91 protein-coding genes and 3 tRNA genes (2 of these 94 only partly in view) are annotated in these 115,343 nt (G+C 56.7%); 63 read left to right on the forward strand and 31 right to left on the reverse strand.

Annotation, left to right across the window (positions count from 1 at the left end):
• The 3 genes in view from HWX74_RS07295 to HWX74_RS07305 are tightly spaced (at most 58 nt apart) and all read right to left on the reverse strand, a layout consistent with a single transcriptional unit that may run on beyond the window.
• Window positions 1-850 carry the 5' end (the start) of a hypothetical protein gene (locus tag HWX74_RS07295; RefSeq protein WP_176012913.1) on the reverse strand. 2,231 nt of this gene lie to the left of the window's left edge, so 850 of the gene's 3,081 nt are visible here — the first part of the coding sequence; the start codon lies at window positions 848-850; the stop codon falls past the left edge of the window.
• A 56-nt stretch (window positions 851-906) separates the two neighbouring features.
• The gene (locus tag HWX74_RS20465) at window positions 907-1,575 is read right to left on the reverse strand and encodes a prepilin-type N-terminal cleavage/methylation domain-containing protein (RefSeq protein WP_176012914.1); all 669 of its coding nucleotides are present in this window, start codon (window positions 1,573-1,575) and stop codon (window positions 907-909) included.
• 58 nt (window positions 1,576-1,633) lie between these two features.
• Entirely contained in the window at window positions 1,634-2,671 is a 1,038-nt protein-coding gene (locus tag HWX74_RS07305; protein ID WP_176012915.1) for a LacI family DNA-binding transcriptional regulator, read from the reverse strand.
• 397 nt (window positions 2,672-3,068) lie between these two features.
• Between HWX74_RS07305 and HWX74_RS07310 the strand changes: the two genes are divergently transcribed.
• Genes HWX74_RS07310 through HWX74_RS07320 form a run of 3 tightly spaced genes read left to right on the forward strand, consistent with a single transcriptional unit; the run spans window position 3,069 to window position 6,973 of the window.
• Entirely contained in the window at window positions 3,069-4,175 is a 1,107-nt protein-coding gene (locus HWX74_RS07310; protein WP_176012916.1) for a substrate-binding domain-containing protein, read from the forward strand.
• A gap of 41 nt (window positions 4,176-4,216) precedes the next feature.
• Window positions 4,217-4,933, forward strand: a complete 717-nt coding sequence (locus HWX74_RS07315) for a prepilin-type N-terminal cleavage/methylation domain-containing protein (protein WP_176012917.1) — start codon at window positions 4,217-4,219, stop codon at window positions 4,931-4,933.
• Between the two features lie 30 nt (window positions 4,934-4,963).
• Complete coding sequence (locus HWX74_RS07320) at window positions 4,964-6,973, forward strand: carbohydrate binding domain-containing protein (RefSeq protein WP_176012918.1); 2,010 nt, start codon at window positions 4,964-4,966, stop codon at window positions 6,971-6,973.
• A gap of 265 nt (window positions 6,974-7,238) precedes the next feature.
• On the opposite strand, the gene HWX74_RS07325 is transcribed toward HWX74_RS07320, so the two are convergent.
• From HWX74_RS07325 to HWX74_RS07345, 5 genes are all read right to left on the reverse strand, one after another.
• A complete protein-coding gene (locus HWX74_RS07325; RefSeq protein ID WP_176012919.1) occupies window positions 7,239-8,630 on the reverse strand; it encodes an MATE family efflux transporter in 1,392 nt (463 codons plus the stop codon).
• Between the two features lie 109 nt (window positions 8,631-8,739).
• Window positions 8,740-8,907 carry a hypothetical protein gene (locus HWX74_RS07330; protein ID WP_176012920.1) on the reverse strand — a complete coding sequence of 56 codons (168 nt, stop codon included), beginning with the start codon at window positions 8,905-8,907 and terminating at the stop codon, window positions 8,740-8,742.
• Between the two features lie 172 nt (window positions 8,908-9,079).
• On the reverse strand, window positions 9,080-10,105 hold the full coding sequence (locus HWX74_RS07335; RefSeq protein WP_176012921.1) for a TonB family protein: 1,026 nt from the start codon (window positions 10,103-10,105) through the stop codon (window positions 9,080-9,082).
• 249 nt (window positions 10,106-10,354) lie between these two features.
• The gene (locus HWX74_RS07340) at window positions 10,355-10,774 is read right to left on the reverse strand and encodes a biopolymer transporter ExbD (protein WP_176012922.1); all 420 of its coding nucleotides are present in this window, start codon (window positions 10,772-10,774) and stop codon (window positions 10,355-10,357) included.
• A gap of 24 nt (window positions 10,775-10,798) precedes the next feature.
• Window positions 10,799-12,496: a MotA/TolQ/ExbB proton channel family protein gene (locus HWX74_RS07345; protein WP_176012923.1), complete on the reverse strand. Its 1,698-nt coding sequence runs from the start codon at window positions 12,494-12,496 to the stop codon at window positions 10,799-10,801.
• A gap of 270 nt (window positions 12,497-12,766) precedes the next feature.
• Here HWX74_RS07345 and HWX74_RS07350 point away from each other — a divergent pair, with 270 nt between their 5' ends.
• A complete protein-coding gene (locus HWX74_RS07350) occupies window positions 12,767-13,762 on the forward strand; it encodes an ROK family protein (protein WP_176012924.1) in 996 nt (331 codons plus the stop codon).
• Window positions 13,763-14,171: 409 nt separating this feature from the next.
• Here HWX74_RS07350 and HWX74_RS07355 read toward each other — a convergent pair.
• Window positions 14,172-14,257, reverse strand: a tRNA-Leu gene (locus HWX74_RS07355).
• 472 nt (window positions 14,258-14,729) lie between these two features.
• Here HWX74_RS07355 and HWX74_RS07360 point away from each other — a divergent pair.
• From HWX74_RS07360 to HWX74_RS07380, 5 genes are all read left to right on the forward strand, one after another.
• Complete coding sequence (locus HWX74_RS07360) at window positions 14,730-15,395, forward strand: type II secretion system protein (protein WP_176012925.1); 666 nt, start codon at window positions 14,730-14,732, stop codon at window positions 15,393-15,395.
• 109 nt (window positions 15,396-15,504) lie between these two features.
• Entirely contained in the window at window positions 15,505-16,626 is a 1,122-nt protein-coding gene (locus tag HWX74_RS07365; protein ID WP_176012926.1) for a GntR family transcriptional regulator, read from the forward strand.
• On the forward strand, window positions 16,626-19,013 hold the full coding sequence (locus HWX74_RS07370) for a hypothetical protein (protein WP_176012927.1): 2,388 nt from the start codon (window positions 16,626-16,628) through the stop codon (window positions 19,011-19,013). Before HWX74_RS07365 ends, HWX74_RS07370 begins: the two co-directional genes overlap by 1 nt.
• 45 nt (window positions 19,014-19,058) lie before the next feature.
• Window positions 19,059-21,107, forward strand: a complete 2,049-nt coding sequence (locus HWX74_RS07375) for a beta-galactosidase (protein ID WP_176012928.1) — start codon at window positions 19,059-19,061, stop codon at window positions 21,105-21,107.
• Window positions 21,104-22,438: a hypothetical protein gene (locus tag HWX74_RS07380; protein ID WP_176012929.1), complete on the forward strand. Its 1,335-nt coding sequence runs from the start codon at window positions 21,104-21,106 to the stop codon at window positions 22,436-22,438. The genes HWX74_RS07375 and HWX74_RS07380 overlap by 4 nt, the downstream gene beginning before the upstream one ends.
• A gap of 109 nt (window positions 22,439-22,547) precedes the next feature.
• Here HWX74_RS07380 and HWX74_RS07385 read toward each other — a convergent pair whose 3' ends face one another.
• On the reverse strand, window positions 22,548-24,437 hold the full coding sequence (locus HWX74_RS07385) for a beta-N-acetylhexosaminidase (protein ID WP_176012930.1): 1,890 nt from the start codon (window positions 24,435-24,437) through the stop codon (window positions 22,548-22,550).
• 94 nt (window positions 24,438-24,531) lie between these two features.
• Window positions 24,532-26,406, reverse strand: coding sequence for a GDSL-type esterase/lipase family protein (locus HWX74_RS07390; RefSeq protein WP_176012931.1), 1,875 nt, complete (start codon window positions 26,404-26,406; stop codon window positions 24,532-24,534).
• 458 nt (window positions 26,407-26,864) lie between these two features.
• Here HWX74_RS07390 and HWX74_RS20470 point away from each other — a divergent pair, with 458 nt between their 5' ends.
• The 6 genes from HWX74_RS20470 to HWX74_RS07420 all read left to right on the forward strand — a co-directional run bounded on the left by HWX74_RS20470 (window position 26,865) and on the right by HWX74_RS07420 (window position 34,711).
• Window positions 26,865-27,554 carry a type II secretion system protein gene (locus tag HWX74_RS20470; protein ID WP_176012932.1) on the forward strand — a complete coding sequence of 230 codons (690 nt, stop codon included), beginning with the start codon at window positions 26,865-26,867 and terminating at the stop codon, window positions 27,552-27,554.
• A 113-nt stretch (window positions 27,555-27,667) separates the two neighbouring features.
• The gene (locus HWX74_RS07400) at window positions 27,668-29,737 is read left to right on the forward strand and encodes a hypothetical protein (protein ID WP_176012933.1); all 2,070 of its coding nucleotides are present in this window, start codon (window positions 27,668-27,670) and stop codon (window positions 29,735-29,737) included.
• 28 nt (window positions 29,738-29,765) lie between these two features.
• Complete coding sequence (locus HWX74_RS07405; RefSeq protein WP_176012934.1) at window positions 29,766-31,778, forward strand: alpha-amylase family protein; 2,013 nt, start codon at window positions 29,766-29,768, stop codon at window positions 31,776-31,778.
• A gap of 115 nt (window positions 31,779-31,893) precedes the next feature.
• Window positions 31,894-32,925 (forward strand): LacI family DNA-binding transcriptional regulator, encoded by a 1,032-nt coding sequence (locus HWX74_RS07410; RefSeq protein ID WP_176012935.1) that lies wholly within the window; start codon window positions 31,894-31,896, stop codon window positions 32,923-32,925.
• 167 nt (window positions 32,926-33,092) lie between these two features.
• Window positions 33,093-33,305: a hypothetical protein gene (locus tag HWX74_RS07415; RefSeq protein ID WP_176012936.1), complete on the forward strand. Its 213-nt coding sequence runs from the start codon at window positions 33,093-33,095 to the stop codon at window positions 33,303-33,305.
• Entirely contained in the window at window positions 33,302-34,711 is a 1,410-nt protein-coding gene (locus HWX74_RS07420; RefSeq protein WP_176012937.1) for a hypothetical protein, read from the forward strand. Before HWX74_RS07415 ends, HWX74_RS07420 begins: the two co-directional genes overlap by 4 nt.
• Before the next feature lie 195 nt (window positions 34,712-34,906).
• On the opposite strand, the gene HWX74_RS07425 is transcribed toward HWX74_RS07420, so the two are convergent.
• Window positions 34,907-35,824: an AEC family transporter gene (locus HWX74_RS07425; protein WP_176012938.1), complete on the reverse strand. Its 918-nt coding sequence runs from the start codon at window positions 35,822-35,824 to the stop codon at window positions 34,907-34,909.
• A gap of 79 nt (window positions 35,825-35,903) precedes the next feature.
• Complete coding sequence (uvrA, locus tag HWX74_RS07430) at window positions 35,904-38,756, reverse strand: excinuclease ABC subunit UvrA (protein ID WP_176012939.1); 2,853 nt, start codon at window positions 38,754-38,756, stop codon at window positions 35,904-35,906.
• Window positions 38,757-39,019: 263 nt separating this feature from the next.
• Here uvrA and HWX74_RS07435 point away from each other — a divergent pair, with 263 nt between their 5' ends.
• Window positions 39,020-40,435 carry a TolC family protein gene (locus HWX74_RS07435; RefSeq protein ID WP_176012940.1) on the forward strand — a complete coding sequence of 472 codons (1,416 nt, stop codon included), beginning with the start codon at window positions 39,020-39,022 and terminating at the stop codon, window positions 40,433-40,435.
• Between the two features lie 24 nt (window positions 40,436-40,459).
• Here HWX74_RS07435 and HWX74_RS07440 read toward each other — a convergent pair whose 3' ends face one another.
• Entirely contained in the window at window positions 40,460-41,893 is a 1,434-nt protein-coding gene (locus tag HWX74_RS07440; RefSeq protein ID WP_176012941.1) for an amidophosphoribosyltransferase, read from the reverse strand.
• 211 nt (window positions 41,894-42,104) lie between these two features.
• Here HWX74_RS07440 and HWX74_RS07445 point away from each other — a divergent pair, with 211 nt between their 5' ends.
• A complete protein-coding gene (locus HWX74_RS07445) occupies window positions 42,105-43,046 on the forward strand; it encodes an AraC family transcriptional regulator (RefSeq protein WP_176012942.1) in 942 nt (313 codons plus the stop codon).
• A gap of 47 nt (window positions 43,047-43,093) precedes the next feature.
• Window positions 43,094-43,795 carry a hypothetical protein gene (locus HWX74_RS07450; protein WP_176012943.1) on the forward strand — a complete coding sequence of 234 codons (702 nt, stop codon included), beginning with the start codon at window positions 43,094-43,096 and terminating at the stop codon, window positions 43,793-43,795.
• Between the two features lie 31 nt (window positions 43,796-43,826).
• Here the strand turns inward: HWX74_RS07450 and HWX74_RS07455 are convergent, their stop codons facing one another.
• The gene (locus HWX74_RS07455) at window positions 43,827-44,822 is read right to left on the reverse strand and encodes a YeiH family protein (protein WP_176012944.1); all 996 of its coding nucleotides are present in this window, start codon (window positions 44,820-44,822) and stop codon (window positions 43,827-43,829) included.
• A gap of 511 nt (window positions 44,823-45,333) precedes the next feature.
• Here HWX74_RS07455 and HWX74_RS07460 point away from each other — a divergent pair.
• The 3 genes from HWX74_RS07460 to HWX74_RS07470 all read left to right on the forward strand — a co-directional run bounded on the left by HWX74_RS07460 (window position 45,334) and on the right by HWX74_RS07470 (window position 49,300).
• Window positions 45,334-46,356, forward strand: coding sequence for a LacI family DNA-binding transcriptional regulator (locus tag HWX74_RS07460; protein ID WP_176012945.1), 1,023 nt, complete (start codon window positions 45,334-45,336; stop codon window positions 46,354-46,356).
• 114 nt (window positions 46,357-46,470) lie between these two features.
• Window positions 46,471-48,486, forward strand: coding sequence for a carbohydrate binding domain-containing protein (locus HWX74_RS07465; RefSeq protein WP_176012946.1), 2,016 nt, complete (start codon window positions 46,471-46,473; stop codon window positions 48,484-48,486).
• 88 nt (window positions 48,487-48,574) lie between these two features.
• Window positions 48,575-49,300 carry a prepilin-type N-terminal cleavage/methylation domain-containing protein gene (locus HWX74_RS07470; RefSeq protein ID WP_176012947.1) on the forward strand — a complete coding sequence of 242 codons (726 nt, stop codon included), beginning with the start codon at window positions 48,575-48,577 and terminating at the stop codon, window positions 49,298-49,300.
• Between the two features lie 74 nt (window positions 49,301-49,374).
• Here HWX74_RS07470 and HWX74_RS07475 read toward each other — a convergent pair whose 3' ends face one another.
• On the reverse strand, window positions 49,375-50,616 hold the full coding sequence (locus tag HWX74_RS07475; protein ID WP_176012948.1) for a hemolysin family protein: 1,242 nt from the start codon (window positions 50,614-50,616) through the stop codon (window positions 49,375-49,377).
• A 379-nt stretch (window positions 50,617-50,995) separates the two neighbouring features.
• Between HWX74_RS07475 and HWX74_RS07480 the strand changes: the two genes are divergently transcribed.
• Both HWX74_RS07480 and HWX74_RS07485 read left to right on the forward strand, forming a co-directional pair.
• On the forward strand, window positions 50,996-52,408 hold the full coding sequence (locus HWX74_RS07480; protein ID WP_176012949.1) for a hypothetical protein: 1,413 nt from the start codon (window positions 50,996-50,998) through the stop codon (window positions 52,406-52,408).
• Window positions 52,401-52,706, forward strand: a complete 306-nt coding sequence (locus HWX74_RS07485) for a hypothetical protein (protein ID WP_176012950.1) — start codon at window positions 52,401-52,403, stop codon at window positions 52,704-52,706. The genes HWX74_RS07480 and HWX74_RS07485 overlap by 8 nt, the downstream gene beginning before the upstream one ends.
• A gap of 77 nt (window positions 52,707-52,783) precedes the next feature.
• Here HWX74_RS07485 and HWX74_RS07490 read toward each other — a convergent pair.
• From HWX74_RS07490 to lepB, 6 genes are all read right to left on the reverse strand, one after another.
• Window positions 52,784-52,861, reverse strand: a tRNA-Pro gene (locus HWX74_RS07490).
• Between the two features lie 23 nt (window positions 52,862-52,884).
• A complete protein-coding gene (locus HWX74_RS07495) occupies window positions 52,885-53,868 on the reverse strand; it encodes a beta-ketoacyl-ACP synthase III (protein WP_176012951.1) in 984 nt (327 codons plus the stop codon).
• Window positions 53,865-54,947 carry a phosphate acyltransferase PlsX gene (gene plsX / locus HWX74_RS07500; RefSeq protein ID WP_176012952.1) on the reverse strand — a complete coding sequence of 361 codons (1,083 nt, stop codon included), beginning with the start codon at window positions 54,945-54,947 and terminating at the stop codon, window positions 53,865-53,867. The genes HWX74_RS07495 and plsX overlap by 4 nt, the downstream gene beginning before the upstream one ends.
• Window positions 54,948-54,970: 23 nt before the next feature.
• Window positions 54,971-55,147: a 50S ribosomal protein L32 gene (rpmF, locus tag HWX74_RS07505; protein WP_176012953.1), complete on the reverse strand. Its 177-nt coding sequence runs from the start codon at window positions 55,145-55,147 to the stop codon at window positions 54,971-54,973.
• 211 nt (window positions 55,148-55,358) lie between these two features.
• On the reverse strand, window positions 55,359-55,865 hold the full coding sequence (locus tag HWX74_RS07510) for a hypothetical protein (protein ID WP_176012954.1): 507 nt from the start codon (window positions 55,863-55,865) through the stop codon (window positions 55,359-55,361).
• Between the two features lie 8 nt (window positions 55,866-55,873).
• Window positions 55,874-56,368, reverse strand: coding sequence for a signal peptidase I (gene lepB / locus HWX74_RS07515; protein ID WP_176012955.1), 495 nt, complete (start codon window positions 56,366-56,368; stop codon window positions 55,874-55,876).
• Window positions 56,369-56,730: 362 nt separating this feature from the next.
• Here lepB and pgi point away from each other — a divergent pair, with 362 nt between their 5' ends.
• The 3 genes from pgi to HWX74_RS07530 all read left to right on the forward strand — a co-directional run bounded on the left by pgi (window position 56,731) and on the right by HWX74_RS07530 (window position 60,995).
• A complete protein-coding gene (gene pgi, locus HWX74_RS07520) occupies window positions 56,731-58,308 on the forward strand; it encodes a glucose-6-phosphate isomerase (protein WP_176012956.1) in 1,578 nt (525 codons plus the stop codon).
• A gap of 62 nt (window positions 58,309-58,370) precedes the next feature.
• Window positions 58,371-59,405, forward strand: a complete 1,035-nt coding sequence (locus tag HWX74_RS07525) for a KamA family radical SAM protein (protein WP_176012957.1) — start codon at window positions 58,371-58,373, stop codon at window positions 59,403-59,405.
• 186 nt (window positions 59,406-59,591) lie between these two features.
• Window positions 59,592-60,995, forward strand: a complete 1,404-nt coding sequence (locus HWX74_RS07530; RefSeq protein ID WP_176012958.1) for a PP2C family protein-serine/threonine phosphatase — start codon at window positions 59,592-59,594, stop codon at window positions 60,993-60,995.
• Window positions 60,996-61,309: 314 nt separating this feature from the next.
• On the opposite strand, the gene HWX74_RS07535 is transcribed toward HWX74_RS07530, so the two are convergent.
• A complete protein-coding gene (locus HWX74_RS07535; RefSeq protein WP_176012959.1) occupies window positions 61,310-63,958 on the reverse strand; it encodes a hypothetical protein in 2,649 nt (882 codons plus the stop codon).
• 300 nt (window positions 63,959-64,258) lie between these two features.
• Between HWX74_RS07535 and HWX74_RS07540 the strand changes: the two genes are divergently transcribed.
• The 10 genes from HWX74_RS07540 to ltrA all read left to right on the forward strand — a co-directional run bounded on the left by HWX74_RS07540 (window position 64,259) and on the right by ltrA (window position 76,821).
• Window positions 64,259-65,278 (forward strand): LacI family DNA-binding transcriptional regulator, encoded by a 1,020-nt coding sequence (locus HWX74_RS07540; RefSeq protein ID WP_176012960.1) that lies wholly within the window; start codon window positions 64,259-64,261, stop codon window positions 65,276-65,278.
• 50 nt (window positions 65,279-65,328) lie between these two features.
• Complete coding sequence (locus HWX74_RS07545) at window positions 65,329-66,033, forward strand: type II secretion system protein (protein WP_176012961.1); 705 nt, start codon at window positions 65,329-65,331, stop codon at window positions 66,031-66,033.
• A gap of 398 nt (window positions 66,034-66,431) precedes the next feature.
• Window positions 66,432-67,586: an SGNH/GDSL hydrolase family protein gene (locus tag HWX74_RS07550; RefSeq protein WP_176012962.1), complete on the forward strand. Its 1,155-nt coding sequence runs from the start codon at window positions 66,432-66,434 to the stop codon at window positions 67,584-67,586.
• Between the two features lie 125 nt (window positions 67,587-67,711).
• Complete coding sequence (locus tag HWX74_RS07555; RefSeq protein WP_176012963.1) at window positions 67,712-68,806, forward strand: glycoside hydrolase family 172 protein; 1,095 nt, start codon at window positions 67,712-67,714, stop codon at window positions 68,804-68,806.
• Between the two features lie 200 nt (window positions 68,807-69,006).
• A complete protein-coding gene (locus HWX74_RS07560; RefSeq protein ID WP_176012964.1) occupies window positions 69,007-71,025 on the forward strand; it encodes a DUF5107 domain-containing protein in 2,019 nt (672 codons plus the stop codon).
• 159 nt (window positions 71,026-71,184) lie between these two features.
• Window positions 71,185-72,987 (forward strand): DUF4838 domain-containing protein, encoded by a 1,803-nt coding sequence (locus HWX74_RS07565; RefSeq protein ID WP_176012965.1) that lies wholly within the window; start codon window positions 71,185-71,187, stop codon window positions 72,985-72,987.
• A gap of 25 nt (window positions 72,988-73,012) precedes the next feature.
• Window positions 73,013-74,017 (forward strand): BadF/BadG/BcrA/BcrD ATPase family protein, encoded by a 1,005-nt coding sequence (locus HWX74_RS07570; RefSeq protein WP_176012966.1) that lies wholly within the window; start codon window positions 73,013-73,015, stop codon window positions 74,015-74,017.
• 12 nt (window positions 74,018-74,029) lie between these two features.
• A complete protein-coding gene (locus HWX74_RS07575) occupies window positions 74,030-74,767 on the forward strand; it encodes a sugar isomerase domain-containing protein (RefSeq protein WP_176012967.1) in 738 nt (245 codons plus the stop codon).
• 83 nt (window positions 74,768-74,850) lie between these two features.
• A tRNA-Val gene (locus HWX74_RS07580) sits at window positions 74,851-74,927 on the forward strand.
• Window positions 74,928-75,474: 547 nt separating this feature from the next.
• A complete protein-coding gene (gene ltrA, locus HWX74_RS07585) occupies window positions 75,475-76,821 on the forward strand; it encodes a group II intron reverse transcriptase/maturase (RefSeq protein WP_217704886.1) in 1,347 nt (448 codons plus the stop codon).
• Between the two features lie 92 nt (window positions 76,822-76,913).
• Here ltrA and HWX74_RS07590 read toward each other — a convergent pair whose 3' ends face one another.
• Window positions 76,914-77,609, reverse strand: coding sequence for a zinc metallopeptidase (locus HWX74_RS07590; RefSeq protein ID WP_176012969.1), 696 nt, complete (start codon window positions 77,607-77,609; stop codon window positions 76,914-76,916).
• A 97-nt stretch (window positions 77,610-77,706) separates the two neighbouring features.
• Window positions 77,707-78,576, reverse strand: coding sequence for an AraC family transcriptional regulator (locus tag HWX74_RS07595; protein ID WP_176012970.1), 870 nt, complete (start codon window positions 78,574-78,576; stop codon window positions 77,707-77,709).
• Window positions 78,577-78,693: 117 nt separating this feature from the next.
• Between HWX74_RS07595 and HWX74_RS07600 the strand changes: the two genes are divergently transcribed.
• From HWX74_RS07600 to HWX74_RS07700, 21 genes are all read left to right on the forward strand, one after another.
• Window positions 78,694-79,620, forward strand: coding sequence for a glucosamine-6-phosphate isomerase (locus HWX74_RS07600; protein WP_176012971.1), 927 nt, complete (start codon window positions 78,694-78,696; stop codon window positions 79,618-79,620).
• 1 nt (window position 79,621) lies between these two features.
• Window positions 79,622-80,377: a PIG-L deacetylase family protein gene (locus HWX74_RS07605; RefSeq protein ID WP_176012972.1), complete on the forward strand. Its 756-nt coding sequence runs from the start codon at window positions 79,622-79,624 to the stop codon at window positions 80,375-80,377.
• Window positions 80,378-80,499: 122 nt separating this feature from the next.
• Window positions 80,500-81,372, forward strand: a complete 873-nt coding sequence (locus tag HWX74_RS07610; RefSeq protein WP_176012973.1) for a class II fructose-bisphosphate aldolase — start codon at window positions 80,500-80,502, stop codon at window positions 81,370-81,372.
• 20 nt (window positions 81,373-81,392) lie between these two features.
• Complete coding sequence (locus HWX74_RS07615; RefSeq protein WP_176012974.1) at window positions 81,393-82,409, forward strand: carbohydrate kinase family protein; 1,017 nt, start codon at window positions 81,393-81,395, stop codon at window positions 82,407-82,409.
• 342 nt (window positions 82,410-82,751) lie between these two features.
• Window positions 82,752-84,146: a hypothetical protein gene (locus tag HWX74_RS07620; protein ID WP_176012975.1), complete on the forward strand. Its 1,395-nt coding sequence runs from the start codon at window positions 82,752-82,754 to the stop codon at window positions 84,144-84,146.
• 212 nt (window positions 84,147-84,358) lie between these two features.
• Window positions 84,359-87,514 carry a glycoside hydrolase family 2 TIM barrel-domain containing protein gene (locus HWX74_RS07625; protein WP_176012976.1) on the forward strand — a complete coding sequence of 1,052 codons (3,156 nt, stop codon included), beginning with the start codon at window positions 84,359-84,361 and terminating at the stop codon, window positions 87,512-87,514.
• Between the two features lie 218 nt (window positions 87,515-87,732).
• Window positions 87,733-88,350, forward strand: a complete 618-nt coding sequence (locus HWX74_RS07630) for a hypothetical protein (protein WP_176012977.1) — start codon at window positions 87,733-87,735, stop codon at window positions 88,348-88,350.
• Window positions 88,351-88,368: 18 nt separating this feature from the next.
• Window positions 88,369-88,950: a DUF2764 family protein gene (locus HWX74_RS07635; protein WP_176012978.1), complete on the forward strand. Its 582-nt coding sequence runs from the start codon at window positions 88,369-88,371 to the stop codon at window positions 88,948-88,950.
• A complete protein-coding gene (locus HWX74_RS07640; RefSeq protein WP_176012979.1) occupies window positions 88,947-90,677 on the forward strand; it encodes a V-type ATP synthase subunit A in 1,731 nt (576 codons plus the stop codon). Before HWX74_RS07635 ends, HWX74_RS07640 begins: the two co-directional genes overlap by 4 nt.
• Window positions 90,670-91,968, forward strand: coding sequence for a V-type ATP synthase subunit B (locus HWX74_RS07645; RefSeq protein ID WP_176012980.1), 1,299 nt, complete (start codon window positions 90,670-90,672; stop codon window positions 91,966-91,968). Before HWX74_RS07640 ends, HWX74_RS07645 begins: the two co-directional genes overlap by 8 nt.
• A gap of 33 nt (window positions 91,969-92,001) precedes the next feature.
• Complete coding sequence (locus tag HWX74_RS07650; protein ID WP_176012981.1) at window positions 92,002-92,610, forward strand: V-type ATP synthase subunit D; 609 nt, start codon at window positions 92,002-92,004, stop codon at window positions 92,608-92,610.
• Window positions 92,607-94,406, forward strand: coding sequence for a V-type ATP synthase subunit I (locus tag HWX74_RS07655; RefSeq protein ID WP_176012982.1), 1,800 nt, complete (start codon window positions 92,607-92,609; stop codon window positions 94,404-94,406). Before HWX74_RS07650 ends, HWX74_RS07655 begins: the two co-directional genes overlap by 4 nt.
• Window positions 94,399-94,836: a V-type ATP synthase subunit K gene (locus HWX74_RS07660; RefSeq protein ID WP_176014558.1), complete on the forward strand. Its 438-nt coding sequence runs from the start codon at window positions 94,399-94,401 to the stop codon at window positions 94,834-94,836. Before HWX74_RS07655 ends, HWX74_RS07660 begins: the two co-directional genes overlap by 8 nt.
• Window positions 94,837-95,157: 321 nt before the next feature.
• Window positions 95,158-95,889, forward strand: coding sequence for a transposase (locus tag HWX74_RS07665; protein ID WP_176012983.1), 732 nt, complete (start codon window positions 95,158-95,160; stop codon window positions 95,887-95,889).
• Window positions 95,890-95,899: 10 nt separating this feature from the next.
• On the forward strand, window positions 95,900-96,091 hold the full coding sequence (locus HWX74_RS20650) for a hypothetical protein (RefSeq protein WP_368506819.1): 192 nt from the start codon (window positions 95,900-95,902) through the stop codon (window positions 96,089-96,091).
• 262 nt (window positions 96,092-96,353) lie between these two features.
• A complete protein-coding gene (locus HWX74_RS07675; protein WP_176012984.1) occupies window positions 96,354-97,298 on the forward strand; it encodes a hypothetical protein in 945 nt (314 codons plus the stop codon).
• Window positions 97,299-97,329: 31 nt separating this feature from the next.
• Window positions 97,330-98,292 carry a hypothetical protein gene (locus tag HWX74_RS07680; RefSeq protein ID WP_176012985.1) on the forward strand — a complete coding sequence of 321 codons (963 nt, stop codon included), beginning with the start codon at window positions 97,330-97,332 and terminating at the stop codon, window positions 98,290-98,292.
• Window positions 98,293-98,854: 562 nt separating this feature from the next.
• Window positions 98,855-100,204, forward strand: a complete 1,350-nt coding sequence (locus HWX74_RS07685) for a hypothetical protein (RefSeq protein WP_176012986.1) — start codon at window positions 98,855-98,857, stop codon at window positions 100,202-100,204.
• A 24-nt stretch (window positions 100,205-100,228) separates the two neighbouring features.
• Window positions 100,229-101,461 carry a hypothetical protein gene (locus HWX74_RS07690; RefSeq protein WP_176012987.1) on the forward strand — a complete coding sequence of 411 codons (1,233 nt, stop codon included), beginning with the start codon at window positions 100,229-100,231 and terminating at the stop codon, window positions 101,459-101,461.
• Window positions 101,462-101,557: 96 nt separating this feature from the next.
• Entirely contained in the window at window positions 101,558-102,637 is a 1,080-nt protein-coding gene (locus HWX74_RS07695) for a hypothetical protein (protein WP_176012988.1), read from the forward strand.
• 114 nt (window positions 102,638-102,751) lie between these two features.
• Window positions 102,752-103,792 (forward strand): IS630 family transposase, encoded by a 1,041-nt coding sequence (locus tag HWX74_RS07700; RefSeq protein ID WP_176012989.1) that lies wholly within the window; start codon window positions 102,752-102,754, stop codon window positions 103,790-103,792.
• Between the two features lie 471 nt (window positions 103,793-104,263).
• On the opposite strand, the gene tadA is transcribed toward HWX74_RS07700, so the two are convergent.
• Genes tadA through HWX74_RS07720 form a run of 4 tightly spaced genes read right to left on the reverse strand, consistent with a single transcriptional unit; the run spans window position 104,264 to window position 106,440 of the window.
• Window positions 104,264-104,725 carry a tRNA adenosine(34) deaminase TadA gene (gene tadA / locus HWX74_RS07705; RefSeq protein ID WP_303048093.1) on the reverse strand — a complete coding sequence of 154 codons (462 nt, stop codon included), beginning with the start codon at window positions 104,723-104,725 and terminating at the stop codon, window positions 104,264-104,266.
• A gap of 2 nt (window positions 104,726-104,727) precedes the next feature.
• Window positions 104,728-105,144: a hypothetical protein gene (locus tag HWX74_RS07710; RefSeq protein WP_176012991.1), complete on the reverse strand. Its 417-nt coding sequence runs from the start codon at window positions 105,142-105,144 to the stop codon at window positions 104,728-104,730.
• A 21-nt stretch (window positions 105,145-105,165) separates the two neighbouring features.
• Window positions 105,166-105,675: a crossover junction endodeoxyribonuclease RuvC gene (gene ruvC, locus HWX74_RS07715; RefSeq protein ID WP_176012992.1), complete on the reverse strand. Its 510-nt coding sequence runs from the start codon at window positions 105,673-105,675 to the stop codon at window positions 105,166-105,168.
• A gap of 9 nt (window positions 105,676-105,684) precedes the next feature.
• Window positions 105,685-106,440: a YebC/PmpR family DNA-binding transcriptional regulator gene (locus HWX74_RS07720; RefSeq protein WP_176012993.1), complete on the reverse strand. Its 756-nt coding sequence runs from the start codon at window positions 106,438-106,440 to the stop codon at window positions 105,685-105,687.
• 149 nt (window positions 106,441-106,589) lie between these two features.
• Here HWX74_RS07720 and HWX74_RS07725 point away from each other — a divergent pair, with 149 nt between their 5' ends.
• From HWX74_RS07725 to HWX74_RS07745, 5 genes are all read left to right on the forward strand, one after another.
• Entirely contained in the window at window positions 106,590-106,868 is a 279-nt protein-coding gene (locus HWX74_RS07725) for a DUF4404 family protein (RefSeq protein WP_176012994.1), read from the forward strand.
• Window positions 106,869-106,981: 113 nt separating this feature from the next.
• Complete coding sequence (gene frr / locus HWX74_RS07730) at window positions 106,982-107,551, forward strand: ribosome recycling factor (protein ID WP_176012995.1); 570 nt, start codon at window positions 106,982-106,984, stop codon at window positions 107,549-107,551.
• Window positions 107,552-107,684: 133 nt separating this feature from the next.
• Entirely contained in the window at window positions 107,685-108,011 is a 327-nt protein-coding gene (locus tag HWX74_RS07735) for a hypothetical protein (protein WP_176012996.1), read from the forward strand.
• A 91-nt stretch (window positions 108,012-108,102) separates the two neighbouring features.
• On the forward strand, window positions 108,103-110,094 hold the full coding sequence (locus tag HWX74_RS07740; RefSeq protein ID WP_176012997.1) for a cation:proton antiporter: 1,992 nt from the start codon (window positions 108,103-108,105) through the stop codon (window positions 110,092-110,094).
• Window positions 110,095-110,114: 20 nt separating this feature from the next.
• On the forward strand, window positions 110,115-111,458 hold the full coding sequence (locus tag HWX74_RS07745; protein WP_176012998.1) for a malic enzyme-like NAD(P)-binding protein: 1,344 nt from the start codon (window positions 110,115-110,117) through the stop codon (window positions 111,456-111,458).
• Window positions 111,459-111,547: 89 nt separating this feature from the next.
• Here HWX74_RS07745 and rpsU read toward each other — a convergent pair whose 3' ends face one another.
• A complete protein-coding gene (gene rpsU, locus HWX74_RS07750; protein ID WP_176012999.1) occupies window positions 111,548-111,712 on the reverse strand; it encodes a 30S ribosomal protein S21 in 165 nt (54 codons plus the stop codon).
• A gap of 40 nt (window positions 111,713-111,752) precedes the next feature.
• On the reverse strand, window positions 111,753-112,793 hold the full coding sequence (locus HWX74_RS07755) for an RNA polymerase sigma factor RpoD/SigA (protein ID WP_217704888.1): 1,041 nt from the start codon (window positions 112,791-112,793) through the stop codon (window positions 111,753-111,755).
• 234 nt (window positions 112,794-113,027) lie between these two features.
• Here HWX74_RS07755 and mfd point away from each other — a divergent pair, with 234 nt between their 5' ends.
• On the forward strand, window positions 113,028-115,343 hold the 5' portion of the coding sequence (mfd, locus tag HWX74_RS07760; protein WP_176013000.1) for a transcription-repair coupling factor. It continues 891 nt past the right edge of the window; the window shows 2,316 of its 3,207 coding nt (coding positions 1-2,316); its start codon is at window positions 113,028-113,030; its stop codon lies off the right edge, out of view.

Below are 115,343 nucleotides of genomic sequence, written 5' to 3' on the forward strand. Positions count from 1 at the left end.
CCAGAAAAGGCAGTTTCAGGCGCGGTTGATTGTCCACCCAGGCCATTTCCCCGTAAAGGTGGAACAGCACCGGACTGTTGAAACCGCGGCTTTTCAAATAGCGGATGTAGAGCTCCAGATTTTCCGCCGTCCACCATTCCGGCGCCATGTTTTTGAATTCGCCGCGATCCGGACCGTAAAAGTCGCCGGGAATATACATGCCCCAGGCTCCTTCCGGAGTCTGGTAATCCCAATCCAGCACCGCCAGCTCCACCGGGACCGGCGCCGTCCGCCCGTCCGCCGTGACGGTGAATTCCCCACGGTACAGGCCGGATTGCGCCGCTTCCGGAACGTACAAGTTGACCAGGATAAACAAAGTATCGCCAGTTTTCAGCCGCCACGGCTGGTCGGCGGTCAGAAAAATCATCCGGCTGTCTTCCCAACGGTCCCGGTCGCCGTAATGTCCCGCCCGCTGGAAGAAGAAATTCTCGGCCGTGATTTCCCGGCCGTTTCCGTTGCGAAGCGTGCCGGCTTGTACATTTACCTGGTCGAAATCCTCCAGCCCGCGCAGAACCAGAAAACAGCGGCGCAATTCCCCTTTGGCCTGAAAGGAACGGATCGAGGGCGCTTCCGGTGGTTCCGGCCAGTCGAAATCCGGCTGCGGCGTGGTGCTGATGCCGGTTACTCCGAGACGGAAGCCGCGTTCGGCCTCCGTCGCGTTCGGCGTCACCGGAACTGCTGCCGGCCGGCGTTCCGGCTGTCGGCCGGCCGGCCAGCTGCAATGGGTTGCCAGTGTTTGATATACTTCCGGCTCCTGGGCGCCGAGGAACAGGGTGCCGCCGCAGAGAAGCGTTGCCAATATCTTTTTCATCCGTCGAAACCTTTGTCGAATAATCAGATTCTTCAATCGTTGCTGTTGGGCGCTTGTCAATTGGTCACGCTGCCCCAGTCGCTGAGGATGTCCGTGTCGGTATTGCCGTCCACATAGAAGCCGATTTCCCGCGACCATTTATCGACATGGCCATCGACGAAGAGCACATTGGAAACCCGGCCGTTGCCGTGACGGCGGACATAACCGGCATCCGGCTGGGCGGTATTGTTGGTCATCACCGGAACCCCGTCTCCCTCGAACAGGTAACCGCGTTCGGACGGCTTGGTCACCCGGGTCAGCGGCACTCCGGCCGCAGTCAGGTTGCCGGACGGATCGACTTCCCCGCAGATATAATAGTTGATCGCATAACTGAGACCGTAATAATCGGTGCGGCCGGTTCCGCCGACAAAGGTCGGGCAGTAAAATGGCGTCTGTTGAATCTGCGGATCGGTAAAACTCAATTGCGGCACGCCGAGGGTCGGCGCCAATTCATAGTAATAATAGGCGCCGGAGTCTTTAAATTTGCCGAGCGGCCCGTAGTCGTCGTTTTCATCGGCGTACATCAGGGCCGCCAGACCGATCTGTTTCAGGTTGCTGGTACATTTGATCGCCATGGCGGCGGCTTTCGCTTTGCTCAGCGCCGGCAGCAGCATGCTGGCCAATATGGCAATAATCGCGATGACGACGAGCAGTTCGATCAGTGTGAATTTTTTCTTTTGGTTCATTTTCAACAGCTCCTTTTTCTTAAGTTCAGATTATTTTTTTTTAACCGGGTAAAAACCATTATCGTTTGAGACAAGAATTGCCCAGCACCAACCGGCCCGGAATATTTTCCTGGACCAGCCATTTTCCTTCCTGTTCGCCCCGCTTGGCGTTGTGGCAGACCACTTCGACGGCCCGGCGGGCAATTTCCTGGTGGCGGTTGTCAATCGAAGTGATTTCCGGCGTGATTCCCATGCTCAGCGAACCGAAATCCATGCTGAGGATGGAAAGGTCTTCCGGTATTCTCAAGCCGCGCTGCCGCAATCCTTTCATCGTCCAGATGACCGCTTCGTCGTTGCCGAGAATCAAGGCGTCCGGCCGCTGCGGCAGCAGTTCGTCGAGCAGGCGGTCGACGACCGGCAGCGCATTCAGGAACGGCAGCGGCTTGGAATAAATCAGCGTCTCGTCCGGGAGCAGGCCGAGCTCCAAATGGGCGTCCCGGTAAGCCTTCGCCCGCAGCCGGCAGTCGATTGTGTCGTAATTGGATTTGACGAAAATGATCCGGCGGTGGCCGAGTTGCAGCAGATACCGCATCGCTTCCAGAAAGTTATGGTAATAATCCGGCGAGACAAACGCATAACGGTTGTCGCTGGACGGCTGGCTGATGAACAGTGCGTCGTCGAACGGATCGAAGAGGGGCAGGACCTGGTCGCTGAATTCGTAGGAGTGGGCGAAGCAGAGCACATTCTCGATGCCGTAACCCAGAAAATCGTCGACATACTGTTTGATCGCTTCGAAGCGGTCGTGTACCATGCCGACCTGGAGACGAAGCCCCGCTTCGAAGGTCAGCCGTTCCACTTCGGCCATGATGTTCTTATAGATATGGCTGGCCTCGGTGTCGATCACCAGCCCGATGATGTCGGTGCGCCGGCTGACCAGTCGCTGGGCGAACAGATTGGGGCGATAACCCATCTCCTTGGCTGCCGCCAGAACTTTATTGCGGGTATGAGTCGAAACCCGGACCGAATTGGGACGGGGATTCAGCGCCTGCGAAACCGTCATCAAAGAGACTCCGGTCGCTTCGGCGATATCGATCAATCTGGTTCGTTTCGTTGGCATCTTCATTTTGATTTTCTTGATATAGCGTTCTTGATATAACGTTATAAGTATAGTGGATTCCGTGAAAAAAAGCAATAGGCAAACTGAAAAAAAACAAAATTTTTTTTAATAAAATCAAAATCGGTCATTTTTTTCCGGCCGGCCGGCAGCGGCGGGAGGAGATTCTGTTGTGCGAAAAAAACACTTGCGAAAACAGTCCTGCAGCCGGAATTTTAGGAAAATCGCCGGAGTGTTGATGTGATAATTACACAATAGAACTCTAAAATTCAGCAAAAAAACTGCACATATCATTTTTTTGTGTAAAAATAATTAAAATAATTTCAACACAGGTATTGACATTTTCTCTTTTTTTTGCTATACTAATAATCAAACCACGAAATATCGGGAAATTCGACAGATGGGTGTACAACTGAAAAGACGTCAGATGGCTGAACAATATGTTCTGGCCCTCTATCACTCCTTGAATCATGGCGAGGCGCTGCCGCCGATTCGAACCATGGTGGAAGAGAGCGGGCTCGGCCGCAGCCTGATTGAGAAGGCCATTCAGGATCTGGTTCAGCGCGGTTTGCTGGAAAGCCGGGAGCGTTCCGGCATCTACCGGACCATGATGGAACAGAAGGACGTGCCGATGGAACGGATCGTCGATGTGGTTGCCTGCAGCGAAATCGATTATATGAGCGATTCGCGGTCTTTTATCCCGGTGCTGGTCAGCAAGCTGGTCGCGTACGGCACCACGCTGCACTACGCGATGCGGGTGCACCGGGTCAACTATTTCGCCAGGTTGTCGGCTTACGAGCAGTTGATCGATAAGCAGAATTTGCAGAAGGCGTTCCTGCTGGTGCCGCATACGGAAGAAATCGTCCGTATTTTCCGGGACAGACAGGTCGGGAATGTCGTGCTGCTGCCGCGTTATTATCCCTCGCAGGGGCCGGCGGTGATCGATCCGCCGAATCTGGTCGAACGGCAATTGAAATATCTGATGGAACAGGGACACCGGAGAATCGCCTATATCCATGCCGTCGACCTGGGGTTTCCGTCGCTGTTCGCGCTGTTGTGGCGGGAGAGCTACTACCGGATGATGGCGGAAAACCAGTTGCCGGTATGTCCGGGCTGGGTGGTGCACCACTCTTTCGAAGAGAAAGTCATGTTCAAACGGCTGGACGGCTTGTTCTCCACCACTCCGCCGCCGACTGCGGTGGTGTGTCACGAGTCGAGTCTGGTCGCGCTGTATCACTATTGTGCGATGCGCCGGTTGCGGGTCGGTCAGGACATTTCGCTGGTCTCGACCGAAGGACTGGTGTCCGACGGTCTGTATCCCCAACCGACGGTGGTGGTGCAGAGCACGACCGCGACGGTGGAAATGGCCTGGAACTTCCTGCTCGAAGCCGGTGATCAGAAATTCAATCCGATCAATTATATCGATTTGACGGTCCGGGAAGGCAGTTCGGTGATAAAGAAACCTAAAAAGGAAGACGCCAGAGTTTTCGCTGAAGTTTTCAGTTGAAGTTGAACCGATAAAAAACCTTAAAAAAAAGGAGATGGTCCATGTGGAAAAAATTTACGTTGATTGAACTGTTGGTAGTGATTGCTATCATCGCGATTCTTGCCAGCATGCTGCTGCCGGCACTGGGCAAAGCCAAACAGGCCGCTTTGAATATCAAATGTGTGAACAATTTGAAAACGCTGGGCCTGATGTCAGTGCTTTACAGCAATGATAACGACGAATACCTGCTGGCCGCCTATTATCCACAGGGCGTCTGGCTCTGGATGCTGAACGAAGAATATAACCTCGGTTACGAGGCGACGATGTGTCCGGCTTCCGACGGCATGCTGTTCGACGATGCCAAGACCGGCCGGGAAAAAAGTCATTGCTGGTCCTATGGGATCAATTACATGTCGACCGGGGCCTCGTGCAATGCAACGGAGCAGCCGCGGAAATGGGCGATACTCGAACAGAACGGCGGTTCTACAGCCTCGACCATCTACTTTGGCGACTCTGAACCGGACCCGAACGGCTCAAAGTCGATTCAGGACAACAGTGCCTTGATCACGTTCAACTCCTATTGGGGAGCCGGTTATTCCGACTCGACCTGGTATCCGGTCGGTTTGCGGCACAACCGGAAAGCGAATTTTGCATTCTTTGACGGTCACGCCGGGCAGGCCGGCGTCGGCGAACTGACCGAAGATTCCAATCGGATTTGGAAACCCTATTATATGTGGGGCGGCTGGTTCCGGCCGGATGGTTCGGTCGTCGTCAATTGAGTTGCTGGAAAAGTAAGGAATTGAAAAATAATGAAACTGAAACCGGCATTTTATCTGGGGGCGTTTTTCCTGACTTCGGCTTTGTCGGCCGATCGCTGGGACTTGAGCGGCTGGAATGTGGTCGACAGGCAGAAAATAAAGGCCACGCCGGTCAACTTGCTGGTCAACGGCAGTTTTGAAGACGGCGTGACGGCCTGGAACGGTATCGACGGCCTTCGGGCCAAGGTGGATCGCAGCGGCATTAATCAGACCGGCGGGTTGTATTACGAACGAACCGATCCGGCCGACTATCTGCAGGTCGGCCAGGAGGTCGCGCTGAAACCGGGCTTCCATTATCGATTCGGCGCCATGATTCGCAGCGAAGGGGTCACCGGCGAAGGAGCGACATTGTATATCGAAGGATACGACCGGGAGGGAAACTATCTTGGCGGCAGTTATCCGGGCGGTTTGACCGGTGATCGGGACTGGACGCTGGTGGAAGGCTCTTTCGTGGTGCCGAATGTGGAAGGCGCCACCTTTTCACTGGGGCTCTATCTGCGGCAGAAAGCCGTGGGAAAAGCCTGGTTCGATGACGTCTATCTGCGGGAAGTGGAACCGGCCTGGCAGTTGAACCTGGTCTATCCGACCCATCATACCGCTTATCCGGGACAGACGCTGGAATTTTATACCCGGATTGACGGTGCCGGCCTGGAGGGGCGCCGGAACGAGGTGCTGTTTCTCCGGCTGAAGGGAGAGGAGGAGGGCAAAAATTTCGCGATGGATGAATCTTTGCTGAAATTCCGGCCGGCAAAGATACCGGAGGGGGAATTCACCGTCCAGGCTTACTGGCTGGATCCGGATCGTCGGGAAATCCTCAATTCGCAGGAAATTGTCATCCAGGGCATTCCGAAACCGGCCGCACTGCCGGACTATGCCGCTGTCATCGACGAACATCGCCGGCTGCAGGTCGGCGGCGAACCTTATCTACCGGTGGGCTTGTATTTGCTGGGCGCCACCAGGCAGGATATCGATATCATTGCCGACAGTCCATTCAACTGCATCATGCCGTACGGCAGTCCGCATTTGTCGTTTCACGGCGGTTATGAGGATTCCACTTTGGATTCGGTCCGGGAAGTGCTGGATTATTGCGACGAAAAAGGGTTGAAAGTCATCTATTCGCTCAAAGACATTTATGATGATTTCCGGCCATACTGGAATCCTGAGCTCGAACCGGATGACACGGCGGCACTGCTGGTCAATACCTTCAAAGACCACCCGGCGATTCTGGCCTGGTATATCTGCGATGAATCCGCCGTGGAGAAAATTCCGGCGATCGCCGCCCGGCGGCAGATGATCAATCGACTGGACCCGCTTCATCCCACCTGGTCGGTCTATTACCAGGTCCCGGACTTCAAACATTACATTCCGGCCCAGGATGTTTTCGGAAACGATCCTTATCCGATTAACTGGTGGAAGGACAACCATATCCTCGGCGTCGATAATTCGACCCGGGAAGCGGAAAAATTGCACATGCCGTTGTGGGCGGTGCCGCAAATTCACAATACCGGTTTTTACAATCCGAAATGGCAGGAAGATCCCTCTGAATATTTCACCGTCCAGCGGCCGCCTACCGAGACGGAAACGATGACGATGAGCTTATTCGAAGCAATGCGCGGCGCCCGCGGTTTTATCATGTATTCTTATTTTGACCTGAACCTGGGACCGGATAAACTGCAATTCGAACGGCGGTGGCCGGAGGTGTGCCGGGTGGCGGCCAAGCTGCAGGAGTTGGGCCCGTATCTGCTCAGCACGGCAACGGCGCCGGAAGTGAAGTTGACCGTCCGGAGCGGTACGGCGTATGCCCGGGCTTTTGCCGCCGAAAACGGCGACCTGCGGGTACTGATTGTCTCGCCGGGTCCCGGAATTGTCGACGCCGAACTGGAAGTGGGCGGCAAGATCGCCAATCTGGTGTCGGAACGCGGCCGGACTTACGAGAAGGCGCCGGGAGTTTACCGGTTTTATGGCGAAAATACCTGTTACGATATTTTGCGCCTGGAATAGGGATCATACCGCTCGATTGCTGAAAAATCCATCCTCTCCAGTGACGAATCGGCAAAGGCTCACTCGAGAGGACTCTTTTTTCTGCCTTTCAAACGTTGACCAGACCGGGCAGGCGAAAAAAGGTTTGGAAAAGGAAGAGCGCGAGAAGGAAAAAACCTTTCCTCAAAAGGTTTTTCCTTCTCGCACCGGACTTTTGCATAACTGGCTAAATAGGGGAAAAATGCAGGCCGAAAACCTGGCGGGCAAGTTACCGGGCCGGTGTCGCTCAATTCGATTCCGCCAGGCGATGCCGATGCGCCAGCGCGGTCGTTTCCAGCCCTTCGTATTCCTCATCCATTCCGGCCCGGCGTTCGAAATAATAAAGCAGCAGAGCCAGAGCGGTCATGATGATCTTGGTTGCCAGCAACGCCGCCCAGACGCCGTTCAGCCCGAGGTAGACCGGCAGCAGGAACAGGCTCAGCGGCATGATGATCAGGCAATCGCCGTAGATCAGCAGCGAGGCCGCCAGCGAAATTTGCCGGGCCTGGAAATAGGCGGCAAACGTCAGGGTAAAACCGTGCAGCAGCAACGCCGGCGCGGTCAGCAGCAGGCCGGTCGCGGTATAAACCGCCACCGAACCGGAAGCGTTGAAGATCGCCGGCAGCCAATCCCGGCCGATCACCGCCGCGGCCGCCGCCAAACCGCCGGCCGCCAATACGGTCAGGTTGCCGTAGCGGAAAATCAAATTCATCCGCTTCCGCAGTCCGGCGCCGTGGTAGTAACTGATCAGCGGTTGGATGCCGAGCGCAATTCCTTCATTGAGCAGCACCACCGGCGTCGTCACATACGAGATGATCGCATAGGCGGCCACCGCCGCCAGACCGCCGTAGCTCAGGGCCTGAACGTTGTACAGCACCAGCAATAACGCCGCGGTCAACTGCAATCCCAGCGACGGCAGCCCGGTCAACAGCGTCCGCCCCATGATGTCCCAGTAAGGCCGCAGATAACGCTTGTGAAACCGGAAGGTCATCCGGCCGTGCCGGAAGTAATTGATCGCCAATATACTGGTGATCACCTGCGCCGCCACCGTCGCCCAGGCGGAACCGGCGGCTCCCCACGGAATGACGATGACCAGCAGATAGTCCAAAACGATGTTCGCCGCCAAACCGACCAGCATCAGGCGCATCGCCGGAAATTGTGCCCGATCGTGACGCATGACCGCCACCAGCGCGTTGGTGATGATCGGAAATGCCGCTCCTACCCCGATGATCAACGCATATTCCCTGGCCACCGGCACGATTTCCGGTGAGGCGCCCATATAGGCGACCAGCCGGCTCAACAGCGGCGCCGCCAATGCCAGCAATATGCCCAGCGGCAGCAGCAATGTCAAAAGGTTGCCGAAAAATAATCCGGCCGCCCGCGGTTTGTTCCGGCCCCGGCAGTAACCGATGGTGATCGCCGTGCCGTTGCCGAGCATATCGCCCAATCCCATGAAGAGACAGAGAAACGGAAATGCCACATTGATCGCCGCCAGCGCGTCCGAACCGGCGCCCCAGCCGACGAAAAGCCCGTCGATCAGCGTGTAAACGCCGGCCAGCAGCATGCTGACGGTGGAAGGAATGATATAACTGAAAAATTTTCTGCCGTCCGGCAGTCTGAAAATCCTTTGCAATTTCATGTTAACACCTGCAGATACATTTCGTCCGCCCCTGGGGCGAACACGACAAACGGAACCGCAATCCCGGCGACCGCGGTGATTTTTCAAAATTTTCTCTGCAAATGTTACGCTAACAGGGCTGTTCGAGCTCGCTTGCCGCCCGGCAGCGGCTGGCATATCCGGCCGGCCGGACCGCAACCCGGCCGCGACGGCGGTAAAGCCATTCCCGCTCCTGCAATGAAAGGAACAGCAACCGAGCGGTCCGGCTCCAAGACGAAACAAATTCCATCCCGGTCATGACACACCTCCGTCTGCTTACCTTGAATCTGAAACTCTCTCAATACTATATACTATACGCACTGCATTAGACCGAGACCGGAGCCGTTTTGTTCCGTCGCTTCGGCAAATTCCGAGAAAAAAAACGGCGGCCAGCTAATGTTCAGCCGGTCGCCGTTTCGCGCGTCCTTTGATCAATCCTGGTTGATTTTCAGCGTGTATTCCACTCTGAACTCACCAGTTTTCGGCGCCGGCACTCCATTGGTCAGCAAATCCTTCAACAACACCCGTACCGATTCATCCATCGCCGGCACTCCGCTGCCTTTTAAAATTTTCGCGGCCCGGACTTTGCCATCGGCGTTGACCTCGAGATAAATTTTCACTTCCGGCTTGCGGCCGCCCAATTGATTCTCCTCCGGCGGATTCCAGCGGCCATAGATGAAATTTTTCAACCGGCCGTTATAATTCGGATCGACTGTTCCCTGACTGCCGAGGCCGTTGCTGTTGCTCGGATTTACCGGCCCGTTGCCGGAATTGTTGTTTTTACTGCTGTTCTGCAGGCTTGCCAGCGTATCTTTCCGAATCCGGTCCGCTTCCGCTTTTTGTCTGGCGGCTTCCGCTTCCGCTTCGGCTTTGCGTCTGGCCGCCTCGGCAGCGGCTTTCCGCTTGGCGGCTTCCTCCTCGGCTTTGCGCTTGGCCGCCTCGGCTTTCCGTTTCGCCGCTTCCTCCTCGGCTTTGCGCTTGGCCGCCTCGGCTTTCCGTTTCGCCGCTTCCTCCTCGGCTTTGCGCTTGGCCGCCTCAGCAGCCTGCTGCTTGATCTTTTCCTTCTGAATCCGGTCCGCTTCCAATTTTTTGAAATCGATCAGCGGTTCGGCTTCGGATGGCGGAACCGGGTCGTCATCCGGCTCCTCGACTGCCGGCTGCTCCACCGGCGTCTCTTCCACCGGTTCTTCCCGGACCGGATCTTCCGGCGCGGCAACGGCCGGCGTACCGTCTCCGACCGGTCCGCCGGCGTCCGGCTCATGATAATCCGGCGACACCAGGTTGACCGAGACGAATTGTTCGAGCGGTTTTTTGAACCAGCCGCTGACAATCAACGCGGCCATCGGCAAAAAGATGAACAACAAATGTCCGACTACCACACCGTTGAAAATCCGCCGCCGCACCCGGGGCGTCGTCAGATCATCCGCCGTAATTCGATTGGACAATTTTTTTTTCATGCCACATTTCCTCCCATAATAATCGTGAAACGCTTCCGTCAATGCCGTCCCACATCTACTCCAGCCGTTTGTCCGCTTTGAAATTCACCGGTTTTCGACGCCGTACGCCGTCTATACTCAAATGCCGGCGTCCCGTTGGCTTCCAAAACTCTCGCGACCCGGATCTTGCCGCCGACATTGAGCTTCCGGCGGACTTGATCGGCGGCCGGCTTTCATATCGTTACCTTTCCGGCAGGTGCCGCGCCGGCCCTATTGTCCGTTATCCGTTGCCGTCGTCACCAGGTTGACACTTTCAAATCCCGCCTTGCGAATTGCTCCCATCAATTCGATGACCTCCTTGTAACGCCGGCCTTCGTCCGCCCGGAGAAAAATCACCGTTTCCGGTTGCTGCGCATACAAAATACGCAGTTCCTCAAGCAATTGTTCCTGGCTCATCGGCACTTTGTCGAATGAAATCTGGCCGTTGTTGTCGATATTGATACTCCGGCTGTTCTTCTCATCGGTTTGAAACGGTGTGGCGTCCATCTTCGGCGGCCGCACATTGACGGCGTTTTCCATCAGAGGCGTCGTGATCATGAAAATGATCAACAAGGTAAATGTCAAATCGATCAACGGCGTCATATTGATTTCGTCAATCGAACTGAGCTGCGATTTTCTGCGCTTGGCCATCATTGTTCTCCCGGCTTGGACCGCCTATTCCCGCGGCGGCTGGTCATCCCCGACAAACTGTTGCCAGCCGTTATTGGCCACCGGCGTACCGTCGTCATTATAGTTCGGATTGCGCCAGGTTTTTTCGGCCTCTGCCGCTTCCGGCGCCACCCCGGCGCCATCGCCCCCGGCAGCCGGCTGTCCCGGCATCGGCGTCGGCCGGAATGGACTGGACGGTGCCGGCGTTGCCGTTCCGGCCGGCCGGTAATAGGGATTGGCCGGCCGGGCCGCCGGTGCGGGGACCGCCGATGACGTGTTCGGGCGATAATAAGGATTGCCGGCCGGACGATTGGCCGGAGCCGCCGCCGGAGCGGCTGACGCGTTGGGATAATTCGGCACATTTGACGGGATCTGCGCCGCCGGCTGCGGTGCGGGGGCCGCCGGCACGGCGGAAGAGACCGGAGTGCTCGGCATCGAGGCCGCCGCGGTATAATTCGGTACATTCGCCGGGATTTGCGCCGCCGGGATTGCCGGCCGATTCGTCGGAGTCGGCGAGACCGGCGCAACAGCAGCCGGCATAGCCGCATTATAATTCGGCACATTGGCCGGAATTGGCGCCGCCGTTGCCGGACGTTCAATCGTGGGCCGGGAAGCCGGAGCCGCCGTATTGTAATTCACAAATGCCGCCGCGGAAGAAACCATTGCCGGCGTTTGCGGCGGCGTCATTTCCGGCCGGACGGATTCTCCGGCAACCGGAGTCGGCGGCGCTGACGGGGCGGCCGTATAGGCGGCTGCCGGCGTCGCCGCTCCCGTCGTTGGCGTGGCGTAAACCGGCGCTGCTTGAACCGGGGAGGCGGCATACGTCAGCGGGGAAACCGCCGGCGCCGGAGCCGCCGGCGGGACATTGGCGGGAATCTGGGCGGCGGGCACCACGGCGGGGACCGGAGTGGCCGGACGCGGTTCCGGACGGGCGGGCGTTGCCGGCTCCGGCTCGTCTTCCGCCACTGTCAACTGCTCCAATTTGATTTGAGTCATGAATGCTTCGACGAAGTTATCCATATAAATGGTGACTTTGCGAATCGTATTGTTCAAGATATTATAGCCGATCAACGACGGAATCGCGACGATCAAGCCGACGACGGTGGTCAGCAGCGCGCCGCTGACGCCCGGCGCCAGCGCGGAAATCACCACATGACCTTCGATTGCGACGCCGCAGAACGCGAGCATTACCCCCCAGACCGTTCCAAACAGGCCGAAAAATGGACTGGCGCTGACCGCCGTGCCCAGCAAACCGATCCGTTCCTCCAGTTTCAGTATCTGGTTGGAAACTTCACGCTCCAGCACCGTCCGGATCGCCTCCTGCTGGGCGATGGTCAACCGGCGGATCTGCGGCGGCCGGCCGCCGGAAAACAGATCGCTTTCACCGGCGACGGACGTCCCCTGCATGTAGAACTCCAGCAACTGGCTGACGCCGGCGGAATAGATCTGGGCGATCGGTCCCGGGTCGTTCTGGGCCTCGCGGACCAGTGAAGTCACGCTCTTTTTCTGCCGGAACAACGCGGTGAAATTCTCGGAAAGCTTTCTGGCCCGATGCAGCGACAGTCCTTTGTCCAGCATGATCGTCCAGGTCAACACCGACCCCAGCAACAGAAAAATGACGATGAATTTGCCGACCGCGTCACTTTGCTCGTAAGCGTAATACGCACCGCTGCTGGCAAACAGTACAGGCAACGAAAAAATCATCTCGAACGCTCTCCTTAGGAAGCAATTGGGTTTCAAAACGCCCCGTCCCGACGGCAGGCTACAATCCACCCGGCGTCATCACGGAAATTGTAAAAAAAATTACATCAAGTTCTTATCTGAAGCAGCCGGCCTTCATTCCGCCGGGTTCCATCAATCCTGCAATTCTATCCACTTATTTCTCAAAATGCTGCTTTATTAATTGCGTTAGAAGATTATATTCCTTCAACTATTTTTTTCAATCAAAATTCCATAAAAAAAGGAGATATTTTCATGCAGGAAGTCCTGAACCTGATCGGATATGACATCGGGGGCACCAAAATCGGCATCGGCATCGGCAACAGCAATGGTGAAATTTATGCCAAGGCCCGGATCGAAAATAAGGACACCAAGCCTGAAACTGTTTTGCCGCAAATGGTTACTACGACGCTGGATCTTTTGAACAAAGCCAATCTGGCGATCAAGGATATCAAAGCGTTCGGCATTTCTTCGCCGTCACCGGCGGACATTCCCAACGGCATCATGATCGCGCCGCCCAACAACCCGTACTGGCGGGATGTCCATATCAAGGAATTTCTGCAAAACGCGCTGGGAATCGAAGGCTTTTTCGAGAACGACGCCAACTGCGGCATGCTGGCGGAGGGGTTTTTCGGAGCCGGCCGCGGCAGCCGTGACGCTGTTTATTTGACGATGTCCACCGGCATCGGCGGCGGTATCGTCGCCAACGGGCGGCTGGTGCACGGCAAGGGGTTTCTGGCCGGTGAAATCGGCCATGCCGTGTTGGATCCCGGCGGTCCGAAATGCAATTGCGGGCTGACCGGCTGTTATGAGGCGTTCTGCGGCGGCCGGGCGCTGGCCCAGCGCATGCAGCGGGAGCTGGCGGATTGGCCGGATCATCCGATCATCCGTTTCGCCGGCGGCAAATTGGAGGACATCGACCTGGTCGCCCTGGAAAAAGCGGTGCGGATCAATGACGAATATGCGGTAAAATTGTGGGATGAAATGTGTTTGCGCAACGCTCAGGCATTCGGTATCCTGCTCAACACGCTCAATCCGGAAAAAATTATTCTCGGTACGCTGGCCTGGGCGGCCGGAGACCTTTTCATGGAACCGGTCCGGCGCTATTTGCCGCGATTCGCCTGGAAGGAGTGCATCGAAGCCTGTGAACTGGTCCCCAGCGCATTGAAACGCGAAATCGGTTCCTATGCCGGTCTGGCCGGAGCCTTGAATGCGCTTTACGAGCGCGGCCGCTATCAGTTGCCGTGGTGATGTGAGTTTATTTTTTCCGTCGGCCGAATTCAAAATCGGCTTGGACTGCCGTTCCGTACCCCGGAGCGGCAGTATTTTGTATGTTCAAGAGGTTTTCCATGGGATGATTCCAGCCGATTCGTTGCTATGCTACTGCCGCAAACCATATGCTAAAGATTGCAATATGCAATCTTTATTGCTTGAAAAAAAATCGCTCCCGTGCCGATTTTGGATGGAGTTATCGTTGGGCAAAACTTCCCGTTTCATCCACAGCTTGTGAGCCGGAACCGCCGCCGAAGGCTCAACGCCGACCCGGCGAATCATCCGCAAGACATCGAGATTGACCAGGCGGTTGCCGAGGTTCCCGCCTGCGGCGTCGAAGTGATTGCCGTGTTGGCGATCACTGAAAGGGACTTTTCGGGCGTAAAAATGGTACCCGGAGCGGGGCTCGAACCCGCACGTCCTATCGGACAACGGATTTTAAGTCCGTTGCGTCTGCCATTCCGCCACCCGGGCACCGGAATTTCTCCTAACTATAGTTGCGAAACGGTAAAAATCTATCGGCCAAGAATGAAAACTTCTCATTTTTCAAAACGCTTTCCCTGCAAATTTTTTCTTTGTCATACCCTTTTGGCCACTTGAAAAAGTAAACGCACGTTTGTCAAATTAACTGGCCCCATCCTCAAAAATTTGTGCATTCAGTTAGAACTTATTCTATTTGTCAAACTGAATGCGCCCCCTTCTTTGCGACAAACTAAATGCAACCTGTCTATTTTCTGCGGTGCGTTTACTTTTTCAATTGACCCCGGTCGAAAAAACCATCTTTTTTCTCGATTGCCTATTGACATCATCGATTTTTTTTGCTATACTATCCTTGTAACTCCTGTGATAATCATATAAGTTGATCGCAATCCGGAATGAGATATCATCGAAAATGAGCAGTCGGAACCGAGTTTTGTCAAAAACAATCAATCGGAAAGGATAGACGATGAAACGGCTTCAACTTTTCACACTTATAGAATTGCTGGTAGTGATCGCAATTATAGCGATTCTTGCCTCCATGCTGCTGCCGGCGCTCAGCAAGGCCAAAGCCGCAGCGGTCCGGATTAAATGCACGTCCCAGCAGAAGCAGATCGGTCTGGGTCTGATCATCTACGGCAGTGACAACCGGGAGGATTTGCCATCCTGCAACAGTTATAATTACCGTTATGCCAAAGTCACGGCGGAAGAACGTTTCCTCGACCTGGTTTGCGGCAGAGTTTTCTATGACCGCGGCGAAACCGGCGATCACGACGACTGTAATCTGATTGAGCCGGCCCTGCTTTATTGCCCGGGCAATGGTGGCGCGATCCGGTCCGGCGGCGATTTGCCGTACAACCAGATCAGCTACATCACCTTCCACGGTTCGGCCTATGATCTTTATTCCCCGCTCAAACTGACCGACGATCCGGGGATGCTGCTGCTGGCCGACCTGGTGGTGAAGGATGAACAACTGCTGGGCGCCAACTGGGAAAGTTACCTCAATCATGGCGGCCTGGGCAGCAACGCACTTTATCTGGACGGTCATGTCGAATGGCACAACCGGGGTGAATTGAAGGTCGGATTCGATCCCTACGATCACTATTGGGCGATTCCGGAACGGCGGAAACGGTGATTTTTTTCGAGAGATTCGGTTCTCCGCACGTTGACGGTTCCGGCGGGGGACGATATCTTGTCGCCTTCGACAGTGCGGCAGAAACGACGAACCGGGAACGGAGATGACGATGAAAAAGAAATTAATGGCATTGACCAAAGCACAGCAGATAGAAGCGGCGATTCGGGATGGAATCGTATCGGGGCGCTGGCCGGTGGGCAGCAGGCTGCCCGGCGAGACTTCGCTGATGGAGGAGTTCGGGATCGGCCGTTCCACCTTCCGGGAAGCGATGAGCGCGCTGGCCAAGGAGGGGCTGCTGGTCAGCCGTCACGGCAAGGGAACTTTCATCACCGGGATGCCGGCGGCGCGGTCCATTGCCATCTGTACCCGGGTGAATCTCTTTTCCGCCTATCAGGCGCATTGGGGTGTCCGGCTGCTGGAACGGATGCGGAACGTGGTCGAAACGCACGGTTACCGGGCGTTGACCGTGGTGGCCCACGGCGATACCGTGGCGGAGCAGCAGGCTTCGATCAATTTCACCGATCCGAATGTGATCAAAGACATCGACGGCGTGATTGCCCTGAACGGCACCCGTTTCATCTATGATCGTATTCACGAGGCCGGAATCAAGCTGGTCAGCATCACCCGCCCGGTGCCGGAGGAGAGAGGATTTTCGGTCGTGCTGGATTACGCCGCTTTGACCGCCCGGGCGGCCGGAATTCTGGCTGCCCAGGGGCATGACGATTTCGCGGTGATCTACTATCGCCGGCCGAAGGAGCGCAGAACGGTCGACGAAGATTACTATGAGGAATTCGAAGGGCTGGTGCGAAACGCAGTCAATGGCGATGAAGCGCGGCTGATCGGTTTGGACCGGGAATTCTCCTATGAGACGGTAAAAGAGGCATTTTTGCGATGGTGGGAACGGCCGGGACGTGGGCGGGCGCTGCTGGTTTACGACGATTCGATCTGTGAAATTCTGTGCGCGCTTTTTCTGGTGCTGGGCATCCGGGTGCCGGAAGATCTGTCGGTGATTACGCAGGGCGGCAGGGAGCGGGATTTCTTTTTTCCGCTGGCCTTTACCCGGATCGGTTTCGACCCGCAGCGGACGGCGCTGGCCGCCTGGCAACTGCTGGAAGCGCAGTGGAATGCGCCGGACGAGCTGCCCGGCACCTATGTGAAAGTGGCCCCGGAACTGTTTCCGGGAAACAGCGTGGCGGGTCGGGACAGCCACGCCGGATATCGGGAGCGGTGATGATTTTCAGAATTCTTCTCTTCGGCTGGCTTTGTCTGGCGGCCTCCGGCGCGGTTGCCGCGACGTTGACCAATGAACGAATCAAGGTCACCGTTTCCGATCTGGATGGGTCGGTCATCGGCCTGGAAGCGTCGGACGGCGGCAAAATTTTCCGCCGGATCGGCGAACGCCGCCGCCTGGAAACCGCCGACAGGGAAAAAAACTGGGACGAGTCGCTGGATGAAGTGCTCTCGTCCGAGGCGCCGGAAGCTGGCGTGCTGCGCCTGGAATGCCGCAACCCGGCGGCGGCGGAGATCGACCGGATTGTCAAAATTTACACGTTGCGCCCCGGCGATGACTTTGTGAGCCGGGAAATTCGGATCATGCCGTGCGGGCAGGCCTTTATCGAGATCCGTACCGAAGCCGTGCTCGATTCCGCATTCCGCCGCAACGGTTTTTATACCGCTCCTTTTCCGGTTTGCGCCGCGCCGTTGCCGGCCGGAGAGGTTGCCGACCCCCGGCCGCTTTTCAGCACGGTTTATCTGTTGCTTTCGGCGGCGGCGGCGGAGATGTACAATCCGGCGCGCAACCAGACCGCGGCAACCTGGCTGATCGAGCGGAACGGCCGTTATTGTTATTGGGGGTTTTTCATTCCGGATGAAAAGGAGGTCGCGCGGCAGACAATTCTGGCGACGCCGGAAGGCTGGGAACATCTGACCAACCGCGATGCGCTCAGGCCGGGCAGGGAAAATCGCTGGACGGTGCGCTACTCGCTGCTGGAAGGCGATTCTTCGCTGCTGCCGCGCCGGATGCTGGAATCGGAGCCGCGCCGAATGATGACCGATGTTTCCGGCGTGCCGGACTGGCTGACCCGGGTCAAGCTGATGATGTTTCTGGTTCAGGCCGACCATCGGTTTTCGCCGGAAACGGTGGCGATCTGGAAACGGATTGCCGAATTGCCGGGGCCGCCGGGATTCCTGATGCCGATGTTCGATCTGTGGGGTCATCAGGGAGGCGATTGTCCGACCGGTACCGAAGAGGCGAAACGGGCCATCGAAATGGCGGCGCTGACCAAACGGGAAATTCCACAGGCCAGAGTCGGCACTTACACCATCCTGTTGGCCGATCAGGCCAGCGAATTGATGCGGCGGCTGCCGGAGATTGCCGTGAAAGACCGTCAGGGCGGCTATCCGATGGCGGATTTTCCCGGCCGCCGGATGATTCAACTGCACAACCCCCGGGCGGTCGATTATTTTGTGGACAACTGGAGTCGGCTGATGGAGGAGACCGGCTGCGACTTCTGGTATCTGGACGGCGGCGAGGGAAACGCTTTCGAGTGCATGGATTATGGCGCGATGGAGGTTTCCGGCTACGGCGAGCGCCATGATTTTCTGCGGCGGCTGAAAACGCGAATCCGCAATTCCGGCCGGGAACGGGCCGTTTTTTTCAATTCACCGGCGCCGTTGCTGGCGGATGCCTGTTTCCAGGAGCTTGGGGTAGGACAGTGGACCAACGAGGAGTGGTGGACGACGCACACCGGTTCAAACTGGTGTACTTTGAGCGATGCGCTGTATTATGCCAAGCTGGCGACGCGCTACCGGCCCGGTACTTGGTGCAGTCATCTGTATCCTTATGTGCCGCAACGTTATTTTTCGATGATGCTGGCCCTGGCCTTGAAACCGAACAATTGTCCGATTACGGAGGAGGATTTCGCCGTCTACCGGGATGTATGGCTGCCTTTCGTCAATGCCGCCTTTGAAATCCGGGCGTTCCAGATCGCCGACCGGGAGGTATCGCCGAACTGGCGGCGGGAAAAGACTGATTGGGATCTGTTTGCGCTGGAGTCCGGCAGTCAATTGATGGTGAGCGCCGTCAACCACGGCCAACACGAGGCGATCGTGGAGGCGAAACTAGAAACGCTGCCGCCGCAGTGGTTGAATCGGCCGCTGTATGTCCGGTTTCACCGGATGAATCCGCCCGGCGGCAGCGAACCGGGGAAAACGGCGGTGGTCGCCGGTGGCCCGGAGGTCCGGACGGGCGAAAATCCGCTCGTTCTGCCTTTTCGGCTGCCGCCGGAAACGGCCGGCGCCTGGATTTTGACCGATTTTCCGGTCTGGATCCGGCGTCTGGGCGAATATCCGCTGCAATACCGGCTGAACCGGGCGCTGGAGGTGTCGGTCGTGCCGCAAAAACTGGACGCCGGGAAAGAATTGTGTTTTTCGGTCGATTCCCCGGATAAGGTGGAATTGGAAGCGCTGATTCCGGACGCCGCCGAAACGGTCGTGCGCCTTGACGGCGTGCCGGCGGAGTATTCAGTCGAGACGGGAGCGGCCGGGCGGTTGGCGGTCTTTTCCTGTCCGGCGGGTGTTCACCGGATTGAAGTGCGGTCCGAGCCGGGGGACCGATGATCGGTAAAAAGAATGGGCAGGGAGCAGGAAGTGACAAAAAGAAAAATGTGGTTGGATTTTTTTCCGTACGGAACCCAGTATTACCGTTTCCCCACTCCCCGGCCGGAAGAGTGGGAAAAAGATTTGCGCAAGCTTGCCGCAATCGGTTATACCCATGTTCAGTTCCGGCCGCAGTGGCGTTCGCACGAACGGATTCGCGGGCATTACGAGTGGGACGACATCGACCGGCTTTTCGAACTGGCGGAGCGAAACCGCTTGCGGGTGGTGCTCAAACCGCTGCTGGAGTGTGCGCCCGATTGGATTTTCCGGGACTGCGGCGGCACCCGGATCGGCTTTGGCGGAATGCCGCTGCCGCCGATCGCCCACGGCGCTTTTTATGTCGGCGGCTGGCTGCCCTGTTTCGATCATCCGGAGGTGATGGCGGCCGGCGCCGCCTTCGCCCGGGCCGCCGCGGAACGCTACAAGGGCCATGCCGCCCTCTGGTTTTACGATGCCTGGAATGAGCCGCGCAGCCGGCCGGCCGGGCAGTGTCACTGCGTCCATTCGGTTGCCTCCTACCGTCATTGGCTGGCGGATCGTTTCGGCTCGATCGAAGCGTTGAATCAGGCGTTCGGCAAAGCGTGGACCGGCTTCGACTATGTGATGCCGCCGGAATCGGCCAACGATTACGCCGAAATGTTCCTCTGGCGTCAATGGGCGGCCTGGGCGGTTGCCGAACAGGTCCGGCAGGTCGGCGAAGCGATTCACCGCGCCGACCCGGACCGGGCGGTACTGAACCACATCGGCGGTTCTTCGGTCCAGGCCGACAGCGTGTTCGACTCCTCGGATGATCTGCTGAATGCGGCGGCGACCGATTTTTACGGTTGTTCCTTTCCGGTACCGCTGCATCCGGCCGATCCGGTGGAGGAGGATTGCTCCGACCTGATCGGCGACTGGTTGCGTCGAGTCGATCCGGAATTCTGGATTCATGAGTTCTATCCGTCCTGGGGCGGCTGGAGCCGGCCCTGCGAACCGGAGACTTTGAACCGGCTGCTGTGGCAGGCGTTGGCTTCCGGTACACAGGGATTCACGTTTTGGCAGTATCGTTCCGAACGGGTGGGCAACGAATGTAACGGCTTTGCGATGCGGGAGATCAATGGCGATGAGACGCCGCGCAGCCGGATTTGCGACAAAATGGCGGAAATGATCCGGCAGCGGGGCGGCCGGCTGATCGGAACCCGGCGGCCGCGCAGCCGGGTCGCCCAGTTGTATAACAAGGAGTCGGACCTGATTTCCCGGATTCAGGCTTGTGGAAAACATTTCATGAGCGAGGAACAGCCGGAGACCGCGAATGATTTTTATAAACGGATGATCGCGGCCGGTCATGCACTCTACGACCGCTTGCCGGACGGCGTCGACTTCGTGGTGCCGGCCGACGACTTTGCCGGCTATGAGTTTCTGGTACTGATCGGCGAGGAAATGGTGTCGGAAGCGACGGCGCGCAAACTGGAAGCCTTTGTCGCCGCCGGCGGCACGCTGGTAGTGGAGTATCCCTTCGCCTGCCGGGAGCCCAACACCTGGATCTTCGCCGACCGGCCGGGTTGGGGATTGGAACGTTTGACCGGTTTCCGGGAACAGCTGCGCTTGACTCCGACCGGCGAAACCGCGCGGCTTTTCGGCCGGGAATTCGGCAGTCAGCGCTGGGTCATCACCGGCGAGGTCGCCGGTGACGCCGAGGTGATCGGCTACTGGTCGACCGGAGAACCGGCGGCGCTGCGGCGGAAATACGGCAAGGGAGAGGTGTTTACGTTGGCGGCGTCGCCCTCGTATGCTTATGCCGGAACATTTTCCGCCGCAGCGGAAACGGTAGCGGCGGAATTGCTGGAGACGCGTTTCCCGGGCGAGCTGCTGCCGTCCGGGCTGTCGTTGAAATTCCGGCTTGGAAAGGACGGGCGGAAGATTGCTTTCCTTTTCAACCTGGGGCGTCAAAAACACACCTGGCCGTTACCGGCGATGGAGATCTGGGATTGCGGCCGTTGCCGGCTTGACGGAACGGCGGTTGAAATGGAGCCGGGCGGTTTTCTGGTGGGCGAAGTGGAAAGGGAGGCGCGATGAACTTGGTGAAAAAACGGCTGCAGGGGCGGTTGGAGGAACTCTATTTCAATACGCTGAAGAGCCTGTTTGAACGGATCGAACCGGATGGTTTTTTTGCCGAATCGCTGACCGGGACCTATTGCGGAGAATTTCCCCGGACGGTAGGAGCGTTGGTGCCGCTGTGCCTGGAACTGGGGCGGTTCGAAGCGGCGGAACGCCTGTTGGCGCTGGCGATCGAAGTGATGCGGCGCGGCGGCCAGGGATATGCGCCGCATGTGTTCCTGCCCCGGAGTCGCCGGGAGGATGGCTCCGAATTCTATCCCTGGCATTGCGATCTCCTGCAGTTGGATGCTCAGGCGCATCTGCTGGCGGCCTGGGCGCGGCTGGCGCTGGCCGGCCGGCGGGCCGGTTTTGAAGAACACACCTGGCCGGAGATGGCGCGATTGATGGCGCGCTGCAGCGGCCGCAATCTGTTGGCGTCCGGCCGGGTGCAGTTGTACGATCCCGAACGCGGCGGCTTCCGCATTTATGAGGGGGAAGGCTGGTCGATCGATCACGGCCTGGCCCGGAACCCGGCTTTCGAGCATTCGCGGGAAGGACGCATGTGGGACACCTGCGATCTGCTGACCCAGTGTTTTCTCGGCGCAGCGCTCGAAACGATGGCGCGAGTGGCGGAACGGCGCGGCGAACTGTCGCATTCGGCATTGTGGCGTGCCCGGCTTGAAGCGTTGCGCCGTGGCATTGCGGAACAGCTGACGCTGCCGACGGCAACCGGGCTCCGTTATCTGGAGATGCGCTTGCCGGATTCTTCAGGCGGCCGGATTTTCCCCGAAGTCAGTTGGGTTTGCCTGGCCCCGGTTGCCGCCCAATGGGAACCATTGGCGCCGGAGGTGCTGCGCCGGACCGTGGCCGAACTGCGCCGTCGGGCTTTGCGGCGGACCGGAGATGGCCTGGTTTGGCTGGCCGGGGACGTCGGGACGGACGGCCGCCGGAGCAATCTGGTGTTGGGCAAGGCGTTGGGCTGGGAGATCGAATTCGCCCGCCGGGAAGGCGAACGCGAGCGGCTGGTGCAATTGCTGGATTTTATCGAACGGGTCCATCGGGATGCTTCGATTTATATGGAATGGGCGCATCGGAGCTTTGCCGGTTCATGCCGGGGCCGGCGGTGGGAAAGCCGGGATTATTTGCCCCGTTTCTCCGACGCGGAAGAGACGGAACTGGAGTCGTGCGCCGCCGGCTGGCGGCTGCGGGATTGCGGCAACGGGGAACAGGGGGCCTGGTGGTGCTGGGCGATGGCCCGGCTGCGCCGTGAAGCCGGGCTTCCGGTACAGCCCGCCGTCCCCGGAGATTGATTTCCGGTTCCCGCGCCGGTCGGGTATGGGATGGCGGCGAAATTCTGGCGCTTGATTTTGCCGTAAATGGAACATCAATTGGATGGAAGAGAGCGACAATCGGGTCCCGTCAACGCAGGACGACTTCCCGAATGACCAGCTCCTCCGCCAGTTCCGCGGGGAAACGGAGCCGGATGGCCCGCCAGTCGTGCCCCGGCAGGGAACATTCGGCCCGACGGGCGTTGACCGTACCGACCCGGACAAAATTTTCGCCGTCCCGGGACGCTTCGATCGCGGCGCCGTACGGCACACCGTAGGTTTCCTCGGTCTTGCCGAAACGCAATACCAGAGTTGCGGCCGGCCGTGCCTCCGGCCAGAAAATCGCGAAATACGAAGCCGCCGCCGGCTTCTCCGCACTCCAGGAATAGCAGTAACGGCTCGGAGTCAGGGCTTTTTCCGGAGGGAAGCCCGGATAATGCTTCAAATTGGTGTCGATGACCGCCTGCGGGATAACCGACTGGAACGGCCGTTCCGACAGTGGTTTGGCATAATGGATACCCAGCGAGTTGAAGTAGGGTTCCAGCCGGTCGGTTTTGGCTTTGAAACGATCGTAATCGTGCGGCGTTTCCGGCGGTTGCCACTGGTTTTCGGCGACGGCAAGCAGCCGGGGAAACATATATTGGTCGATTTCATAGGATTCGACCCAACTGGTCCACAGCGGTGCTTCGGTGCCAAGCAGTTGCGGCAGTTCTTCCGGGGCAAGCGTCGGTTCCGGCCGGTATTCGTAAACTTTACGCAGATTCATTTCCGGCAGCCATTCGATGCCCTGCATATGCGCATACGGATAATAGTCCAGATAAAAATACGGATTGTCGCTGCAGATGACCGGCCGTCCGGCGGCGGCGGCCAGTTTGGTTTCCGGGCCGCGCCACCCCTGGACAATGGCGTAATCGGGAATGCCGCGCTCCGGATTTTCCGCCCACATGATCGGCGTTTTGCCGAGTTTGTGCACTTTCCGGCAGATCCGGTTCATGAAATAAAGCTGCAGCATGATTTCGTCCGGCAGTTCTTCTTCCGCCATCCGCTGCCGGCAATGCGGACACTTCGACCAGAGGTCGCGCACCCGCTCGTCGCCGCCGACATGCAGCCACGGGCCGGGGAACAGCGCCGCGGTTTCTTCCAGAATGTGATCGAGCATTTCAAAAACCAGCTCCTTGCCGGCACACAGATTGCGCACATCGTCGGTCTGCCCGGTGAAGTGATAATGCCCCTGCGCGATTTCCCGGTTGCCCAGCGGCGTCCCCTGGCAGGAAAGCTCCGGATAACAATAGATGATGGCGTTGCTGTGGGCCGGCATTTCAATTTCCGGAATGATGGTGATGCCGCGCTCCGCCGCATAAGCGACAATGGTCCGGATGTCATCCCGGGAGTAAAAACCCCCTTCCACTTCGGTCCCCTCGCCGCGGACGGAGCCGACTTCCGTCAGCCGGGGATAACGTTTGATTTCCAGCCGCCAGGCCTGCGTATCGACCAGATGCCAGTGAAAACGGTTGATTTTGATCGCCGCCAGCCAGTCGAGGCACAGTTTGATCCGTTCGACGGACTGGAAATTGCGGGCGGAATCGAGCATGAAGCCGCGCCATTGGAAATGGGGGCAGTCTTCGATGCGTCCGGTCGGCAGCCGGTTGCCGTCCTGCTGCGCCAGCAGTTGGCGCAGAGTCTGCACCGCATAAAGGTAACCGGCGCCGGAAGAAGCCCGGATCAGAAGCCGGCCGGTTTCCAGATCGATGACATAGGCTTCCGGGGCCAGGGAATCGTCCGGTTGGAACCGTACGGCTGCCGCCGGCTGGCCGGTTGCGACCGGACCGGCGACTGCGCGGCGCAGTTCGGTGGCCGCAAATTCGGCTTCCGGCGGAAATTGATAGGAGTCCCGGTCGGTCAGTTGCAGCGTGCCGGCATCGAATGTACAGGATTGCGGGGTCGGCAGCAGGCTGTAGGTTTCCGGTGAAATGCGGTTCATGATCATCCTTTCGGTTGAAGGTTCAGCCGGTGCGGCGGTCAGCAACAGACCAGTCAACTCACCGGCATCATGATGAAAGTGGTTGTAATATTCCTCAATTGGCGGTAAAGGCGATGATGCGTACCGCGTTACCCCGGCAGCCGGCATTGCCGGCAATACGCATGATCAGACGGTGATCGCCGTCCAACAACTGATCGGCCAGTGTGGCGGTATAAGGATAATGCAGTGATTCGCTGAACGGATGCCGGAGTTCCAGCCGCTGCCAGTGGCCGTTGTCGATGCGGTATTCCACCATTCCGGCATCCGGGCCGGCCAGCAGATAAAGGCCGATGGCCCGGCCGGTAAAATCCAGCGCCAACTCGGCGCCCGGCACGTCCGCCGCCAACAACCGCAACTGCCTGAACCGGTCGCGACAGGAACCGGGAAGCGCGGCCCAATCCGGAATTGCGAGCTGCCAATTGCCGTCGGTTTCAGCAAGCGTCGCCGGCAGCAGCCGGCCGTTGTCCAAAGCAAACGGGTCCAGCCGTTCCGGCATCGGCGCCGCTGCCGGCTGCTCTCCGGCGTCAAGGCCGGCGTATTGTGCCCTCAGCAATTCCGTGACGTCGTCGGCATAGAGGGCCGCACCGAACGGAGCGGGATGAACGCCGCCGAAGGTTTCCCAGTCGAATTCGCCGAACGCAATGCGTTCGGCGACATCGGCGGCGAAGTTGACCGACGGCAGACCGTAAGCGTCGGCAATTGCTTCATTGGCGCTGATCTCCTGCGGGGTCTTGCCTTGCCGATAACCGGCGAGGTGCGATTCATTGGCGCAGTAGAGCAGTACGATATCGATCAACGGATTATGGCGTCTGGCCCGGCGGATGATGCCTTCGACGGCGCGCCGTGTCTTTTCCGGCGGGAAGTGGCCGTCCTGGTTGTCATTGACGGCAAATTCAACGAACAGCAGGTCGACTTTGCCGTTTTGAAGAATATCGCTGTCCAGCCGGTAGGCTCCGGTGTCGGAACAGGTCGATCCGATACCGGCATTGATGAAATCGAACCGGCAGTCCGGAAACAATTTCTGCAGGGAAGCTTCAATCCCGGCGCTGTAACCGTTCATTTCAGTGATTGATCCCCCGAGAAACGCCACGCGCCCGGTCGGGTTCCGGAGGAACTGCAGTCCGGAATTGCGCAGTCCCCGCCGCGGCTTGAGAAAGTCGTTTTCACCGAGCGCCCGGCCCTTCAGGAAGTTGACGATGACGGAAGGATTCGGCAGACTGTGCGGATGATGGCCGACTCCGGGCTTGCGGATCACTCTGATACGGCCGCCCAGTTCCCGGTAGCGCCGCTCCAGCAGGTCGGAATTTTCCGTCATCGGCACCACGGTGTCCGCCGTCCCGCAGACATGGAGAAGCGGCACGTCCGCCGCCGCCAGTCCTTCCAGGCCGTCGATCGGATTGTTGTCGAAATGCGGCAGTTCCTCAGCTGTCAGGTTGTATTGCTTCAGCGCGTTGGCCAGGTCGGCCGGCGAACCTTCTCCCTCGCCGAGGCCGCCTGGCCAACTGGCCAGATTGCAAACCGGCGCATCGGCGTAAACGGCGGCAACTTTGTCCGGATTCTGCTTGGCCCAGTTGTAGACGATCAGGCCGCCGCGGCTCATGCCTTCAAGGACCGGCTTGCGGCCAAGGTCGAGTTTTTCGGTCAGGAATCGGTAATAATCATTCCAGTAGCCGACTGCCTCCGGCGATCCGAACAGGTCGGCGACGTCGATGTAAGCCAGGTGCCAGCCGGCCTTCAGCAGGGCAATATCGGTTTGCGGTTCATGGCCAAAAAAACGCGCCCGCCAGATCCACGGCCGGCTGGGAGCCGTTTCGGCGGGAACCGCCAGCAGCGCCGCCCGCCCGGACAGACGGAAGCGATACAGGGGAAAGCCGTGGAAATCGTCGTTTTCGACCGGCTGCGGCAATGTCGAAGCAAGCGTTTGGGGCATGGTGGTATCTCCTGCAGATATTGAGGCGGTGATGACGAGTATTCCGGTAAAACAGCAATGGAAGAAAGGAAGCGACATTTCAGAACAAATCCTTTGGTTGATCAAATCAATCGGGGAAACGGCTATCGGAACATTTTTCGCTTCAGAATTCGGTCGGATAACGAGTTGCTTTTTAAGTAACTTTACTTTTGTCATTATATTAAAGCATTTTTACTCAATTTTGTCAAGCTAGTTTGGCTTATTTTGTGAAAAATGTCAAAAATAAACAATTTATATCAAGTCATTCAGATTACTTTTTAAACTTAAATTAAAGTGATATTTTTACTTTATTAAATTATTTTTTTAAAGTTTTTTCATTCGGGGTATTGACTTCTTTGAAATAATTTGCTATAATTTCCATAAGCTTCAGTGAACGGTACCGGAAAACAAATTAATAAGCATCGGTAAGGAGAATCAGGATGAACACATTGAAAAGAAATTTTACCTTGATTGAACTGTTGGTTGTGATCGCGATTATTGCCATTCTCGCCAGTATGTTATTGCCGGCGCTGGGCAAAGCCAAACAGGCAGCAATGAATATTTCCTGCGTCAATAACGTCAAACAGTGGGGAACGGCGTTGACCATGTATTCCATGGACAATGACGACTGCACCCCCGGTTATCCGAGCGGCTGGATGTGGCCGTATGTGACCACCCCTTTCTTCAAGGATATGGGCATGTTCAATCCGACCAGCGAAACGACCAAAACGCAAAAAGGACCGATGCTCTGCCCGTCGTTTTCTTATCAGGGCGGCCTAGATTCGACCTGGGGACGTGAAGGCGGCTACGACACCTATTTTGTCGCCGACGGTTTTATCGGCTCTTATGCCGTCAACGGGACAAGCGTGAACAGCAAGTTGTCCAAATTGCGTCCGCAAGCGGTCATGACCGGAGAAACCAACCACGTTTACGGCGTCTGTGCCGCTTATTGGAACGGGATGGATTTCTTTGAGGACAATGCGCCGCTGAATCGCCACGGCAATAAGATCAATTATGGCTTCGTCGATACCCATGCGGAAACCTGGACTCTGGCCAAAGCGAAACAGGAAAATACGGAATGGGATGGTCTGTTCAATGCCGATACGACCGCCAATCAGAAATATGATTGAGCTTTTCCAGGCCGGTTCTCTATCGTCTGTTGAAATTTTGCCGCCCGGCAGGGCATTCCGTTCTGCCGGGCGGCGCGGTCAAAAATGAGTTCGTATGCAACGAAAGCAGTGAAATGAAGTTATCCCATAAAATTTTTATCGCCGCTGGCATGATTTTCTGCCAGTCGGCGGCAGTGAAGGCCGCAGAAGCGCATCGGGTCAACGGCGAAATCGTCGACCTTTATCTTGGCAATGACTGGAAAATGCTGGAAGCGGCGGAAGCACCGGAAAACTGGATGAAACCGGAATTCGACGACCGGAATTTTACTGCCGGCTCCCTGACGGACGGCGTTTACTATGCGGCCGGCAACCGGAATTGCGAGACTCCGACCTTTTACCGTCAGCAGGTGGAAATTCCGGCGGAATGGCAGAATCGCCAGTATACGCTGCAGTTACAGTTGCCGGAGGGGGCCCGGCTCTATATTGATGGTGTCGCGGTTGACTCGGCGGCCAATGCCGCCAGAGTGGAATTGAACGACTGGATCAGGCCGGGCGAGAACGGTCTGATTGCCGTGTGTTATCCAGCCGGCAATCGCCGGTTGTACAACTACCGGAATGTTATCCGCCTGACGGCTCCGGAAGTTACCGTCGGCCTGTCGACGCCGCTGCCTCGGAAAGGTCAACCGGTGACGGTTCGTCGCCTGAATGCTTCCCGGCCGGATTTGACGATTACCGCGCCGTCCGGACAGCGGCAGCAATTGACATTCAAGTCCGGCAATGCTATCGTATGGACGCCGCTGGAGTACGGGCTCTATACGCTGTCGGACGGCGAGAAGCAAACCGAAGTGTTCGTCACTGCCACGCCTTTGCAACTGCATCTCTGGGACGGAACGATTTATTCCCGTTACGCCACGACGGTAATGGGGGATCCGCAGGCGCCTGATAATCAAAGTTACCGGCAGCGGGGAGTCAAACTGGTGGCTTGGGCGGGCGGCGAATACCTGGGGCGGGAATCGCTGGGCGCCGAACGCCTGCTGGTTCCGGAGCAATGGGTGGAAAATTGGAAATCGACGCTGGATTATGACGGCATGGCATTGGACGAACTCTATCTGGGGGTCGAGGACAGCCATCATATCCTGCCGACTCTGGCGTTGCCTTTGTTCGAAGAACTGGTGCCGGAGGATTATGAGTTCGGCGTGTACTTTTGCGGTGTGGAGCCGGCGGCGGTGGCCGGCGGCTGGCTGATCCGTTCGATGCTCGACGACCGGGTGGTGTTGTTGGAAGAGTGTTATTCGTTCGGCTATCCGGTCTGGTGGAAGCGGTGGAGCGACATCAGTATGCAGCGGTTCGAGCAATCCACGCTGCTGTCGCTGGCAACCGGCATTCTGCTGGACAAGCCGGAGCCGGTCGACAATGCGACCTATACGGTTGACAAACTGCGGGAAACGGTGGCGATGGCCCGCCGCATTGCGCCGCACATGGCGGGAATTTCTTTCTTCAACGCGTATAACCGGGGCGACCTGGATGCTTGGATCGATCAAGTTTTTGAAGAGTATTTCCTGGGCGCGGTGGTTTATTTCGAACCGCATGGCGGGCAACTGCGGGTCTGGAATATCGGCCAGAGCGATGCCGGAGACGTGACAATTCTGTTTCAGGATGAAAGTGGAACGGTCTTGAACCGCCAGGTGCTGAACCGTTTGACGCCTGACGAGTTCGTGACGTTGACGGTGCCTCCGCAGGCCGGGCAGGTCGGCATCGAACAGCCGGAAAAAATGACGTCGCTGTATGCCGGAAATGTATTCCGGCTGCCGGCCGATCTGGATCCGCTGCAGGTGGAATATTCTTCCATCGCCAACGGCTCAACGCTGGAACGGCTCGATGGCAATGTCCGGCTGGCGTTCCGGTTCAGCAAACCGCTTGATCCGGCCACGGTCAAGAGTGAAAACGTGTCATTGAACGGCGCGGCCACCGGACCGGCGGCGGTGACGGTGGAATACGATCCGGCGACCTTGACGCTGGTGGTTGCCGGAAAATTACCGGAAGATTATTACTCGTTGTTCCTGCGGGGCGGCGAAACCGGATTGCGCGCTGAAGACGGCAGCCGGCTGGACGGCTCCGGAAACGGTTTTATCGAAATGGAACCGGAATGCTATTTGGGCGTAGACGACTATCCGCTGCACTTTATTTTTCGGCATCGGATTTAATTTGACGACTTAGGAAGAGGATCATCCCATGAATCGGTTACGGTTTCGCCAGGTACATCTGGATGCGCACACCTCGGAATTCATTCCCGGGGTCGGCAGCGGTTTCGACAAACGGCAATGGCAGGAAACGCTGCAGCGTGCGATGGTCGATTCCATCACCTGCTTTTCCTGCTGCCACCACGGTTGGAGCTATCATCCCACCGCAGTTGGCTGCCGGCATCCGCAACTGACGACCAATCTGCTGCGCCTGCAGATGGATGCCTGCCATGAAATTGGCGTCAATGTGCCGATTTACCTGACGGCCGGACTGAACAATTATGCGGCGGCGCAACATCCGGAATGGCGGGAAATTACCGCCGACGGGCAATATGCCGGTTGGGCTTCCGGGCCGCTGCAGCCCGGTTTCCACAAGATGTGTTTCAACACGCCGTATCTGGATTACCTGGTGCGCCTGATCGAAGAAGCCGTGACGATGTTTCCGGACGCCGACGGGGTTTTCCTTGATATCATTCATCAGGGGGAATGCTGCTGTCCGAAATGCATGGCCGACATGCTTGCCGGCGGCTATGATCCGTCCGATCCGTCCGACCGGCGGTTGTTTGCCGCCGGCATCCTTGAACGCTACTTTGCCCGATCCACTGCCGCGGCCCGCAGCCGGAACAGCCAGATGCCGATTTTCCACAACAGCGGCCACGTCAGTCCGGCCTGGCTGCCGAAATTGCGCTATTTCAGTCATCTGGAACTGGAAAGCCTGCCGACCGGCGGCTGGGGGTATGACCATTTCCCGCAGACGGCGGCCTTTGCTGCGTTGACCGGAATGGATTACCTGGGCATGACCGGGAAATTTCACTCCAGCTGGGGTGAATTCGGCGGCTTCAAGCATCCGAACGCCCTGCGCTACGAATGCGGCGCCATGCTGGCGGTCGGCGCCCGCTGCAGCATCGGCGACCAACTGCATCCGACCGCCCGGCTCAATGAAAGCACCTACGAACTTATCGGCGCCGCGTACCGCGAGGTTGCGGCTAAAGAACCGTGGTGCGCCGATTCGCAGAAATGTTCGGAAGTCGGCGTATTGACGCTGGAGGGATTTTCCGATTCGATCCGGGCTTTAAACGCGCCCGGCGACATCGGAGCCGGCCGACTGCTGCTGGAAGCCCAACTGCAATTCGATATCCTGGCGCCTTCGATGAATTTCGACGGCTACCGGCTGTTGATTCTGCCGGATGAAATCCCGGTGGACGAAACATTGCGGGCCCGGTTGAACACCTATCTGGCCCGGGGCGGCAAGCTGCTGTTGTCCGGGGACAGCGTCCTGCGGGAGGACGGTAACGGCTTCTGGCTGGATATCGGCGCGAAAGACGGCGGGCCCGGTGAATTCAATCCGACCTATCTGTGGCCGGAGCAAGCGCTGCAGCCGGATTTCTGCCACGAACCTTTCGTCGTCTACGGCGCCGCCCGCCAATTGCACTTGACCGACGGCGAAGAGCTGAGCCGGATCGTCGAACCGTATTTCAACCGTGATTACCGTCATTTCAGTTCGCATCAGCATACGCCGAACCGTCTGGAAGCTTCCGGCCTGAGCGGCGCGGTACGCAAGGGGAATGTGGTTTATCTGGCCCATAAGCTGTTCGGAATTTACCGGCAGGTCGGCGCGGTAACGATCCGGCAGCACCTGACCAAAGTGGTGCGCCAACTGCTCGGCGAAGCGCTGCTGGAAACCTCGCTGCCGTCCTTGGGGCGGGCGACGTTGCGGCGGCAGCCGGCGGAGAACCGCCTGATCGTCCATCTGCTTTACGCCGATCGGGCAATCCGGGGCGGCAGTGCTCCGGACAATCCCTGCTTCGCCGATCCGGTGGAGGTGATCGAAGAACTGCTGCCGGTGTTCGGCATCGATTGTTCGGTCGCGGTTGGCGGACCGGTCCGGGCGGTCCGGCTGGTGCCGGAAAAACGGGAGCTGCCGTTTGAATGCTCGGCGGGCCGTTGCCGGTTCACGGTCCCGAAAATACTGGGGCATCAGATGATAGCCATTGAACTAGGTTGAAACGCGGCCGAAAAAATGTGGCAAAAACAAGGGCGATGTCATTTTCAATTTGCAACTTTAGTGTTAAAGTAGAACAGGGTTTAAGAGAACTTTATTTTGAAGAAAGAAACATAAAATGCCGAAAAAGCGAGCCACATTGTCCGACATTGCCAAAATAGCGGGAGTGACGCCGACCGCTGTTTCGATGGTATTCCGTAATAAGCCGGGCGTTTCCAAACAGATGCGCCAGCGTATCCTGACGCTGGGCCGGGAATTGCAGTATGTGCCGCTCCAGCAGAACACTCCGGCATTTGAAGAAGAACGTTCGGAATTTTATCAGCTCGGTTTCGTATCCACCTCGCAGGATGAACCGAAATTGAGCGGCCGGGGCAGCAGTTATCTGAACACCATTCTGAACGGCTGTCTGTCCAAGGCCGAAGAACTGCACTGCAGTGTAACCCTGATTACCGCCAGCTCCGCGCAGATTCAGGCGGGAGTCCTGCCGGTGGCGCTGCGCAGCCGGCAGTTGGACGGTTTGATCGTCCGCAGCTTTTTGGAGCCGGAAGTCATGGAAATGCTGAAAGCGCAGCAGTTGCCGGTCGTCCTGCTTGACTGCTGCCGGCCGTATCCAATGTTCTCTCAGATCAACATCAACAATTTTCACGGTATGATGCTGCTGGTCAATCATCTGAAAGAACGCGGCGCGCAACGGCTGGCCGTAATCACCGGCGACATGGAACACCTGAATTCCCAGGAGCGGCTGGCCGGACTGCAGTTCCATGCCTGGTCGGCCGGGCTGGAGTTGCCGCCGGAAAATATTATCATCGAACACGGTTACGGCGAAACCTCCGGCCAGCGCGGCGTTCAGCAATTGCTCGACAACGGCTGCCGGTTCGATACCCTGCTCGGCCAGAACGACTTGATTGCCATCGGCGCGCTGGAAACATTGCGCCGCAACGGCCTGAAGATTCCGCAGGATATCCGGCTGGCCGGTTTCGACAATATGGAATTTTCGGAGCTGCTGCCGCGTTTGACCGGCGTCGACAGTCAAGCCGCCGAAATGGGGGCGACCGCCGTCTACCAGTTGTATAATATGCTGCGCAACCGCAATTCGATGCCGTTTCAGATCCGGGTCATGCCGAGCCTGGTGGTCGGGCAGACCACCTGATGGCGTTGGCTTAAATCTTTTTCCGGCCGAATTTTTCCGGCACTTTTCTGAATTTCCCCGACCGGTGGAAATTCGGCGCTCGATTGCCGTCTTGAAATCCGATTGTTTCATATTGAAATATATTATTCCCATTGATGAATGAACCCAAACAACAAGGATGCAGAATCATGGCGATTACAAAGAATCCGTCACACCGCTTCTCTCCCCGACTGGTGGTCAAACGGCGGACCGACCGGTTGATGGAACTGGCGGAGTGTATGGATACCCATCGACACGCTCAGCGCGTTTGGTCCAATCCAGGCAGGTGGCAACTGGCTGGAATTTCAGGCCTGGCGGCGGCGGCATGGTCGGCATTTTTTACAGAAAAGGAGACAGAATGATGAATTTATTGCAAGTTGCTCTGGGGGCCGTGCTGCTGGGCGGCCTGTCGGTCAAGGCCGATGAATTTTACCGCGACACCGTATTTCCGAAAGTGGATCAGCCGTTCAAACTGGTTTACCAGGCTGACGAGCCGACCGGGACGGTCGTGCTGAAGGTGGTGGATTTGAAGGGACAGCCGGTGGCGGAGCAGACGGTCGAACTGACCGATGGCCGCGGCGAATGGGAATTGCAGTTCGATCGTACCGCCCAGTATCGGGCAACGGCCGAACATGACGGCCGGAAGCATGAAATTATGTTGCCGGTGGTAACGCCGAAACGGGAGTTGAATTTCGTCTATTTCGGTTTTGGCGAAAGCGACAATCCGCTGGATTGGCAGGAGTTTGCCACCTTGTATACCGTTGTGCCCCGGGCGGTGCAGGAACCGCTCCGGGCGCGCGGAATCAAAGCGTTGAAATGGAGTTACGGCGGCAATTACATCAGCCTCGAAGCAGAAAAGAAATTGGGGGAAGCCGGCGTGTCGGTCTCGCCGGAAGTGGCGCGCGAATTGGGCAAGAAAATAATGCTGCAGAATTTCGATGCCGCTCGGGCCGAAGGCTGGGATGGTTACGGCATGGATGAATTCGGCGGCTACATCGGTTCGAAATCTGAGGCGCAGAACATCGGTTTTCTCCACGGCATCGCCGATGCGAATTTGCCGAAGGAGTTTATTTTGGCCGCCTGGCAGGCCGGCTGTCCCAGCGCCGAACTGCTGGGAACTTACAAGGATAAGGTCGATTTCCTGCTGCTGGAATCTTATGTCCTGGAAATTGTGCCGGAACAACTGGGACTGGAACGGATGGATCACGACCTGGCCGGCCGGCTGGCCGATGCCCGGATGCTGGACCTGTTCACGGCACCGTATGACAGCCGCTGTCGCGTGTTGCCAACCATCGAATTGACGGACAGTCTGCCGGTGCGGGAATATGAAAACTACCTGCGGCTGCAGCGCCGGGAATTTCCGGAAGTACGCGGCGTCGGCTTTTTCAACATCCTCAAGGAGAAGAAAGATCATTACAAGCTGGTCGACCGGATGTGCTACGATTATTTTGTGCGGCCGGTGTTGACATTCCAGCCGGATGCGCTGGTGTTCGACCGGTATGGTTCGGGCAAAGTGGTGGCTGCCGTCAGCAATATCGGTGCGATCGACAGCGGCGAAGTTTCCCTGCGGCTGCTGGCCGACGGCCAGGAAGTCGCCAGAGCCGCCGTACCGCAGGTGCCGGCCGGTTACAGCCGCCTGGACAACCGTAGCGCGGTAGAGTTCGACTGGAGTCCGGAACCGGGCCTGCACCAGGTGCGGGCGGAATTGGTTTCGGCTCCCGACTGCACGGTAATCGATCCGGCCGTCGAACTGGAAATCTGGAATTGAAAAAAACAAACAGGAACGGTCGCCAAAATGATGGAACGAGCTGCATGGATGAGCGGGAAGTACGGTTTAATGGTACATTCTCTGCTTACCGGAAGTGTTGTGGAATCCGACCGGAAAGCCGCCGATATCAATCCGGCGGCGGAAGCGGCCACCTGGAATCTGGGGATTTTTTCCAAAATCGGCGCCTTGGGATTGCTACAGCAAATTGAGCATCAATGGGATGGAAAAGAGCGACAATACGGTGGTGACGACGATCGCCTGACCGGCGAAATCGGTACAGCCGCCGTAACGCTGGGTGATCAGGACCGAGCTGGAAGAAACCGGCATCAGCGCGACGACGAAGGTTACTTCGTAGACCTCCCGCGGCAGCGGCAGCAGTTTCAGCGCCAGGACGATCAGCAGCGGCAGCAGCACCAGCCGGACGGCCGACAGATAGAAAACGTCGAATTTGTAATGGAAAATTTTGCCGGCGCTGTTGTAGATGGCCGCACCGATCAGCAGCAGCATGACCGGCACCGAGGCGTCGCCGATGCTGCGGGCGGTGTTGGCCAGCACCGTCGGAATCGGGAGACCGAGAAAGGAGACGAACAGCGCGGCGGCCACCGCCAGCAGATTGATCGAAAAAATATTCTTGATCGATTGACTCAGGCCGCTGCCGCCGAGGGTCAGAACCCCGATCGTCCAGAAGCCGATCGTCGAACCGACGTTCATCAGCAGCAACAGTGATACGTAATGTTCGCCCCAGATTTTGTCGAGCACGATCAGCGGCAGAAAGACGTAGTTGTTGACCGCGCAGAAATGGTGAAACGTCGCCAGCCGCGCCGGCGTCCGGCCGCGCATGCCCCGGCGCAGCCCGAATCCGGCCAGCGCGCCGAACGCCATCAGTGCGAAGCCGAGCACCGGCATCAGCCACAGATCGTTGAGCCGGGAAGGATCGAAATTGCGGGTGATCGATGAAAATACCATCAGCGGAAACATCAGATCAAGGGTGAGACGGCCCAGTCGCGGCAGATCGCCCGGCTGCAGAAATTGGTAGCGCATCGCCAGCGCGCCGAGTCCGAAGGCCAGAAACGTTTCGACGATCGCCAGGAAAACATTCAACATCAAATCCATGAAAACGATAACTCCAGCGAACCAAAAGCCCGCCCGGAGGTTTGACTTTCCGGGCGCCTGACTGTTCCGACCGGCCGCTTCAGCCGAGATATGGCTTCAGGTATTGTCCGGTATGGGATTTTTTGCATCTGGCTAGCTCCTCCGGCGTTCCCGCCTTGATCAGCCGGCCGCCGGCCGCCCCGCCTTCCGGGCCCATGTCGATGACGTAATCGGCCGTCTTGATGACGTCCAGATTGTGTTCGATGACCAGGATGGTGTTGCCGAGATCCCGCAGGTGCAGCAGCACCTTCAGCAACTGGTCGATGTCGGCCAGGTGCAAGCCGGTGGTCGGTTCATCCAGGATATAGATGGTGTGACCGCGCGGAATCCTGGCCAGCTCGGTCGCCAGCTTGACCCGCTGCGCTTCGCCGCCGGACAGCGTCGTCGCCGGCTGTCCGAGGTGGATATAACCCAACCCGACTTCCTGCAGCGTCCTGAATTTCCGCATCAGCGGCGGCACCGCCTCGAAAAATTCCACCGCCTGGTTGACGGTCAGATCGAGCACCTCGGCGATGTTCAGCTTCTTGTAACGCACACTCAAGGTTTCCGCGTTGAATCGCTTGCCGCCGCAACTGGCGCACTCGACGTAAACGTCGGAGAGGAACTGCATTTCGATCTTCTTGATGCCGTCGCCCCTGCACTCTTCACAACGGCCGCCTTTGACGTTGAAACTGAACCGGCCGGGCTGGTAACCGCGCACTTTGGATTCCGGCAGCTCGGCATAAAGTTTGCGGATCAGTCCGAACGCTTCGGTGTAAGTCGCCGGATTGGAACGCGGCGTCCGGCCGATCGGCGTCTGGTCGATGACGATCGCCTTGTCGATAAACTCCAGTCCTTCGATGGCATCGTGGTCGCCGGGTTCGGCGTCCAGCAGGCCCATCCGTTTGTTCAAAGCCCGGACCAGAATTTCGTTGACCAGCGAACTTTTGCCGGAACCGGAGACGCCGGTGACGCAGCAGAATGTCCCCAGCGGAATGCTGACGTCGATATTTTTCAGATTGTTCTGCCGGGCGCCGCGGATCGTCAGGCGTTTGCCGTTGCCGGTCTGCCGTTGCGCCGGCACCGGGATGAACCGCCGCCCGGACAGGTAATCGCCGGTCAGCGACTGCGGCGCCGCGGCGATCGCTTCCGGCGGACCGGCGGCCACCAGTTCGCCGCCGTGCCGTCCGGCGCCGGGACCGATGTCCAGCACGTAATCCGCCGCCCGGATGGTATCCAGATCGTGTTCGACAACGACGACGGTATTGCCCAGGTCGCGCAATTGCTTCAAGGTCGCCAGCAGCCGGTCGTTGTCGCGCTGATGCAGCCCGATGCTCGGTTCGTCGAGGATATACAGCACGCCGACCAGCGCGCAGCCCAGCTGGGTGGCCAGCCGGATGCGCTGCGCCTCGCCGCCGGACAGCGTGCCGCTGACCCGGTTCAGCGCCAGGTAGGACAAGCCGACATCCTGGAGGAATTGCAAGCGCGAACCGATTTCCCGCAGGGCTTCTTCGGCGATTTTGCGCTCCTCGACGCCCAACCGGATGTGGCGGATGAACTCCAGCGCATCGTCGACCGGCAGGGCGTTGAATTTGTCGATGGCCATGCCGTCGACCGTTACCGCCAGGCTGACCGGATTGAGCCGGGCGCCGTGGCAGACCGGACAGGGGCGCGGCGACAGATAACTCTGCAGCCGCTCCCGCACCGAATCGCTCTCGGTTTCGCCGAGCCGCCGCTGCAGATTGGCCAGAACTCCTTCGAACGGCTTGCTCCAGTGGAATTTGCGGCCACGGATGTGGTAGTCGAATTCGAGCGGCTTGCTGCCGCTGCCGTAAAGGATCAGGTGCTGGATGGCTTCCGGCAGCTTTTCGAACGGCGTTGTCAGCATTTTCGGCTCATTCCAGGCTTCCGCCAGCTTGCGGAGCAGCAGATTGTAATAGATGATCAGATGCCGGGGGCCGCGCCGCCAGCCGGGGATGGCGCCGTCCTTGATCGACAGCGAACGGTCCGGGATGACCAGTTGAGGGTCCATGACCATCTGGACGCCGAGGCCGTTGCAGGCCGGGCAGGCGCCGTACGGGCTGTTGAACGAGAAGTTGCGCGGCAGCAATTGGCCGAAGCTGATTCCGCATTCCAGACAGGCCAGGTGTTCGCTCAACTGCTCTTCCAGCCAGGCCGGTCCGTCCGCTTCCGGATTTTCCTGCAGAAGGGTGAGGACCCCTTCGCCGTGTTTCAGCGCCAGTTCCACCGAATCGCTCAGACGAATCCGGTCGATCTGGCCCGACACCAGCCGGTCGACGACGGCCTCGATCGTATGTTTTCTGGTCTTTTCCAGCGCCGGAATTTCCTCTTCGAGCAGCCGTATTTCACCGTCGACCCGGGCCCGGACGAAACCTTCGGCACGCATCTTTTCAAAGATGTCCCTGTGTTCCCCTTTGCGGCCGGCGACGAACGGAGCCAGCAGCATCAGTTTCCGGCCGGCCGGCAGCGCCTCGATGGTGTCGCAGATCGCTTGGGCCGATTGCGGTTTCAGCTTGCGGTCGCAATGCGGACAGTGCGGCACTCCGACATGGGCGTAGAGGAGGCGCAGGTAGTCGTAAATTTCGGTGACGGTGGCGACGGTCGACCGCGGTGAAGCCCCGGCGGACCGCTGTTCGATGGCGATGGCCGGTGACAATCCTTCGATATGATCGACTTTCGGCTTCTGCAGCCGGTCGAGAAACTGCCTGGCATACGCCGACAGACTTTCCACATACCGGCGCTGTCCCTCCGCGTACAGTGTATCAAAGGCGAGCGAACTCTTGCCGGACCCGGACAAACCGGTGATGACCACCAGTCGATTGCGGGGAATTTCCACATCGATGGATTTGAGATTGTGCTGGGCCGCACCTTTGATGGTAATTTTATCAAGCATATTATTTTATTCTCCTGTAAACTACGCTACAGACAACAAGCCACGCCAAATGGCAGCGCCGGAAAATCGGGGAAACCATAATCTACATCTTTTCCGGCAAAAAGAAAACCGGATTTGCCGTTTCCTGCCGTCTATTTTCCAGCCGGCCCGGCAATTGACCTGACGTTGTTATTTGTATTTTCTTGAAACGGCGGTAAAATATAGAGCATGAGGAAATGCGTAACCGAGTGATTTTTCGGATTTTTCACGGGAGGAGGAGTGCGATGAAAAATCTTCGTCATTGGCTGCCGGCGGCGTTGATTCTGCTGCTCGGCGGCTGCCATACCGCTGCGCCGCCGGCGGTGGAGTTGTTGAGCGATACCTATGGTCCGGCCAACCGGGAGGCCACCGATCGGATGCTGGCCGGACTCAAGGAACTCAAATTGCGGGACGCCCAGGAAATTGCCGTGCTCAACAACCAGAACTATCTGGCGGCCGGGCAGGCGGTTTATGCGGCGAAAATGCGTTATTACCAGTCGTTGGGGGCGTTTTTGCCGCAAATTACCGCCGGGACCGATGCCGGCCAGCACTTGAACTGGCACAATCACCTGGAAAATCAATTGATGGACGAACCCGGCCGGCGTTATAATTTCACCAGCATGACCAATGTCACCGCCAGCTGGCTGCTGTTCGACGGACTCGGCCGGGAATTTGCCATGCTGGCCCGCGAGAGCGGCTTCCGGCGGGAAATGGCGATGGAGATGAAGACCAAATGCATGTTGCGCCGGGCGGTCGCCTATGCCTATTTCGACTGGCAACTGGCGGCGGAAATCGACCGGATTCAACAGGACAACCGCCAGTTTCAGCAAACGATGCGGCAGGAGGCCGAAACCGGTTTTGAAGCCGGCCGGCGGGTGCGGGATGAAGTGCTGAACTTTCAGTTGCAGCAGGGCTTTGCCCAAACCGACATCATTCAGGCGCGATACCAGCAGGAAATTGCCGGTTACGCGCTGGCGCAATTGATGGGGTATGCCGAAGGGCGGCTGCCGGCGCATCTGGAATTGACCGGACTGGAAGGCAATCTGCGGCCGATTCCCTATTCGGCGGACCTCTGTTTGGACATCGCGCTGCACAACAGCCCGATCATGCACATCATGGAGGAGACGCTGAAGATGGCCGAGTACGAGAAATACCGCTCCTACAGCGCTTTTTCACCGCAGATTTACGCTTACAGCCAGTTTGACTACGCCGCTTCTTCTTCGCGCTACCAGGATTTCCGTTTCGACCGCAACTATTACGACGGGCCGGGCGTCAGTTACGGCGTGCGCGCCGAATGGATGATCTTCAACGGCTTCGCCCGCTACAATGCGATGCGCGAACAACAGGCGGCTTACGCGGCGACCCGATACCGGATGGCGGAAACCTATCTGGAAATCGTCAACGACATTCTGGCCGGCTATGCCTGGTACCAAAGCTGTCTGGAACAGGCCAAGGTTTACCGGGAACTGTTGGCGGCGGCCCGGGAACAGCGCGAGCTGGTCGTCGAACGCTACCGCCAACGCGACGAATCGGTCGACCGGGTCGACCGGGCGCAGAGCAATCTGATCCAGGCGCAGACTCGTTATGCCGAACTGGTGACCAATATGAAAAAAGCGGTCGCTCAGCTGGAAGCGATCATGATGATCGATATTTTCGAGTGACCGCCGTTGCCGCGACCCGGAATGCTACCGTTTGGCCGCTTCCGGCTCCCAGCCGTCCCAGCAGTAAGTGCAGACCTGCTCGCGCGGCAGGCCGATCGCGCCCAGCAATTTCTCCAGCTTCTGATATTTCAAGCTGTTCAAATTGAGTTCCTTGCGGACTTCTTCGACCATGCTTTCATATTCCGGCGAACCGTATTCAAGATATTTGGCGATGGTCGCATCGTCGCATTTGCCATTTTCCAGCCGCTCGATTGCCCGCCGGGCGGCGAGGTCGAGTTCGGAACGCGAACGGGAAAAATTGAGGAATTTGCAGCCGAAAACCAACGGCGGCGAAGCGGAACGCATATGTACTTCCTTGACGCCGTATTCGTAAAGCCGGGTGACGGTATCTTTGAGTTGAGTACCGCGGACGATGGAGTCGTCGCAGAAGAGCAGGCGTTTGTTTTCGATCAAGCCCGGCACCGGAATCAGCTTCATCTTGGCGACCAGGCTGCGGACCTGCTGGTTCTGCGGCATGAAACTGCGCGGCCAGGTCGGCGTGTATTTGACGAAAGCGCGTTGGTAGGGTTTGCCGGAGGCGGTGGAGTAACCGATGGCATGGGCGATGCCGGAATCCGGAATGCCGCAGACGGCGTCGAATTCCAAATCGTCGTCATCAGCCATGATTTTACCGTTCGTATAGCGGACCGTTTCGGTATTGACCCCTTCATAGGAACTGGACGGGTAGCCGTAATACACCCAGAGGAACGCGCAGATCTGCATCGTGTCGCCGGGCGCTTTTTTCTGGACGATCTGGTCGGCGGTAATCTGGACGATTTCGCCGGGGCCGAGTTCATATTTCAACTGGTAATCGAGGTTGGGAAAGGCGGTGGTTTCCATCGTGACGGCAAAGGCGCCCTCTTTTTCGCCGATGATCACCGGCGTGCGGCCGAAACGGTCGCGGGCGGCGTAGATGGTGTTGCCGAGCAGCAGCAGCAGGGAACAGGAGCCGTCGATTTTCTGCTGGGCGTGCTGGATGCCGGCCGGGATGTTGTCCTTCTGGTTGATCAGCGTCGAAACCAGCTCGGTCGGGTTGAGTTCCCCGTCGCTCATCTCCGAAAAATGGGTGTTGGTACAGCCGGACGTGAACGCTTCATGCACCAGCTCTTTGAGGTTGTTGATCTTGCCGACCGTGACGATCGCATAGGTGCCGAGCCGCGAACCGATGATCAGCGGCTGGTCTTCGTAATCGCTGATGACGCCGATGCCGGTCGAGCCGATGAATTCATCCAGATCGTCGTCGAATTTGGAGCGGAATTGCGCGTTGGTGATGTCGTGGATGCTCCGGATGATTTTCCCCTCCGGAGACGTGACGGCCATTCCGCCGCGCTTGGTCCCGAGGTGCGAATGGTAATCAATGCCGTAAAACAGGTCGCTGACGCAATCCGTTTTGGCCGCTACGCCGAAAAAACCGCCCATATCGAATGTGTCCTTGTGGGGTTTACTGTGATGGTTGTGAAATACTATACCATAAAAAAAGACTTTTTTCAATCGTTGCGGCCGGTGAATCGGTTGATATCGGGAAATTTTTTGATTTCATTGGCTTATCCAGGTGAAATCCGGTTTGCATATCGGTCTTTTTCGTCTATCCTAAAGAATAGGAACGAATAGGGCCGGGTGGGAGGATTCGATGCAGAACAAATTGGATTATCCGTATTTCTTTGACGCCATCACTCTGGAGGAGCCTTTGCCGTTTTTCTGCCGCAGCCTTCACCGCCATCCGGATTGGGAGATCGTCCGGCTCCACATCCACCAGGTGCCGGAAATCGGCTGCTGCCTGCGGGGGGACGGCATCTTCATCATCGGCGGCAAAACCTACACCTTCAAAGCCGGCGACTGCGTGGTCATCACGCCGCACGAACCGCATTTCGCCCAGAGCATGCTCGGCACTTCCAGCGAGTGGCGCTGGCTTTATTTCGATCCGGAACGAGCGCTGTTTCCGGCTTTCGGTCAGTTGGAATTGAGCAACTTCAGCCATTTTTACGGGGAAAACTTCCACAATCTGTTTTCGCCGTCCCAGCAGCCGGAACTCTGCCGGATCATCGGCCGGCTGATCGCGGTCGCCGATAATCGCGACGAACCGTTCCGTCAGCCGCACATCCTGGCGCTGCTGGCGCTGTTCACCATCGAATTGCATAAAATTCAGGCGACCGGCCGCAGGTACGACAATGCCAATACGACGCTTCACCAGCTCAGCCGGGTCAACCTGGCGGTGCAGTATCTGGTCAACCATTTCCGGGAAAAGGTCGAAATCGCCAAGCTGGCGGCGCTGTGCGGCCTCAGCCCGACTCATTTTCGCCGCGTTTTCCTGCAGGCGACCAGCAAAACGCCGCTGGATTATCTGCAGCATTTGCGCATCACGATGGCGATGGCTGAATTGCGCAGCCAGGGCAGGTATTCGATTTCCGAGACGGCGTTGCGCTGCGGTTATGATTCCATTTCCAGTTTCAACCGGCAATTCAAGCGCATTACCGGCCAGCAGCCGCGGCAGTGGCAGAAGGAGCAGCAACAGACGGCGGAGCAGAAGGACCGTCAATTTCCGCCCTTTATTCTCGACAAGGCAAACCAGTAGCCGGCCGGCTGGCCGGCTGATGTTCCATAATTTTTCAGGAGAGAAAGATGTACAGAATTTTCATCGGATTGGCGGCATTGGCCGCGGTCGGGCTGACCGGATGCAACAGTGTGAATGTCGGTTATGCCGCAGTGGGGCAGCAAAAGGGAATCAACGTCGGCTATGCGACCAACAGCGGTCAGCCCGGCAGCCGGATTTACGGCCTGCGGGTCAATTTGCCGGTGCAGGTCAACGGGAGCAGCACCACCGATGACCTGGTGGCCGGCTGGGAGTTGGGAATGACCAACAATTCCGGCTGGCTTTACGGCTTGCAGACCGGTATTGACAACCGGTCCGACGGCGGCGGCGTCCAGATTGCCGCGTTGATCAACAGAGGAGCCCAAGAGGGCAGTTCGTTTCTGCAGATTGCGCCCTGGAATGACAATGGCGCGTTCCAGATCGGAGTGCTGGCCAACCAGGGCGCCCGGCCGAATCCGGCGCTTTTCCAACTGGCGTTGTGGAATCTGAACAGTGTGGCCCAATTGGGAATTTTCAACAGCAAGGGCAAATTCCAACTCGGTTTGTTCAACGTCGTCGACAAAGGGGCCGTCCTGCAATTGGGCTTGCTCAATTACCACTATGGCGACACGGCGCTGCTACCGTTTTCGATCGGCATCAACTGGGCCGGCAGCGAGCCGGAACCCGCGCCCGAAGCGGCTGCCCCGGCTGCCATCGCCGCGGAAATCTTGCCGGCGGAGGGCGTCGAATGACGCGATGCCCGCCGGCTGCCCGCCGGGGCGGTCATTTGACGCAATGCACCCAGCCGAAATGGATGGCGGCGCCCCAGGCGGCGGCCAGGATAATCCACAGCACGACGCCGTGAATGACCGGTTTGAGGCCGAGTTCCTTCAATTTGTCCCTGGTCAGATTGGCGCCGATCAGAAACAGCGTCAGAATCATCAGATATTTGGAAAGTTCCTTGAGGTGCGCTCCGGCTCCGGCGGTGGCCGGCAGCCAGGTCACCAGTGCCGCCGCGGCCAGAAAACCGGGGATGAACCACGGAATTTTGACTTTGATCCGGCGTTTTTCTCCTTCCGCCGCGGTGGCGACGCAGCAGGAGAGGAACAGAGTGACCGGCACGATCCACAAGGCGCGCGCCAGCTTGACGGTGGTGCCGACCTCCAGCGCGGTCGGCCCGTACTGCATGGTGGCGCCGACCACCGAACTGGTATCATGGATGCCGAGGGCCGACCAGAAGCCGAATTGCACTTCATCCATGTGCAGTGCATGGCCGACGATCGGGAAAACCACCAGCGCCACCGCGTTCAAGGTAAAGACCGTCGCCGAGGCGATGGCGACGTCGTGGGCTTTGGCTTTCAGCACCGGCGCCGCCGCGGCGATGGCGCTGCCGCCGCAGATCGACGTGCCGACGCTGACCAGATACATGCAGTCGCGCGGCAATCCCAGCTTCCTGCCGAGCCAGACGCCGAAACCAATGCCGAAAGCGATGCCGAGGAAGGTGTACAGCATGCCGTTCGCCCCGGCGTGCAGCACATCGACTAAATTCATGCCGAATCCCATGCCGACGATCGAAATTCCCAACAGCGTCGAAGTCAGTTTGCCGGTGACCGCCGCAAACGGGTTGCCGATCGTCACGGCGAACAGCACGCCGGCGATGACGGCGATCCCCGGCGCATAGTTGCGCGACGGCGCCCACAGCCAGGGAATCAGAAAAAACGCTGCTGCCGTCAGCAGGAAAGCGCCGTGTCGCCACGATGGTTGGTTGATTGCTTTCATCGGTTATCTTTTCCTTTCATTGCCTGCCGGTTCCTGGTGATAAGGCCGGCCTTGCGGTTGATGATTGCGAATGATGAAATTTAATGTAGCCGGGAAAATGAAAATTAAAAATTATTGTTTATTATTATTATATAATTATTAATTATCCAATGTCAATTCGGCGAACCCTGAAGAAAGTTGTCCGGTCAACCGGCGGGAAGCGGCGGGGTGTGACGGGTAAAAAGAGCTGATGAAATATGAAATATAAAAATATATCATTTTTCTGAAAAAAGGGGGTTGACATTCCGGGATTTTTTTGCTATACTTTATCCAGATGCTGATAAAGCGCTTTATTTCAGCTTTATCAAAACGCCGTCTTCCGGTTTGCCGACCGATCGACAAACCGGAAGCTGTCGAGCTGAAAGAATGACGATGATTCGAATGAGAAGTTGAAAAGAAAAAGTTTTTGCGATGCTGATAAAGCGCTTTATTTATTTTTATCATAATACAACGAAGGATGACAGGACGGATTATGGCTGCGTCGAAAGTTCGGCTGAGTGACATTGCCCGCGAGGCGAACGTATCGCTAGGAACGGTCGCCAAAGTGCTTTCCGGAGCGGGCGGCAACATCCGGGTGGGAGAGGCCAAGGCGGAATTGATTCGGGCGACGGCAAAGCGGCTGAATTACCGGCCCAATATCGCCGCCCGGACGCTGGCCGGCAGTTCGGGGCGGATGATCGGCGTGATGATCGATTCGAATGCGCCGAAACATTATTACAATACGATTTTCAGCATCGAACGGGAGTTGGCGAAATCCGATTACCGGATCATCATTTCCGAATCGCACGACAACGTCCGCAATTTTATTGAAGGCTACCGGACGCTGCTGCAGTACGGGGTGGACGGGGTGATCTGCGTGTCGCACGACTATCCGGCCGGCAACCAGGAGCTGAACAGTTTTTTTGCCGGTCAGCCGAACGTGGTGATGATCGGCCGCCCGGTGCCGCCGGGCGCCGGACTGGTGGAGATCGATTGGGCGGCGGCGACCTGCGAGGCGGCGACCTATCTGCTGAACAGCGGCCGCCGGCATTTGGCGCTGATCGTCGACGACAGCGAATATGTGTCGCGGTATGCGCACGAAGCGGGATTTCTGCAGGCGATTGCCGCCGTTCCGCCGGCTTCCGCTTCCCGGGTGGTGCGGATGCCGGGAGTCAGCCGGAGCGTTGAGGTTGCCGAACGGGTGCAGTTCGTGCTCCGGCGGCTGCCGGAGGGGGTGGACGGCATCCTGGTCGAGAATGATCTTTACGGTATTTTCATGATCCGGGAGTTGAAGCGGCTGGGATTCCGGGTGCCGGAGGATGTCGCGGTGATCGGCCATGACAATGAGCTGTTCGCGGCCGGCTGTGAACCGCCGCTGGCTTCGATCGATGAATGCTGTGACGCGCAGGCGGCGGCGGCGGTGAAGCTGGTGCTGGAGCAGCTCGACCGGATGCCCATTGCCAATCGAATGGTGACGGTGACGCCGAAATTCATTTGGCGCGATTCCGCCGGTTGAGGAAATAAAAAAATGCTTTTGAATATTTGAATTGAATGAGTTTTTAATCATTAAAGAAAAATATTTGATAATTTCCAGGATAGATTTATTTATTGAGACAGGGAGGTACTTATCATGATTGCCAAGCGAATAGCGGGATTGGCCGTTTCTTTATCGATGGCCTCGGCGTTTGGTACGCCGATCGAGGCGATGGATTTGAGCGGCTGGACCAATGTGGCGGCCGAACCGGTGCAGATGGCGAATCTGCTGCCGGACGGCGGTTTTGAACAGGGCGCGGCCGGCTGGTCGCATGTCGACGGCGAAAAGATTCTGGTCGACCGCGGCGGCATCAACCAGACCGGCGCGTTGCGCTACAGCCGGGAGGATGACAGTTATACGCTGGTGATGCGGGAGGTGGAACTGAAGCCGGGCACCTGCTACCGGTTTGGCGCGATGGTGCGGACCAAAGATGTCACCGGCGAAGGCGCGGGACTTTACATGGAAGGTTACAGCGCCGGGAACAAATATGCGGCCGGGGCCTATAGCCGGCCGGTCAGCGGCACTCAGGATTGGGTGCTGGTCGAAGCGGATTTCACCACGCCCCGCGAAGGCGACTGCCACTATATCATCGGTTTGTATCTGCGCAAAAATTCGACCGGCACCGCCTGGTATGACGACGTATTCGTCCGGGAGCAGGCGCCGCTGTGGCAACTGGAACTGGTCTATCCGACCCATCACACCGTTTATGACGGTCAGGCAATGCAGTTCTATTCCAGAATCGAAGGCGCCGACCCGGAACAGACGGCATGCGAAAAGCTGCTGCTGCAGATCGACGGCGCACCGCAGGCGGAACTCTATGGCGTCGATGCGCCGCGCCTGGCCATCCGGCCGCCGGCCGGGCCGGATGGGAATCTGACGGTCCGCGGTTACTGGCTCAATCCGGAGCGCCGGGAAATCCTGGCGGAAAAAACCTTCAAGGTGCGCCGGGCGGCGCGGCCGGAATTGCCGGACAATGCGGCGATGGTCGATGAAGAGTACCGTTTGATTGTCGACGGCAAGCCGTATCTGCCGATCGGGTTGTATACGCAGCAGTTGACCAGGGAGGATATCGATTTGATCAGTGACAGCCCGTTCAATTGCGTCATGCCGTATCCGAGCCCGAATCTGACCTTCGGCGAGGAGGAACGGGCCGACCTGGCGACGATCACCGAAGTGCTGGATTATTGCGACGACCGGGACGTCAAAGTCATTTTTTCATTGAAAGACATGTATGATCGGTACAAATTGAGCTGGCGGCCGGAACTGACGGCGGAAGAGGGCGCCCTGTTGCTGGTGAAGAAGTTGAAAGCTCATCCGGCGCTGCTTGCCTGGTACATCTGCGACGAAGCCGCCGTGGAAAAAGTGCCGGAAATCGCCGCCCGCCGTCGGTTGGTCAATGAACTCGACCCGTTCCATCCGACCTGGTCGGTCTATTATCAGGTGAAGGATTTTCAATGTTACGTTCCGGCCCAGGACATTTTCGGCAACGATCCCTACCCGATCAATTTCCGCGACGACAAACATATCCTCGGCGTGGACAATTCGACGCGAAAAGCGGAATCGCTGCAGATGCCGCTGTGGTCGGTACCGCAGATTCACCACACCGGCTTCTATAACAGCGACTGGCGGCAGGATCCTGGCGATTATTTCGAGAAATTGCGGCCGCCGACCGAGACCGAAACGCTGGCGATGTCGCTGCTGGAAGCGATGCGCGGCGCGAAGGGATTTGTGATGTATTCCTACTTTGATCTGCACTGGGGGCCGGATAAACTGCAGTTCGAACGCCGCTGGCCGGAAGTCTGCCGCGTTGCCGGGACGCTGCGCAAACTCGAACCGTTCCTGCTGAGTACGGCGGCTGCCCCGGACGTGAAGGTCGAAGCGGCCAAAGGCGAGGTTTATGCCAAAGCGTTCGCCGACGGTGAAGGCGGCCTGCGGGTGCTGGTGATGTCGCCGGGACCGGGAGAGGTCGATGCCGAGTTGGTCGTCGAAGGGGTTTCCGGGCTGTTGTCCGAACGCGGCCGGACCTATGAAAAGGGGCCCGGACATTACCGGTTCACCGGCTTGAACACCTGCTGCGATATTCTGCGGCTCGACCCGCCGCCCGCGCTATGAATCTGGATGGCGCCGGGAGTGCACGCCCGGCTGGAGATAGATAGATTGAGATTTTGGTTTGCCAAGTAAAAAAAAGTGAGGTAAGAAAATGTTGAAACACGCTCGAAAATTTACGCTTATTGAACTGTTGGTTGTGATCGCGATCATCGCCATTCTCGCCAGCATGCTGCTGCCGGCTTTGGGAAAAGCCAAAGCATCCGCCCAGGCGATCAAGTGCGTCGGCAACCTGAAGACGATGGGCCTGATGGCGACGATGTACAACAATGATTACGACGATTATTCGATTACCGCCTATTACATTGAGGGCGGCCATACCTTCATCCAGATGCTGCATGACGATTATTCGATCGATGAGGAGGCGATGATCTGCCCGACCGCGAGCGATACGATGGTGTATGCGAAGCGGGACAATGCGAAGAACAAGAACAAAATCTGGTCATACGGCATTCATTACAAAGCGACCGGCACTGCCTGCTGGGGAACCGGCAGCAGCGTAGTGAAGAAAATTTCGACGCTGATGGCCAAAAAAGGCAGCATGTCCAATCTGATCCAGTTCGGCGATTCCGAAGCGGACGCCCAGCTCAGCAAGGGACTCGGCAGCGATGTGACCGCCTTGATTCAGCCGGGCGCCTATTATGGCGACGGCGAACAGGACGCGTCGTGGTATGTGGTCGGCATGCGGCATAACCGCAAGGCCAACATCACCATGTTCGACGGTCACGTCGAATCGTTGCGGCGGCACCAGATGGAGGAAGATGCCCAGCGGATGTGGAAGCCGTATGAAGAGTCGTGGGGCTGGCAGTTGCCGAATTGACGGCCGATGAACTGCGATAATGGGAGGCCGGCTTCTGCCGGCCCTCATAATTCATTCGCCGGCCTTCCGGGACGTCAGGCGGAATGGTCGACGTTCTTGATCTTCCGGACGTTGAACTCCAGCACCCGCCCCCGTCGGATTTTCCGAACGTAAAATTCGACGTTGTGATAACGGTACAGATCGCCGACCCGCGGCGGCCGGTCCAGCATCCGGGAAAACCAGATCGACAACGGTTCCGCCCGTTTCGGCAAGTTCAAACGGGTCTCCCGGGCAACCATCGACAGTGAATTGCCACCGCCGACCACCCAGAACGATTCGCTCGGCGAATAAAATGTGCGCGGCAGCGGATCGAATTCATCGTCCAGGTCGCCGACCAGTTCTTCGACGATGTCTTCCAGCGTGATCAGGCCGAGCGTATGTCCCCCGGCATCGCAGACGATCGACATGTGGCAGTGCTGCGTGGCAAAACGCTCCAGCAGATTGGCCGCCGAATCCTCCGGCGCCGCCGTATTGATCGGGCGCAGAATTTCCAGGATATTGGTGCGTTCCGGATTGGCCCGGAAAGAGGCGACCAGCTCTTTGAAGTTGACGTAGCCGACCACTTTATCCCTGTCGCCGTCCTCACAGACCGGGTAACGGGTGTGAAAATCGGTATGGGCGGCGTTGATCGCTTCGGACATCGTCTGGGTCGTCGACAGAAATGAAATATTCTCCACCGGAATCATGATCTGCTCCGCCGTCTGTTCCGACAAACGCGGCGCCGCATTGATGATCCGTTCCTGCCGGGAACTGATCAACTGGGTGCTGCGCGCCATGCCGGCCAGCGCCGAGATTTCCTCGGTCGCCGTCGGGCCGTCGGCCGGCACCCGTTCAAACGGCCGGTTGATCAGGTGCACCAGTTGAATGAACGGATACATCAGCAACACCATCACGTTCAGCGGCCGGGCGGCAACGGCCAGAATTTGCCGGTTGTAATGCACGCCGAGCGTTTTCGGCAGGATTTCGGTGAATTGAACCATCGTCACCGTGAACAGCAGCGAAAAAAGCCAGATCAGCGCTTCCCCCCACAGGACGTTGAACTGGGCGCCGGCCACCGTTGCACCGATGGTATGAGCGGCGGTATTCAGGATCAGGATAACCGCGATCGACCGTTCGATATCGTTTTTCAGGCGCTTGCAGATTTCGCCGGTTTTCTGGTTGCGCTGCCGGATCGTCGCCAACTGGCTCGGCGTGACGCTCAGCAGCGCCGCTTCCAGGAGCGAGCAGAGAAACGACACCCCCAGGGCGCAGGCAATACTGACGATAAAAATGATCATTTAATTCCTCAATGAAAAGTTACGGGATAAAAAAAGAGCCGCCTCCCGTCCGATGGATTCGGAAAGGAAACGGTAAGCGTTTGAAAAAGAAAGGAATACGGCCGCAGTAGAACCGACGGCCGCGCTGCTACTTCGCGGCAGCGGATCTTCGCCGGCGGCGGCGGACTCGGACTCGATTGTAACAATTGATGTATTCATGAAATAATACTATACTGCCGAACCGGAAAAAATGCAAATGTTTTTTTCGCCCGCCATTGTTCCTCCACCTGCCGCTTTTTGGCAAATAATGCGATAACTGCTTGATTTATAAAAAATTAACCGCGGGACGGTTGACGCGTTCTTAACCGGTAACACCAACCCAAGCATGGAGGTTTGCCTTATGGATCTGGAATATCTCTTCCGGCGCCGCCACCCGCACTACCAGCAGCAGCTGGCCAGTTGGCAGCGCAGCCGGGCCGCTTACTCCGGCGGCGCAGCCTACATCGAGACGGCTTTGATCAAACACGTCTCCGAAATCGAGCTGGAATATGAGGAGCGCCGCCACCGGGCCTATTATTTCAACTATCCGCGCAAGCTGGCCCGGCTGATCACCCAGTACGTGTTGTCCGTCGATCCGCAGCGGCGCAATGCGGCCGCCGATCTGGTCGAGGATTTTTCCCGCCACGGGCTGCGGGTCAACGAAGTGATGCGGCAGTTTTCCACATTGCTGAACATTTACGGCAGCGCCTGGCTGCTGGTGGAAATGCCGCGCTTTTCCGGCGACGTCGACCTGGAACGCCAGCAGGCGGAGCAACTGTGCCCCTACGCCATCGCCCTGTCGCCGCTGGCGGTGCCGGACTGGGCCTTCGATGCGGACGGCAAGCTGGCCTGGGCCCTGCTGGAGGAGCAGCAATTGCTCAACGGCGACCCGTTCCGGCCGCCTCGAACGGTACTGCGCCGCAAATTGTGGACGCGCGATCGCTGGTATGCATTCGAATGCCGGCCGCGCGACGGCCAGATTTGCCTGGCCGCTTCCGGCGAACATCATCTCGGCTGCGTGCCGCTGGTCCATGCCGAAGAGGCCGACGGATTCGGGATCGCCGCCAACCACTGGTTCGAAGATGTCGTCCGGATTTCCGACGCCATCCTGAACAACGAGTCGGAAAGCCAGATGAATATCGTCAAGCAACTGTTCGGCCTGTTGGTCATTTCCGAAAGTTTCGCCCGTTCGGCCCGGCCGCCGGAACGCCGCAGTGATGGCGAACCGGAAAAATTCAGCCATGTGCTGGCCCGTTCAGCCGCCATCTGGGAGAGTCCGGAAGAAAAGGGCGTCAGCCGCTATATCGCCCCGGGCGGCGCCGAAGTGGAGGCGATCCGCTCCGAAAATTTCAACCTGAAGCGGGAAATGTTCGATGTCGTCGGCATGGCGGTCCAGCGCGACTCCCGTGAGGCGCAGACTGCCGAATCGAAAGCCTGGGACCAGCAGAATGTCCGGCAATTCCTGACCTGCCGGGTGGAACTGCTGGAACAGGCGGAATTGCAAGCCTGGCAACTGATGCACCGTTTCGACGCCACGGTACCGGTTCCCGACCTCAGCTACAATCGGGATTTTTCCGTCATCAACCTCAAAGAGTCGATCGAAGGGCTGCTCGGCCTCAATCAATTGAAGATCGGCGGCGCCTATCAGCGGGAAGTCGCCCACGCGGCGGTCGCGCTGCTGGAGAAATACCGCAAAATCAGCCCGGAAGCTTACCGCCAAGTCCTGCAGGAAATTGAAAACGCCTTTCCCCGGCCGGAGGCCGACCATGTTTGACGATCTGTTCACCGAAACGGCAGTGCTGAGTTTGCCGGACGGCGAACTGTCCGACGGATTGCCGGGATGGGTCGACTGCCAGGTTCAGGTGATGGTGCTGATGCAGGCCAGCCAAGTCCGAGACGATGCCGTTCCGCAACGAACCGCCCGGCAATGGACTTTTCTGCTGCGCTCCGGCCTGGCGCCTTATCCGGGCGCCCGGCTTCACTGGCATGGCGAAACGCTGGAGCTGGCCAGCGTCGAAGCCTGCCGGGATGTGAAGAAAAATCTGGTCGCCTACCGCTGTCAGACGGTTTGATGCTGTCGCGCTGTCAGAAACCGTTCCACCGTCGCCGCGGCCGGGCCTCCGGTATTTCAGAAACGGTGAATAAAAAATGGTCGGGGTAGAGGGATTTGAACCCACGACCCTCTGCTCCCAAAGCAGATGCGCTAGCCAGACTGCGCTATACCCCGACGGTCAGAAAAATCTGGATTGCTTACCAGCGAATCAGGATCGATCCCCAGGTCAGCCCGCCGCCGAACGCGGTCAGCAGCAGGTAATCGCCCGGTTTCAACTGTTGACCGCGCGCCAACTCATCCAGACAAATACCGATGGAGGCGGCGGAAGTGTTGCCGTAGCGGTTGATGTTGACATAAACATTGTCATCGCCGATCCCGAGCCGCTGACCGACCGCTTTGATAATCCGGTAATTGGCCTGATGCGGCACCAGATAACGGATCTGGGACGCTTCGACGCCGGCGGCATCCAGCAGGTCGCGGCAGGAGCTTACCATCGCATTGACCGCCAGTTTGAAGGTATCCCGGCCGGCCATCTGGATGAAATGCTGCTTGTTGGCGACACTCTCCGCCGAAGCCGGGTTCCGGCTGCCGCCGGCCGGAATGTGCAGAATCTCCGGATTGCCCTCGGCCCCCAGCTTGGCCGCGATGATGCTGTCGCCGCCTTCCTGCCCGTCATTTTCCAGGACGACGGCGGCCGCACCGTCGCCGAACAGCACGCAGGTGTTGCGGTCTTCCCAATTGACGACCGATGAAATTTTTTCGGCGCCGACCACCAGCACATGCTTCAGTGCGGCGTTGGTCTTCATCAGCGAACGGGCCACTTCCAGCGAATAGACCAATCCGCTGCAGGCCGCTTCCAGATCGAAGCAGAACGCCCGGACGGCGCCGAACTTCTGCTGCAGAATACAAGCGGTGCTCGGAAAAATATGGTCCGGCGTAATCGTCGCCACGATGATGGCATCCAGCTCACTGCCCGGAATGCCCGCCATCTCCAGCGCCCGCTGCACGGCAATGGCGGCCAAATCGCTGGTGGCCTGTTCCGGAGCGGCGAGCCGACGCTCTTCAATGCCGGTACGGGTGCGAATCCATTCGTCGTTGGTTTCCACCATCTTTTCCAGATCGGCATTGGTCAATATCTGCTCCGGCACGTACGAACCGGTCCCTTTGATTTTCAAACTCATCTCGACTCCTTGGCTTTACTGTCGGCATTCGGATGGGAGCCAACGATTTCAGCTACCTGCCGCTTCAATTCGGCAAACTGGCAGCCGGTCTCATTGATCCGGCGGGCGATTTTTTCATTGAGGCCGAATTTGCCCATGTCGATGGCAACCCGGATGGCGTTCCGCACCGCCCGCGGACTGGAGGAACCGTGGCCGATGATACAAATGCCGTTAACACCCAGCAGCGGTACCCCGCCCAGCTCTTCGGCGTCACCGATCGTCTTCAATTCACGAAACGCATTTTTGGCCAGCATCGCCCCGGTCATCCGCAACGGATTTCTGGAAAAAGCATTCTTCAGCCAGAACATGGTGGCCTTGGCCATTCCTTCACAACATTTCAAAAACACATTGCCGTTGAATCCGTCGCAAATCATCACATCGGCGGCCCCTTCGAAAATGGTGTCGCCTTCGACGTTGCCGACGAAATTGATCGGCAGTCTGGAGATCATCTTGAAGGCGCCCTTGGTCAGATCGTTGCCTTTGATATCTTCGCCGCCGACACTGATCAGCCCGATCGACGGTCGTTCGCTTTTGAACAGATACTGGGCGTAAATTTCCCCCATCAACGCGAACTGCACCAGATTGGCCCCTTCGCAGTCGGGGTTGGCTCCGGCATCCATCAGGATGAAACGGCCGGTCTGGCTGGGAATGTTGGCCGCCAGGGCCGGCCGGTCGATGCCCGGCAGCGTGCGCACCAGCACTTTGGTTGCCGCCACCGCCGCCCCGGTATGCCCGGCGCTGACGATGGCGTCCACCTCCCGGTCCTTCATCAGCTTCGCGCAAATGGTGATCGACGAATCTTTCTTGCCTCGGAGGGCGTTCGTCGAAGGTTCACTCATCTCGACCACCGATTCGGCATGGACCAGGCGGATGCGCGGGTGACCGCTCAAACCGTATTTTTCGAGGTGATACGCCAATTTGGCCAGATGGCCGACGATCACCAATTCATGTTCCGGAAAATCATAAAGTGCCGTCGTGATCCCTTCGATCACCACCGCCGGAGCATAATCGCCCCCCATCGCGTCAACGGCAATTTTCATCATTCACCAGAAATCAATGACAATTAATCGATCACGAGAACCTGTTTGCCTTTGTAGGTACCGCAGGCCGTGCAGACGCGATGCGGCATCACCGGCGCCGAGCAGTTCGTGCAGAAAGTGGCCTGAACGCCTTCATAACGGTTTGCCGCTTTGCGCTGGCGTTTTTTCATCTTCGATGTTTTTCTTTTCGGTACTGCCATTTTTATATCTCCTTGAAAATAAAGTTTACACTTCCGAATCCGGCCGCCCTGCCGGCCAACGACAAAAATCCCGGCAGACGACGACTTAAAGGCCTAAATATACAACGGCATAACGATTTTTCAATCCGTCAATCGGCAAGTATATGAAAAATAACCGCACTCCACCGGTCCGAAAGACGTCGCGCCGATGGAGTACAGTGATATCCCGCCGTTATTTTTCGATCACTTTGCGGATGCTGAACTGGGCAAAACGCCATTGGTCGTCCACCCGTTCGAGATGGGCGGTCAAGTCCCGCAATTCCTCGATGGTCTCGCCCTGCTTGGTCCGTCCGTGAAACGAACCGGCAAACTCGATGGTCGCCCGGGTCGGCGAATCGATGGTGATCTGGACATCGCTGGCCTTGATCTGGTAGGTATCGAATGCGCCGTGCAACCGCACCACCAGCGAGGCGAGCTCCTGCGGTGAAAATTTGCCGGTCAACTCGCCGCGAATGCCGAGCAGATCCAACTGGCAGGGATCGACGAACAAATCCGGCAGCCGCTGGGATTTCAGCACCAGCGAAGCTGCCGAACCGCTTTTCGGTTTGGAGGCGTCCTCGCACAATTTTTCGAGCGTCTTCCGCACCTGGACGACCTCTTCTGGCGGCCGCAGCCAGTAATAGAATCCGCAGCCGATCATAATCGCCAGCATTATCAATACGAAAATTCGAACAATCATCCCGGTATTTACCATAACGGCGCTCCTATAATTCGTTTGGCGGCAACCTGGCCGAACTGATGAATATCGATATCCATGCTGCGGTTGTCGCCGACTACATAATAGTGTCCTTTTTCAACATGACGGGGCGGCAAATTCCAATCGGACGGCAGCTTGACGTACGGCTCTTCCACCTGCTGGCCGTTGCGGTACAGTTTCCCTTCATAGAAACTGATCGTGTCGCCCGGCATGCCGACCACCCGCTTCAGATAAAACACCCGGTCCTCGTATTTGACGACGACGACATCGCCGATCTTCGGCTTGTCGAAGAAAAAAGCGCCGCGCCAGCAGAAATTGAACCCGGTGCTGGCGTACGTCGGCTCCATGCTGCCGCCATGGATGATGCACGGTATCAGAAGATAACCGAAAATCAAATAGGCAGTCAACGCCACCGCCGCCAGGCGCAGCAGGAATTTCCAGGTCAGTTTGGGATGTAGAAAATCACCAATCGTATCGCCAGCCATCACGCCGTCCTTCCATAAAAATCACACATCCGATGTCATCAGAACCATCCCACGGGGGATTCGCATAAATTTACACACCGAAAGCCGAAAATCCAAATACGCCCCGGTCTTTTCACCGTTTTTTTTTGCCATCGGCAATTTTTTTCTTTATCCTGGCCGCGATATCGAACAAAATCCCTTTTCCTTCGGTCTATTTAAAACAAATCGCCTCTCTTTTCCCTATTTGCCTGGCCTTCTCCTTCCCCTGGGAGAAGGCACTTTTTTTGCCGATGCGCTTTAAAAAAAGCGGCCCGGCTGTATATTGATTACCGGAAAACGATCAATCGCCTTATACTATATTTCAGACCAAGCAGGAGCAGAGCATGAACCAGTGGATCGAACGCAACCATGACTACACGCTGATCGACAGTGCCAGCAATTTCTCCATCAATTTCGCCGGCATGAAATTCGATGAGACCGATCTGGCCGAATTGCAGGATAAATTCGCCCGTGCCGCCCGCGAAATGAAGAATCTCGAAAACGGAGCGATCAAAAATCCGGACGAGCAACGCAAAGTCACCCATTTCACCGACCGGATCGCCTATCGCGGCAGTGCCCTCTTTCAGTCGGTCAATGAGTTTGCCGAGGCGCTGCGTTCCGGCACGCTGACCGGCGCCACCGGCCGGAAATTCACCGCCGCCGTCATCAACGGCATCGGCGGCTCCGCCCTCGGCCCGCAATTGATGCAATTCGCCATCAACGGTCCCTATTGGAACGAACTCAGCGACCGGCAGCGCAACGGTTATCTGAAACTCTATTTCCTCGACAACACCGATTCGGCCGGGCTGGCCGACCTGCTGCAGGTGATGGATCCGGAAACCACCCTGCAGGTGACGATCTCCAAATCCGGCGGCACCCAGGAAACCAAAAACAATTTGACCGCGCTGGAAAATTATTACGCGGAAAAGCAGCTCGATTTCGCCAGACATGCCGCCGCCATCACGATGGCCGGCAGCGAACTGGACAGACACGCCCGCGGCGCCGGCTGGCTGCGCGTCTTCGAAATGGCCGAATCGATCGGCGGCCGGACCAGTGAAACCAGCATCGTCGGCCATCTTCCGGCGGCGCTGGCCGGCGTCGATTTCAAAGCGTTTCTGGACGGCGCCTGCCATATGGACAATTGGACGCGGACCGGGGATTACCGTCGGAATCCGGCCTACCTGCTGGCGGCGATGTGGTATATCGCCGGCAACGGCAAAGGCGACCGCAACATGGTGATCGTGCCGTATGCCGACCGGTTGATCCTGATGTCGCGCTACCTGCAGCAACTGGTTATGGAAAGCCTCGGCAAGGAGCTCGACCTCGACGGCAAGGTCGTCCACCAGGGGCTGAACGTCTTCGGCAACAAAGGCGGTACCGATGCCCACGCGTTCATCCAGCAGTTGAACGACGGCCGCGACGATTTCTTCATCACCTTTATTGAAGTGCTCAAAGACGCGATGCGCCTGCCGGTCGGCCCCGATATCGTCATGGGCGATTACCTGCACGGCTTCGAAGGCGGCCTGGCGGCGGCGCTGCTGAATAAAGGGCGCCAGGTCATCGGCATTCAGATCGACGAAATCAACGCCTTCAACCTCGGCATGCTGATTGCGCTGTACGAGCGGGCGGTGGCGGTTTACGCCGAATTCATCCACATCAACGCCTTCCACCAGCCCGGCGTCCAGGCGTACAAGGTGGCGGCCAAGGATGTCCTGGCCCTGCGCGAAAAATTGTTCGCCGCGCTGCCGGAACTCGGCAATTTCAGCGGCACGGCGGCGGAGTTCGCCGCGAAGCTCGGACTGCCGGAGCGCGAAATCGAAATCGGCGGCCTGCTGGCCAAGGCGGCGGTCAACTGTCCCTGCGGTTGTCTTACCCGCAGTTACGATCCGCTCAAGGGATATCTTTTCACCCTGCAAAAATAAAACCGATTTTTCCCGGCGCCGCCGGCAAGCGCAAATCCTTCCGGCGGCGCCTTTTTACTGTCATGGCTCAAAGCGTACAATTTTTTTATCGTCTGGCCGATGCCGCCGCTTACCTCGGCATCGAACTGCCCGCCGAACTGGCGCGGGTGGAAGAACGTTATCCGGTGCTGCTCAACAGCTATTACCTGGACCTGATCGACAAGGCCGCCGTTCCGGACGACCCGATCTGGAAGCAGTGCATGCCGGACCCGGCGGAGCTGGCCGATGTCGAGTCCTCGCCCGATCCGCTGGCGGAAGAACGGCAGTCGGCGGTGCCGCGGCTGATCCACCGCTTCGGTGACCGGGTGGTTCTGCTGACTACCGGGCACTGCCTGATGCGCTGCCGCTTCTGTTTCCGCAAGCGGACCTGGAGTGACGGCGGCGAACTCGGCGTCATCTCCGCCGCCGAATTCGAAGCGGCACTCGACTATCTGCGGCGGCATCCGGAAATTCACGAAGTACTGCTCTCCGGCGGTGATCCGTTGACGCTGCCGGTGGAGACATTGCGCCGGATGCTGACGGCGTTGGACCATCTGCCGCAAATCGAGGTGATCCGGATCGGCAGCCGGGTGCCGGTGACGCTGCCGTCGGCTTTCAGCGATGAACTGCTGGAGCTGCTGCGCACTTTCGAATCGATCTGGCTGTTGACCCACTTCAACCATCCGCGCGAAGTGACCGGCGAGGCCGCCGCGCTCTGCCGCCGGCTGGTTCGGAGCGGCATTCCCGTCCTGAACCAGACCGTGCTGCTGAAAGGAGTGAACGATTCGCCGCCGGTGCTGGAGGAGTTGTTCCGCCGCTTGATCGCGCTCCGGGTGAAGCCGCACTACCTCTTTCACGTCGATCCGGTGCGCGGCGTCCGCCATTTCGCCACCGGTATTGAAGCCGGCCTGGCGGCGCTGCGCTATTTCCGGCCGCGCCTGTCGTCGCTGGCGGTGCCGGCCTTTGCCATCGATCTGCCGGAGGGCGGCGGCAAGGTGGCTTTGCAGCCGGATTACAGCCGGGACGGCCGTTATCCCGGCGTCGATGCGCCGGACCACTGGATCGTTTATCCCGATTGAGGAAAGACGGTGCCGTTGACATGAATCGATTCATTCGGATGATGGCGGCGCGGATGTTTTTCGCTAAAATATCCGAAGTATGGTTGAATTTTCGGCAAAGTCCTGTCCATTATAATATAGCGTTTTTTCGGGAGAGCCGCTAGGTAATTTAACCGATGAATTTTTGAGTGAAGACAGAGCAGCAGTATGTTTATTCCGGCGTGGATTCTTTTGATCGTTTGCCTGATCCTGGCAGGGATCGCGACGGCGCTCTGGCTCTCCCGGAAATCATTTGCTTCGCTGCATACCACTTACCTGGAAGTCGAGCGCCAGAAAAATCAGATCGGCGACTTTCTGACCGTTTTTGCCAACAGCCTGCGGGACAACGCCGGACCGGCGGAAGCGATGAGCAACATCGCGCACTATATCGCCGAACTGGTCAACGCCCAGGCCGTCTGTATCTACGAATATCACGACGGGCAACTGGCGGCTTCCGGCCTATCCGGCGCCTATCCGCTGTATCGCGGCCATCGGAGCAGCCGCATGCTGGAGTCGGCGCATTTGTTGGAGCGGCTGCGGCGGGAAAAAATTCCGCTCGGCGCCGGTTTCATCGGCGAAGTGGCGCTTTCGCAACTGCCGGAACTGCTGGAAGACCCCGGACATGATCCGCGTTTCGCCGATTATCCGGAAGCGAATTTGAGCTGCATCATCGCCATGCCGATGCTGCGCAACCAGCGGTTGACCGGCGTCATCTGTGCCGTCAACAGCCGGGTCGGCGTTTCTTTCAGCGAAGAGCAATACGAGCAAATGCGTTTCATCAGCACCCAGGTGGTGGTCACCCAGGAGCTGTTCCGGGTCTACGCCGAAGTCAGCCGCCAGCAGCGCATTCATCAGGAGCTGGAGTTCGCCCGGCAGCTGCAATCCAGCCTGCTGCCGGAGTCGGTGCCGGCCTGGGATCAGTTCGCCGTTCACGCTTTCACCCGTTCGGCCAAGGAGGTCAACGGGGATTTTTATGACTTCGTCGAGATCGACGACAACCGCCTGCTGATCGTCATGGGCGACGCCTGCGGCAAGGGCGTGCCGGCCTGCATGTTGACCTCGATGACCCGCAGCTTCATCCGGTCGATTGCCGATCATTTCGCCGACCTGCCCAGCTTTCTGCAGGAGGTCAACAAAAATCTCTACCGCGATTCCGACGCCGAGCGTTTCGTCACACTGGCCTGCTGCCTGCTCGACCGCCGGCATTCGATCATCGAATATGCCCGTTCCGGCCATACCGACCTGCTCAGCTTCGTCCGCGGCCACATCCGCCGGCTGTCGCCGGACGGCACCGCGCTCGGCATCCTGCCCAACGAATTTGCTACCTTCGACAGCGTCTGTTTTGAATTCCAGACCGGAATGTCGCTGCTGCTGTTTTCCGACGGCATCAGTGAAGCGTTGAATGCCGACGGCGAGGAGTACGGCACCGAACGGCTGCAGGAAGTCTTCAAGCAATCGCGGCTCGACAACGACACGCCGCAGAAGACGTTGAACCGCATTTTGAAATCGGTCGGGGATTTCTCGGTCGAGCAAATCGACGACCAGACGATGATCCTGATCCAGCATATCTGACCGTCCCGCAGCGCCTTGCAAGGCGCTCTTTTTTTGATGATCACGGCTGGTTCGGGGGCGGAATGGCGATTCGTTTGACACCACCGCTGAAGCCGGCTTGTTGTATCCCTGCCTGGGCGGCAGTTGCAAAGCGATGACCTGGGCGCCTCTTGCTCCTCCGGCGAAATCGGATTCCGCTCGATCAGCCTCTTTATCAAACCTGCGGCAATATGGCGTGCCGGTCCGGCATTTTTCCAGTTCGTAAGAAAAATCTTCCGATAAAAATTGCGCCGCCCCGGCCTTAAACCGGAGCGGCGCAGCAGCGATTGGCACGATTACTTTTGCTTCGGCGCCACTTCGACGATGACCGTCGCCTGCCCCTTCAGCTCCATCGTCCAGCCGGTTTTCGTCGCGGTCAATTTTTCCGAGGCCGGATAAATCTGCCGGATTTCGAGTTCGGCCGGGTTCAGCTTCAACGCTTCCCAATCGACATCGATGGTCGCCTCCACCGGTTCCGTGTTGAGGTTATGCACCGAAAAGAACAACGTTTGGTTTTTTCCCTGGCCGAAACGTTCGATGCGGAGAAATTCCCGCGGTTCGGCAACGGCAAGCGTCACCGCTTCCCAGCCGGCGGCATAGAGTTTGTCCAGCACTTCGATCATCGGCGCCAGTACGTCGGCCGGAATGCCGCGGCCCGGATAAATGCCCCAGAGCAGATGGTATTCGATCGATTCCATCGGCTGCATGTGGTACGGCAGATAAGTGGCCGGCCGCTGGCGGGCCATCGTCCGCAGAAATTCCGGATTCCACACGCTGCTGTTTTCGATGCCGAAGATGTCCAGTTGCGGCGTCGAGAAGGTGATCGGCCCGAAGGCGTTTGCCATGAAAACCATATCCTTCGCGTGATATTTGTCGCCCATATAGTTGAGCCATTCGACCGAACTGAAGCCGCGCGGAATCATCGGCTGCAGGGTGTCCGGGTCGAAACTGATCGGGCTGGTGCTGTAGCGGAAATTTTCACGGCGGTAATCGGCCGGCGCATCGAGGAAACAATCCAGCCCGAAGCCGTCGATCCGCGCTCCGGTGGTTTCTTCGATCTGGGCGATGGTCGGAATCAGGCAGAGGTCCTCGTTGACCAGTCCCTTGCCGCCCGGAATCGCCGGATTCAGGTTGCACGGAATCATCGCGCCGAAACCGCTGTCGCCGATCCAGCCGGGCCGGTAAGCGAGGTTCATGATCGGCTTGCCGTCCCGGTCATACATGCCGGACACCTGCGCCGCGTGCATCAGCGCCGTGACGAACGGCCGGATTTCGATGCCGTCGGCATGGGGATGGCAGTTGTACGCCTGGGTGTAATGCAGCGGCAGGAATTTTTTCCACTCCTCTTCATCGCCGTCACTCAGTTTTTTCAGCCGCTCCACCGTTCCCTCGTAGGTCGGCTCCGCATCGTCGCCCATGCTGAACTGCAGGAATTCCGGCTCGATGTAGACCAGATTCAGCACGCCGTTTTCGGAATTCCAGGCCGCATACTGGCGGGCGCCGTCGATGCCCCAGAAGAAACGGTAGCCGCCTTTGATCAGCTCCTCCGGCGTATCTTCCGTTTCCCGCCAGCCGAGTTCCCAGCCGCCGCCTTTGCCGACCCGGTCGACGAAGAACTGCGGATAGAACCGGTAATAACTTTCCGCCGCCGACCGGAAACCCCAGTTCGGATCATGCCGGTAAATCGTGACGCTGAAATCGGCTGCCGCCAGCGTCCCGCCGGCCGCCTTCGGCTCGTCCAGCAGCGCGATGTCGAAAGCGACATAGTAAAGTTTTTCCCGCGGATTGACCGCCAGCCGGTAGGCGGTCGGCTCGTCCAGCCGGATCGCCATGCTGAGCCCGCCTTCTTCGGCGCTCAGGCTGCTGAACGGATAATCGGTCAAACGCTCTTCCAGATGCGGCACCTTGCGGCTGCTGAGGAACGGCCGGCTTTTGCGGGTCAGACTTTTGCCCCACTCCCAGTCGAAATCGGCGACCGGCAGCGCGACATAAACCGTAATCGCCCGGTCTTCGCCGTTCGTCGACGCGACGGTGCCGTTGACGGTGATATGGTCGTCAAACGCCCGATATTCGGCCGTCAGTTTCAAGCCCTGGTCCGTCAATTCCGTGACCTGCTCAACCGCGTCCGGGCTGATCTGGCGCACTGTCCCGCCGGCCGCGACCGGCGCTTTGCCGTTCTTGCGGTCGAACAGCAGCACTCCGGAAATCCGGTCATTCTCTCCGCCGACGGTGAAGCCGTCCAGACCGATGTCGGCGATTTCGCCGTGTTCGCCGATCGTCAGCGACAGCCCGTCCCGGGTTTCCAGCTTCGCCGCCGCGTCAACCGCCGCCGCCGACTTCAGCGCCTCCGGCTCGAGATAACCGCCGTCGAACAGCGTCATCTCGGTATCTTCGCCGATCAGTTTCAGCTCGGCAATCTCAAACCGGTATTCATGTGGATAACTGAACGGCATCTCATAGAGGTAAACATCCAGCCCGATGGCGGCGCCGCGATCGATTTTGGCGATATTCAGCTCGATATCCTGCCAGTCGCCGACTTTGACGGTCGCATTGCCGGCCCCCTGCTGCACCGGCGGAAAGCCGGCCAGGTTTTCATGCCGGTATTCGTCGTCGTAAATCGTCACGGCGATGTTTTTGCCGACCGCGACGATATCCTTGACCTCGGTATCCAGTTTGACGCGCATTTTCAATCTGGTATAGCCGCGCCAGTCCTGCGGTTTGCCGCGGTAGCCGACCCGGGGAAAATCCTCCGCGCCGCCGTCCGGCTCCGCGACCACCGTCAACGGGTCTGCCGCCGTGATGCGAATCGGCATGGTGCCGTCGGCTTCCGCTTTCCAGTCTTTGACACCGTGCAGGAGGTCATACTGGTTGGAAGTGCCGGCGGCGACAACGGGAGTGCTCAACAACGCCACCCCCAACAGAGAAAGAAATTGTTTTTTCTTCATGCGATGGGTCTCCAAAATGGTTTCCGGGGAAAATTGTCTTCGACTGTTTTTATTTATAGTGTATTTTGACGAAAAAGTCAACCCTTTCAATGTAAATTAACGCAAAAAAATGCCACTGGTTGCATGCTAATATTAGCAACGGGTTGCATTTATTGGTTTTTCTGTAACACCTTTATTTTTAATGTAATTTAACTTTTTTTACATTTTTTTTCATCAGGGTATTGACATTGTTTTCTTTTTTTGCTATAATTTTCCTTGGAGCTTCGGCTGCAAAATAGGAACCGAAATGAAGTAGAAATCATGGACATCAGAACTTTTGCCAAAATGCTGGATGTTTCCGAGTCGACGGTTTCCCGGGCGTTCAGCGGAAAATCGCCGGTCCGGCATGAGACCAAGCGCCGCATCTTTCAGAAGGCGGCCGAGCTCGGCTACCGCCCGAACGGCCATCTGGCCAACAACAATCTGCCGTTCGCTCGGGAGCAGATCGTCTTTATCCATCCGCTGCCCAGAACCCAGCTCGGCATGGATTTTCTCTTCGCCGAAATATACGAAGGCATCAGCGCGGTATTCCAGACGGTCGGCTGGCAGGTCAGTCCCCATCTGCTGTTCAACGACATTCCGCTGCTCGGCGATTTTTATTACGATGTGTTCAAGGCGGCCAACATTCACGGCATCATCTGCGGCTGTGAGACCGATCTCTATCCGGACTTGAAGAAACGGCTCGACTGCTGGGCGAAGCCGTTCGTTCTGGTCGGCAGCAACAACCCGCATCAGGCCAACAATGTCCGGGTTGACATCCGGGCCGGCGGCCGCATGGTCGGCGAATATTTCCGGCGGATCGGCCGCAAACGTCCGGCTGTGATCCTCGGCGACTACAAGCGGGAATGTCTCGATGACATCGAGCATTCGCTGGCCCGCGGCAAGGAGCGCGGTTTCCTCGACGGCATCGGAATGGACCGCAAGGAGGTGATCTGGATCCGCGGCGGCTACTCCTACGCCGACGGTTTCGCCAGTTGCCTGAAGCTGTTGCAGACCGGGGCGCCGTTCGACTGCGTTTTCTGCGGCAACGATATTCTGGCGACCGGCTTTCTGGCCGCCGCCCATGCCAACGGCATCCGGGTTCCCGATGATGTCGCGGTATTCGGTTTCGACAACATCGAAGTGTCGCAGTTTACGATTCCGGCTTTGAGCACGGTGGATCTCCAGCGGCGGGAAATCGGCCGGGCTGCCGCCGATGGTTTGCTGGACTTGATCCGGCATCGGGACTGCCGGGTGGATTTGACGCTGAAACCACAACTGATTTTACGGGATTCCGCTTGAATAATTACATCTGTTCCAAAATAATAACCAACGGAAAGGATTCTCTTGAAATGAACAAAAAATTCACACTCATTGAACTGCTGGTTGTGATCGCGATCATCGCCATTCTCGCCAGCATGCTGCTGCCGGCGCTGGCCAAAGCGAAAGTGGCCGCCCAAAACATCAAATGCACCAGCCAGCTCAAGCAGATCGCGCTGGCGCTCGCCATATACGGCAATGACAGCGACGACTATTTCGCGCCGTATTACTATGATGGCGACACTCAGACCGATACCAACTATCCCGGTTACAAATGGTTTCTCGAAGACAACCATTTTGTCAACTGGATGGATTTGATTTTTCCGTATCTCGGTTCGATCGATTCCTTCTATTGTCCGCAGCAGAGCACCGACCGGGATTCCATCGGCAGTTACGGCTACAATTCGGAATTGAACGGCTGGACTTACAATGCGGCAGGCGGCACCAAACTGCCGGTCAAATCCACCAAAGTCAAGTCGCCGACCGATTTGATCATGAACTACGATGAGATTTCCATTTATCATGGCCAGAGCACCCCGTACTGGCAATATCTGGCCTACACGGACCCGAAATCGTGGCCCGGCAACGGCTTCTACTTCCATGGCGATACCAGCAGTGGATTCTCCTTCGTCGACGGCCATGTTGAAAACCACAAACGTGAGGGCAAGATCGGCCGGCGTGCCGGCAGCGAAGGCAGCTATTGCCGCTACACCAATTTGAAAATCAACAACGACTGATTTTTCTTCAAGCCCATATACTCCCGGGCGGCGGAACTCCCTTTCTGCCGCAGCCGGGAGTTTTTTCATCGATTGCCGCGGCCCGGTGAGCGGCGGGGCATTTTCGGGTTGCCGATACGGCGGTTGATATTTTCATAATACCTTTGTACGCAATATATTTTTGCCGATTTTTTTTGATTTTTTTTACCGTCCCGGCATTGACATTGCCCGGGCGTTTCGCTATTGTTATAGAAAGCCGCCCAACCGAACCGGCGAAACCGGAAAGAAGGGAAAAGATAAGACCCGGAAACAGGCGTTCCGGCTTCCAGGCAGAACCGGGCAAACGGGCCCACAAACGAACAATCGACGAAGAACAGCCGAAACTCCGGCCGTTTTTTGTCTTTCAGAAAGGGATTGATATGAAATTTCATTTTGCCGGCGTGATTCCGAAAATATTTTCTATTTTGCTTGCATCCGGAACAATCACCACCACGCAGGCGGAATCCCCCCGCGATATTACCGAAATCGACTCCAACTTCAAAGTAGCCACGGTCGGAAATCTCACCGTACAGTATTACAATGCCCTCGAAGCGCCGTTTGTCGTCGAAGGCTTCGCCTGGCGCACCGCTCCGACCGCACCGCTGTACCGGCTTCCGGAATCCTTCTCCGTCCAGGAAATCAACGAAGGCGCACTTTACCTGGCCCACAACACCGCCGGCGGCGCGATCCGTTTTCGCTCGGATTCGCCCTATATTGTATTGCGCAGCCGTCTTGCATACTCCGCGGACATGAATCATATGCCGCGAACCGGAAGCGCCGGATTCGATTTGTATTGCGGAGCGGGCGCGGACATCCGGTACCGGGCGACGGCGCAGCCGAATCCGGGCCAGGAAGTCATCGAGACGCCGCTGGCCTGGGTCGAGTCCGGAAAACTATACGACTGGACCTTGAACCTGCCGCTTTACGGCGGGGCGGATACCATTGAAATCGGCATCGCCCCCGGCAGTCAGATCCTGCCGCCGGCGCCGCACAAAATCACCGCCCCGATCCTGTTCTACGGCTCCAGCATTACACAGGGCGGCTGTGCGTCACGGCCCGGAAACGCTTATCCGTCGCTTTTGTGCCGGGCGCTCGACGCGCCGCAGATCAATCTCGGTTTCTCCGGTTCCGGCCGCGGCGAAATCGCCCTTGCCGAAGCCATCGGTAAACTGCAACTGGCCGCAATCGTCCTCGACTACGATCACAATGCGCCGGACGAAGCCCATTTGCGGGCGACGCATGAGCCGTTTTTTCAGGCAATCCGGCGCCAACAGCCCGAGCTGCCGGTGATTATGGTATCCAAATGCGATTTCGCACCGGGTCAGGAGGAACGGCGCGCCATCATTCGCCAGACGTACGAAAACGCCGTCAAAGCCGGCGACCGGAACGTCTGGTTTATTGACGGCGAAAGCCTTTTCGGCAACGAGGACCGCGACGCCTGTACCGTGGACGGCTGCCACCCGAACGATCTGGGGTTTTACCGGATGTACCGGACGATGCTTCCGGTGCTGCAAGAAGCATTGCCGGCCAAATGAAGCAGTTCCCGGCGCACCGAGAGAGAGAGGGCGGTCAATGGTGTTAATCATGAAAAAAACGGCAAATTGCATTCGTATTCCCAATCATTGAATGATTATTTTTCAACAAAAAATCGGAGAACCTCATGGAAATCAGCAAAATTGCATCCGCCTCCTGGTCTACGGTTTCACGGCTCAGTCTGGCTCAAACCCGTTCCATATGTTGTGAAAATCCCACCGGCGCCAAGGGGGGCGGCGCCCGCGCCGTCGACGGCATCGATACGCCGTTCGCCAAACGAGCCGGCCTCGGCGTCGGCTGGAAGGCCAATCCGCGGGTCATCATTCCGGCCGGTTCCACCTATACGCTGGCGGAGATTGCCGGCGAAGGCGTCATCCAGCAAATCTGGATTACGCCGGGCGGCCCGATGCGCCACTGGATTCTGCGGATGTATTGGGAGGAGGAGGAACAGCCGGCCGTCGAATGTCCGCTCGGCGATTTCTTCTGCAACGGCTGGGATGAGGTGAGTTACGTCAATTCGCTGCCGGTCTGCGTCAACCCGGGCAGCGGCTACAACTGTTACTGGGAAATGCCGTTCCGCCGCCGGGCGAAAATTACTTTGACCAACCTCGGCGCCGCCGACAACTGCGTCTATTACCAGGTCAATTATGCGCTCGGCGACGTTCCGCCGGACGCCGGCTATTTCCATGCGCAATTCCGCCGGGTCAATCCGCTGCCGTACAAGACCGAATACACCATCCTCGACGGCGTCCGCGGCATCGGCCACTATGTCGGCACCTATCTGGCCTGGGGCGTCAACCACAACGGCTGGTGGGGGGAAGGCGAAATCAAATTCTACCTCGACGGCGACCGGGAGTTTCCGACCATCTGCGGGACCGGCACCGAGGATTACTTCTGCGGCTCCTACAACTTCGAGGATCACCAGACGCACCAGTACCGGGAATTCTGCACGCCGTATGCCGGCATGCCGCAGGTCATCCGGCCGGACGGCGTCTACCGTTCCCAGCAGCGTTTCGGCCTGTACCGCTGGCACCTCACCGATCCGGTCCGGTTCGCCCGGGACCTCAAGGTGACGATCCAGGCGCTCGGCTGGCGGACCACCGAACCGCGCCGTTATCTGCCGCTGCAGGACGATATCGCTTCGGTTGCCTTCTGGTACCAGACGCTGCCGGCTTCGCCATTCCCGCCGCTGCCGGACCGCGATCAACTGGAAGTGATTTGAAGGTTTCCGGCGCAGAGGGTGATCCGGTCCGTTCGTTCGGCGCGCGGACCGGAATTTTTCGGTAAAAAATTCCCGGTAAAACGTTTTGAGGATTTGCTTTTGCTCCAAACGCGATTCCATTAATCCGATGATCGCCGGACACGAAGTCCGGATTTCTCCGTCAAACACTTATGCAATAACCAGAGGAATTCCATCCAAACATGAACGCATTGTGTTTCACCACCGTGCCAATACCGTCCGGCGCCATCGGACGGGAAAATCCGTTTCCACCCTTCGTCAAGATGTGGCAGACGCCCAATTATACCCAGTTCGATCCGGCGCTGCCGCAGGAGGAATACCAGTACATCAATTACGGCATCCCGCCGCACACGATGCCCTACGCCTTCCAGGATAATTACGGCAATTGCCGTCATAGGCGGGAATTCAAGGCGGCGGTATTGGAAAATAATGCGTTGCGGGCGATTTTTCTGCTGGAATTCGGCGGCCGCCTCTGGTCGCTGTACGACAAAAAACGGCAGCGGGAACTGGTTTACCGCAACAGCGTCTTCCAGCCGTGCCGGATCGGCACCCGCAACGCCTGGGTCAGCGGCGGCATCGAATGGAACTGCGGGATTCCCGGCCATACGCCGTTCACCTATTCGCCGGTGTTCGCTGCCGAAGTGCCCGGCGCCGCTTATCCGCTGCTGCGGATTTACGAGTGGGAACGAATCCGGGAAATGCCGTACCAGGTCGATTTTTTCCTGCCGGACGACGATTCGGAATTCCTCTACGCCGCCGCCCGCATCGTCAATCCGCACGACCATGAGCTGCCGATGTACTGGTGGACCAACATCGCCGTGCCGCAGGTCGAAGGGATGCGGGTATTGACGCCGAGCACTCAGGCGATCACCCATGAAAAGGGCATCAAGGTCGCCACCGTGCCGCGCTGGCGCGACGCCGACATCACCTATCCGGTCAATCTCAGACGCGCCATCGACTTCTTCTTCGTGCTGCCGAAGCAGGAACGCCGCTGGGAAGCGGCGGTGATGCCGGACGGCACCGGTTTCGTCGATGTTTCGACGCCGGCGCTGCGCGGCCGCAAACTGTTCGTCTGGGGCAACAGCGTCGGCGGCAACAACTGGCAGAAGATGCTGACCGAGGGCGATGCGCCATATTGCGAAATTCAGAGCGGACTGGCCAAAACTCAGATGGAATGCCTGCCGATGGCGCCGCATGCGACCTTCTTCCACCTGGAAGCGTTCGGCGCCTTCCAGGGCGATCCGGCCGTCATCCACGGCGACGACTGGCCGGCGGCAACCGGCGAAGTCAAACGGTACCTGGCCGGCCGGTTGCCGGAAGAAGCCTTCAACGCTGTCGCCGCCGAGGCCCGGCGCTGTGCCGAACTGCCGCCGGAATCGCCGGTTCATTACGGCTCCGGCTGGGGCGCGCTCGAACTGGAGCGCCGCCGTCGATGCGGCGAACCGTCCTTTACCGACGCGGCGCTGGTGTTCCCGGCCGACAGCATGACCGAATTGCAGCAGCCGTGGCTGGCGTTGCTGCAGGGTGCCGCCCGTTTGGATGACGCGGCGATCATGCAGCCGAGCTGGCAGATCAATCCGTTCTGGCAGCCGTATCTCGCCGGAGCGGCGCAGGAGGCCGAAGCCAATCGGACTTATTGCCACTACCAGCTCGGCCTGCTGCATTATGCCGCCGGCGACTTGCCGGCCGCCACCGCGGAAATGCTGCTGGCGCGTTGCAGCGGCCGGCCGGGACTCTTCGTCAACCGGGCGCTGGCGATGCTGGCGATGCTGCAGGGGCGCCCCGCCGAGGCGGCCGACTACTATCTGGCGGCGTTGCAGGAGGCCGACGACGATATGGCCATGCTGGAAGAAGGATTGAAAATTTTCATCGCCGCCGGTCGGTGCCGGCAGTTCAAACCTTTCCTCGATCAGTACGCCGGACCGGATGTCGATCCGGACCGGCTGCGGCTGCTGAAAATCCAGAACGCGCTGGAGCTGGATGAGCTGGAAGAAGTCGCCAGGCTGTTTGCCGACCCGCTGAAACCGGTCGAAATCCGCGAAGGCGATTTTTCGATCACCGACAGTTATCTCATCTGGCAGACCAAATTGCTGGCCCGCGCCGAAGGCCGGCAATGGGACAGGGAATTCCATGCGGCGAAAATGCCGGAGATTCCGGTTCCGGCGGATTATGAATATCGTACCCAACTCGCCGTCATCTAGGAGGGCAGAATTTCCTCCGCCGCCGGAACGGCGGAGGAAATTTTCAGTTCACATTCAGGAAAAGGAGTGGCAATTATAATGAAGCGCAGACAGTTTTGTTATTGGTTTGGAATACTCGGTTGTTTTCTCGCCTTTTTCACCTTATCCGGAGTTGAAAGTATGAAAAGTTCCATCGTCATTCCGCCGAATGCCGGGCGGACCACCCGGTTTGCCGCCCGGGAACTGGCCAGGTATCTGGCCGAAGCCACCGCGGCCGTTTGCGAAATTGCCGAACAGCCGGCCGACGACGCGCAATACCGTTTCTACCTGGGCAATACCGAAGAACCGTTTGCCGCCGCCGACCCGGATGATGCCAACCGCCGGCTTCGCCATGACGGCGTCTGGCTGCGCAAGCAGGGCAACGACTTCATCCTGTACGGCAAAAGCCGGCGCGGCGCGCTGTTCGCGGTTTATACGTTTCTGACCGATAAACTCGGCTGCCGCTGGCCGGAAGTCGACCGGGAGGTGATCCCGGAATCTTCGCTGGAAATGGCCGATTTCGAACTGCTCTCCAATCCGCGGTTTCAATACCGCGGCAGTTCCATCAATGAATGCAGCGACGCGTTCGTCCTGAAAATGGTCGACTGGATGGCCAAGAACCGGATGAATCAGGCATTGCTGAATGCCCGCGCCTGGCCGGAATCCATTCAAAACGCGCTGCTTGACCGCGGTTTCATCATCGACACCGGCTGCCATTCGATTCCGACGATGTATCCGGCCGACCGTTATTTCGAAGCCCATCCGGAACATTTCGCACTGAACGGCGGCAAACGGGTCGGCAATACTCAACTGTGCTTCTCCAACCACGGTTCCGTTCCGGAGATCGCCAAAAATTATCTGGCCTACCTGGATGAAAATCCCTGGGTGGACATCATGGGCATGTGGCCGGCCGACGGCTACGGCTTCTGCGAATGCGAAGCCTGCCAGGCGACGCCGATGACCGACCTGATGGTCAGCTACATCAACGCCGTCGCCGATGAAATCAAGAAGGTCCATCCGGAAAAACGTTGTGAATTGCTCAGCTATATCAATTACACGGTGCCGCCGGAGAATACACCGCCGGCCGACACGCTGACCGTTCTGTTCTGCGAATACTGGTCGCGCAGCCAGTGGCATCCGATCACCGCCGACGTCAATGCCAATGCCAAGACCCGCGCCGAAATGGAACGCTGGGCCAAGCTGGCCAGGGAGTTCTATCTGCTCGGTTATTATACCGATGACTGCATCAAACGTTTTCTTTACAACCCGGTGCCGGATGTCATCGTCGCCGACTTCGCTTATTATCAGCAGCACGATTTCTGCGGTCTGACGCTGTGCACCACCTATCCGGGCGACTGGTGGGCCAAGGCGCAGAATATTTATACGATCGCCCGGGCCAGCTGGGATGCCGGTCTTTCCGCCGAGGAAATTTCTCAAGGTTATTTCCAGGCGCAATACGGTCCGATCGCCGGCCTGATGGCCGAACACGCCGCCAAATGTCGGGAGCTGTTCGAGCTGCCGCTCGGCGGCAAACAGCCGCTCACTGCGCTGGATGTCTGTTTCAACTGGGGATATTACGAGAATTTCGATCCGGCGGCGATGCCGGGAAATATCGAAAAATTCGAACAGAAAATCGCTGAAATCAAGGATATTCTGAACCAGGCGCTCAAACAGTTGCCGGACGACGATGCAGTTTTGCGCGAACGTTTGCGGATCCTGAAAGACGACGCCGAATACCTGCGGTTGGCATTCCGCTTCATCAACGCGGTCAATCTCTATCAGGCTCAGCCGGGCGAAGCGGCGCTGGCCGAAGCGCGCGCCTATCAGGATGCGCTGATCCATACGCCGATTGTCGCCGACTGGGATCGCCACGGCTACTCCAGCGCCTACAATACCCTCATGAACCTGGCAACTGCGCTGGAACCGGCAGAAGCCGCAAAATAATCGCGGACGATGGAATTGGAAAATTATGGCTAACCCTGAAAAAACGATTCTGGCCATCGATGCCGGCGGGACCAAATGCGATGCCTTGCTGGTCGACGGGCAGACCGGCAACCTGCTGGCCCGCGCCAGCGGCAGCCGCCTCGACTTGCCGGAAGTCCAGTTTCCCGGCGGGACCGGGCGTTCGCCGGCAATGCTGGAGCTGGTCTTGAAGCGCCTGTTCGCCGATTGGCATTCCGATGGGGAATTGGTGGTCACGACCTCCAACCACCTCCTGCTGCCCGACAGCCTCGGCGGCAACCCGTTGCTGAAGTCTTACCGGCTGACCGAAACTTTCAAACTGACCGAAGCGGAAGCATCTCTGGCGTTGATCGACCGTTCGGACGGTATCGTCACGCTGTCGGGAACCGGCGCGACGATCACGCTGGTCCTGCCGGACGGTTCCTGCCGTTACGTCGACGGGCTCGGGCCGCTGATCGGCGACAACGGCAGCGCTTATTACATCGGACAAACGCTGTTGCGCCGCTGCGTGCCGCAGACCCAATACAGCGCGGCGCCGGAAACTTTGCCCGAATGGCGGGCCGTCATGCGTTATTTCGCCTGGGAGCATCTGCCTTATCGCGAACAATTCAACGCACTGATCAGGTTTTCGATCGAAAATCCGGACCGTTCCACCGTCGCCGGATTGTCGCGCGTCGTCGAAGAACTCGCCGCCGCCGGCAATGACGGCGCCGCGGCGATTCTGGAAGACGCCGCCCGCTGTCTGGCCGATTCGACCTGCCGGGCGATCGAACTGCTGCCGTCAACCCCGCCTTATCCGCCGGTGGTCGGCGTCGGCAGCGTTTTGACCCAGGGAAAAATCGTCTGGCCGCGCTTCGTCGCCATCATGCGCGAACGTTATCCAGAAATCACTCCGGTTCTGCCGTCGTTGCCGCAGGTGGCTGGCCAGGTGCTCTGGTATTACCGCTTGAACAACTCCGCCACCCGGGCGGCTCAAACCAACTTCCGTTTTCAGTTCGACTCAATTTCATAGGAAAAATCCATCATGGTCATCGACACTCTCATTTCCCAACTGCACGAACAGCTTGATATTTTGAAGGAAGAACGGCCGGTCATCGAGGAATTGGCCGCCGCAATCGCCGCTGCCGTCCGGCATGGCGGCGTGGTTTTTTGCGGTGATATCGGCCACGGCATGAGCGGCGATTTCCTCAACCGTGCCGGCGGTTTGGCTTTTGTCCGTCCTTTCCAGTATACCTTTACCACCAATCAGCCGGTCGCGGAGAAATTGAGCAAACGCGAACCGACGCCGGCGCTCAATTCCGCATTGGGTGCCGCCCGGCTGGCGGTGGTGAGCGGCAATTTACGGAGCGGCGATTTCATGGTGCTCGGTTCGGTGTCCGGCCGCAGTGCGGCGCCGACTGAAATTGCGCTCGCCTGCCGGGAGATCGGCGTCAAAGTGGTCGCGCTGACCTCCAGGAAATATACCGCCCAGGTCAAAGGTGACCATCCGACCGGCAAACGCCTGATCGATTGCGCCGATTACGTACTCGATTTGCACACGCCCTACGGTGACGCGGCGGTCGACATCCCGGGTTACGATCATAAATTGATTCCGTTCTCCGGCATGAGCGCCCTGGTTGTCGGCTGGATGCTTTGGGGCAGGGTGATGGAATTGATGGCCAATGACGCCGAGCAGCCGGTTACCTTCATGAGTGTCAACCGCGAAAACGGCAAAGCCATTTACGATGCAGCAATCAAACGCTTCAACGAACGGGGTTTTTAACCGCGGGCGCCGATAAACTTGACAATTTTTCCCGATCGCAATTTGCATTCAAAGGAAAAAACGGTAAGTTATGGGACGCTTGAGGGCGGTTAGCTCAGTTGGCTAGAGCACCTGGTTTACACCCAGGTGGTCGGGGGTTCGAGTCCCTCACCGCCCACCAATCTTTTTAATTTTCTCGATGATATTGAAAGAGCCCGATCGGTTTTGCCTAGCCGATCGGGCTCTTTTTTGTACGCCCGGCATGGGTGATAACTTGACGGTGAAAGTCCGTTACAGACTTGGCAGTAGGAACTGTTAGCTTAAGGCAAGGGTGTCCACCGCGAGGTGGAATCTGAAGGAAGTCGGCGGCAAATTCCCGGCCTGACGAACAGAAAGTACATATAAGGCATTTGCAAGGCGGACGAGCTTGCACAACAAAGCGAAGTCCAATACTGCCCGAACCTTGTGGTGTAGATGTACCAGGCGCCTGGGATGAAAGTTATCGCTCTTATCCGGGGAGATCTCAACGGTATGAATGAAGCCGTGAATGCATGGTAATTTCAACCCGTACAGTGATGTGCGGCTGAACGTTGAGAAGTCAGCAGAGGCCATAGTACCGTGTTTTTTTTTTTTTTTTACGGGAAGGGCCGAACAGTAGTCGATCTTTCGCAAGTGAAAGGTGCAGCATGTGTAGAGAGCAGAAAATCCGGAAACGGAACTGCCCGGGGATGGATAGGCTGGAAGCCGAAGAGAATCCGGGAGTGCGGAGCATGCTTACGCGGGAAACTGAAGCGAAAGACGGTGCTGATTTGTTTGAACGCATCCTTGAGCGTAACAACCTCAACCGTGCGTACAAGCAAGTCAAGAGAATCGGCGGAGCGCCGGGCGTGGACGGAATGACCGTTGACGACCTGTTGGCGTATCTGTGCGAACACAAGGAAAGTTTCCTTGAAAATCTCCGAACCGAAACGTATCGCCCGCAACCGGTGCGCCGGGTTGAAATCCCGAAACCGGACGGGGGGATACGGATGCTTGGTGTTCCAGCGGGCATGGATCGGATGATTCAACAGGCAATAGCGCAGGTCCTCGGCCCGATATTCGAGGAGGAATTTTCAGAAAACAGCTACGGTTTCCGACCGGGGCGTAGCGCTCATCAGGCCATCCGGCAAGCACGGAAATACTACAATCAAGGCTATCGGCGGGTTGTCGATCTTGACTTGAGCAAGTATTTCGACACCATGAACCATGAGCTGTTGATGGAAATGTTGCGGGCCAAAATCTCTGATCAACGAGTTTTGTGCCTGATTAAACGCTACTTGAAGAGCGGAGTCATGATCAATGGCGTGGTGACGCGAACGGAAGAAGGCAGTCCACAGGGCGGCAATCTTTCGCCATTGCTGAGCAACATCTACCTGACCGCTTTCGACCGGGAATTGGAACGCCGTGGACACAAGTTCGTACGATATGCGGACGATGTCAACATCTACGTCAGAAGTCAACGCGCCGCCGAACGCGTACTTGCGAGCAGCAGACGGTTTCTTGAAGCGAAATTGAAACTCAAAGTAAACGAATCCAAAAGTAAAGCGGGAAGTCCGCTGAAGCTGAAGTTTCTCGGCTTCGCACTGCGAAGTACGACGAAAGGACAGGCCGGAATTCGAATACACGAGAAGTCTATAGACCGCTTCAAAGCCAAGGTTCGCGAGCTGACCCGAAGGAATCAGGGAAATTCGGTGGAATATATGCTGTACAAACTTCGGCAATATACCGTCGGATGGCTCGGATACTATGCGATTGCGGACATGAAGATGTTTATGCAAAACATGAATGAATGGATTCAACGGAAAATTCGGACGTATGTTTGGAAACAGTGGAAACGAGTACGGACACGATTTACGCGACTGCAATCGTTGGGTATTTCCGAGGGAAAAGCGTGGGAATGGGCGAATACGAGGAAAGGCTACTGGCATATTGCCCGTAGTTGGATTTTACATCGTGTATTGCCGTCTCAACGCATTGCCGAAATAGGGTATGACGATATCCTACTTCGGTACAAAGCGTTGCACTCAAGCTGCTGAACCGCCGTATGCCGAACGGCACGTACGGTGGTGTGAGAGGACGCCCGGCCAACTAATGACCGGGCTCCTACTCGATTCTATTCCAAATTTTTTCAGTCGCGGTTGCCGCCGAATACGCCGGCCCGCAACAGATAATATAGCAGAATCAGCAGCGACGACACCGCCGAGGCCACGTAGGTCAGAAATGCCGCATTCAATACCTGACCGGCCTGCGCCGCTTCCCGCGGCGACACCGCGCCGGAAGCGACCATCAGTTTCTTGGCCCGTTTGCTGGCATCGTATTCGACCGGCAGAGTGACCAGCGCGAACAGCACCGCCGCACTGAAAAGAATCGCGCCGACCAGGACCAGCGACTGTGCCTGAAACAGAAAGCCCATCAAAATCACTATATAGGAGAGCGGCGAAGCGAAGTTCACCATCGGAACCAGTGCGCTGCGCCAGACCAGCGGGCTGTAATGTTGGGCATGCTGCAGCGCATGACCGGCTTCATGGCAGGCTACGCCGATCGCCGCCAAGCTGCTGCTGCGGTAAACATCCGGCGACAGGCGCAGCGTATGGCTGGACGGATCGTAATGATCGCTCAGGAAACCCTGGGTCATCTCGATTCGAACGTTGTCGACGCCGCCCTGATGCAGCAGGTGAGCCGCCGCCTGAGCGCCGGTCATCCCGCCGGCGGCCGGCACGCTGGAATAACGGCTGAAGGTCGATTTGGTATAAAGCGAAGCCAGCAACGCCAGGACAAATCCCGGCAGGGCGAACAACAAGTACATCGGATCAAAATAAAGCATCGGTCACTTTCCCTGTAAAAATTTTTAAGGGTTGACACCGGAAAAGTCGGAATTGTTCCCGGCATTTCCGGAAATCCCGGTACATTTCAATTGGTATTCACTCGTCTGGGGCGGCGAACCGGCGGCGGAATTCCCGCGGCGTCATTTTTTTGCGTTTGATGAATTGGCGGTTGAAGTTGGCCAGATTGTGAAATCCCGACTCGAAACAAAACTCCGAAACCAACCGGTCGGAATGCAGCAGCAGATTGGCCGCTTTGGCGATCTTAAGGCCGATCACGTAATCGATGAAGCTCCGGCCGGTCGCCCGCCTGAAACAGCGGCTGAATGCTTCCGGACTCAAACCGGCGGCGGCGGCGACCGCGGTCAGTGCCGGCTGCCGGTTCCGTTTCAATTCCCGCTGGATGACGCCAAACGCCCGGTTGAGCCGGGCGCCGCCGTCGCTGTCCAGCTCGTTCCGGCACGGTGCGGCAATCTTCCGGTACGGTGACAGGGCCAGGCAATGAAGCAATTCCAGCAGCCGCGCCAGCCGCAACGCGCCGGAACACTCCGGCAATTCGTTCAGCCACGGCCGGACCGTTTCCACCGTCGGCCCGTCGAAAGCCAACCCGCAATCGGCGTCGCTCAGCATTCGCCGGACCGCGGCCAACTCCGGCAGTTGAAACAATGCCGGACCGGCGAAATCCTCCCGGAACTGCACGACCCGCAGCCTGGCCCAATCGGCGGAACACGATTCGGTCGGCGAATTGAAAAAGTGGTGCGGCACCATCGAACCGATCAGGTTGAGTTCGCCGGCATTGAATTCCGAAATATCGTCGTTGAGGAAACGGGTGCCGAAACTCGATTCGATGAAGGTCAGCTCATATTCCGGATGGACGTGAAATTCGCAGTCGATCACCGCCCCCTGCATCGTGAAGGCGGCGAATGACTGATCCGGCGGTGATATGATTTTCTCGTATAACAGTTTCATTTTTCTTCTTATTTTGTCAAAAAAGTATCACTTTTTGCCAAAAAAGCAATAGAAAATCCGCCGGCTTTCAGATAAATTATTTACCATTGCTGAAAAAATTCACCGAAAGGAATCAGGATGAGAGCGTTATCGAAAATTGCGCCGGGATGGTGGGATTATACCACGCTTGACCAGGCCATTCTGGATGAGGCGGCCAGGATTACCGTCGATGACTTGAAAAAGCTGGAACGTCCCGGCTTCAAAATCAATCTTTACGACACTTTGCAGGAATTTTATTGTGCCGAAGCGTTGGAATACATTACCGCCTGGCAGCAGGCGACGGCCCAACATCCCTGCGGCATTTGCGGCCCGATTGGCCCGACCGAACAACTGCCGCTGGTGGCGCAGATGGTCAACGACCTGGAACTCGATTTGAAACATGCCCATTTCTGGGGCATGGACGAGTGGCTGGTCGACGGCCGGGCGGCTGATGAACGTTTCCCGCTCAGTTTCGTCCGGGCGGATCTGGAATTGTGCTTCAACCGCATCCGGCCGGAATTGCGGATGCCGCGGGAAAATATGCATTTCCCGTCCGAACACCCGCAGGAATACATCGAATCGTACCGGACGGCCCATTGCCTGATCATGCAGGGCGGCCAGGGCGAGACCAAGCACTGGGCGTTCAACGATCCGGTCCGGCGCGAAGGCCGTTATCAGGAAGAACCGCCCACGCCGGCCGAATACCGGCAATTGTCGACCCGCATCGTCGAGCTCCATCCGATCACGCTGATCCAGAACGCCCGGACCTCCGGCGGCGGCACGGTGCAGAACGTTCCTTCGCAGGCGATTACCGTCGGTCCGGCGGAGACCTGGTTGTGCGACCGGGTTTCGATCTGGCACCCGGGACACCATGACAATCCGTTCGGCATGCGGCTGACCACGCTGATGATCTCCCGGCGCCTCGCCGACAGCGCGGTGCCGATGTCGCTGCTGGCCGACCATCCGGACGTTGTTTTCAACTTTTACCGCCCCGGCTTCGGGGTCTGCGACGTGGAGATGCACTGAGATGAAACGGGCTCTGGCCGTCGCCGCTCATCCGGACGACATCGAATTCATGATGGCCGGGACGCTGCTATTGCTGCGTGACGCCGGTTATGAAATTCACTATATGAATATCGCCGACGGTTCGCTGGGCAGCAACGTTTACGACGCCGCCGAACTGGCCGAACGGCGCCGGGCGGAAGCGATGCGATCCGCCGCGCTGATTCATGCGGTTTATCACCCGAGCATCTGCCGGGACATGGAAATCTATGTCAATCATGAGACATTGGCGCAACTGGTGCCGGTCATCCGGGAGATCGCTCCGGAAATTCTGCTGACCCACGGGCCGTACGATTACATGGAAGACCATATCAACGCCGGCCGGCTGGCGGTTTCCGCCGCTTTTGCCCGGGGAATGCGCAATTTTCGCTGTACGCCTCCCGGCGCCGTCGACAACGAAGTGGCGATTTATCATTCCCTGCCGCTGAGTTTGAAGGACCAGCTCAACCGGCCGGTGCTGCCGGAGCTGTTCGTCGATATTTCCGGGGTGATCGCCGTCAAGCGGGCGATGCTCGCCTGTCATCAGACGCAAAAGGAGTGGCTGGACGCCAGCCAGGGATTGAACGCCTATCTGGATGACATGGAGGGACGCTGCCGCCGGGTCGGCGCTCTTTCCGGCGTTTTCCCGCTGGCCGAAGGGTGGCTGCGCCACAATCCGATCGGGTTCTGTGCCGAAAATTTCGATCCGTTGCGGCAGGCGCTGGGTGAAAAAATAACATAAAATCAGGCGATGATCGACCGAACGACCGGCGCCGCGGATTGAAAGAATTCGAATTCCGGTTTACTGTAGCCGGGTTGTTGTGCCGGAAACGTCACCGGCCGACATGAAACAGGAGTATCCAAATGTCATTGATCAGTTTGAAAGAAATGCTGCAGGACGCGCGGCAGCAGGGCTATGCCGTGCCGATGTTCGATGTTTCCAATGCGACGATGATCCGGGCGGCGGTCGAGACTGCCGAAGAGGAAAATTCGCCGGTCATCCTGGCGGCGATTGAACCGGATTTGATCGGTTCGATGATCCATTACTGGAGCGAGGCGGCCCGGCTGGCGGCCTTCCGCGCCAAAGTGCCGGTCGCCATCATGCTCGATCATGCCGCCAGTGTCGAATTGACCGAGCGCTGTGCCGATGCCGGTTTCTCCGGTGTGATGATCGATGCGTCCAACCGGAGTTTTGAAGAGAATGCCGCCATCACCCGAACGGTTTCCGAACGCATGCACCGGCGCGGCGTCAGTGTCGAAGCGGAGCTCGGCCACGTCGGCGATGCCTCGGCGGCAACCGGGGAAGGCGCTTTGACCGGCAGCCGGCATGCCCAATCGGTCTATACGGATCCGGACAAAGTGGCGGAATTCATCGAGCGCAGCGGTTGCGACGCGCTGGCGGTATCGATCGGCACCGCCCACGGAGTTTATGCCAAAGCGCCGACGCTGCGAATCGACCTGTTGAAAGAGATCAATGCCGTTTCGGCGGTGCCGCTGGTACTGCACGGCGGATCCGGCACGCCGGAGGAGCAGCTCCGCGCCGCCATCGCCGCCGGGATAGCCAAGATCAACATCTGTTCGGAAGTCATGCAGGCCTGGCACCAGACGATGCTGGAGGTCCTGCAGGCGGCGCCGAGCCTGTCGTTCTGGGATGCCACCGCCTGCGTTGCGCCGGAACGGGCCATCCGCGCCGTAATGTGCGCCAAAATCCGCCTGTTCGGTTCTTCCCGAGCTTGAATCAACTGGAGAAAGTCATCATGCGCAAAGGAATTATCGCCGCCGGCAACTGGATCATCGACCAGGTCAAAACGATCGACCGCTGGCCGAAGGAGGGGGAATTGTGCAATATTCTCTCCGTCGAGCAGAGCGGCGGCGGCGGGCCGTGCAACGTATTGTTCGACCTGGCGGCGCTGACCGACCGGATTCCGCTGTACGCCGCCGGTGCGCTTGGCGACGACGACAACGGCCTCTGGCTGCAGCACGAGTGCGACCGCCGGAAAATTGACCGGCGTTATTTGCAATGCCGGCCGGGCCAGGTGACTTCGTTCACCGATGTGATGTCCGGCGACGGCCGCCGCACCTTTTTTCACTGTTGCGGCGCCAATGCCGGGCTCGGCTATCCGGAACTGGCCGCCATCGAAGTGGAAGCCGGCATTTTTTATCTCGGTTACTTGCTGCTGCTGGCCAAACTGGATGGCAGTGATCCGGATTACGGCACGCCGGCGGCGCGGCTGCTGGACGATTTCCGGCGGCGCGGCTGCCTGACGGTCGTCGACTTCGTTTCGGAGGCGCCGGAAAAATTCCGCCGGGTCGTCAACGCGGCGCTGCCCCATATCGACGTCCTGGTCGTCAATGAATTGGAAGCCGGCAATACCTTCGGCGTTGCGGTCCGCGATGCCGACAACGGGTTGATTCCCGGCGCGCTGCGCGCCGTCGCCCGGCGTTTTCTGGCCGCCGGGGTTCGGCAGGGTGTCGTGATTCATATGCCGGAGGGTGCCGTCGTCCTGACTGCCGACGGTGATTTCCTCTGCCGGCCGTCCTGTGATGTGCCGCGCCGGGAGATCGTCGGCACCAACGGCGCCGGAGACGCATTCTGTGCAGGCATCCTTTACGGGCTTCACGAGGGATTGTGCTGGGAGGAGACCTTGCGGCTCGCCTCGGCCTCCGCCGCGTTCAATTTGAAACATGCGACCGCCAACGGCGGCGCGGTTGAATTGGCCGTATTGCAGCGTTACCTGCAGGATTGCCGTTGGAGCCCGGCGTTTCCCGCCTGATATGTTTCCGCCTGGAAAAGCAGCGCGACGGTGTCGATCTGCCTGGCCGCCGGCCTTGAAATACGGAAAAAGGCGTTGCTGGATAAGACCTTGCCGGCCGTGACGACAGAAGAGGGGCTTGTCGAATTTCTGCAGCGGGGCGCTCTGTCGGACGATTGTCACCGGGGTGTAATCGGAAAAGATTGATTTCGAAGTGAATGGTGATATTGTATTTCAGTTGTTCATTTTTTCCGGAAATATTCCATTCTCGAAAAAATGCTTTCCATTGTGTGGCGAATTGTCTTGCGCAGGATTGACCTTTCGCCATGACAATCAAGAATCATCGGCATAGGAGGAAGCGGCATGAATTGCAAAGGGATACTGTTGGCCGGTCTGCTGGTTTTGGGAATGGGGTTCTGGGCCGGGCGCCTGGCGGGCCGGGAAGTGACGGCATCGGAGCGAAAGATATTGGCGGCGAAAGAGGCGTGGCGGGTGTCGAGTTATCCGATCGGCTTCTGGAACTATCTGAATCTGGCCAATCCGGTGCACGCCGCCCATCAGTTGGAAGCCGATGTCGAACAATGGCATGATGCCGGCTTTACGCTGACCTTCGGCCCGTCGTTCGATCCGGCCGATGAGGAACAGCTTGCCCGGATGCACCGGCTGCTCGACTGGGCGCAGCAGCGCGGTATCAAACTGATCCTGGTCGACCCGCGCGGCGGAGCGATTGCCGACGGCGAAACGGAAGAAGCTTATCTGGCGGGTTTCCGCAAGGCGGTCGACGAGTTCGGCCGCCATCCAGCGGCATTCGGATTTCATATCGGCGACGAGCCGGACGCGGCGGCCAACGGCCGGTTTCTGTGGACGAGCCGGAAACAGCGTGAACTGGCGCCTGACCTGGTGCCGTTCATCAATCTGCTGCCGTGGTGGGAAGGGGCCGAACAGCGGGTCGGCACCGATAGCTGGCCGGAATATCTCGATCGGGTGGTCCTCGAAGGTGATGCCAGGCTGCTCTGCTACGATCATTATGCGCAACTGGTCGATGCCGGCGGGGTGGAGGGCTATTTCCGGAATCTGAAACTCTATCGCGATGCGGCGATGCGCCATGAAATCCCGTTCTGGAACACGCTGGGCAGCGTCGGCCACTGGCTGTATCGCGAACCGGATTACAATGATATGCGCTGGCAGTTCAACACCACCGTCTGTTCCGGCGCCGGCGGCGTGTTGTGGTTTTTCTACTATATGCGGGAACCGCATGAGAATTACCGGCTGTCGCCGGTGGACGAGTTCTGGGAGCCGACCCGGGGATATTATGACATTCGCCGGGTTCACCGGATGTTCCATCAGCTCTATGGCGATTTGTTCAACCGGCTGGTTTCGACCAAAGTGATGTTCTATCCGGAAGGGCGCGGCGGCTTCGACGCCTTCCAGCCGGATCATCTGGTCAAAAGCGTCCGGTTCGGCCCGGCCGACAAAGCCGGCGATCTGCCCAATTCGCTGATGATCGGCGAATTTGTCGATGCAGCCGGTACGGAATATCTGATGCTGGTCAACAATTCGCCGTTCAACGACGTGAAGATAAGCGTCGAATTGGCCAATCCCGATGAGGTGGAATTTTTCCGCCGCGACTGGTATCATGCCGGCGGCGAAAATTTGCTCGACCGCTGGGTGAGCGACGATGGCAATCAGATGCTGGAACAGTTTCTGGCGCCGGGGCAGGAGATCGTCCTGCGGGCGGCGCCGAAGGGCGAACGCTGAAACCATACTGTCGCTGAAATCCGGAATGAAACGGCGCGGGGGACATCTGTCCCCCCGCGCCGTTTTGCTGTTCTGCCGCCGGCGAAGGACGGCGGAGGAATAATTGACGGATTGCGGAAAGCCACTCTTGAAATTGAAAGCAGAAGAACTATGTTTATTTTATTTAACCCGATTCTGTTTCAACCTATAATCACAAGAGAAAATTGGCGAGAATGAATAAAAGCAGCGATTTGAAGAATTTGTTCTGGAACAGCCCGGAGTGGCTGGGATTCCGCCGTCTGGCGCCGCGCGCGACGTTTTTCCATTTCGACAACGCCGTGGAAGCGCGGCGGTATGTCAAGGACGCTTCGCCGTGGGTGAAGGATTTGAACGGAACCTGGAAATTCCGGTATCTGGAAAATCCGGACGTCGCGCCGGAAACCTTTGCCGCCGCCGGTTTGCCGGAACAGGATTGGGCTGACATCGAAGTGCCCGGCTGCTGGGTGATGCAGGGATACGATTATCCGCACTATACCAATGTCACGATGCCGTTTCCGCAGTTGCCGCCGGAGACGCCGGACCGGAATCCGACCGGCATTTACCGCCGCACTTTTACGCTGGATCATCAGTGGAACACCCGCCAGACGCTGCTTCATTTCGACGGCGTCGAAGGGATTTTTCTGGTCTACGTCAACGGCATGGCGCTCGGCGGCTCCAAAGAGGCGCGCACCGCGGCGGAATTCGATATTTCCGAATATGTCCATGCCGGTGAAAACCAGTTGACCGTCATGGTGATCAAGTGGAGTGACTCGACCTTTCTCGAGGATCAGGACCACTGGTATTTGCCGGGGCTGTCCCGCAGCGTCTTCCTGGTCAGCCGGCCGCTGACCCATATCGCCGACGTTTTTGCCGTCGCCGAGCCGACGGCTGATTTGACCGGCGGGCGTTTGCAGTTGGAGTTGATTGCCGGTTTTCCGATCAAGCTGGCGGAGGGCTGGCATTTCCGGGTGGCGTTGTACGATGCCGCCGGCCGCCAGGTGCTGCCGGAGACGTTGAGCGAAGAACTCGGTACGCTCGATCCGGCGCGGATGCCGGAGCAGCAGTTGACCGCCGATCCCGGCCGGATGATCGCCGTGATGACGCTGACGGTGCCGAAGATTAAACTCTGGAGCGCCGAGTCGCCCGATTTGTATACGCTGACGGTGGAGTTGCTGGACGGCAAACGGCAGAGCTATGATGCGACGGCGGTCCGGGTCGGCTTCCGCAGCGTCAGGATCGCCCACCGGCAGATGTTGATCAACGGCCAGCCGGTGCGGATCAACGGCGTCAACCGCCACGATCACGACGACGGGCGCGGCAAGGCGCTGACGGTGGAACGGGTGCGGCAGGATTTGCTGCTGATGAAGCAGTTCAATATCAACGCGATCCGCACTTCCCACTATCCGAATATGCCGGAATTCTACGATCTCTGCGACGAATACGGTTTTTATGTCATCGATGAAACCAACCTGGAAACTCACGCCTTCTACGGGGATTTGTGCCGCAATCCGCAATGGACGACGGCCTTTGTCGACCGGGCGGTGCGGATGGTCGAACGCGACAAGAACCATGCCTGCATCTATGCCTGGTCGCTGGGCAACGAGTCCGGCTATGGCGCCAATCACGCGGCGATGGCCGGTTATATCCGTTTCCGCGACCCGTCGCGGGCCGTTCACTATGAAGGGGCGATCTGCCACGCGTTCTATGCCAGGCGCGCCAACTTCAACCGGCAGCTCAGCGATTTCATCTGTCCGATGTATCCGGCAATCGAATTGATTTGCGATTGGGCGGAGCGGATGGTCGAAGATGACCGGCCGGTGATCATGTGCGAATATTCGCATGCGATGGGAAACAGCAACGGCAGTTTGAAAGATTATTTCGCCGCTTTCGACCGATACCAGTCGCTGCAGGGCGGTTTCATCTGGGAATGGGTCGATCACGGCATCCTGCAGCACGATGAGAACGGCAAAGCCTATTGGGCTTACGGCGGCGATTTCGGCGACAAGCCGAACGACGCGAATTTCTGCACCGACGGGCTGATCTGGCCGGACCGGACGCCGCATCCGGCGCTGTATGAATTTAAAAAACTGGCGCAGCCGGTGGAAATCGAACTGCTGTCGGCGGCCGGCAGCCGGTTCAAGATCGTCAACCGCCAGTATTTCAACACGCTGGACGCTTATTCGCTCCATTATGAATTGATGGCCAACGGCGAAACGGTCGCCGCCGGCGAGCTTAAGATGCCGGCGGTGGCGCCACGCAGTTCGGGCACGTTCAACATTATTTTCCCGGCCGGCGCGCTCGATTACAACGGTGAATATGTCATCCGCTTCAGCGTCCGGCTCAAAAAGGAGGCCTGCTGGGCGGCAGCCGGTTACGAAGTGGCGTTCAGCGCCATCGAGCTGCCGTATTGGAACAGTGCGAAAATTTCCTCGATCGGCGACGGCTGGGAGCTCGGCGTCGGTGTTGCGCAGCACGGCAAGACCGAGGTCGGTTATGACGATGACGGCATTCAGGCGCTGGCCTTCGACGGCAGGCCGCTGCTGCTGCGCGGACCGTATCCGCACTTCTTCCGGGCCGCCACCGACAACGACGGTTTGAAATTGATGCTGGAAGGCAACCACCGCACATTGAACCGCTGGCTCGAAAAAGGATTCGACCGGTTCGCGGTATATGCCGAGTCGTTTGCCTTCGATCCGGAAGCTAGGCTGCTCGAGCACCGGCAGGTACTGCAGCCGGGCGGAGCCGACTTGGCGCCGGTCAAATTCGAACAGCGCTGCCATTTCCTGCCCGGCGGCGTGCTGGAATTCGATTGTTCTTTCACCGTTTCCAAGGATTGCGCCGACCTGCCCCGGATCGGCGTCCGGCTGGAATTGCCGCCGGAGATGACCGAAGTGGAATATTTCGGGCTCGGGCCTTATGAAAATTATATCGACCGCGACTGCGGCGCCTGGCTCGGCCGTTTCGCTTCGACGGTCGACGAAATGTTCGTGCCCTATGTGATGCCGCAGGAAAATGGCAACCGGACCCAGGTTCGCTATGCGTTCTTTCAGGCGCCGGCGCAGCCGGGGCTGCTGGTGGTGGCGCCGGAACTGATGGAATTTTCCTTTACCCGCTATACGTCGGAAGAACTCTATGCGGCGAAACATACCTGTGATTTGAAAGGCGGCGACCGGCTGTTCGTCAATCTGGATTGCCGGCAGCGCGGCATCGGAACCGGCAGTTGCGGGCCGGATACGCTGGAGGCTTACCGGATCGGGCCGGGCATCTATCGGTTCCGATTCCTGGTGACCGTCTGCCCGGCGGCCCAGGCGGCGGCGTTGGCGTTGCTGCTCAAACGTCAATATTTTTAAGCGATCAAGGCGGTTTTCGGCTGAGCTGAAAGCCGCCTGCCGCTTTTCAGCCGCCCGGAGTGTGGTTTGAAAAGAAAATATGATTCGGAAAACCGAACAATCTGGCTTGCTTAAATGTTGTTTCGGGAGTATATTATAGGAATATTTGGTTCGATTCAATCAATGATAGTCAGTGCGCTTCGCCGTTCCGGTCGGGTGGCGCGAAGAAGGAGGACATGATGGCCGAAGAATTACAGGGATTGCTGGAAAAAATTCAACAGGACGGTCTGCAGAAAGCCGATGCCGAGAAAAAGCGGATCATCGCCGAGGCGGAAAAAGCGGCGAAGGCCCTGATTGCCAAAGCGCAGAAAGAAGCCGAAGAGATCAAGCGTTCCGCCGAGGAAACCAGCGCGCAACTGGCGAAACGGGCGGAAAGCGCCGTCCGGCAGGCGGCGCGCGATGTCGTCCTGAAGCTGTCCGGCGAATTGAAGGCGCGGCTGGATGTCGTGCTGCGCGACAATGTGGCGGCGGCGATGACGCCGGAATTCATGGCCGGCATCATCGGCGATCTGGTCAAAACGTTCTGCACCGATCCGAAAAAGGCGCTGACCGACGATTTGACGGTGATGGTGCCGCCGGCGCAGTTGAAGGCGCTGGAAGGAGCGTTGAAGAGTTCGCTGGTCGATTCCTTTCACCAGACCCCGCAACTGTTCGCCGACAGCAATCTGGGCGGCGGGTTGAAGATCAGTTTCAGCGGCAAAGACTTGTATTATGATTTTTCCGATACCGCCCTGGCGGAGATCATCTGTTCGTACATCGGTCCGCGCCTGGCGGCGATCGTCAACGCCGGCAATTGAAGCGATGGAGCGTGACGGATGAGAAGTTACTATTATCTGTCGGCTTCATTGCCGATCCTGGCATTCGGCACCGCGCCGCCGCTGTCTGAAACGGAATTTCTGGCCCGTTGCCGGGAACAGTTGACGGATGACGACTTCCGGGTATTGCAGGCATGTTCGCTGCTGCCGGATGATGCCGAATTGCCGTCCGGCAGCGCCGCCGCCCGTTTCCGCAGTTGGGAAACCTGTTTGCGCAACCTGCTGGCCGGCAAACGGACCGTTCCCGGCGGCGAGGCCGGCAGTTATTGGCGCCATGAGGATGATTTTTTCAGTGAGATTGCGCCGGGCGTCCAGGAAGCGCTGGCGGTCGGCAATGTGCTGGAACGCGAGAAGGCGCTCGATCAGTTGCGGTTTCGGGCGCTGGATTGGCTGGAAGCGGGCCATCTGTTCGATCTCGACCACCTTTGTATCTATAAACTCAAACTTGCGCTGCTGGCCAAGTATCAGCCGTTCGATCCCGAACGCGGCGCCGCCAACCTGGACGCGATCATCGCCGAGGTGGCCCGGCGTTCCGGACGCGCCGAGGCGCCGGAGCAACCAATGCAGGAGAACACAATATGAGCAATACCGGCAAAATTGTCGGGGTCAACGGCAATTTGATCACCGCGGAATTCGCCGACCGTGTCCGGCAGAATGAAGTGGCTTATGCCGTCGTTGGCGACATTCGTTTGAAATGTGAAGTCATCCGCGTCCGCGGCAACCGCGCCGATTTGCAGGTGTACGAGAGCACCAACGGACTGAAAGTCGGTGACGAAGTCGAATTTACCGACGAGTTGTTGAGCGTCGAACTCGGACCGGGATTGTTGAAGCAGGTTTATGACGGCCTGCAGAATCCGTTGAATCTGCTGGCGGAGAAATCCGGTTTTTTCCTGCAGCGCGGCGTTTATCTGCCGGCGCTGGATTACGAGGCCGACTGGGATTTCACGCCGCTGGCGCTGCCGGGCGACAAGGTGAAGGCCGGCGACCGGCTCGGCGTCGTGCCGGAAGGCATTTTCAAGCACTACATCATGCTGCCGTTCGCCTGGAGCGGCGAATGGGAAGTCGTTTCAGTCCAGCCGGCCGACCTTTATCGCATCGGCGATACCATTGCGGTGGTGCGCAACGCCAAGGGCGAGGAGCGCAAGGTGACGATGGTGCAGAACTGGCCGGTCAAGGTGCCGATCAAAGCCTACGTCGAAAAAATGCTGCCGACGGACACGTTGATTACCCAGCAGCGCATCATCGACACCTTTTTCCCGGTGGCGGTCGGCGGCACCTTCTGTACGCCGGGACCGTTCGGGGCCGGCAAGACGGTGCTGCAGCATGCGTTGAGCCAGTATGCCGAAGCGGATATCGTCATCATCGCCGCCTGCGGCGAACGCGCCGGTGAAGTGGTGGAAATCCTCCGCGAATTTCCGCACCTGGAAGACCCGCGGACTGGCAAGACGCTGATCGACCGTTCGATTATCATCTGCAACACCAGCAGCATGCCGGTCGCCGCCCGCGAAGCGTCGGTTTACACGGCGGTGACGCTGGCGGAATATTACCGGCAGATGGGGTTGAACTGCCTGCTGCTGGCCGACTCGACATCGCGCTGGGCGCAGGCGTTGCGTGAAATGTCCGGCCGGCTGGAGGAAATCCCGGGCGAAGAGGCTTTTCCGGCCTATCTGGAAAGTTTGATCGCCAGTTTCTACGAGCGGGCCGGCCTGGTCAGATTGCCGGACGGCGGAACCGGTTCGGTGACGATCGGCGGCGCGGTCAGCCCGGCCGGCGGCAACTTCGAGGAACCGGTGACCCAGGCGACTTTGAAAGTGGTCGGCGCTTTCCTCGGGTTGTCGCGCGAGCGTTCCGATGCGCGCCGCTTCCCGGCGATCCATCCGCTGGACAGTTGGAGTCATTACCACAGTGTGGTCGACGCCGATGACCTGGCGCTGGCCCGGCAGGTGCTGCGGCGCGGCAACGAGGTCAACCAGATGATGAAAGTGGTCGGCGAGGAGGGAACCCATATCGACGATTTCCTGCTTTACTTGAAGAGCGAGTTTCTCGATTACGTTTATCTACAGCAGAACACCTTCGACAAGGTGGACGGCGCTTCCGACGTCGAGCGGCAGCGCTATGTGTTCGCCAAGGTGGTTGCCGTGCTGCGGAGCGGATTCGACCAGACCGACAAAGATGCGATGCGCCGCTATTTCCTGGAGTTGCGGCAGAAATTCATCGACTGGAACTATCTGGCGTTCGGCGCCGACGATTTCAAGAAGCAGGAAGCGGAGATCGACGCGAAAATCAAGGAGCACTCCAAAGATGCGTAAAATTTACCATAAGATCATTCAGATCCAGGGCAACGTCATCACCGTCGAGGCCGAAGACGTCGCCTACAACGAGCTGGCCGAAGTGTCCAGCCGGCTGGGCACTTCGCTGGCCCAGGTCATCCGGCTGCAGGACAACAAAGTGTATTTGCAGGTATTTGCCGGCAGCCGGGGCATCAGCACCGGCGACCAGGTCCGTTTCCTCGGCCGGGAAATGCAGGTGTCGAGCTCGGAAGACCTGCTCGGCCGGATTTTCGACGGCCGCGGCGAACCGCGCGACAACCGGCCGGCGATCGATGCCGACATGGTGCCGATCGGCGGGCCGTCGGTCAACCCGGCCAAGCGGATCATCCCGCGCAATATGATCCGGACCGGCATTCCGATGATCGACGTGTTCAACACGCTGGTCGAATCCCAGAAACTGCCGATTTTCTCAATCGCCGGCGAGCCGTACAACCAGTTGCTGGCCCGGATCGCGCTGCAGGCGGAGGTCGATGTCATCATCCTCGGCGGCATGGGATTGAAATATGACGATTATCTGTATCTGCGCAACACGCTGGATGAACACGGCGCGCTGTCGCGTTCGGTGCTGTTCGTCCACACCGCCAGCGATCCGACGGTGGAATGTCTGATGGTGCCGGATATGGCGCTGGCGGTGGCCGAGCGCTATGCACTGGAAGGCAAGCGGGTGCTGGTGCTGCTGACCGATATGACCAACTTCGCCGACGCGTTGAAGGAAATCGCCATCACGATGGAACAGATTCCGGCCAACCGCGGTTATCCCGGCGATTTGTACAGCCAGTTGGCGTCGCGTTATGAGAAAGCTGTCGACTTCGACGGCGCCGGTTCGATCACCATTCTGGCGGTGACGACGATGCCGGGCGACGACGTCACCCACCCGGTGCCGGACAATACCGGTTACATCACCGAGGGACAGTTTTATCTGCGGCAGGGGCGCATTGAGCCGTTCGGTTCGTTGAGCCGTCTGAAGCAGCAGGTCAACTCCAAGACGCGCGCCGACCATCGGGCGATCATGGATACGATGATCCGTTTTTATTCGGATTACCGCGAGACGATGGAGAAGCAGTCGATGGGCTTCCAGATGAGCAACTGGGATAAAAAGCTGCTGAAATACGGCAGGCTCTTCGAAAGCCGGATGATGGATCTGTCGGTCAACATTCCGCTGGAAGAGGCGCTGGATCTCGGCTGGCAGACGCTGGCGGAGTGTTTCGACCCGACCGAATGCGGCATCAAGTCCGACTTGGTCAAGGAATTCTGGCCGAAATCGCATTGAACAGGATGCGGCAAACGATAGGGCTGACGAATTATGGCTAAGATAAAGTTGACAAAAACCGAATTGAAAGCGCAGCAGGACGACCTGAAGCGTTATCAGCGGTTTCTGCCCACTTTGCAGTTGAAGAAACAGCAATTGCTGCTGGAAATGCGCTCGAGCGCGGTCCGGTTGCGCGAAAATGAGGACGAGGAAGCCGCATTGCGCAAACAGTTGGCCGGCTGGGTGGCGATATTCGGCGACGAACGGTTGCTGGAAACGGTGCCGTCGCTGCTGTCGATCGTCGAGATCGACAAGGGCACCGCCAACATCGCCGGCGTGACGGTGCCGGTGTTCCGCAAAGTGGAGTTTGAAACGAAGCCTTATGACCTCTTTGCCGCCGATTTTTATCTGGACGCAGTGCTGGAGGCGGTGCGGCAGGTGATTTCGGTGCAGGAGGCGCATCGGGTGCTCGAAGAGCAGTACCGGTTGCTGGCGGCGGAGTTGGCGACGACGACGCAGCGGGTCAATCTGTTTGAAAAAGTGAAGATTCCGGAATGTAAGGAAAATATCCGGAAAATTCGCATTTATATGGGCGATCAGGATACGGCCGCGGTGGCCCGGTCCAAGATCGCCAAACGAAAATCACAGGAGACGGCGGCATGATTGTACCGATGAAAAAAATCTCGCTGCTCTGTTTGAAAAATGAGCAAGGTGCGACGCTGGAGGCGATCAGTTCGCTCGGTGTCATGCACGTCATTGCCGAAAAAGTCGCCGATTCGACCGACCGGCAGGCGGTGGCGGCGCGCCTGGCGCAGTTGGAGCGGGTCATCGATTTCCTGAAGAATGCTCTGCCGCCGGAAGCGGCGCCGCCGGCGACGGATTCCCGCGACGGCGAGCAGATTTTTCTGGAAGCCTGGGAATTGATCGGCCGGCGCGACGGACTGGAAAAAGAGCTGGAAAATGGCCGGCGGCAGGGCGTGCAGTTGTTCCCGTGGGGTGATTTCTCGCCGGAGTTGCTGGCTGGGCTGGCGGAACGAAATATTTTTGTCCGGCTTTTCGAGTGTTCGCCTCGGGAATTCGAGACATTTACGGCACCGGAAGGCGTCGTCGTCAAGGAGATCAGCCGGACCAAATCGACCGTCCATCTGGCGCTGGTCGGCGATGCGCCGTTTGAGACGGCCCTGACGCCGGCGCAACTGCCGGACAAAGTCAGCTTGAGCAGCCTGGCCAGGCGGGAAAGTGAAATCGTCGGCGAACTGACGGAAATCAATTCCCGGCTGGAGACGCTGGGCGCCGAATTGCCGAAGCTGCGGTGTTGGCAGCAGCAGTTGACCGAACAGGCGCAGTTGTTCAAAGCGCGCGACGGAATGACCGCTTTCGACGAGATCATCATGTTGCGCGGCTTCGTCCCGGCGCCGGAGGTGCCGAACCTGCAACAGGCCGCTTTGAAAGAGGGCTGGGCGCTGTTGATCGAGGATCCGGCGGCGGATGAACAGGTGCCGACGCTGATCAAACTGCCGAAGGCGTTGAAGCTGGTGCAGCCGTTGTTCCAGTTCCTCGGCATTTCGCCGGGTTACCGGGAAGTGGACGCCAGCGCCGCGGTGCTGGTATTCTTCACGATCTACTTCGGCATCATCGTCGGCGACGCCGGTTACGGGCTGATCTTTCTGACCGCGACGCTGGCGGCGTTCTTCAAACTGCGGCACAACCCGAAGGCCAAACAGCCGTTGCGGCTCGGTTTCACCTGCAGCATTGCGACGATTGTCTGGGGGTGTCTCAGCGGCAACTTTTTCGGTACAGCGCTGATTCCGGGCATCAAATGGCTGACGGATGAAGCGGTGAAAAATGCCAATATGCAGGTATTTTGCTTCCTGCTGGCGGTCATTCAGATGTCGCTCGGCCATATCTGGCAGGCGCTGGTCTGCGGCAAATGGCGGAAGGTGATCGGCAATCTCGGCTGGATGCTGGTGCTGTGGGGCAACTGCATTCTGGCGATCCGGATGGTCGCCTATCCCGGCGATTTTCCGCATTTCATGTACTACTGTTATGGGGCGGGCGCGGCCATGGTGCTGTTCGGCGCGGTCAACTGGCGCGATATCGGCGAGGTGTTCAACATCCCGTTTTCGTTCATCAACAGTTTCGTCGACGTGCTCAGCTATATCCGGTTGTTCGCCGTCGGCATGGCCGGATATTACATCGCCTGGAGTTTCAATCTGATGGGGACTCAGGTCGGCAACCTGTTTCCGGGTGCGCTGGCGTTCGGCATCCTGATCATGCTGTTCGGGCATCTGCTGAATTTGTCGCTCTGCCTGATGAGCGTGCTGGTCCACGGCGTCCGGCTCAATACGCTGGAATTCGCCAACCACATCGGGCTGAGCTGGTCCGGATTTGAATTCAATCCATTGAAAAAAATAACCAATACTACTACTGAAGGAGAAGACAATCATGGAAATGAGTGAAGCATTGATGCAGGCGTTGTGCAATGGCGGCCGTTTCGCGGCGGTCGGCTTGGCGGCGATTGGTTCGGCGCTGGGAACCGGCACTGCCGGTCAGGCGGCGGTCGGGGCGATGAAAAAATGTTATGCCCAGAACAAGCCGGCTTCCTTTCTGTTGGTGGCCCTGGCCGGTTTCCCGTTGTCGCAGACGCTGTATGGCCTGGTGATGATGCTGCTGTTAACCAAGGATGCCGCCAGTTGGCCGCAGGCGCTGCTGATCGGTATTCTCGGCGGCGCCGGCATGGGTGTTTCGGCCTGGTACCAGGGGAAAGCGGCGGCGGCGGCCTGTGATTCGCTGGGTGAGACCGGCAAAGGATTTGCCAACTACGTCATCATCCTCGGTATCATCGAAACGGTGGCGATCTTTACGCTGGTGTTCGCGCTGCTGGTTTAAGGCCGCGTCGGATTCCCGATCCTGTTTCCCTCTGACGGTTTGACCGCCAGGGGGATTTTTTATGTTATCCCCTGTTGTTGCAACTTTCCTTTTCCGAGAATGGGTGTTGCCGCTCGTCGGAGGGCAAGGCAAAAGTTGCAGAAGACACGTCAGATGTGCTACGGTAAAGAGGTTGGATTCGGCAGCCAGCCGATGAAAATCGCAGAGTTTTTCGATCTTTGAGAGATCGTATAAAAGATGGAGAGATGCTTCCGCTACCGTGCTTTGCCTTTAGACCGTACAGCTTATCCAGGCACCAAAAACGAATAAGCAAAATGGGTCATGGCAAGCCACTCTGCTAATGTACAACAGAAACAGGAGGATGCAAGCATAGCAGGAACGAAAGCAGGTATTTGGGCTGGATTCGATGTCGGCAAGGTAAGTTTTTCTGCTGTGCTGGATATACTTACGAAAAACGAGAGAGCAAAGATTGCCACGCTTCCGTACCGTGATTTCAAACGCACACTGGAAGATGTCGAGCAATTCTTTCAGTGGGCAAAGAAAACCATTCTCGGTCACGATTTTCGAATCGTAATGGAAACCACCGGCTGTTATTCGCAGCATTTGACCGACTGGATCAATCAACTTCATCCGGAAGTCGGCGTTACGATTGAAAACGCCAGAAATATTCATACATTTATCCAAAGTTTGAATCTGCTGCACAATACCGACAAGCTTGATGCACGAGCCATAGCCCGATTCGGTACGGAACGCCGGCCCAAACCTACGAATCGTCCCTCGAAAACGATTTTGACCATCTGCGAACTTTCCCGCGAAAGAACCGCCCTGCTCAAAGCTCGGGTCGACTTGCAGAATCGCCGCGATACGCTGACTTCTCCGATCGTTCGCAAAATCAATGCTCAAACGTTGGCGACTCTGACCATTCAGATTGAAAAAATCGACAAGGCAATCAAAGCCTGCGTAGTTCAAGATGAAGAGTTGCTTGCCGAAGTCCATATCATGACGACCATGCCGGGCGTGAGTTTTATTTCCGCGTACAAGCATACTCGCTGAAATCGGCTCGCTGAAACAGTATTCGGCGAAGGAACTTTCCTCCTTATCCGGCTTGGCGCCTCGAATTGTGGAATCCGGCTCAAGCGTTCATTCCTCATTATTTGAGCCGATGATCTCAGGACTACTTCGGCAGATCCTCTACTTGGATTCGGTTCCCGGAGTTTCCAAATTCCGGTTCTTCAGGAATTTCGTCAGCACTTGATCGCCAAAGGCAAGAAAAAAATGACCGCCCGGTGTGCTTGCATGCGGAAAATGCTTTTAATGCTCCGTTTCATGGTTGTCCATAAAACACTCTTCGATGAAGATTTTTTGAAAAATTCATCGAAGGGTGCTTGACTTTAGATACACTATCTTTTATGCTAGTTTGGCTGATTGGCAAAAGAAGGATACCGCTGTTGTTACAATCCATTAAGGATAATTATGTCAATTTATATTCTTTAATTTCATATTATTACGAGAGAGTTATGAAAAATTATTTAAAGTTGGTAGTTGTCTTTTTGTATGGATATTGTAGCTTATTACTGCTTCATGCAACAGAGCAGAATGCTTTAGACTTCTGGCAGAAAAAATTGATTGATCGAGTCGATGAACAAGAGAAATACAGTATAATTGCGGATTCAAAAGAAAAAGAAAGATGTTATTATGAGTTGTTTGAAAAAATAGAAGTAGACCTGAGAAAGTATCAACCATCAGAAGGTGTTATATTATATACCAAATATTTTCAACATCTAAGCTGCTATGAAGGAATTGTCAATAAGCTTGAAGATTATATGAAGAAATTGCGTAATAAGCAGAATAAAGATGTTGTCGATTATGTCATATTGATTTATTGTTTGCAAGGTCTAGATGATGAAGCTAATCTTCCTGAGCATGCAGATGAAATTTTGACATATTATGAGTACATTGTTTCCTCTGATTCAAATTGGAAAGATTGGGCTTTTTTATATAGATTATTATATTATAAAAATTTGTTAAAAATTGATCAACATATTATTGTAAAAGGAATAGCGGAAGAAATTATTTTTACGCCCAATGCTGCTGTTTTGGAATATGAATATAATATAACGAGAGTATTTGATAGCTTTTTGAAAGATTACAAAGATAGTTATATAAAATATGATGTGGTTGCCTTGCGTTTTTCAAAAAACTTTCATGCATTATTTCATCATATTCAATTAATACAAAATAATTTGTTGTTTTTTTATAATTTGAATATCGATCAAGATGATCTTGATCTGGTCAAGCAAAAATTGGCATTGAATTTTGATTATTGGAATGAAGTGAGAAAAAAATATTCTAGCAATATGGAAAAAATATATTTATATGGGGCTTTGTATGATGCATTATCAAATGGAGGAGGAAAGCAAATTAAAGAAATCGTGGATAAATTAAAAGATTTCATCGATTAGTTCCTGTATTAGTTCAGAGGAATATAAAAACATGACAAAGATGTTATTTGCGATTTTATTTTTAGCATTTTTAATTGGAAATCTTGCAAAATGTGAAGAAATATTTAATTTAAATCACTGGGAAAATGAATTGATAAAAAATGTTAATAAACAATTTGATATCAATTGTGTTATTGATGAAAAAAAGAGAGAAGAATTTTATAGTAAATTATTTATACAGGTACGAAATGAGATTGGAAACTCAGAACCTTCAAGTGGAATTTTTCTTTATACTGTTTATTTTAAATACTTATGTCGCTGTCCAGAAATATACAATAAATTGCAAAATGAGAGAAAAAAAATTGAATTGCTTCCCAATAAAAATATTTTATTGATCTGTTATTTAGAGGGCGAGGATGAGTTATTAGGTGAGAAAAATAATAGCCAGGAAATTCTAGCTCTGTATGATGCGATTATTACATCTGGATCAAGATGGAAAGATTGGGCGGAATTTAGTCGATTGGTATATCTGAAAACCATTTTAACATCCTCCAAAGATATAAATTCAATTTTTATTGAACGCAAAGATGGTGGGTTTGCCTTTGTTCCGGAACAAGACAAAATTGAAGAATATGAATATAATATTACATTAAATTTATCTCACGAATTGATATCAAAGAAAAGTTATATGAATTATGAGATAATTACTTTTCAATTTATAGAAGCTCAAAGAGTGATCGCTTGTCATATTAAATCTTTACAAGCTGATATAGAGGATTTAGCTGATTTTGGTATTACTCAGGATGAGATTGTTTTACTAAATAATTCTTTGCTGATGGCTCCAGAATATCAGGATTTTTTGTCTGAAGGTCCTCGCTGGTTAAAAAAAATGTATTGGTATATGAATATATACCGGGCTTTTCAAGAGGATAAATGTATTGAATTAATACAGAGTATTACCAAAACTTTGGATTCGCAAAATATTATGGAATTACCTTTAGATTCGTTGAATTAGGACGGCGAAAACTAAATTAATTAAGTCATTGGAAAAGTTGTCAATATTGAGGTCAGATATTAAATGATTTTTCATTGTCGACTATTTATATTATGCGACTGGGAGTTCCTGCTATTACTTTTGAAGGATGAGTGTTTGTCATTACAGTTTTATGTTGGCAAAATGTCAAATTTTAGTGATGCAATTTTTCAAACTTCGGAACATTTTTCCACGTATTTTGGGGAAAGAAGAAATGTAGCCGATGATAATCAAACTTTATATATCTTATTATGATGTGGATGACGGCAATTATACGGCTTTTCTGTAGACGGGGCACACCGTACTATGATCCCAGTTACAGACATGACGGAGGTTTGAGTTATGGGAGTCTAGCTGGGTTGGCTGCCGCTGTCGTTGAAAAATATTATTATGATAGAAAATTTGTATTCACAGGGGCGGGGTTTGTTGAGGAGCCCCTTCCGCGAGGTACAATTCCTGGGCCATCTCCGAACCCTGTGACTGTGGCCCCATATGTCGGTCCTTATATAGAATTTCCGAATACAAACAATGGAGAACTGCAATTATGAAAAATAAAAAAATATTGCAAATATTAGCAATGGTGAATATACTGATGGTTGTATATCCTAGCTGGGGCGGAGATCGTGAGAGTATGGTTTGGGAAGATCTGATAAAGTGTCCTAGTTTGATTTTCTTAAAAGAAAATGTTGCTTTTGTATCCTTTTCTAATCTAATTGACTTTAGAGAAGCAACTCAATCATCCATTGATAAATATGTGGAATTTTCCAATCAATTGGTTGATGAGCTTAATGATTGGAATATAGATACGAGCAAGGGACGGCGAGAGCTTATAGAACAATATGAAAAACGTTGGCCCAGGAAAGCTGAGCATGGGAGTATGCAAAATTGGGAAGGCAAGGGTTGGGGAAAGAGTTTTCCCCAGTGGCTTTTAGAATTTCCAATTAGTTCCCTTTCTGTTATGTCATTGGATAACAAGACAAAAGAGGTTACGAAATACTTCTATGGCTTGACCGCCGGCCTCGAAACGTTTTTTCCTTTGGTATCACGTCAACCCACCGAAGAAGATCTGAATGTTGTAAGTAATCTTTATTTGTTTTCTCCTCAAGTGATTGCTTGTCCGGTTTCTGCGGATCAAGCAGTTGACTATGAGGATTATCTTTGGGTGATTGTCGCAGGAGACACCACGGTCAGTTATTACCGCGACTTAACGCCGGAAGGCTACAAAGCTCCGTTTCGGGTGGGCGGCAATCCTTTCTGGTTGAGTTGTCCGGATGAGGAGCCGCTTCGTTCTTCGTGTGGATTGGCGGCCAATGGACTGATTTATATCACCGATCCGACCGGCCGGTTGGGGTTCTTCGATGTCAAGGAGAAGGCTTATTCGCCGGATTTTTACGATATCGGCCGTCCTGTCCTGGCGCCGGCGGACAATCGGAACAACAGTGTCTTCATCAAAAAAACAACGGAATGGGTGGAATGTATTCCGCAGTTCGATCAGCCTTGGGATGCTTGGCCGGAAGGGCGTCATTTGCCGGGAAGTGTTACTCATATTTTGTATGCGAGCGACGATTTGCTGTTGACTTTTTCGGATGAAAGCAGTAAACTGGGTTGGTATGATCGGATTCAAGAGCGAAGTGGCGATGCAATTCAAATTCCGGATTATTTGTCCTTGTATCAAGCGGCTTATTCGGTGGCGGACCAGAGAGTTTATTTCTTGTTGGCGGATAAGCGGACGGTGGAGGGAGTTTATTACAACGGCATGGATGTGGGGAACTGTCAGTTCGACGTTTATCAACTATTGCCGGATGCGCCGCCGGACGAGAAATTCATGAAGTTCGATGAAACTATCATGATCCGCGATGCCAGGAAATTTGCTCCGCCCAATGCCCAAAATTGATTGCAAATAAAAAAGGTTGAAGGTATGAAAAGTTGGAAAATTATGGTGATGATTTTTATTACAGGCTGTTGTGGCTGGTATGCCTCCGCTTCTGACTGGGTGACCTATGGTTATTTGATAGACCGTGCAGGACTAATCAAAACAGAAACAATCAGTGCGGCTAGGGAAGATATTCCGGAAAGCGTCTGGGAATCGCTGCCGTATACACCGGAGCAGAGCGAATCAGAGTTTTCTTTGAAGAGCGTTATAAAATTGGAGACAATGAGTGCAAAAAGAATTTTTTCAAATATTGCTTATAATCAGCTTGGCGGCTGGGATTTGGCGATGGATTTATTGCCTTTGCAGGGAGAAGAAAAAAATGCCCAACGGGAAATATTCATGCCGGATCTTTCCATAATCAATGGAAGGCGAGTTATTGCGATGTGGGGGATCAAGCCCGGACGCTGGGAATGGGCACATGGCGATCCATGGCGAAGAAGTTATTTTACTTGTTGGCGGGATACTTTCTGGCTGGTTGATGAGAAATGCAATCTTTATGAGTTGCGGCAATTGCCAAAAACAGAATATTTTGGTGATCGGCAGGTCTATTTCCCGTATGCCATTCCGGATGATCCATTGTTCTGGTTGCCTGGCGCAAATTTGGGAGATATGAGGACCGGTAGTGAGATATTACTAAATCGTGAGAGGTCTGCAACTCCGGAATTTATTTGTGGAGATGCCGGTTTGTTTGGCGACCAACTGTTCATTGTGACAGAACATGGTTATTGTGTCCGCCGTAATCTGGAAGACGAGAGTTGGTCCGAGCCAGTTCGGTGGTTTGAAGGAGAAAATCGCTGTGCGCGAAAACCGGTCTTCCTGTTTGAGGTTGGCGGCGGGTTGTATTGTTATAAAGATGAAGACGGCAAACGATTTGTTCCATATGAGGTTTCCGGGGATTGGACGAAGCTGACCCCGTGCAGTGATTTGCCGGTGTTGCCTGCTTTAGCGTTGCTGACGCAAAAAAATGAGAGGATGATTTACTATTTGGAAACAGAGCAGAGTACGCAGGTCAAGCGTCTGACGTTCGGCAGTCATGAGATCGCCGATTTCGCTGATTTGGATGGCGAAGAGGTGATTGCGCTCCAACAGATTCAGCGTGATGGGCATCCGGAAGTTCATTTTCTGGTACAAACCACCAGCAAATTGGATAATCATAATAATCCGGTTATGAAATTCCATCCGGTAGTAGTGAGGGATGATTTGAAGAAGTCCGAATAAAAAAAGTAAGCCGATGCTTCTGGATAAGTTTGGGATAATTTTTTTCCGGCAATTCCAGAAGTGTCTTTCAATCAGGCCATAGAACAAAGATTGCAGATGAAAAAGCGACAGTTCAAGCATAAAATCTTCATGACAGCCTTTGGGTTGTTGTGTATCGTGACCATGCGTTGTCTTGCCGTTGAGGCAGAGGGGGAGTTATCACAGGAGGAGATGATGGCCCTCTTGCAGAAGTTACATGACAGATTGAGTCCTGAGCAGAAAAAAATGCGTGAATACCAAAATAATAGATTATGGGCCATAAGTGGAGATTCGTCCGAAGAAATTTCAGGTCAATATTGGTTTCAACGAAAATATTTTGATTTGAAATATGAAATTGACAAGCTGAATGTTGTATCGGCGCAGGTGGAGCATTTATTCGATTTACAACGGCAAACCTCGATTTTATTTACGGAAGACGCGGCGTTGCGGGCGTTTGCTGCAAAATTTGGTGTTGGAGAGGAATGTAATTTATCGTTTTTGCCTGCAGGTATATCGGTTGAATACATTGGGGAGAAAATGACGGGGACAGTCTATACGGCACCTGCTGGTAATGGTACGTCTAGTATATTGGCCAACGCAACCTATAGAGGTAAGACATATAATTTGGGTGTGGTAAAAGAATTTTCATATGTATCTCCTATATTATTTTTGCATCGTAGTGACTTGCATAAAATACATAGTCAAAATAATGCTTCTTGTGGATTTTTGGCAGATGTTTATTTGCAGCCGACTGATGTGTATTTTTATGAGGTGTGGATGAAAGAAGGAATTGTTGCTCCTGTGGTAACAGGATATTTCAACCAATCTCCATATGATACTTATAATCATGCTGATGGACTATGGATTAAAGCTAAAGACCATAGTCTGCAACTGGGGACCAGGATTGGCGTCGATAAAATTCAAGGAGGAAATTTCTTTTCTCCGTGGAGTAATGGAACATTTATTTGGAATATTCCCTTATGGTATAAAATTGGTGATAGTGCTTCGGCTACAGTTTATTCGATGGGAACTATTGAGCATGAAGTAACGATAAATGATATTGGTACTGTTACTATTGAAAAAGGAGGGATTCAAGAATCTGCTGGAATCTTTGATGAGACGGATTATCCATTTCCTTATAACAACAACAATCACTAGGAAAATTATGAAGGTAATTAAAATTTTTACTCTCTTAAGTTGTGCTTTAATATTAACTATAGATACGGCAATTAACATACGTGCAATATTTGCTTGATGGTGTATATTATCATCATGGAAACTCAAGATGCCCGAAAACTCGATAAGGTCGCTCTTGAAGAGCGGCGCAAGCAGGCCGTGAGATTGTATCAAAGCGGCAAATGTAATAATTGTACAGAAATCGGAAAAATCGTCGGAGCGCACCGCAATACGGTGGGCAAGTGGATAAGCAGGTGGAAAAAAAGCGGCTTGCCTGCTTTGAAAGTAAAGAAATGCGGTCGTCCATTCGGCTTTGGACGCCGTCTACTTCCGCATGAGGAGACCAAGATACGGAAAGATTTGGTCGATCATTGTCCGGATCAGTTAAGATTGCCATTTGCGCTCTGGACTCGTCAGGCGGTACGGTTGCACATCAAGATTTCCTTTGGAATCGAAATACCAGTCCGAACCATGGGGGAGTACTTGAAACGCTGGGGATTTACGCCGCAAAAACCAGTTAAGAAAGCTTATCAGCGCAATGAGGCGCACGTTCAAAAATGGCTGATTGAGGAGTATCCCCGAATCAAAAAGCTGGCAAAATCAGAAGACGCGGATGTCTTTTGGGGGGATGAAACAGGAATTCGCAATGACGAGGCCAAGGGCCGCAGTTATGCGCCGAAAGGCAACACCCCGGTGCAAGCAGTCAATCCGGTACGCGAAAAAGTTAATATGATCAGCGCGATTACCAACCAGGGGAAAACTCATTTCATGTTTTTCAGCGAAACGATGACGGCTCAACTCCTGATCCAATTCATGGAACGTCTGATTCGTCAAAATGATCGGAAAGTGTATTTGATTCTGGATAACCTGCGGGTTCACCACTGCAAAACGTTGACTGGTTTTCTGCAGGAAAATGCGGCTTTCATCAAGTTATTTTTCTTGCCAAGCTACAGTCCCGACCTGAACCCGGATGAATATCTCAACCGCGACTTAAAATCAAATCTGAGCAACAAGCCCTTGGGGCGCGCCAAAGGAAAAATAACCGAACATGCCAAGCAACATATGGAAATGATAGCTGAACAACCGGAACGAATCAAGAAATTATTCCATTCCAAGACTGTTTTGTATGCAAGTTAGTTAGTTGCCGGTACAATAATCGCAGAATAAGGAAAGTTGCATCGGATTTTGTCCTTTCTCTTGTTGTTAAATTGTTTTCCGTTAGATAGATGCAATATAGCACCAAAAGGAGGACTTTTAAAGAAAATCAGTTGTATAAACTGTTAAAAATAAATAAGATAAATGGATTCGAAGAATCCACCAAAAAGCTTTACGGAAAGGAGGTTTTGGACAAGCTGGGCATTGAACACATCTGTGAAAAGGCGATTCATTTATTGCCCGACTTGATCGCTAAATAGTCCTTTCCTGCTTAAGGAAGGTTTGTCAAATTCATGATGTGTGTTTACAATGTCCGAAAAATAGCCTGAACGTAACACCTTTGGCTAACTGAATGCACAAATTTTTGAGGGTGGGGGCTGTTAATTTGACAAACGTGCGTTTACTTTTTCAAGTGACCAAGATTTTCGGTGCGGCGAATTGCGGGGGGGGCAGCTATTTCCGCCGGACCCGGCGGAAAAAATTCTGCAGCAGCAGCCGGGCGTCTCCGGCGAGCACCTCCGGCGTCACCTGGACTTTCCAGAGCATGCCGGCAAAACCGGTGACGTTCAATGCCGAACCGCAGGCGCCGGAGCGGGGATCGGCGACGCCGTAGATGACCCGGCGCAGCCGGGCGTTGACCAGAGCGCCGGCGCACATCGCGCAGGGCTCCTTGGTGACATAAAGGTCGACATCCTCCAGCCGCCAGTCGCCGCGGGCGGCCATCGCCTGGGAGAGCGCCAGCATTTCGGCATGGGCGGTGGCGTCCTTGAGCATTTCCACCTGATTGGCGGCGCGGGCGATGATCATATTGTCGCAGACCGCCACCGCGCCGATTGGCACTTCGCCGTTTTCGGCGGCGAGTTCCGCCTGCTGCAGCGCTTTGCGCATGAAATATTCGTCGTCGAAAAGCAGCACGGTTACTGGAGTTTCAAATCGTATTTCATGATGTACGTATGGCTTCGGGTGAAGACAAAACGAACCGAATGGTTGCCGTACTGATAGTAGAAGATATAATCCTGGGTGTCATTCAGCGAAACTTCGCTGCGGATGACATCGCGGGGATCGAAAATCTTTTCCAGCGTCGAAACGTTGCGGATATAGCTGAAATCGACTCCGTCGGCCAGGGCTTTGGCCGCTTCATATTTCTCCTTGGAGTTGCGGGGCAGCGAACGATCCTGCAGCACGGCGATTTCCGCGGCGAACTTCGTCAGAACATCGATGTCCTCCACCGGAATCTTTTGCGGCGCAATTACCGACGGACACCCGGCGGCGAATATCGCCAGCATCGTCATGGCAAATGCCATCCGGAAGAAGTTTCCTGTCGTTTTCATCATTTGCGGTCCACTCCTATATTGCTACAATGGTTTGGTCAAAAGTTCGGCCAGCGCCGGATTGATCGCCAGTTGCCCGTGGCAGAGCGCCAGCGCCAGCGCATCGGTGGAGTCCAGTGGAATCTGCTCCGGTTCGATCTGCAATTCCGCCGCCATCATCAGTGCCACCTGCTCTTTGCTGGCGCTGCCGCTGCCGACCGCCGCTTTTTTGGCCCGCCGCGGCGAATAGGCGTAAACCGGGATTTCCCGTTCCGCCAGGACTGCCAGAATCGCACCGCGGGCCATGCCGAGGATGATTGCCGTCCCGGCATTGCGGCCGACGAACGGCTCTTCGATCGAAGCGGCGTCCGGCTGAAAGGCCGCCGTCAGTTCACGGATGCCGCCGGCCAGCCGCCGGAGGCATTCCGTATGCGGCAGGCCGGGCCGGTTGGCGATCACTCCGCAGTCGATGACGCGGAAACGGCTGCTGTCGCCGAATTCGACGACGCCGTAACCGGTGGTCCGGATGGCCGGGTCTATGCCGAGAATGATCACGGCGCCGGCTTACTCTTCTTCGAGCTGGTCGGCGATTTCGTCGGCAATCTCGAAGTTGGCGGTTACCATCTGGACGTCGTCGAGCTCTTCGAGCCGGTCGACCAGCTTCAGGATCTGCTGGGCGGTGTGAATATCTTTGATTTCGACGGTGGTGTCGGCTTTGCGGGTGATTTCCGCTTCATCGGTGGCGACCTTGGCGTCGGCGAGCGCCTGAGCGATCGCTTCGAAGGCCTCGGGGGCCGCCCAGATTTCCGCCACGCCGTCTTCGACGTCGATATCGTCGGCACCGGCGTCCAGCACGATATCCATCAATTTATCCTCGTCGGCGTTGTCGCCGGAAATGACGAAATGGCTCAGCCGCTTGAACATCCAGCCGACGGCGCCGGCCGCCGCCAGATTGCCGTTGCTGCGATCCAGCGTTGTGCGCACTTCGCTGATCGAACGGTTGCGGTTGTCGGTCAGGCATTCGATCAGCAGCGCCACGCCGCCGGGCGCATAGCCTTCATAGAGAATTTCTTCGAAAGTGACGTCGCCGAGTTCGCCGAGTCCTTTTTTGATCGCGCGGTCGATGTTGGTATTCGGCATGTTGGCGGCACGGGCCGCCGTCAGGGCCGAGCGCAGCCGGGGGTTGGCGTTGGCATCGCCGCCGCCCATTTTGGCCGCGACCATAATTTCCTTGGCGAGGCGGGAAAAGATTTTACCCCGTTTCTTGTCGGTGGCGTCTTTCTTATGTTTAATGTTCGCCCATTTACTGTGTCCGGACATGACAAACCTCTTTTTTGTTTATTTTTTTTACGTATATTCCATTAAATTACAGCCACATGCCGTTTTCTGCAAGTATGGAACAATAATTTTTGTTTCCGCTCTTGCAACTTCCGGGCGATGCGTCTATTTTTCTGATACGAGAGCTTGGAATGAGCAGTAATCAGACAGGAGGTGAAAATATGCCGCTGGATACTTTGAAAAAACTGGAAGAATCGGTGACCGCCCTGGCCGATGTGCCGGGCGAAAAAAAGGCGCAGTTGTTGACGCTGCTGGCCGAATTGCGCCGGGAGGCGGTCGAACAGGACGGACGGATGCCGGAGACCTCGGATGAATTGCGTTCGACGGTCCGGGAATTCGAGGTGACCCATCCGGAACTGGTGGCGTTGACCAACCGGGTGTGCATGATGCTGGCCAATATCGGCATTTGAAACGGGCAAACCTGCTTGAAATTTGACGTATTCGGTTCTACATTTTCCGTGGAAAACAAAATGTCAAAGGAAACATCAGGAAACAACGGTTTAAAACCCCGGAGGAAAACATCATGAGCGAAAGCAACATTTCGGAATTGCTCCCCCAGTTGAAAGCACATATGGCCAAAGCCGAAGAGGCGATGCGGCACGATTTTGCCGCAGTCCGGACCGGCAAGGCCTCTCCGGCGCTGGTCGAAGGCATTCTGGTCGATTATTACGGCGCGCCGACCCGGCTGCGCGATCTGGCCAATATCAGCGCACCGGAAGCGCGGCTGCTGACAATCCAGCCGTACGATATTTCGGCGGTGCATGCCATTGAAAAAGCCATCATCGCCTCCAACCTGGGCATCATGCCGAACAGTGACGGCAAAATTCTGCGGCTGCCGATTCCGGAATTGAGCGAAGAGCGCCGCATCGCTCTGGTCAAACAGGTCAAACAGCGGGCCGAAGAGGGCAAAGTGGCGATCCGCAATCTGCGCCGCGACGCCAACGACAGCGCCAAGAAAGCCCAGAAGGGCGGTGAATTGACCGAAGATGAACTCAAAAAACTACTCGACGACATCCAGAAGCTGACCGACCGCAGCATTGAAGATATCGACAAGTCGGTCGCTTCGAAGGAAAAGGAATTGATGAGCATTTGATTGCCCGGAAATTCATTCGTTCCTTGAGCGGTAAAAATCATGAAGAAAATCAAGCTCCGGACTCCGACGGCCGGGGCTTTGCTTTTTCGAAACTGAAAACGATGTCGTTCCGCCCCGCCGGATCGTCTCCGGTATGGCTCGGGGCGAACTGTACTATCGGGCGGCTCTGTTGTCCGGTGAGGTGAATTTCCGGTTTGTCGCGCTGTACGCCGCCGGCAATCTGTTGAAATTGATCGATCCGGAGGCCGCCGATATCTATTACCGGCAAATCTGCGATCTGCGTCCCTGTCCGCCGACGGGGCAGGCCGACGGACATCACTGGTTCCTGAAGGACTCCGGGGCGCTGGCGCAAATTTTTCAACGTCGCGAATATCCGTCCGCCGCTGCGGTGACGGCAATTGCCGAAGCGGTCGAAGAGGAATTGAAAACCGCCGGGCCGGAGCCGGCGGCGGCGCGATAAAATGCGGCGATTCACCGTTGGAAAGGTTGCTTTTATTTCCCGGCTGCGGTATTGTTATGGATTGGACACGAACTGATAGCTCCGGAGAAAAATGTCATCGATTGCCAACGATATTCTGATGGTGGTTCTGGCCGGCCTGGCTGGCGGACTGCTCGCCCGCGTTTTCCGGCAGCCGCTGATTCTCGGCTATATCCTGGCCGGCGTGCTGGTCGGACCGTACACCACCGGCTTCAACGTCGATGTCGCCAACATTGAAAAATTGGCCGATATCGGGGCGGCGCTGCTGTTGTTTTCGCTTGGGCTGGAGTTTCCGCTGCGCAGTTTGAAGCCGATCAGAAACATCGCTTTTACCGGGACGTTGATTCAGGTTGGATTGACCTTCCTGTACGGCGCCGTCCTCGCCAGATTGTTCGGATTTGCCTGGATGCCGGCTTTCTGGTTTGCGACCGCCATCATCTCCAGCAGTACGGCGGTCATTCTGAAAACCCTGAACAACCAGGGGCACGCCGAATCGCTGTCCGGCCGGATCATGCTCGGCATGTCCATCGTTCAGGATTTGTCGGTCATTCCGGTGATGATTCTTCTGAGCAACATCAGCCAGGTGCATGAATTCAGCGCCAACCTGCTGCTGGCGGTCGGCCGGCCGGTCTGGTATTCGGTGATCTTCGTGCTGACGATGGCGATCGTCGGTTCGCGGCTGACCACCTATCTGCTCGGCTGGGTCGCCCGGCTGAACTCCCGGGAGCTGTTTCTGCTGACGATTACCGTGCTCGGACTGGGGGTCGGCTATCTCACCCAACTGTTCGGGTTGTCGTTCGCCTTCGGCGCGTTCATCAGCGGCATGGTACTCAGCGAGTCGGATTACAGCCAGCGGGCGTTGAGTGAGCTGGTGCCGGTCCGCGATTTGTTCGCCTTGCTGTTTTTCGTTTCGGTCGGCATGCTGTTCGATCCGTTTTACCTGTTCGGCCATTTCCGGCTGGTCATCGGCATCATGCTGCTGGCGGTTTTCGGCCGCGGACTCATCCTGGCGGCCATCAGTTACGTGCTGGGCTATCGTCGGGTGGTGCCGCTGGCGCTCTTTTTCGGCATGCTGCCGATTTCGGAGATCGCGTTCGTGCTGATCCAGACCGGCGCTTCGATCGGCGCATTCGACAAGGAACTCTATTCCCTGATCCTCTGCGCCGTCGTCACCTCGATGCTGATCGGTCCGCTGCTGGCCAATCTGACCGCGCCGGTTTACCGGCGGTTTCAGAAGCATGGCAAAGAGCCGCCGCCCGCCGTCGTCAATCAGGAAGAGGGCGAATTGACCGGCCATGTGGTGGTTACCGGGACGAACGATTATATTCCACTGCTGGCCGAAGCGCTGTGCGTCATCAAGCTGAAGCACGTCTTCATCGTGCCGGAATATGCACTGTTCTGTCAATTGAAAAGTCTCGGCGCGGCGGTGATTTTCGGCGATCCGCTGCTGGAATCGGTGCAGCGGGCGGCCCGGGTTTCCTATGCCCGGCTGATGCTGGTGACCAACACCAGTTTTCCGGAAGTGCGGCGGATCATAGAAATCGGCCGGGAACAGAATATCGCGCTGCCGATCGTCGCCCAGGCCAATGAGACCGAGATGGAGGTTAAAATCAGCCGGTTGCCGGTCAAGGAGGTCGTGCAGCCCCACCGGGAGGCGATGGTCGAAATGCTCCGCCAGATTCTGCTGCATTTGAATATCGATGCCTTGGAAATCCAGCATTATCTGGATTTGCTGCGCCATACGTTTCAAAGCGGCGGCACGCAGCGCGGCGACGGCATTCCCTATTCCGAACTGGCCGGTTTGTTCAATACCGCCTTTCTGCCGGTGGCTCCGGACAGTGAATTGAACGGCTGTTCCCTGCGCAACTCCCGGATTCGCGAGAATTATTCCGTTTCAGTTATCGGCGTGGTGCGCGGCGGCGAACTCGATTCCGCGGTCTCTGCCGACTATGTTTTTGAGCCCGGCGACAAGATCGTCGTCATGGGCAGATTGAAGGATTGTGAAGCATTCATTACCGCCAATTCCGGCGAACCATTGAACCCGGCGGACGCTCTGCCCGCATGAACCATTGAAAGGATTTGAGGATGACCGACCACACCAGGAGTGACCAAGCGCCGCTCGACTATCATGAGAAACCCGTGCCGGGCAAAATTGCCGTGGTGCCGACCAAACCCTGCCGAACCCAGCAGGAACTGGCGATGGCCTACACGCCCGGCGTCGCCAAGCCCTGCCTGGCGATCAGGGAACAACCGGAAGCGGTCTGGAATTACACCAGCCGCGGCAACCTGGTCGCGGTGGTCAGCGACGGCACCGCGGTATTGGGCCTCGGCAACATCGGCCCGGAGGCCGGTTTGCCGGTGATGGAAGGCAAAGCGGTATTGTTCAAGCGGTTTGCCGACATCGACGCGGTGCCGTTGTGTCTCGGCAAGGTGTTCAACGACCGCAATCGCACCGATGCGCAGAAAGTGATCGAAACGGTCGAACGTTTGGAGCCGACATTCGGCGGCATCAACCTCGAGGATATCGGTGCGCCGGCCTGTTTCGAAGTGGAAACCGTCCTGAAGTGGCGGATGAATATCCCGGTGTTCCATGACGACCAGCACGGCACGGCGATCATTTCGCTGGCGGCGATCCTGAATGCGCTGGAATTGACCGGCAAGCGGCTGGAGGAGTGCCGTTTCGTCATCAACGGCGCCGGTGCCGCCGGCATCAGTTGCAGCGAATTCTACATTACCGCCGGTGCCCGGCGGGAAAATTTCCTGATGTGCGATTCGAAAGGGGTCATTCACGACGAACGGACTGACCTGACGCCGGAGAAACGCAAATTCGCGGTTCATACGGCGGCGCGCACTTTGGCCGATGCGTTGGTCGGCGCCGATATTTTTCTCGGTTTCTCGGTCGGCAACTGCGTGACCAAAGCGATGGTCGGCACGATGGCCAGGGGGCCGATCATCTTCGCGATGGCCAATCCGGTGCCGGAAATTTTCCCGGCCGATGCGCTGGAGGCCGGCGCCGCCGTTGTCGGCACCGGGCGGACCGATTTTCCGAACCAGATCAACAATGTCCTCGGTTTTCCGGGTATTTTCCGTGGCGCGCTCGATGTGCGCTCGACCGACATTACCGAGGGCATGAAGCTGGCCGCTTCGCGGGCGCTGGCGGCGCTGGCCTGCGAACCGGTGCCGGCGGATGTTTTCGCCGAACTGCGGATCGCTTATGAAGAGGATGCCGCCAACGGCGTGTTCGACGGCGAGATGCCGTTGAAGCGGAGCTATGTCATTCCGAAGCCGTTCGATTCCCGGGTGGTGCCGCGGGTGGCCCGCATGGTCGCCGAAGCGGCCATGGTCGAAGGCGTCGCCCGGATTGCCATTCCGGACCTCGACGCATATGAGCAGGCGGTCGCCGAACGGGTCAGACGCGCCAACCGTTGAGCAACGGAAGGCTGCCGGCGGAACCGGCATAAAAAAAAAGCGGAACTTTGACCGGTTCCGCTTTTTTTATCGAGAAGACAGGGTGACACTCAGTGACGACGCTGTTTTTCTTTGCGCTTGATTTCGCTGGGCTTCTCATAATGACGACGATTGCGCAGTTCTTTGAGCGTGCCTTCTTTGTCAAGCTTCTTTTTCAGCCGCCGCAGTGCGCGGTCGATCGCTTCACCTTTTTTGACGCGAACTTCCGTTTGCATGTGTATTCACCCCCTTTGCTTGCAGTTATGGATTGACGGTTTATTCACTGGCAAAGCCGGCTTCATCGGCCAGCAATGTCTTCAATTTGCTCAATGCCTGATTCTGGATCTGCCGGACCCGTTCACGGGTGCGGCCGATCGCCTGACTGACCTCCTCAAGCGTTCTGGCCCGGTAGCCGTCCAGGCCGAAACGCATTTTCAGGATCAGTTTTTCGCGGTCTTCGAGGTCCTCCAGCAAGTCGACCAGCCGGTCGACCGATTCGACATCGCCGAGCACCTGGTCCGGCGTCATCGTCCGGCGGTCCGGAATGATGTCCTGGAATTCGCCTTCCTCGCCCTGCTGGATCGGGTCCTGCAGCGAAAACGTCCGCAAATCCGCCAGCCGTAGGCCGGCTACCGTCCGTTCGCTGAAATCCAGCCGTTCGGCAATTTCGGCATCGGTCGGCTCCCGGCCGAGTTCTTCGGCCAGTTTCATCCGGACGGATTTGATTTTGTTGATCTTGCCGGCGGATTGCACCGGGATCCGGATCGTCCGGCTCTGGTTGGCCAGTGCCCGGCGCATCGACTGTTTGATCCACCAGGCGGCATAGGAACTGAATTTGGCTCCTTTGGCCGGATCGAATTTTTCGACGGCCCGCATCAGGCCGATGTTTCCTTCGGAAATCAAATCGAGCAGCGGCAAGCCGAGGCCTTTGAAATCGTGGGCAATTTTGACCACCAGCCGCAGGTTCGCCTTGATCAACGTGGCCCGCGCTTCGTCATGCGCGTAATCGTCCACGCCGTGAATGGCTTCGGCCAGTTCGGCCTCTTCTTTTTTGCTTACCAGGGAAATCTGACCGATTTCGCCCATGTAGACTTTCATCGTATCGTTTTTGGAGCCGGCGCCGACTTTGGATTCCAGCGCGTTTTTGCGGGCAGTTTCTTTTTCCTGTTTGGTTTTGGGTTTGGCCTGCGCCGCAGCCGCGTCTTTCCGGCGGATTTTCAGCGTACGTTCCTTCTTGGTCGAGCTGATCAGTATCCCGGAAGGAGTCATCGATAAGCTCATTTCTTCTGATTCAGATACAAATTCTTCTTCAGTCATAACGTCTCCCGGACCATTAAAAAATAAATCGCGACCGCCTTGCCAGGCTTTTCGCGGATAAAAAACACATTTTTTCCCAAACCGGACTGTTAAAACCGCCACGGGCTCCTATATTAACCCAGGTTTTGAGACAATAAGATACCCATATTGATTTGTCAAAATATAAAGATAGTTCATGATTGAAAAAAAGTCAAGTCCGAAGACATGAATTGGCAGGAAAAAGTTCAATTTTTTTTGAATCGTGGTCCTTATGATGGGATTCCGGGCGGAGTTGATCCCAATACCTTATCGCTGATCGTCTTGCGGACTGTTTTGAACGCCGGGCCGCGGGCGCTGGTGGTCACGCCGGATGCCGAACTGGCCGGCCGCCTGAGCGGCGAGTTGGCGCTGTTGGTCGAGCAGTTGAAATTGCCCTTTCAGGCCGGCCTGCTGCCGGAGCAGCTGGCCGGCCGGCTCTATTCGCCGGCGGTGGATCTGGAACGTTCCGCCATCCTGCATCAGGTTTTGCACGGCGACTTCCGGCTGCTGGTTGCTTCGGTCCAGGCGGTGCTGGCGCCGGTGGTCAAGCCGGCGGTGCTGCAGGAGAGTGAATTCGTGCTGCATCCGGGGATGTACATCAAGTTCAACGATCTGCTGGAGCGATTGCTCAAACTGGACTATGACGACGAATACGAAGTGAACACCACCGCCGAATTCGCCCGGCGCGGCGGCATCATCGACGTCTATTCGCCGGCGCACGAATTCCCGGTGCGGCTGGAATTCTGGGGCGATCAACTGGAGTCGATCCGGCAGTTTTCGCCGAAGACCCAGCGGACGACCGGGCTGGTGTCGGAGTATCAGATCATCGGCCGCGGCCAAATGGACAACCGTTTCGGCGAGCCGGGAACTTTTTTCGATTACCTGCGCTGCGCCGAAGCGGATTTGCTGCTTGCCTTCCCGGAGGAGTGCCGCCGTCACCTGGCGCAGTTCGGCAGTGCGGACGCCGCCGAATTGCTGGAACGGGAACTTGCCGGACTGCCGGCGGAGAAAAAATTTCTGCTGTCGGATGCGGCGGAGAGCGCGGAATTGCCGACTGTTTCCGCCGAATGTTATCCGGCGGTCGCCCACCTGACCAAACTTTTGCCGGAGGAGACGCTGCCGGGCGGCATGGAACTGCTCCGGCAGCAGATTGCCGGTCAGATCAGGCAATATCTCGACTGCAATTACCAGGTGGCGCTGCTGGCGCCGGACGACAGCGGCCTGCAGCATATCCGGAACTGGTGCGAAGTCTACGGAATTCCGGTTGCGGCGGTTGAAATCGCCGTCGGCCGCCTGCCGGGCGGCTGGCTGTTGCCGGCGGACGAGCTGGTGCTGCTGACCGAACGGGAACTGTTCGCCAGCAATTTTCTCAATCACAAGGGCGGCGTTCCCGTCCCGTTGCGGCCGCTGCAGAATAACGATGCTGAAGATGCGGTGATCGCCGAGCTGGACGAGGGGGATTACGCCGTGCATCTTTCGCATGGCATCGGCATCTTTCGCGGCATCCGGGAAATCGATACCCGCGGGGTGGTCCGGGAAGTGATGGTGCTGGAATATGCCGACAACGCGATTCTCTATGTGCCGTTGTATCAGGCCGGCCAGGTGAGCCGTTACGTCGGCGCGGCCGGCAAAGTGGCGCTGCACCGGCTGGGCGGCCGGAAATGGACGCAGGATAAGCAGGGGACGCTGCGGGCGGTGCGGGATTACGCCGCGGATCTGTTGCGGCTGCAGGCGGTGCGCAGCGCCTCGGAAGGCCTGCCGCTGCCGCCGGAAGGGCTGGAACAGCAGATTTTTGAAAACAGTTTCTCGTTTCAGGAGACGCCGGACCAGTTGCGGGCGATCAGTGAAATCAAGCACGACCTGGCCGGTGATCACCCGATGGACCGGCTGCTGTGCGGCGATGTCGGCTACGGCAAGACGGAAGTGGCGATGCGGGCGGCGTTCCGGATGGTGCAGGCCGGCTATCAGGTGGCGATCCTGGCGCCGACGACGGTGCTGGCCCAGCAGCATTATTACAGTTTCACGGCGCGATTTGCCGAATATCCGTTCAACATCGACATGCTGTCGCGTTTCCGCTCCAGCCGGGAACAGCTCGAAATCGTCCGGAAGCTGGCCGACGGCCGGATCGATATCGTCATCGGCACCCACCGGCTTTGCCAGAACGACGTCAAATTCAAAAATCTCGGCTTGATCATCGTCGATGAAGAGCAGCGCTTCGGTGTGGCGCACAAGGAACACATCCGGCAGCAGCGGGCGGCGCTGCACGTATTGACGATGTCGGCGACGCCGATTCCGCGGACGCTGTACCTGGCGATGGCCGGAGCCCGCGATTTGAGCACGATCATGACCGCGCCGGTGGCCCGGCTGCCGATCAAGACGATCATCAGCCAGCATGACGAAGCGGTGATCGTCGAGGCCATCCGCAATGAACTGGCCCGCAAGGGACAGGTGTATTATCTGCACAACCGGGTCTATTCGATCAGCAATGTAGCCGAAAAGCTGCGCCGGCTGATGCCGGAGGTGCGGTTTGCG

This window comes from Victivallis sp. Marseille-Q1083, assembly GCF_903645315.1.
In the GTDB taxonomy this organism is placed as follows: Bacteria; Verrucomicrobiota; Lentisphaeria; order Victivallales; family Victivallaceae; genus UMGS1518.

What these genes read in the sequence shown, in the direction of transcription:
- HWX74_RS20465 (WP_176012914.1), bottom strand. Translation starts at nt 1,575, where the DNA reads ATGAACCAAAAGAAAAAATTCACACTGATCGAACTGCTCGTCGTCATC.
- HWX74_RS07305 (WP_176012915.1), bottom strand. Translation starts at nt 2,671, where the DNA reads ATGCCAACGAAACGAACCAGATTGATCGATATCGCCGAAGCGACCGGA.
- HWX74_RS07310 (WP_176012916.1), top strand. Translation starts at nt 3,069, where the DNA reads ATGGGTGTACAACTGAAAAGACGTCAGATGGCTGAACAATATGTTCTG.
- HWX74_RS07315 (WP_176012917.1), top strand. Translation starts at nt 4,217, where the DNA reads ATGTGGAAAAAATTTACGTTGATTGAACTGTTGGTAGTGATTGCTATC.
- HWX74_RS07320 (WP_176012918.1), top strand. Translation starts at nt 4,964, where the DNA reads ATGAAACTGAAACCGGCATTTTATCTGGGGGCGTTTTTCCTGACTTCG.
- HWX74_RS07325 (WP_176012919.1), bottom strand. Translation starts at nt 8,630, where the DNA reads ATGAAATTGCAAAGGATTTTCAGACTGCCGGACGGCAGAAAATTTTTC.
- HWX74_RS07330 (WP_176012920.1), bottom strand. Translation starts at nt 8,907, where the DNA reads ATGACCGGGATGGAATTTGTTTCGTCTTGGAGCCGGACCGCTCGGTTG.
- HWX74_RS07335 (WP_176012921.1), bottom strand. Translation starts at nt 10,105, where the DNA reads ATGAAAAAAAAATTGTCCAATCGAATTACGGCGGATGATCTGACGACG.
- HWX74_RS07340 (WP_176012922.1), bottom strand. Translation starts at nt 10,774, where the DNA reads ATGGCCAAGCGCAGAAAATCGCAGCTCAGTTCGATTGACGAAATCAAT.
- HWX74_RS07345 (WP_176012923.1), bottom strand. Translation starts at nt 12,496, where the DNA reads ATGATTTTTTCGTTGCCTGTACTGTTTGCCAGCAGCGGTGCGTATTAC.
- HWX74_RS07350 (WP_176012924.1), top strand. Translation starts at nt 12,767, where the DNA reads ATGCAGGAAGTCCTGAACCTGATCGGATATGACATCGGGGGCACCAAA.
- HWX74_RS07360 (WP_176012925.1), top strand. Translation starts at nt 14,730, where the DNA reads ATGAAACGGCTTCAACTTTTCACACTTATAGAATTGCTGGTAGTGATC.
- HWX74_RS07365 (WP_176012926.1), top strand. Translation starts at nt 15,505, where the DNA reads ATGAAAAAGAAATTAATGGCATTGACCAAAGCACAGCAGATAGAAGCG.
- HWX74_RS07370 (WP_176012927.1), top strand. Translation starts at nt 16,626, where the DNA reads ATGATTTTCAGAATTCTTCTCTTCGGCTGGCTTTGTCTGGCGGCCTCC.
- HWX74_RS07375 (WP_176012928.1), top strand. Translation starts at nt 19,059, where the DNA reads ATGTGGTTGGATTTTTTTCCGTACGGAACCCAGTATTACCGTTTCCCC.
- HWX74_RS07380 (WP_176012929.1), top strand. Translation starts at nt 21,104, where the DNA reads ATGAACTTGGTGAAAAAACGGCTGCAGGGGCGGTTGGAGGAACTCTAT.
- HWX74_RS07385 (WP_176012930.1), bottom strand. Translation starts at nt 24,437, where the DNA reads ATGAACCGCATTTCACCGGAAACCTACAGCCTGCTGCCGACCCCGCAA.
- HWX74_RS07390 (WP_176012931.1), bottom strand. Translation starts at nt 26,406, where the DNA reads ATGCCCCAAACGCTTGCTTCGACATTGCCGCAGCCGGTCGAAAACGAC.
- HWX74_RS20470 (WP_176012932.1), top strand. Translation starts at nt 26,865, where the DNA reads ATGAACACATTGAAAAGAAATTTTACCTTGATTGAACTGTTGGTTGTG.
- HWX74_RS07400 (WP_176012933.1), top strand. Translation starts at nt 27,668, where the DNA reads ATGAAGTTATCCCATAAAATTTTTATCGCCGCTGGCATGATTTTCTGC.
- HWX74_RS07405 (WP_176012934.1), top strand. Translation starts at nt 29,766, where the DNA reads ATGAATCGGTTACGGTTTCGCCAGGTACATCTGGATGCGCACACCTCG.
- HWX74_RS07410 (WP_176012935.1), top strand. Translation starts at nt 31,894, where the DNA reads ATGCCGAAAAAGCGAGCCACATTGTCCGACATTGCCAAAATAGCGGGA.
- HWX74_RS07415 (WP_176012936.1), top strand. Translation starts at nt 33,093, where the DNA reads ATGGCGATTACAAAGAATCCGTCACACCGCTTCTCTCCCCGACTGGTG.
- HWX74_RS07420 (WP_176012937.1), top strand. Translation starts at nt 33,302, where the DNA reads ATGATGAATTTATTGCAAGTTGCTCTGGGGGCCGTGCTGCTGGGCGGC.
- HWX74_RS07425 (WP_176012938.1), bottom strand. Translation starts at nt 35,824, where the DNA reads ATGGATTTGATGTTGAATGTTTTCCTGGCGATCGTCGAAACGTTTCTG.
- uvrA (WP_176012939.1), bottom strand. Translation starts at nt 38,756, where the DNA reads ATGCTTGATAAAATTACCATCAAAGGTGCGGCCCAGCACAATCTCAAA.
- HWX74_RS07435 (WP_176012940.1), top strand. Translation starts at nt 39,020, where the DNA reads ATGAAAAATCTTCGTCATTGGCTGCCGGCGGCGTTGATTCTGCTGCTC.
- HWX74_RS07440 (WP_176012941.1), bottom strand. Translation starts at nt 41,893, where the DNA reads ATGGGCGGTTTTTTCGGCGTAGCGGCCAAAACGGATTGCGTCAGCGAC.
- HWX74_RS07445 (WP_176012942.1), top strand. Translation starts at nt 42,105, where the DNA reads ATGCAGAACAAATTGGATTATCCGTATTTCTTTGACGCCATCACTCTG.
- HWX74_RS07450 (WP_176012943.1), top strand. Translation starts at nt 43,094, where the DNA reads ATGTACAGAATTTTCATCGGATTGGCGGCATTGGCCGCGGTCGGGCTG.
- HWX74_RS07455 (WP_176012944.1), bottom strand. Translation starts at nt 44,822, where the DNA reads ATGAAAGCAATCAACCAACCATCGTGGCGACACGGCGCTTTCCTGCTG.
- HWX74_RS07460 (WP_176012945.1), top strand. Translation starts at nt 45,334, where the DNA reads ATGGCTGCGTCGAAAGTTCGGCTGAGTGACATTGCCCGCGAGGCGAAC.
- HWX74_RS07465 (WP_176012946.1), top strand. Translation starts at nt 46,471, where the DNA reads ATGATTGCCAAGCGAATAGCGGGATTGGCCGTTTCTTTATCGATGGCC.
- HWX74_RS07470 (WP_176012947.1), top strand. Translation starts at nt 48,575, where the DNA reads ATGTTGAAACACGCTCGAAAATTTACGCTTATTGAACTGTTGGTTGTG.
- HWX74_RS07475 (WP_176012948.1), bottom strand. Translation starts at nt 50,616, where the DNA reads ATGATCATTTTTATCGTCAGTATTGCCTGCGCCCTGGGGGTGTCGTTT.
- HWX74_RS07480 (WP_176012949.1), top strand. Translation starts at nt 50,996, where the DNA reads ATGGATCTGGAATATCTCTTCCGGCGCCGCCACCCGCACTACCAGCAG.
- HWX74_RS07485 (WP_176012950.1), top strand. Translation starts at nt 52,401, where the DNA reads ATGTTTGACGATCTGTTCACCGAAACGGCAGTGCTGAGTTTGCCGGAC.
- HWX74_RS07495 (WP_176012951.1), bottom strand. Translation starts at nt 53,868, where the DNA reads ATGAGTTTGAAAATCAAAGGGACCGGTTCGTACGTGCCGGAGCAGATA.
- plsX (WP_176012952.1), bottom strand. Translation starts at nt 54,947, where the DNA reads ATGAAAATTGCCGTTGACGCGATGGGGGGCGATTATGCTCCGGCGGTG.
- rpmF (WP_176012953.1), bottom strand. Translation starts at nt 55,147, where the DNA reads ATGGCAGTACCGAAAAGAAAAACATCGAAGATGAAAAAACGCCAGCGC.
- HWX74_RS07510 (WP_176012954.1), bottom strand. Translation starts at nt 55,865, where the DNA reads ATGATTGTTCGAATTTTCGTATTGATAATGCTGGCGATTATGATCGGC.
- lepB (WP_176012955.1), bottom strand. Translation starts at nt 56,368, where the DNA reads ATGGCTGGCGATACGATTGGTGATTTTCTACATCCCAAACTGACCTGG.
- pgi (WP_176012956.1), top strand. Translation starts at nt 56,731, where the DNA reads ATGAACCAGTGGATCGAACGCAACCATGACTACACGCTGATCGACAGT.
- HWX74_RS07525 (WP_176012957.1), top strand. Translation starts at nt 58,371, where the DNA reads ATGGCTCAAAGCGTACAATTTTTTTATCGTCTGGCCGATGCCGCCGCT.
- HWX74_RS07530 (WP_176012958.1), top strand. Translation starts at nt 59,592, where the DNA reads ATGTTTATTCCGGCGTGGATTCTTTTGATCGTTTGCCTGATCCTGGCA.
- HWX74_RS07535 (WP_176012959.1), bottom strand. Translation starts at nt 63,958, where the DNA reads ATGAAGAAAAAACAATTTCTTTCTCTGTTGGGGGTGGCGTTGTTGAGC.
- HWX74_RS07540 (WP_176012960.1), top strand. Translation starts at nt 64,259, where the DNA reads ATGGACATCAGAACTTTTGCCAAAATGCTGGATGTTTCCGAGTCGACG.
- HWX74_RS07545 (WP_176012961.1), top strand. Translation starts at nt 65,329, where the DNA reads ATGAACAAAAAATTCACACTCATTGAACTGCTGGTTGTGATCGCGATC.
- HWX74_RS07550 (WP_176012962.1), top strand. Translation starts at nt 66,432, where the DNA reads ATGAAATTTCATTTTGCCGGCGTGATTCCGAAAATATTTTCTATTTTG.
- HWX74_RS07555 (WP_176012963.1), top strand. Translation starts at nt 67,712, where the DNA reads ATGGAAATCAGCAAAATTGCATCCGCCTCCTGGTCTACGGTTTCACGG.
- HWX74_RS07560 (WP_176012964.1), top strand. Translation starts at nt 69,007, where the DNA reads ATGAACGCATTGTGTTTCACCACCGTGCCAATACCGTCCGGCGCCATC.
- HWX74_RS07565 (WP_176012965.1), top strand. Translation starts at nt 71,185, where the DNA reads ATGAAAAGTTCCATCGTCATTCCGCCGAATGCCGGGCGGACCACCCGG.
- HWX74_RS07570 (WP_176012966.1), top strand. Translation starts at nt 73,013, where the DNA reads ATGGCTAACCCTGAAAAAACGATTCTGGCCATCGATGCCGGCGGGACC.
- HWX74_RS07575 (WP_176012967.1), top strand. Translation starts at nt 74,030, where the DNA reads ATGGTCATCGACACTCTCATTTCCCAACTGCACGAACAGCTTGATATT.
- ltrA (WP_217704886.1), top strand. Translation starts at nt 75,475, where the DNA reads ATGGATAGGCTGGAAGCCGAAGAGAATCCGGGAGTGCGGAGCATGCTT.
- HWX74_RS07590 (WP_176012969.1), bottom strand. Translation starts at nt 77,609, where the DNA reads ATGCTTTATTTTGATCCGATGTACTTGTTGTTCGCCCTGCCGGGATTT.
- HWX74_RS07595 (WP_176012970.1), bottom strand. Translation starts at nt 78,576, where the DNA reads ATGAAACTGTTATACGAGAAAATCATATCACCGCCGGATCAGTCATTC.
- HWX74_RS07600 (WP_176012971.1), top strand. Translation starts at nt 78,694, where the DNA reads ATGAGAGCGTTATCGAAAATTGCGCCGGGATGGTGGGATTATACCACG.
- HWX74_RS07605 (WP_176012972.1), top strand. Translation starts at nt 79,622, where the DNA reads ATGAAACGGGCTCTGGCCGTCGCCGCTCATCCGGACGACATCGAATTC.
- HWX74_RS07610 (WP_176012973.1), top strand. Translation starts at nt 80,500, where the DNA reads ATGTCATTGATCAGTTTGAAAGAAATGCTGCAGGACGCGCGGCAGCAG.
- HWX74_RS07615 (WP_176012974.1), top strand. Translation starts at nt 81,393, where the DNA reads ATGCGCAAAGGAATTATCGCCGCCGGCAACTGGATCATCGACCAGGTC.
- HWX74_RS07620 (WP_176012975.1), top strand. Translation starts at nt 82,752, where the DNA reads ATGAATTGCAAAGGGATACTGTTGGCCGGTCTGCTGGTTTTGGGAATG.
- HWX74_RS07625 (WP_176012976.1), top strand. Translation starts at nt 84,359, where the DNA reads ATGAATAAAAGCAGCGATTTGAAGAATTTGTTCTGGAACAGCCCGGAG.
- HWX74_RS07630 (WP_176012977.1), top strand. Translation starts at nt 87,733, where the DNA reads ATGGCCGAAGAATTACAGGGATTGCTGGAAAAAATTCAACAGGACGGT.
- HWX74_RS07635 (WP_176012978.1), top strand. Translation starts at nt 88,369, where the DNA reads ATGAGAAGTTACTATTATCTGTCGGCTTCATTGCCGATCCTGGCATTC.
- HWX74_RS07640 (WP_176012979.1), top strand. Translation starts at nt 88,947, where the DNA reads ATGAGCAATACCGGCAAAATTGTCGGGGTCAACGGCAATTTGATCACC.
- HWX74_RS07645 (WP_176012980.1), top strand. Translation starts at nt 90,670, where the DNA reads ATGCGTAAAATTTACCATAAGATCATTCAGATCCAGGGCAACGTCATC.
- HWX74_RS07650 (WP_176012981.1), top strand. Translation starts at nt 92,002, where the DNA reads ATGGCTAAGATAAAGTTGACAAAAACCGAATTGAAAGCGCAGCAGGAC.
- HWX74_RS07655 (WP_176012982.1), top strand. Translation starts at nt 92,607, where the DNA reads ATGATTGTACCGATGAAAAAAATCTCGCTGCTCTGTTTGAAAAATGAG.
- HWX74_RS07660 (WP_176014558.1), top strand. Translation starts at nt 94,399, where the DNA reads ATGAGTGAAGCATTGATGCAGGCGTTGTGCAATGGCGGCCGTTTCGCG.
- HWX74_RS07665 (WP_176012983.1), top strand. Translation starts at nt 95,158, where the DNA reads ATGGCAAGCCACTCTGCTAATGTACAACAGAAACAGGAGGATGCAAGC.
- HWX74_RS07675 (WP_176012984.1), top strand. Translation starts at nt 96,354, where the DNA reads ATGAAAAATTATTTAAAGTTGGTAGTTGTCTTTTTGTATGGATATTGT.
- HWX74_RS07680 (WP_176012985.1), top strand. Translation starts at nt 97,330, where the DNA reads ATGACAAAGATGTTATTTGCGATTTTATTTTTAGCATTTTTAATTGGA.
- HWX74_RS07685 (WP_176012986.1), top strand. Translation starts at nt 98,855, where the DNA reads ATGAAAAATAAAAAAATATTGCAAATATTAGCAATGGTGAATATACTG.
- HWX74_RS07690 (WP_176012987.1), top strand. Translation starts at nt 100,229, where the DNA reads ATGAAAAGTTGGAAAATTATGGTGATGATTTTTATTACAGGCTGTTGT.
- HWX74_RS07695 (WP_176012988.1), top strand. Translation starts at nt 101,558, where the DNA reads ATGAAAAAGCGACAGTTCAAGCATAAAATCTTCATGACAGCCTTTGGG.
- HWX74_RS07700 (WP_176012989.1), top strand. Translation starts at nt 102,752, where the DNA reads ATGGAAACTCAAGATGCCCGAAAACTCGATAAGGTCGCTCTTGAAGAG.
- HWX74_RS07710 (WP_176012991.1), bottom strand. Translation starts at nt 105,144, where the DNA reads ATGATGAAAACGACAGGAAACTTCTTCCGGATGGCATTTGCCATGACG.
- HWX74_RS07720 (WP_176012993.1), bottom strand. Translation starts at nt 106,440, where the DNA reads ATGTCCGGACACAGTAAATGGGCGAACATTAAACATAAGAAAGACGCC.
- HWX74_RS07725 (WP_176012994.1), top strand. Translation starts at nt 106,590, where the DNA reads ATGAGCAGTAATCAGACAGGAGGTGAAAATATGCCGCTGGATACTTTG.
- frr (WP_176012995.1), top strand. Translation starts at nt 106,982, where the DNA reads ATGAGCGAAAGCAACATTTCGGAATTGCTCCCCCAGTTGAAAGCACAT.
- HWX74_RS07735 (WP_176012996.1), top strand. Translation starts at nt 107,685, where the DNA reads ATGGCTCGGGGCGAACTGTACTATCGGGCGGCTCTGTTGTCCGGTGAG.
- HWX74_RS07740 (WP_176012997.1), top strand. Translation starts at nt 108,103, where the DNA reads ATGTCATCGATTGCCAACGATATTCTGATGGTGGTTCTGGCCGGCCTG.
- HWX74_RS07745 (WP_176012998.1), top strand. Translation starts at nt 110,115, where the DNA reads ATGACCGACCACACCAGGAGTGACCAAGCGCCGCTCGACTATCATGAG.
- rpsU (WP_176012999.1), bottom strand. Translation starts at nt 111,712, where the DNA reads ATGCAAACGGAAGTTCGCGTCAAAAAAGGTGAAGCGATCGACCGCGCA.
- HWX74_RS07755 (WP_217704888.1), bottom strand. Translation starts at nt 112,793, where the DNA reads ATGACTGAAGAAGAATTTGTATCTGAATCAGAAGAAATGAGCTTATCG.